At 72.1% G+C, this 115,343-nt stretch carries 73 protein-coding genes (2 of these 73 only partly in view); 38 read left to right on the top strand and 35 right to left on the bottom strand.

Going from position 1 to position 115,343, the window contains the following annotated elements:
• The 8 genes in view from ACLZOT_RS24425 to tkt are tightly spaced (at most 51 nt apart) and all read right to left on the bottom strand, a layout consistent with a single transcriptional unit that may run on beyond the window.
• A protein-coding gene (locus ACLZOT_RS24425) for a membrane-associated oxidoreductase (protein WP_416971185.1) crosses the window boundary here: on the bottom strand, positions 1-523 show its start. It extends 923 nt beyond the left edge of the window; only the first 523 of its 1,446 coding nucleotides appear in the window; the start codon lies at positions 521-523; its stop codon lies off the left edge, out of view.
• 51 nt (positions 524-574) lie between these two features.
• A complete protein-coding gene (locus ACLZOT_RS24430) occupies positions 575-1,162 on the bottom strand; it encodes a histidine phosphatase family protein (protein WP_416971186.1) in 588 nt (195 codons plus the stop codon).
• A gap of 8 nt (positions 1,163-1,170) precedes the next feature.
• Positions 1,171-2,046, bottom strand: coding sequence for a phosphogluconate dehydrogenase (NAD(+)-dependent, decarboxylating) (gene gnd, locus ACLZOT_RS24435; protein ID WP_416971187.1), 876 nt, complete (start codon positions 2,044-2,046; stop codon positions 1,171-1,173).
• A gap of 2 nt (positions 2,047-2,048) precedes the next feature.
• On the bottom strand, positions 2,049-3,698 hold the full coding sequence (gene pgi / locus ACLZOT_RS24440; RefSeq protein WP_416971188.1) for a glucose-6-phosphate isomerase: 1,650 nt from the start codon (positions 3,696-3,698) through the stop codon (positions 2,049-2,051).
• On the bottom strand, positions 3,691-4,626 hold the full coding sequence (gene opcA / locus ACLZOT_RS24445; protein WP_416971189.1) for a glucose-6-phosphate dehydrogenase assembly protein OpcA: 936 nt from the start codon (positions 4,624-4,626) through the stop codon (positions 3,691-3,693). The genes pgi and opcA overlap by 8 nt, the downstream gene beginning before the upstream one ends.
• Positions 4,623-6,188 carry a glucose-6-phosphate dehydrogenase gene (zwf, locus tag ACLZOT_RS24450; protein WP_416971190.1) on the bottom strand — a complete coding sequence of 522 codons (1,566 nt, stop codon included), beginning with the start codon at positions 6,186-6,188 and terminating at the stop codon, positions 4,623-4,625. Before zwf ends, opcA begins: the two co-directional genes overlap by 4 nt.
• Positions 6,185-7,315: a transaldolase gene (gene tal / locus ACLZOT_RS24455; RefSeq protein WP_416971191.1), complete on the bottom strand. Its 1,131-nt coding sequence runs from the start codon at positions 7,313-7,315 to the stop codon at positions 6,185-6,187. Before tal ends, zwf begins: the two co-directional genes overlap by 4 nt.
• Before the next feature lie 19 nt (positions 7,316-7,334).
• A complete protein-coding gene (gene tkt, locus ACLZOT_RS24460; protein WP_416971192.1) occupies positions 7,335-9,407 on the bottom strand; it encodes a transketolase in 2,073 nt (690 codons plus the stop codon).
• Between the two features lie 160 nt (positions 9,408-9,567).
• Between tkt and ACLZOT_RS24465 the strand changes: the two genes are divergently transcribed.
• The gene (locus ACLZOT_RS24465) at positions 9,568-10,476 is read left to right on the top strand and encodes a helix-turn-helix domain-containing protein (RefSeq protein WP_416971193.1); all 909 of its coding nucleotides are present in this window, start codon (positions 9,568-9,570) and stop codon (positions 10,474-10,476) included.
• Here ACLZOT_RS24465 and ACLZOT_RS24470 read toward each other — a convergent pair.
• Genes ACLZOT_RS24470 through ACLZOT_RS24480 form a run of 3 tightly spaced genes read right to left on the bottom strand, consistent with a single transcriptional unit; the run spans position 10,473 to position 12,578 of the window.
• The gene (locus ACLZOT_RS24470; RefSeq protein WP_416971194.1) at positions 10,473-11,039 is read right to left on the bottom strand and encodes a hypothetical protein; all 567 of its coding nucleotides are present in this window, start codon (positions 11,037-11,039) and stop codon (positions 10,473-10,475) included. The two genes, ACLZOT_RS24465 and ACLZOT_RS24470, sit on opposite strands and share 4 nt — an antisense overlap.
• Entirely contained in the window at positions 11,036-11,932 is an 897-nt protein-coding gene (locus ACLZOT_RS24475; RefSeq protein ID WP_416971195.1) for an aminoglycoside phosphotransferase family protein, read from the bottom strand. The genes ACLZOT_RS24470 and ACLZOT_RS24475 overlap by 4 nt, the downstream gene beginning before the upstream one ends.
• Before the next feature lie 37 nt (positions 11,933-11,969).
• The gene (locus ACLZOT_RS24480) at positions 11,970-12,578 is read right to left on the bottom strand and encodes a TetR/AcrR family transcriptional regulator (RefSeq protein WP_416971196.1); all 609 of its coding nucleotides are present in this window, start codon (positions 12,576-12,578) and stop codon (positions 11,970-11,972) included.
• Between the two features lie 115 nt (positions 12,579-12,693).
• On the opposite strand from ACLZOT_RS24480, the gene ACLZOT_RS24485 reads away from it, so the two are divergent.
• Positions 12,694-13,620, top strand: coding sequence for an NmrA/HSCARG family protein (locus ACLZOT_RS24485; RefSeq protein ID WP_416971197.1), 927 nt, complete (start codon positions 12,694-12,696; stop codon positions 13,618-13,620).
• Here ACLZOT_RS24485 and ACLZOT_RS24490 read toward each other — a convergent pair.
• The 4 genes from ACLZOT_RS24490 to ACLZOT_RS24505 all read right to left on the bottom strand — a co-directional run bounded on the left by ACLZOT_RS24490 (position 13,595) and on the right by ACLZOT_RS24505 (position 17,708).
• Complete coding sequence (locus tag ACLZOT_RS24490; protein WP_416971198.1) at positions 13,595-14,989, bottom strand: glycoside hydrolase family 16 protein; 1,395 nt, start codon at positions 14,987-14,989, stop codon at positions 13,595-13,597. The two genes, ACLZOT_RS24485 and ACLZOT_RS24490, sit on opposite strands and share 26 nt — an antisense overlap.
• A 206-nt stretch (positions 14,990-15,195) precedes the next feature.
• Positions 15,196-16,410, bottom strand: coding sequence for a L,D-transpeptidase (locus tag ACLZOT_RS24495; protein WP_416971199.1), 1,215 nt, complete (start codon positions 16,408-16,410; stop codon positions 15,196-15,198).
• A gap of 79 nt (positions 16,411-16,489) precedes the next feature.
• Positions 16,490-17,236 (bottom strand): IclR family transcriptional regulator, encoded by a 747-nt coding sequence (locus ACLZOT_RS24500; RefSeq protein ID WP_416971200.1) that lies wholly within the window; start codon positions 17,234-17,236, stop codon positions 16,490-16,492.
• Positions 17,237-17,282: 46 nt separating this feature from the next.
• The gene (locus ACLZOT_RS24505) at positions 17,283-17,708 is read right to left on the bottom strand and encodes a MarR family winged helix-turn-helix transcriptional regulator (RefSeq protein WP_416971346.1); all 426 of its coding nucleotides are present in this window, start codon (positions 17,706-17,708) and stop codon (positions 17,283-17,285) included.
• Positions 17,709-17,933: 225 nt separating this feature from the next.
• On the opposite strand from ACLZOT_RS24505, the gene ACLZOT_RS24510 reads away from it, so the two are divergent.
• The 9 genes from ACLZOT_RS24510 (at position 17,934) to fxsT (ending at position 30,179) form a co-directional block, all read left to right on the top strand.
• Positions 17,934-18,851, top strand: coding sequence for an SDR family NAD(P)-dependent oxidoreductase (locus ACLZOT_RS24510; protein ID WP_416971201.1), 918 nt, complete (start codon positions 17,934-17,936; stop codon positions 18,849-18,851).
• A gap of 20 nt (positions 18,852-18,871) precedes the next feature.
• Positions 18,872-19,738, top strand: coding sequence for an amidohydrolase family protein (locus tag ACLZOT_RS24515; protein ID WP_416971347.1), 867 nt, complete (start codon positions 18,872-18,874; stop codon positions 19,736-19,738).
• An 11-nt stretch (positions 19,739-19,749) separates the two neighbouring features.
• Complete coding sequence (locus tag ACLZOT_RS24520) at positions 19,750-21,276, top strand: acyl-CoA synthetase (protein WP_416971202.1); 1,527 nt, start codon at positions 19,750-19,752, stop codon at positions 21,274-21,276.
• Entirely contained in the window at positions 21,273-21,731 is a 459-nt protein-coding gene (locus tag ACLZOT_RS24525) for a MaoC family dehydratase (protein ID WP_416971203.1), read from the top strand. Before ACLZOT_RS24520 ends, ACLZOT_RS24525 begins: the two co-directional genes overlap by 4 nt.
• A 96-nt stretch (positions 21,732-21,827) precedes the next feature.
• Complete coding sequence (locus ACLZOT_RS24530) at positions 21,828-21,998, top strand: hypothetical protein (protein ID WP_416971204.1); 171 nt, start codon at positions 21,828-21,830, stop codon at positions 21,996-21,998.
• Positions 21,999-22,008: 10 nt separating this feature from the next.
• The gene (locus ACLZOT_RS24535) at positions 22,009-23,964 is read left to right on the top strand and encodes an FxsB family cyclophane-forming radical SAM/SPASM peptide maturase (RefSeq protein ID WP_416971205.1); all 1,956 of its coding nucleotides are present in this window, start codon (positions 22,009-22,011) and stop codon (positions 23,962-23,964) included.
• Positions 23,961-24,764 carry an aminoglycoside N(3)-acetyltransferase gene (locus ACLZOT_RS24540; protein WP_416971206.1) on the top strand — a complete coding sequence of 268 codons (804 nt, stop codon included), beginning with the start codon at positions 23,961-23,963 and terminating at the stop codon, positions 24,762-24,764. The genes ACLZOT_RS24535 and ACLZOT_RS24540 overlap by 4 nt, the downstream gene beginning before the upstream one ends.
• A 34-nt stretch (positions 24,765-24,798) precedes the next feature.
• Positions 24,799-26,127 (top strand): TIR-like protein FxsC, encoded by a 1,329-nt coding sequence (locus ACLZOT_RS24545; RefSeq protein WP_416971207.1) that lies wholly within the window; start codon positions 24,799-24,801, stop codon positions 26,125-26,127.
• Positions 26,124-30,179, top strand: coding sequence for an FxSxx-COOH system tetratricopeptide repeat protein (gene fxsT, locus ACLZOT_RS24550; protein ID WP_416971208.1), 4,056 nt, complete (start codon positions 26,124-26,126; stop codon positions 30,177-30,179). The genes ACLZOT_RS24545 and fxsT overlap by 4 nt, the downstream gene beginning before the upstream one ends.
• Positions 30,180-30,186: 7 nt before the next feature.
• Here the strand turns inward: fxsT and ACLZOT_RS24555 are convergent, their stop codons facing one another.
• The 9 genes from ACLZOT_RS24555 to ACLZOT_RS24595 all read right to left on the bottom strand — a co-directional run bounded on the left by ACLZOT_RS24555 (position 30,187) and on the right by ACLZOT_RS24595 (position 42,853).
• Entirely contained in the window at positions 30,187-31,080 is an 894-nt protein-coding gene (locus tag ACLZOT_RS24555; protein ID WP_416971209.1) for an alpha/beta fold hydrolase, read from the bottom strand.
• Positions 31,081-31,294: 214 nt separating this feature from the next.
• Entirely contained in the window at positions 31,295-32,116 is an 822-nt protein-coding gene (locus ACLZOT_RS24560; protein WP_416971210.1) for a PaaX family transcriptional regulator C-terminal domain-containing protein, read from the bottom strand.
• A 26-nt stretch (positions 32,117-32,142) separates the two neighbouring features.
• Positions 32,143-33,813, bottom strand: coding sequence for a PHP domain-containing protein (locus tag ACLZOT_RS24565; protein ID WP_416971211.1), 1,671 nt, complete (start codon positions 33,811-33,813; stop codon positions 32,143-32,145).
• A gap of 35 nt (positions 33,814-33,848) precedes the next feature.
• Positions 33,849-35,690 (bottom strand): LamG-like jellyroll fold domain-containing protein, encoded by a 1,842-nt coding sequence (locus ACLZOT_RS24570; RefSeq protein WP_416971212.1) that lies wholly within the window; start codon positions 35,688-35,690, stop codon positions 33,849-33,851.
• Between the two features lie 39 nt (positions 35,691-35,729).
• Entirely contained in the window at positions 35,730-38,645 is a 2,916-nt protein-coding gene (locus tag ACLZOT_RS24575; RefSeq protein WP_416971213.1) for a glycoside hydrolase family 2 TIM barrel-domain containing protein, read from the bottom strand.
• Positions 38,645-39,490, bottom strand: a complete 846-nt coding sequence (locus ACLZOT_RS24580) for a carbohydrate ABC transporter permease (protein ID WP_416971214.1) — start codon at positions 39,488-39,490, stop codon at positions 38,645-38,647. The genes ACLZOT_RS24575 and ACLZOT_RS24580 overlap by 1 nt, the downstream gene beginning before the upstream one ends.
• A gap of 12 nt (positions 39,491-39,502) precedes the next feature.
• On the bottom strand, positions 39,503-40,456 hold the full coding sequence (locus ACLZOT_RS24585) for a carbohydrate ABC transporter permease (protein ID WP_416971215.1): 954 nt from the start codon (positions 40,454-40,456) through the stop codon (positions 39,503-39,505).
• Positions 40,456-41,742 (bottom strand): extracellular solute-binding protein, encoded by a 1,287-nt coding sequence (locus ACLZOT_RS24590; RefSeq protein ID WP_416971216.1) that lies wholly within the window; start codon positions 41,740-41,742, stop codon positions 40,456-40,458. The genes ACLZOT_RS24585 and ACLZOT_RS24590 overlap by 1 nt, the downstream gene beginning before the upstream one ends.
• An 85-nt stretch (positions 41,743-41,827) precedes the next feature.
• Positions 41,828-42,853 (bottom strand): carbohydrate kinase family protein, encoded by a 1,026-nt coding sequence (locus ACLZOT_RS24595; RefSeq protein ID WP_416971217.1) that lies wholly within the window; start codon positions 42,851-42,853, stop codon positions 41,828-41,830.
• 141 nt (positions 42,854-42,994) lie between these two features.
• On the opposite strand from ACLZOT_RS24595, the gene ACLZOT_RS24600 reads away from it, so the two are divergent.
• The 4 genes from ACLZOT_RS24600 to ACLZOT_RS24615 all read left to right on the top strand — a co-directional run bounded on the left by ACLZOT_RS24600 (position 42,995) and on the right by ACLZOT_RS24615 (position 49,537).
• Positions 42,995-43,759, top strand: a complete 765-nt coding sequence (locus ACLZOT_RS24600) for a DeoR/GlpR family DNA-binding transcription regulator (protein ID WP_319724727.1) — start codon at positions 42,995-42,997, stop codon at positions 43,757-43,759.
• A complete protein-coding gene (locus tag ACLZOT_RS24605; protein WP_416971218.1) occupies positions 43,756-45,093 on the top strand; it encodes a 6-phospho-beta-glucosidase in 1,338 nt (445 codons plus the stop codon). Before ACLZOT_RS24600 ends, ACLZOT_RS24605 begins: the two co-directional genes overlap by 4 nt.
• A gap of 70 nt (positions 45,094-45,163) precedes the next feature.
• A complete protein-coding gene (locus ACLZOT_RS24610; RefSeq protein WP_416971219.1) occupies positions 45,164-48,208 on the top strand; it encodes an alpha-mannosidase in 3,045 nt (1,014 codons plus the stop codon).
• 24 nt (positions 48,209-48,232) lie between these two features.
• Positions 48,233-49,537: an alpha-L-fucosidase gene (locus ACLZOT_RS24615; protein ID WP_416971220.1), complete on the top strand. Its 1,305-nt coding sequence runs from the start codon at positions 48,233-48,235 to the stop codon at positions 49,535-49,537.
• Positions 49,538-49,862: 325 nt separating this feature from the next.
• On the opposite strand, the gene ACLZOT_RS24620 is transcribed toward ACLZOT_RS24615, so the two are convergent.
• The gene (locus ACLZOT_RS24620; protein WP_416971221.1) at positions 49,863-51,017 is read right to left on the bottom strand and encodes an ATP-grasp domain-containing protein; all 1,155 of its coding nucleotides are present in this window, start codon (positions 51,015-51,017) and stop codon (positions 49,863-49,865) included.
• A gap of 308 nt (positions 51,018-51,325) precedes the next feature.
• Between ACLZOT_RS24620 and ACLZOT_RS24625 the strand changes: the two genes are divergently transcribed.
• On the top strand, positions 51,326-52,189 hold the full coding sequence (locus ACLZOT_RS24625) for a metallophosphoesterase family protein (RefSeq protein ID WP_416971348.1): 864 nt from the start codon (positions 51,326-51,328) through the stop codon (positions 52,187-52,189).
• Positions 52,186-52,872 (top strand): 4'-phosphopantetheinyl transferase family protein, encoded by a 687-nt coding sequence (locus ACLZOT_RS24630; protein ID WP_416971222.1) that lies wholly within the window; start codon positions 52,186-52,188, stop codon positions 52,870-52,872. Before ACLZOT_RS24625 ends, ACLZOT_RS24630 begins: the two co-directional genes overlap by 4 nt.
• Positions 52,873-52,875: 3 nt before the next feature.
• On the opposite strand, the gene ACLZOT_RS24635 is transcribed toward ACLZOT_RS24630, so the two are convergent.
• The 3 genes from ACLZOT_RS24635 to ACLZOT_RS24645 all read right to left on the bottom strand — a co-directional run bounded on the left by ACLZOT_RS24635 (position 52,876) and on the right by ACLZOT_RS24645 (position 54,459).
• Positions 52,876-53,085, bottom strand: a complete 210-nt coding sequence (locus ACLZOT_RS24635; protein WP_416971223.1) for a hypothetical protein — start codon at positions 53,083-53,085, stop codon at positions 52,876-52,878.
• A 143-nt stretch (positions 53,086-53,228) separates the two neighbouring features.
• Positions 53,229-53,765, bottom strand: coding sequence for a toxin-antitoxin system, toxin component (locus ACLZOT_RS24640; RefSeq protein WP_416971349.1), 537 nt, complete (start codon positions 53,763-53,765; stop codon positions 53,229-53,231).
• Between the two features lie 46 nt (positions 53,766-53,811).
• On the bottom strand, positions 53,812-54,459 hold the full coding sequence (locus ACLZOT_RS24645; protein ID WP_416971224.1) for a helix-turn-helix domain-containing protein: 648 nt from the start codon (positions 54,457-54,459) through the stop codon (positions 53,812-53,814).
• Between the two features lie 279 nt (positions 54,460-54,738).
• Between ACLZOT_RS24645 and ACLZOT_RS24650 the strand changes: the two genes are divergently transcribed.
• A complete protein-coding gene (locus ACLZOT_RS24650; RefSeq protein WP_416971225.1) occupies positions 54,739-55,425 on the top strand; it encodes a hypothetical protein in 687 nt (228 codons plus the stop codon).
• A gap of 41 nt (positions 55,426-55,466) precedes the next feature.
• Here the strand turns inward: ACLZOT_RS24650 and ACLZOT_RS24655 are convergent, their stop codons facing one another.
• From ACLZOT_RS24655 to ACLZOT_RS24665, 3 genes are read right to left on the bottom strand one after another with little or no spacing between them, the layout of a single operon-like run.
• Complete coding sequence (locus ACLZOT_RS24655) at positions 55,467-56,405, bottom strand: PDR/VanB family oxidoreductase (protein WP_416971226.1); 939 nt, start codon at positions 56,403-56,405, stop codon at positions 55,467-55,469.
• Entirely contained in the window at positions 56,402-56,560 is a 159-nt protein-coding gene (locus ACLZOT_RS24660) for a hypothetical protein (RefSeq protein WP_416971227.1), read from the bottom strand. The genes ACLZOT_RS24655 and ACLZOT_RS24660 overlap by 4 nt, the downstream gene beginning before the upstream one ends.
• Positions 56,557-57,621: a Rieske 2Fe-2S domain-containing protein gene (locus ACLZOT_RS24665; protein ID WP_416971228.1), complete on the bottom strand. Its 1,065-nt coding sequence runs from the start codon at positions 57,619-57,621 to the stop codon at positions 56,557-56,559. Before ACLZOT_RS24665 ends, ACLZOT_RS24660 begins: the two co-directional genes overlap by 4 nt.
• Positions 57,622-58,154: 533 nt before the next feature.
• On the opposite strand from ACLZOT_RS24665, the gene ACLZOT_RS24670 reads away from it, so the two are divergent.
• The 19 genes from ACLZOT_RS24670 to ACLZOT_RS24760 all read left to right on the top strand — a co-directional run bounded on the left by ACLZOT_RS24670 (position 58,155) and on the right by ACLZOT_RS24760 (position 109,616).
• Entirely contained in the window at positions 58,155-58,412 is a 258-nt protein-coding gene (locus tag ACLZOT_RS24670) for a DUF5132 domain-containing protein (protein ID WP_416971229.1), read from the top strand.
• A gap of 418 nt (positions 58,413-58,830) precedes the next feature.
• The gene (locus tag ACLZOT_RS24675; RefSeq protein ID WP_416971230.1) at positions 58,831-60,951 is read left to right on the top strand and encodes an ABC transporter ATP-binding protein; all 2,121 of its coding nucleotides are present in this window, start codon (positions 58,831-58,833) and stop codon (positions 60,949-60,951) included.
• Between the two features lie 387 nt (positions 60,952-61,338).
• Positions 61,339-84,804, top strand: coding sequence for a non-ribosomal peptide synthase/polyketide synthase (locus ACLZOT_RS24680; protein WP_416971231.1), 23,466 nt, complete (start codon positions 61,339-61,341; stop codon positions 84,802-84,804).
• 4 nt (positions 84,805-84,808) lie between these two features.
• Positions 84,809-85,021: an MbtH family protein gene (locus ACLZOT_RS24685; protein ID WP_416971232.1), complete on the top strand. Its 213-nt coding sequence runs from the start codon at positions 84,809-84,811 to the stop codon at positions 85,019-85,021.
• Between the two features lie 2 nt (positions 85,022-85,023).
• The gene (locus ACLZOT_RS24690; protein WP_416971233.1) at positions 85,024-86,259 is read left to right on the top strand and encodes a cytochrome P450 family protein; all 1,236 of its coding nucleotides are present in this window, start codon (positions 85,024-85,026) and stop codon (positions 86,257-86,259) included.
• A 20-nt stretch (positions 86,260-86,279) separates the two neighbouring features.
• Positions 86,280-87,005 (top strand): SRPBCC family protein, encoded by a 726-nt coding sequence (locus ACLZOT_RS24695; RefSeq protein WP_416971234.1) that lies wholly within the window; start codon positions 86,280-86,282, stop codon positions 87,003-87,005.
• A gap of 30 nt (positions 87,006-87,035) precedes the next feature.
• Positions 87,036-87,236, top strand: a complete 201-nt coding sequence (locus ACLZOT_RS24700; RefSeq protein WP_416971235.1) for a hypothetical protein — start codon at positions 87,036-87,038, stop codon at positions 87,234-87,236.
• 20 nt (positions 87,237-87,256) lie between these two features.
• On the top strand, positions 87,257-88,033 hold the full coding sequence (locus ACLZOT_RS24705) for a thioesterase II family protein (protein WP_416971236.1): 777 nt from the start codon (positions 87,257-87,259) through the stop codon (positions 88,031-88,033).
• 22 nt (positions 88,034-88,055) lie between these two features.
• The gene (locus ACLZOT_RS24710; RefSeq protein ID WP_416971237.1) at positions 88,056-89,312 is read left to right on the top strand and encodes a cytochrome P450; all 1,257 of its coding nucleotides are present in this window, start codon (positions 88,056-88,058) and stop codon (positions 89,310-89,312) included.
• 138 nt (positions 89,313-89,450) lie between these two features.
• Positions 89,451-91,139, top strand: coding sequence for a hypothetical protein (locus ACLZOT_RS24715; RefSeq protein ID WP_416971238.1), 1,689 nt, complete (start codon positions 89,451-89,453; stop codon positions 91,137-91,139).
• Positions 91,133-94,033: an AAA domain-containing protein gene (locus ACLZOT_RS24720; RefSeq protein WP_416971239.1), complete on the top strand. Its 2,901-nt coding sequence runs from the start codon at positions 91,133-91,135 to the stop codon at positions 94,031-94,033. Before ACLZOT_RS24715 ends, ACLZOT_RS24720 begins: the two co-directional genes overlap by 7 nt.
• Positions 94,030-95,103: a hypothetical protein gene (locus ACLZOT_RS24725; protein ID WP_416971240.1), complete on the top strand. Its 1,074-nt coding sequence runs from the start codon at positions 94,030-94,032 to the stop codon at positions 95,101-95,103. Before ACLZOT_RS24720 ends, ACLZOT_RS24725 begins: the two co-directional genes overlap by 4 nt.
• Positions 95,104-95,305: 202 nt before the next feature.
• Positions 95,306-97,486, top strand: coding sequence for a VWA domain-containing protein (locus ACLZOT_RS24730; protein WP_416971241.1), 2,181 nt, complete (start codon positions 95,306-95,308; stop codon positions 97,484-97,486).
• A 22-nt stretch (positions 97,487-97,508) separates the two neighbouring features.
• Positions 97,509-100,949, top strand: a complete 3,441-nt coding sequence (locus ACLZOT_RS24735) for a tubulin-like doman-containing protein (protein WP_416971242.1) — start codon at positions 97,509-97,511, stop codon at positions 100,947-100,949.
• Positions 100,946-103,273 carry a hypothetical protein gene (locus tag ACLZOT_RS24740; protein ID WP_416971243.1) on the top strand — a complete coding sequence of 776 codons (2,328 nt, stop codon included), beginning with the start codon at positions 100,946-100,948 and terminating at the stop codon, positions 103,271-103,273. Before ACLZOT_RS24735 ends, ACLZOT_RS24740 begins: the two co-directional genes overlap by 4 nt.
• Complete coding sequence (locus tag ACLZOT_RS24745) at positions 103,270-104,223, top strand: hypothetical protein (RefSeq protein ID WP_416971244.1); 954 nt, start codon at positions 103,270-103,272, stop codon at positions 104,221-104,223. Before ACLZOT_RS24740 ends, ACLZOT_RS24745 begins: the two co-directional genes overlap by 4 nt.
• Complete coding sequence (locus ACLZOT_RS24750) at positions 104,223-105,299, top strand: hypothetical protein (protein WP_416971245.1); 1,077 nt, start codon at positions 104,223-104,225, stop codon at positions 105,297-105,299. The genes ACLZOT_RS24745 and ACLZOT_RS24750 overlap by 1 nt, the downstream gene beginning before the upstream one ends.
• Positions 105,283-107,418 (top strand): hypothetical protein, encoded by a 2,136-nt coding sequence (locus tag ACLZOT_RS24755; protein WP_416971246.1) that lies wholly within the window; start codon positions 105,283-105,285, stop codon positions 107,416-107,418. The genes ACLZOT_RS24750 and ACLZOT_RS24755 overlap by 17 nt, the downstream gene beginning before the upstream one ends.
• A 176-nt stretch (positions 107,419-107,594) precedes the next feature.
• Entirely contained in the window at positions 107,595-109,616 is a 2,022-nt protein-coding gene (locus ACLZOT_RS24760) for a phosphocholine-specific phospholipase C (protein ID WP_416971247.1), read from the top strand.
• Between the two features lie 58 nt (positions 109,617-109,674).
• Here the strand turns inward: ACLZOT_RS24760 and ACLZOT_RS24765 are convergent, their stop codons facing one another.
• From ACLZOT_RS24765 to ACLZOT_RS24775, 3 genes are all read right to left on the bottom strand, one after another.
• Positions 109,675-111,366: a DUF4157 domain-containing protein gene (locus ACLZOT_RS24765; RefSeq protein WP_416971248.1), complete on the bottom strand. Its 1,692-nt coding sequence runs from the start codon at positions 111,364-111,366 to the stop codon at positions 109,675-109,677.
• A gap of 201 nt (positions 111,367-111,567) precedes the next feature.
• Positions 111,568-112,731 (bottom strand): DMT family transporter, encoded by a 1,164-nt coding sequence (locus tag ACLZOT_RS24770; protein ID WP_416971249.1) that lies wholly within the window; start codon positions 112,729-112,731, stop codon positions 111,568-111,570.
• The gene (locus tag ACLZOT_RS24775) at positions 112,728-113,522 is read right to left on the bottom strand and encodes a phosphatase PAP2 family protein (RefSeq protein ID WP_416971250.1); all 795 of its coding nucleotides are present in this window, start codon (positions 113,520-113,522) and stop codon (positions 112,728-112,730) included. Before ACLZOT_RS24775 ends, ACLZOT_RS24770 begins: the two co-directional genes overlap by 4 nt.
• A gap of 176 nt (positions 113,523-113,698) precedes the next feature.
• On the opposite strand from ACLZOT_RS24775, the gene ACLZOT_RS24780 reads away from it, so the two are divergent.
• A complete protein-coding gene (locus tag ACLZOT_RS24780; protein WP_416971251.1) occupies positions 113,699-114,310 on the top strand; it encodes a TetR/AcrR family transcriptional regulator C-terminal ligand-binding domain-containing protein in 612 nt (203 codons plus the stop codon).
• A 131-nt stretch (positions 114,311-114,441) separates the two neighbouring features.
• Here ACLZOT_RS24780 and ACLZOT_RS24785 read toward each other — a convergent pair whose 3' ends face one another.
• Positions 114,442-115,343, bottom strand: the 3' portion of a protein-coding gene (locus ACLZOT_RS24785) for a hypothetical protein (RefSeq protein ID WP_416971350.1). Its footprint extends 145 nt past the window's final position; only the last 902 of its 1,047 coding nucleotides appear in the window; its start codon lies beyond the right edge, outside the window; its stop codon occupies positions 114,442-114,444.

Raw genomic sequence — 115,343 nt, forward strand, 5'->3', positions numbered from 1 at the left:
CGTCGTCCACGGAGAGCTGGTTGAGGGCGAGGGCCGGCAACCCGCTGTCGTCGCCGGTGACTTCGGCGTGGTCCAGGAAGAGCGCGCCCGCTATCTGGGTGCCGCCGAGACGGACCGGGCCGGCGATCCGGCACCGGGTCAGGCGCAGGCTGCCGTCGATACGGGCGCGGGCAGCCGCGAGGCCCGGCAGGACGCTGTCGCGGAGGTTCAGGTACTGCAACTGGGCCCCCGCGAGACGCGGAGTCCGGTCGAACCGGCAGTAGTTGAGCCGGATCACCTGCTCGACGGTCGCGTAGCGGAGGTCCAGCTCCCCGGTGATACGGGCTCCGAGGAGCTTGAGGGCGGGTACCTCGCCCGGTTCCGCGGGGCCGTTGAGCAGCAGGGCGCGCAACACCTTGGCACGGACGGACCGTTCAGGCCCCCAGTCGCCGTCCGCGTCCCCGTCACGGAAGTCCACGGTGGCCCCCGTGACGAAGGCCCGCCAGACGCGTCGCTCGGCCGGTGTCAGATCGTTGATCTCCATCGGTCGCGACTCTGGCGGGCCTGGTGGCGGGGTGTCAACGGGGGTGGGGTATCACGCCCGCGCGTTCCACTCCACGATCGCCGGCCACCCGTGCTCCACCGACAGCCGGCTCACCGTCCCCGTCGCCAGCTGGAACAGCCGCCCCTCGGCGGCCGGCAACCCCAGCCGCCGGGCCGTCAGGACGCGCAGGAAGTGGGCGTGGGCGACGAGCACCACGTCGCCCTCCTCCAGCGCGGGCACGACGCGCGTGAGGACCCGGTCCGCGCGGGCGCCGATCTCCTCCGGTGACTCCCCGGGGTGACCCTCGGGGCCGGGCGGGACTCCGTCGGTCCACAGGTACCAGTCGGGGCGTGTCTTGTGGATGTCGACGGTGGTGATGCCCTCGTACCCGCCGTAGTCCCACTCGTGCAGGTCGGGTTCGGTCAACGCCCCCGTGATGCCCGCGAGTTCGGCGGTACGGACGGCCCGGGCCAGCGGGCTGGTGAGGGCGAGCGAGAAGGTGCGGCCCGAGAGGAGCGGGGTGAGCGACTTGGCCTGCTGCTCACCCTGGTCGGTGAGGGGCAGGTCGGTCCAGCTGGTGTGCCGGCCCGACGCGCTCCACTCCGTCTCCCCATGGCGGACCAGGAACAAGTCCCCCATGGCCGGACCTACTTGCTCTCGACGGCGTGCCCGCCGAACTGGTTGCGCAGCGCCGAGATCATCTTCATCTGCGGCGAGTCGTCCTGCCGGGACGCGAACCGGGCGAACAGCGAGGCGGTGATCGCCGGGAGCGGCACCGCGTGGTCGATGGCCGCCTCGACGGTCCAACGCCCTTCGCCGGAGTCCTCGGCGTACCCGCGCAGCTTGTCCAGGTGCTCGTCCTGGTCAAGGGCGTTGACGGCGAGGTCGAGCAGCCACGAGCGGATGACCGTGCCCTCCTGCCAGGACCGGAAGACCTCGCGTACGTCGGTGACGGAGTCGACCTTCTCCAGCAGCTCCCACCCCTCGGCGTACGCCTGCATCATGGCGTACTCGATGCCGTTGTGGACCATCTTGGAGAAGTGCCCGGCACCGACCTTGCCGGCGTGGACGTACCCGTACGGCCCTTCGGGCTTGAGGGCGTCGAAGACGGGCTGCACCTTCGCGATGTGCTCGGCGTCGCCGCCGACCATCAGGGCGTAGCCGTTCTGGAGACCCCACACGCCGCCGGAGACGCCCGCGTCGACGAAGCCGATGCCCTTGGCGCCCAGCTCCTCCGCGTGCTTCTCGTCGTCCGTCCAGCGGGAGTTGCCGCCGTCGACGACCGTGTCACCGGCGTCGAGGAGGTCGCCCAGCTCGTCCACGACGGACTGGGTGGGAGCGCCGGCCGGGACCATCACCCAGACCACGCGCGGCGCTTCGAGCTTCTCCACCAGCTCCGACAGGCTCGCCACGTCGGAGACTTCGGGGTTGCGGTCGTACCCGATGACGGTGTGGCCCGCGCGGCGGATGCGCTCGCGCATGTTGCCGCCCATCTTGCCGAGACCGATCAGTCCGAGCTGCATGGCTACTTCACTCCCTTGAACTTGAGGTCACGGTAGGCGGCGACGAGGGCGGCCGTGGAGGCGTCGAGCCCGGGCACGTCCGCACCCTCGGTGAGGGCGGGCTCCACGCGCTTGGCGAGGACCTTGCCCAGCTCCACACCCCACTGGTCGAAGGAGTCGATGTTCCAGACCGCGCCCTGGACGAACACCTTGTGCTCGTAGAGAGCGATCAGCTGCCCGAGGACCGACGGCGACAGCTCACCGGCGAGGATGGTCGTCGTGGGGTGGTTGCCCTGGAAGGTGCGGTGCGCGACCTGCTCCTCCGGTACGCCCTCCGCACGGACCTCCTCGGCGGTCTTGCCGAACGCCAGCGCCTGGCCCTGCGCGAACAGGTTCGCCATCAACAGGTCGTGCTGCGCCTTGAGTTCGTCGCTCAGCTCACCGACCGGGCGCGCGAACCCGAGCAGGTCGGCCGGGATCAGCTTCGTGCCCTGGTGGATCAACTGGTAGTACGCGTGCTGCCCGTTGGTGCCGGGCGTGCCCCACACGACGGGCCCGGTCTGCCAGGACACCGAACGCCCCTCGCGGTCCACGGACTTGCCGTTGGACTCCATGTCCAGCTGCTGCAAGTAGGCGGTGAACTTGGAGAGATAGTGCGAGTACGGCAGCACCGCGTGCGACTGTGCGCCCAGCACGTTCCCGTACCAGACCCCCAACAGGCCCAGGATCAACGGCGCGTTGGCCTCGGCGGGCGCCGTCCGGAAGTGCTCGTCGACCAGGTGGAACCCGGCGAGCATCTCCCGGAACGCGTCCGGGCCGATCGCGATCATCAGCGAGAGGCCGATCGCGGAGTCGTACGAGTAGCGCCCGCCGACCCAGTCCCAGAACTCGAACATGTTCGCCGTGTCGATGCCGAAGTCGGCGACCTTCTCCGAGTTCGTCGACAGCGCCACGAAGTGCTTGGCCACGGCCTTCTCGTCGCCGTCCAGGCCCCTGAGCAGCCAGGATCGCGCCGAGGTGGCGTTGGTGATCGTCTCGATCGTGGTGAACGTCTTCGAGGCGACGATGAACAGCGTCTCCTCGGGGTCGAGGTCGCGCACGGCCTCGTGCAGGTCGGAGCCGTCCACGTTGGAGACGAACCGGAAGGTCAGGTCCCGTGCGGTGAACGCCCGCAGCGCCTCGTACGCCATCGCCGGACCGAGGTCCGAGCCGCCGATGCCGATGTTGACGACGTTGCGGATGCGCTTGCCGGTGTGCCCGACCCACTCGCCCGACCGCACCTGCTCCGAGAACGCGGCCATCTTGTCGAGCACCGCGTGCACGGCCGGGACGACGTTCTCCCCGTCGACCTCGACCACCGCACCGCGCGGCGCCCGCAGCGCGGTGTGCAGCACCGCCCGCTGCTCCGTGATGTTGATCTTCTCGCCCCGGAACATCGCGTCCCGCAGCCCGAACACGTCGGTCGCGAGAGCGAGTTCACGCAGCAGGGCGAGCGTCTCGTCGGTGACGAGGTGCTTCGAGTAGTCGATCCGCAGATCGCCCACCCGGACGACGTACCGCTCGGCGCGCTCGGGGTCGGCGGCGAACAGCTCGCGCAGGCCGGTCCGTTCGGAAGAGTGCGCCAACAGCGCTTCCCACTCGGGCCGTTCGGTGAGCAGAGGGGTCTCAGACATGTGCGGGGGTCTCCTTGGTGGCCTCGCCCCGCAGGGCGACGGCGTACATCTCGTCCGCGTCGAGGCGACGCAGTTCCTCGGCGATGAGTTCGGAGGTGGTGCGCACCTTCAGCGCGAGGGTGCGGGAGGGCTGGCCCGGCAGGGACAGCGTCGCGAGCGGGCCGTCGGGACGGTCGATGACGACCTCGCCGCCGGCGGTGGCGAGCCGGACGGCCGTGACGACCGGGCCGGCCGTGACCACGCGGTCGATCGCGACGCCGAGGCGGGCCTCCAGCCAGCGGGCGAGCAGCTCGGCGGCCGGGTTGTCGGCCTCGGCCTCGACGGCGCCGGACACGATCGGCACCCGGGCCTGGTCGAGGGCCGCCGCCAGCATCGAGCGCCACGGCGTGAGCCGCGTCCAGGCGAGGTCGGTGTCGCCGGGGGCGTACGACTTCACGCGCGTGGCCAGCGTCCGGAGCGGGTTCTCGACGGCGTACAGATCGGTGATCCTGCGCTGCGCCAGCGCGCCCAGCGGGTCCTTGGAGGGGTTCTCGGGGGCGTCGACCGGCCACCAGACGACGACCGGCGCGTCCGGCAGGAGCAGCGGCAGGACCACCGAGTCGGCGTGGTCGGACACCTCGCCGTAGGTGCGCAGCACGACGGTCTCGCCGGCGCCCGCCTCGGAGCCGACCCGGACCTCGGCGTCCAGCCGGGACCGGGTGCGCTCGCGCGGGGTGCGGGCCTGGCGCTTGATGACGACCAGGGTGCGCGAGGGGTGCTCGTGGGAGGCTTCCTCGGCGGCCTTGATGGCGTCGTACGCGTTCTCTTCGTCCGTGACGATGACCATCGTCAGGACCATCCCCACGGCCGGGGTGCCGATGGCGCGGCGACCCTGCACCAGCGCCTTGTTGATCTTGCTTGCCGTGGTGTCGGTGAGGTCGATCTTCATGGCCTGCGCCAGCTCCGTCCGTCTCGTGCGAGCATCTCGTCCGCTTCCTGGGGGCCCCAGGAGCCGGACGCGTACTGGGCGGGCTTCCCGTGCGACGCCCAGTGGTCCTCGATCGGGTCGAGGATCTTCCAGGACTCTTCCACTTCCTGGTGGCGGGGGAAGAGGTTGGCGTCCCCGAGCAGCACGTCCAGGATCAGCCTTTCGTACGCCTCGGGACTGGACTCCGTGAAGGACTCGCCGTACGCGAAGTCCATCGTGACGTCCCGGATCTCCATCGAGGTACCCGGGACCTTCGACCCGAACCGTACCGTCATGCCCTCGTCGGGCTGGACCCGGATCACGATCGCGTTGGAGCCCAGCTCCTCCGTCGCGGTGGAGTCGAACGGCGAGTGCGGGGCCGTCTGGAAGACCACCGCGATCTCGGTGACCCGGCGGCCGAGCCGCTTGCCGGTGCGCAGGTAGAACGGGACGCCCGCCCAGCGGCGGTTGTCGACGTTCAGCTTGATCGCCGCGTACGTGTCGGTCGTGGAGGCCGGGTCGATGCCGTCCTCCTGGAGGTAGCCGCTGACCTTCTCGCCGCCCTGCCAGCCCTCGGCGTACTGGCCGCGCACGGTGTGCTCGCCGATGTTCTCCGGCAGCTTCACCGCCTTGAGGACCTTCAGCTTCTCGGTGAGCAGCGACGCCGCGTCGAAGGCGGCCGGCTCCTCCATCGCGGTCAGCGCCATCAGCTGGAGCAGGTGGTTCTGGATGACGTCACGGGCCGAACCGATGCCGTCGTAGTAGCCCGCGCGCCCGCCGATGCCGATGTCCTCGGCCATCGTGATCTGCACGTGGTCGACGTACGACCGGTTCCAGATCGGCTCGAACATCTGGTTCGCGAACCGCAGCGCCAGGATGTTCTGGACGGTCTCCTTGCCGAGGTAGTGGTCGATCCGGAAGACCTGGTCCGGGTCGAACACGTCGTGCACGATCCGGTTCAGCTCCTCGGCCGACGCCAGGTCGTGCCCGAACGGCTTCTCGATGACCGCGCGGCGCCAGGACCCCTCCGGCGGGGTCGCCAGCCCGTGCTTCTTCAGCTGCTGGACGACCTCGGGGAAGAACTTCGGCGGTACGGAGAGGTAGAAGGCGTAGTTGCCGCTGGTACCGCGCGCCTTGTCCAGCTCGTCCACGGTCTGCCGGAGCTGCTTGAACGCGGTGTCGTCGTCGAAGGCCCCGGGGATGAACCGCATGCCCTCCGCGAGCTGCTGCCACACCTCCTCGCGGAACGGCGTACGAGCGTGCTCGCGCACCGAGTCGTGCACGACCTGCGCGAAGTCCTGGTCCTCCCAGTCCCGGCGGGCGAACCCGACGAGCGAGAAGCCCGGCGGCAGCATCCCCCGGTTGGCGAGGTCGTAGACGGCCGGCATCAGCTTCTTGCGCGACAGGTCACCCGTCACCCCGAAGATCACCAGCCCCGAGGGCCCCGCGATCCGCGGCAGCCGCCGGTCCTGGGGATGCCGCAGGGGGTTCTCCCAGTCGGCCGGGTCCACGGCCGTACCGCTGACAGTGTCTACGGCGTTCATTCCGAGTCCGCTCCCTTGTTCTCCAGCGACGTCTTGACCGCGCTCAGCAGGTCCTCCCACGCGACCGCGAACTTGTCGACACCCTCCTGCTCCAGACGGGTGACCACCTCGTCGTACGACACACCCAGCGCCGCCACCGAATCCAGGTCGGCGCGGGCCGCCTCGTACCCGCCCGTGACCGTGTCACCGGTGATGACACCGTGGTCGGCGACCGCGTCCAGCGTGGCCTGCGGCATGGTGTTGACCGTGCCGGGCGCGACCAGTTCGTCCACGTACAGGGTGTCCTTGTAAGCAGGATCCTTCACCCCGGTCGAAGCCCACAGCGGACGCTGCCGGTGCGCCCCCGCGCTCTGAAGCGCCGCGAACCGCTCGGAGGCGAAGACCTTCTCGTACGCCTCGTAGGCGAGCCGGGCGTTCGCCAGCGCCGCCCTGCCCTTGAGGGCGAGGGCCTCGGCGGTCCCCAGCGCGGTGAGCCGCCTGTCGATCTCGGAGTCGACGCGGGAGACGAAGAAGGAGGCCACGGAGTGGATCGTCGACAGGTCGAGACCGGCCGCGCGCGCCTTCTCCAGGCCCGCGAGGTAGGCGTCCATGACCTCGGCGTACCGCTCCAGGGAGAAGATCAGCGTCACGTTCACGCTGATCCCGAGGCCCACGACCTCGGTGATCGCCGGGAGTCCGGCCTTCGTCGCCGGGATCTTGATCATCACGTTCGGCCGGTCCACCAGCCAGAACAGCTGCTTCGCCTCGGCGACCGTCGCCGCCGTCTCGTGCGCGAGCCGCGGGTCCACCTCGATCGAGACCCGGCCGTCCCGGCCCTCTGACGTGTCGTACACCGGCCGCAGGACATCCGCCGCGTCCCGTACGTCGGCCGTCGTCATCATGCGTACGGCCTCGTCGACCGTGACGCCGCGCACGGCCAGGTCGGTGAGCTGCTCCTCGTAGCCCTCGCCGGAGCCGATCGCGGCCTGGAAGATCGAGGGGTTGGTGGTGACGCCGACGACGTGCTGCGTGGCGATCAGCTCGGCCAGGTTGCCGGACGTCAGACGCTTCCGCGAGAGGTCGTCCAGCCAGATGGAGACGCCTTCGGCGCTCAGGCGTTCCAGGGGTGTTGCGGTCACTTCGATCATCTTCTTTCTGGCGTTTCGATCAACCACGCGCGGCGGCAAGGGATTCCCGTGCCTTGGCCGCGACGTTCTCTGCGGTGAAGCCGAACTCGGCGAACAGGGTCTTCGCGTCGGCGGAGGCGCCGAAGTGCTCCAGCGACACGATGCGTCCGGCGTCGCCGACGTACCGGTACCAGGTCAGGCCGATGCCGGCTTCCACGGCGACGCGGGCCTTGACCTCGAAGGGGAGGACACTCGCGCGGTACTCCGGCGTCTGCTCCTCGAACCACTCCACGGACGGCATCGAGACGACACGGGTGGCGGTGCCCTCGGCCTCCAGCAACTCCCTCGCCGCGACGGCGAGTTGGACCTCGGAGCCGGTCGCGATCAGGATGACGTCGGGGGTCCTGCTCGCCTCGGCGAGGATGTAACCGCCCTTCGCCGCCTCCGGGTTGGGCGCGTACGTCGGAACTCCCTGGCGGGTCAGGGCGAGTCCGTGCGGGGCCGGGTGCGTGGAGTGGCGCTTGAGGATCTCCGCCCAGGCGATCGTCGTCTCGTTCGCGTCGGCGGGGCGGACGACGTTCAGGCCCGGGATCGCGCGCAGCGACGCCAGGTGCTCGACCGGCTGGTGGGTGGGGCCGTCCTCGCCGAGGCCCACCGAGTCGTGCGTCCACACGTAGGTGACCGGGAGCTGCATCAGCGCGGACATGCGGACCGCGTTGCGCATGTAGTCGGAGAAGACGAGGAAAGTACCGCCGTAGATACGGGTGTTGCCGTGCAGCGCGATGCCGTTCATCTCGGCGGCCATCGAGAACTCGCGGATGCCGAAGTGGACCGTGCGGCCGTACGGGTCGGCCTCCGGGAGGGGGTTGCCCTGCGGGAGGAACGAACTCGCCTTGTCGATGGTCGTGTTGTTCGAGCCCGCCAAGTCGGCGGAGCCGCCCCAGAGTTCGGGGACGACCGGGCCCAGCGCCTGGAGGACCTTGCCGGAGGCGGCGCGCGTCGCGACGGACGTGCCCTCCTCGAACACCGGCAGCGCGTCCTGCCATCCCTCGGGGAGCTGGCCCGCCACCACGCGGTCGAACAGGGCGGCGCGCTCCGGGAGTTGGCCGCGCCACTCGGCGATCCGCTTGTCCCACGCGGCGTGTTCCTCAGCGCCCCGGTCGAGGGCCTGGCGGCTGTGGGCGAGGACCTCGGGGGCGACCTCGAAGGAGAGCGCGGGGTCGAAGCCGAGCAGGCGCTTGGTGGCGGCGACCTCGTCGGCGCCGAGCGCGGAGCCGTGCGAGGCCTCCGTGTTGCGGGCGCCCGGGGCGGGCCACGCGATGATCGTGCGCAGGGAGATGATCGAGGGGCGGTCCGTCTCGGCCTGGGCGGCCTTCAACGCCGAGTACAGGGCGGGGACATCGACGTCGCCCTCCTCGGTCGGCGCCACGCGCTGGGTGTGCCAGCCGTACGCCTCGTACCGCCCCAGGACGTCCTCCGAGAACGCCGTCGCCGTGTCGCCCTCGATCGAGATGTGGTTGTCGTCGTAGACGAAGACCAGGTTGCCGAGCTTCTGGTGGCCGGCGAGGGAGGAGGCTTCGGCGGAGACGCCCTCCTCCAGGTCGCCGTCCGAGACGATCGCCCAGATCGTGTGGTCGAAGGGCGAGGTGCCCTCGGGGGCCTGCGGGTCGAAGAGGCCGCGCTCGTAGCGGGCCGCCATCGCCATGCCGACCGCGTTCGCGACGCCCTGGCCGAGGGGGCCTGTCGTCGTCTCGACGCCCGCCGTGTGGCCGTACTCCGGGTGGCCCGGGGTCTTCGAGCTGTGCGTGCGGAACGACTTGAGGTCGTCGAGCTCCAGCTCGTATCCGGCCAGGAAGAGCTGCGTGTAGAGGGTCAGCGAGGTGTGGCCCGGGGACAGCACGAAGCGGTCGCGGCCCGTCCACTCCGGGTCCGCCGGGTCGTGCCGCATCACCTTCTGAAAGATCGTGTACGCGACCGGGGCCAGGCTCATCGCCGTGCCCGGGTGGCCGTTGCCGACCTTCTGCACGGCGTCCGCCGCGAGCACGCGGGCGGTGTCCACGGCTCGGCGGTCGAGGTCGGTCCACTCCAGGGCCTTGGGTGTCTGCGCGCTCATCGTCAGAGATCCCTCTTCAAGAAGTCACTTGTGCGACCGGTAACACGGTCGTTACGCGTCCAAAACTAAAAGTCGGACTTTTCCTGGGGAAGGGCTGCATGTGCCAGCCTGTGGTGAAAGTGGGACACGGAGATCACGAACGAGGCGGCGCGAGCGGGACATGGCGGACAGAACCATCCAAGGCGGCGAGGGTGACGGGCCGGTGGCCGGAATCCGAACGTTCCCCTTCCCCGTCGACCTCAGCGTCGCCGGGGTCGGCATGCAGGTCGGGCCCATGGACGCGGGCCGCGCCTGGCACGCCGCCGACGCCCGCCTCGACCGCGTCCACCGCATCGACTTCCACGTCGTCCTGCTGTTCGAGGGCGGGCCCGTACGGCACATGGTCGACTTCACGGAGTACGAGGCGCGGGCGGGGGACATCCTCTGGATCCGGCCCGGACAGGTCCACCGCTTCTCCCGCCTCCCCGACTACCGGGGCACCGTCCTCGCCATGCAGCCCGGCTTCCTGCCGCGCGCGACCGTCGAGGCGACGGGGCTCTACCGCTACGACCTCCCCCCGCTGCTGCACCCCGACGCGGAGCGGCTCACCGCGCTCCAGGGGTCCCTGGCGCACCTCCGCCGCGAGTACGAGGACGCCGAGACCCTTCCCCTCAGCCTCCATACGGCCGTACTGCGCCACTCCCTGACCGCGTTCCTGCTGCGCCTGGCGCACCTCGCGGCCACCAGCTCCGCCGAGGCGGAACGCCGGATGGACACGACGTTCACGCTGTTCCGGGACGCGGTGGAACGGGACTTCGCGGCCAACCACAGCGTGAGCGCGTACGCCGACGCCCTCGGCTACTCCCGCCGCACCCTGGTCCGCGCGGTGCGCGCCGCCACCGGCGAGACCCCCAAGGGCTTCATCGACAAGCGGGTGATCCTGGAGGCGAAGAGGCTACTGGCCCACACGGACCTCCCCATCGGCCGCGTGGGAGCGGCCGTCGGCTTCCCCGACCCCGCCAACTTCTCGAAGTTCTTCCACCAGCACACGGACACGACACCCGCGGCGTTCCGGGCGGAGCTGCGCTAGCGGAGGTCGGCCACACGGAGGCGCCCTGCGCCGGCGTCATGGCCGCAGGCCGGGACGTGGGCGGGGAGCGGAGTGGTGAAGTGCGCGGGGTCGAGGCGGAAGCGGATCCGGGTGCCTTCTGCCGGGGGCGGGGTGAACTCGGCCGGCTCTGTGAGGGGGTGGAGGCGCCGGAGGGTCTGCCGGAAACCCCGTCCGTCCCGCCAGACTTCGACGACGGTCTCCGTGCTCAGCGCTGCCGCCGCTGCGGCGAAGTTGCGGTTCGGGCCGAGCAGCGAGTCGTTGTACCCCTGGAGCGGACGGCTTTCGGCGTCGAGCGCGTCCGCGCGGTCGTCCGCGATCGAGAACTCCAGGTCGGCCTGGATCTCCACCTCGACACACAGGGAATGCGGCTCGGCGACCTCGGTCGCCGGGTGCAGGGAATGGCCCACTACGGCGCTCAGCACCTCGCCCGTCAGGCGGGGATCCCGTAGGCCGACCCGGAAGTGCATGCCGGGCCTGCGGAGGACGAACTCCTCCATGGTGAGCACCGTGAGGCAGGACTCGTCGTACTCGCTCGTGGTCACTCCGTCGATTCCAGGATCCGGGCGAGTGTGCGGCGGCCCAGTGCGCTCATCGGTGGGTTGGTGTCGGCGTAGTACCAGACGAGGCCCATCGACTGCTGGAAGGCCCATGCCTTGCCGCGTTCCCATTCCAGGTCGTCGGTGGAGAGGGCGTGGCGGAGGGCTTGGCGGGGGAGTGGCTGGAGGAGGTGCCAGGCGCTGACCAGGTCCAGGGCGGGGTCGGCGGGGGCGTAGCCGCCCGTGTCGAGGATGCCGGTGAGGCGGCCTTCGGTGACCAGGATGTTGCCGGGGATCAGGTCGCAGTGGTTCATGACGTCGGGGCTCGTACGGGGGAGCTCGCGGAAGCGGGACCACAGGCGGCGTAGGCGGGGGACGTCGAGCAAGGTCTCGCTCTGCTCGAAGCACTCCGCCATCCACGCGTCGTGGTGGGGGAGGGCGCCGCCTCGGCCTTCGCCGGTGAAGCGGCGGCCCCGGGTGTCGGCGTCGCGCAGGGCCGTGATGAAGGTGGCCAGGTCCTCGGCGAACGCGGTGGAGCCGCTCGGGTCGGCGTCGGAGGCGATCGTCCCCGGCAGCCACGTCTGGATCGACCAGGGCATGGGGTAGCCGGCTCCCGGCTTGCCCAGGGCGACGGGTTCCGGGACGGGGAAGGGGGACACCCGGGCCAGTTCGGCGCTCGCGCGGGCTTCCCGCTCCAGGGTCACCAGCGCCTCGGTGGGATCGGTGAGGCGCAGGGGGAAGCGGGCGGAGAGGCCGGTGCCGATGCGGTAGATGGCGTTGACCGTGCCGGTCGAGGGGAGGAGGCGGATCTCCTCGCCGCTCCACTCGGGGAACTGCTCCCGGATCAGGTCCGCGACGATCTCGGTGGTCACGTCCACCTGGTCATCGTGCATGGTCATGCGTACGGGCCTCCGGTTCGACTGGGGCGGCCAGTATTCATCCGCCGGGCCCGCGACCGCCCGCGATTTTCCGCCGCCCGGTGACGCCCTGTTCAGGGCTGAGACCGTCCACGGCGAGCCGGAAGAGGCGGTCGGCCTGGGTCCCGGGGTCCTTGTGGTGTTCGGTGGCCAGGGCGATGCCGACGGCGAGGGTCAGCAGGTCGTGAAAGGTGACGTGCGGTGCGACGGCCTCGTCGCGAACGGCCCGCTGGAGCAGGGGAGTTCCGGCGGCCTCGATCCTGTCGCCGCAGGAGTGCGCGGAGTGCTCCTCGGCGGGGGGCTCGTAGCTGAGGGTGTCGGCGAATCCGCGGGTGGAGACGGCGTAGCGGACGAGGGCGTGGAGCCACTCCAGAAGGGCGGTGCGCCCGTCCTCGGCCGTACCCAGCTGGTGGGCGTGCTCGCACAGACCCTCGACGCGCTCCTGGAAGACGGCTTCGAGCAGGGCCCGACGCGTGGGGAAGTGGCGGCGCACGGTCGCCGAACCGACGCCTGCGACACGGGCGATCTGCTCCAGGGACGCTTCGGCACCGTGCTGGGCGACCTCGGCTTCCGCGACGGCGAGGATGCGCCGGTAGTTGCGTCGAGCGTCCGCACGCTGACCGTCCATGTCATCTCCCCATTGCCAACCGGCGGGCCCCGCCATATCTTAGCGGCGAGTAAAACGGCGGGCCCCGCCGTTTTCTCTCCCTGATCCATGACCCGATCCGTGAGGAGCGGCAACCATGCCCGTCACCAGCGACACCGTCCTGGTCACCGGAGCCACCGGCCGGCAAGGCGGCGCCACGGCCCGCGCACTCCTGGCCGCCGGGGCGCCCGTACGAGCGCTCGTACGCGATCCACGCTCCCCGTCCGCCCGGGCGATCGAGGCACTGGGCGCGGAGCTGGTGCGGGCGGACCTGTCCGACCGGACCTCTCTCGATCCGGCGGTCGCGGGAGTCCGCACGGTGTTCTCGGTGCAGATGCCGCCGATGAGCGGGACCGGCGTGGACTTCGCGGGCGAACTCGCCCAGGCCACCCATCTGATCGACGCGGCGAAGGCGGCGGGAGTGGCGCAGTTCGTCCAGTCCTCCACCAGCGGAGTCGGCGAGCACACCAGGGCCCCCGGCTGGGCCGAGGGCCGCTGGGCGGCGATGGCGGACTACTTCGACACCAAGCAGGCGATCATCGAGGCGGTGCGCGGCGCGGGTTTCGCCCGCTGGACGGTGCTCAAGCCCGCCTTCTTCATGGAGAACCTGCCCATGCTGGCGCCCCGAGGACCCCGAGGCGGACTGGCGACCATCCTCCGGCCGGACACCGAACTGGCTCTGGTGGCCGCGCGGGACATCGGCACGGCCGCCGCGCACGCCGTGCGAGACCCCGACCGGTTCCACCGGGTGGAACTGGAACTGGCCGGCGACCTGCGCACCATGACGCAGGTCGCCGAGACCCTGTCCGTCGCCTGGGGCGTCCCTGTGACCGCGCCCTCCATGAGCCTGGAACAGGCACTGGCCGCAGGCATGCCGGGGTGGGGAGCCGGACACGAGTGGGTGAACGCGGTCCTCCCGCCCGCCAGGCCCGAGTTCGCCCGGGAACTGGGCATCCCGCTCACCACCTTCGCCGAGTGGGCGGACGAGCAGTCGGGCGTCAGTGCCCGAAGTCGAACCAGTTGACGTTCACGAAGTCGTTCGGCTGGCCGCTGGTGAAGGTCAGGTAGACGTCGTGGGTGCCGGTGACGGACGTGATGTTGGCGGGGACGGTCTTCCAGGTCTGCCAACTGCCCGTACTGGCAAGGGAGAAGCTGCCGATCGGCGTGGAGGTCCGGCTGTCCAGGCGGACTTCGACCAGCCCGCTGACGCCGGAGCCCGCGCCGCTCGCCACCCGGGCGTAGAACTGGGTCGCCGGGGTCGAGCCGAAGTTGACGCCCTTGTACTGGGCCCAGTCCCCGTTGGCGAGGGAGCCGATGTTCTGGCCGCCGCCGGTGTCGGAGGTGGTCTCCGTGGTGGTGCCGGACTGGGCGTCGTAGGACTCGGCCTGGATGGGGTTGTAGGCGTCACGGGACCCTGTGGGCGGGGGAGTTGTCGTGCCGCCACCGGACGACCGGAGGACCTGGACGTAGTCGACGACCATCGGGTGGCCCGGTACCGTCGCGCTGTCGAGGCCGCCGCCGTACGCGTCGGGGAAGGCGCCGCCCATCGCGACGTTCAGGATGATGAAGAAGCCGTGGTTGGTGGCGTTGGTCCAGGTGGTGGCGTCGACCTGATTCGCCGTCACCGTGTGGTAGTTGACGCCGTCGACGTAGAAGCGCATGGCCTCGGGCGTGACCGAACGGTCCCATTCCACCGTGTAGTTGTGGAAGCCGGACTGGCAGGTCGTCGTGGGGCAGGGGGTGTTGTTGCCGATGCCGGTCGTCTCGTTGCAGGGGCCGCCCGGGTTGGTGCCGCAGTGGAGGGTCGCCCAGACGCGGTTGAGGCCCTGGACGTTCTCCATGATGTCGATCTCGCCCACGGCGGGCCAGTTCTGGTAGTTGCCCCGGTAGGGGGCGCCCAGCATCCAGAAGGCGGGCCAGTAGCCCTCGGCGGCGGTGCCGGTGACGTTGGGCATCTGGATGCGCGCCTCGACGCGGAGCTTTCCGCCGGCCGGGGGCTGGAAGTCCGTACGGGTCGTCTCGATACGGCCCGACGTCCAGTTCCCGGCGGAGTCCCGCAGTGGCGTGATGCGCAGGTTGCCGCTGCCGTCGAGGGAGACGTTCGCGGTGCTGTTGGTCATCGTCTCGACCTCGCCGGTACCCCAGTTCGCGGGGCCGCCGGGGTACGAGGTGCCGGTGCTGTACTGCCAGTTGGAGGTGTTGACGCCGGTCCCGGCGGAGCCGTTGAAGTCGTCCAGGAAGACCTGGGACCAGCCGGACGGCGGGGTCGGGGCGGAGGCGCCCGCGGGGAGGGTGGCCGCCGTCGCGAGGGCGGCGGCGAGGCCGAGGGTGGACAGGACGGCGATCAGGGCGCGGCGCCGTCTCGGGATGGGGACACCGGAGGTTGCGGTCATGGGGGACCTCTCGGGTACGGGATGGGGAGAGTGCGGGTGCCCAGAGAGCCTTTGAGAGCGCTCTCAAGGTGCCGTCAATGTCCTCCCTGCCCCGAGGGCCGTCAAGAGTTGAAGCGAGGAATTGCCGTACAGGGAAGGCGAGTTCACCCGATGAAGTCGGTTATGTGACGTGCCCCCGCCAAAACCGGACCCCTGCCCCCGGCCCGCTACCCCAGCGCGCTCCCCGCCCTCCACTCCGCCCACGACAGATTCCACCCGTTGAGCCCGTTGCTCGCGGTCACCGTCCGTTCCCCGGAGTTCCTCACGATCACCACGTCCCCGAGCATCGAACTCTCGTAGAACGCGTACCCGGGCACGGACGCGTCGTTCCCGCCCTTCGCGTCGTGCAGCCCCACACACCCGTGACTGGTGTTCTGGCTCCCGAACACCCCCGTGGACGCCCAGTAGTTGCCGTGCACGAACGTCCCCGACGTGGTCAGCCGTTGCGCGTGCGGCACGTCCGGGATGTCGTACTCGTCGCCGAGCCCGACCGTCGACGACTCCATCCGCGTCCGGTGGAACCGCTCGCTGATGACCATGATCCCGGACCAGGTGGTGTGCTCGGGATCCCCGCCGGTCACGGGATACGTCGCGTACGTCGCCCCGTCCCGCCGTACGGTCATCTCCTTGGCCGCGAGGTCGACCGTGCTGATCTGCTCGCGCCCGATGTGGAAGGTGACGTCCTTGTGCTGGGTGCCGTAGACGCCGTCCGCGCCCTGGACGTCCTTGAGGCGCAGCCCCAGGGTCACGGTCGTGCCGCTCGCCCAGTACGTCTCGGGCCGGAAGTCGAGGCGGGTGTCGCTGAACCAGTGGCCGACGACCTCCACGGCGGGCTCGGACGTCACGGTGATCGCCTTCTCGACGGCCGCCCGGTCGGTCACGGCGTGCGTGAAGTTGATCGACACCGGCATGCCGACCCCCGAGGTCGACCCGTCCTCGGGCGTGAACCGCCCGACGAACGTCGCGCCCGGCGCCTTCGTCGTGAACGTCGACTTCTGCGCCGCCGCCCCCTCGGCCTGGGCGGTGACGGTGTACGCGGTCGCGGAGTACGGGTGCGCGGTGGACGTCCACACGGTCCTCGCGGCGTTCAGCGAACCGGCGAGCGTGCTCCCGTCCGCCCCTCTGACCTGCACGGACGCCAGCGTACCGGCGGCGACGGTGACCGTCACGGGCGAGGAGAACCCGGCGTCGGTGGTCCCGTTCGCGGGCGAGACGGTGATCGTCGGCGGCTTCTTCTCCGAGGCGCTCGCCCTGTCCGAGGTGCACCCCGCGAGCACCCCGGCCGGAGCCGCCCCCAGCGCCGCCAGGACCCCGCGCCGGGTCCACCCCCGCCCCGCTATGTGCTCGTCGCCCACGGCACGCCTTCCTGATTTGTCCGACATGGTGTCCGCATCCTGCGCCCCGAATCTGGGTGCTTCCTTTGAAGCGGCGGCCGGGGAGCTGAGATTCGGGTAAGAGCGGTCACCCCGGCCGCCACCCGAGCGCCCGCGAGATCCCCCGCGCCGCGACCCGGACCGCCGGTGCCAGCACCCCCACCTGCGCCCCCTGTTCGGGTACGACCACGGAGACGGCGGCCACCACCTCGCCCCCCGGCCCGCGTACCGGCGCCGCCACCGAGAGGGCGTCCTCGGTGACCTGACGGTCGCTCACCGCCACGCCCGTGCGCCGGACTTCGGCGAGGAGGCGGCGCAACCGGGCGGGATCGGTGACCGTATGGCCGGTGAACGCCTTCAACTCACCCGCGCAGTACGCCTCTTGGAGGCCGACATCGCCGTGCGCCAGCAGTACGAGACCCACGCCGGTGACATGGAGGGGCCAGCGGGCGCCCACCCGGATGTGGACGCCCACCGAGGAGCGCCCGCTGAGCCACTCGGTGTAGACGACGTCGTGACCGTCACGGACGGCCAACTGGACGTTTTCGTGCGTGGCTTCGTAGAGGTCCTCCAGGTAGGGCAGGGCGATCTGGCGCAGGGCGAGGCCGCGCGGCGAGAGGGCCGCGATCTCCCACAGCCGCAGACCTACGTGGTAGGCACCGGACTCGTCCCGCTCCAGGGCGCCCCACGTGGTGAGCGCGCCGACGAGGCGGTGCGCGGTGGTGAGGGTCAGGCCGGCCCGCCGGCTGATGTCCGTGAGCGTCAGCGCCGGGTGCTCGTGGTCGAACGCGGCGAGGACGGACAACAGCCGGTCGGGCGCGGAACGTTGGCTCATGGCGTCACCCCGATGTCGGAGGCTGGTCCTGCGTGACGGTCGACTGTCAGCCGAGGTCGTCCCCGGCCACCCGCAGCAGCAGCCCGTGCAGCACCTCGCGCTCGGCCGCGGTCAGCGGCCCCGTCAGCTCGTTGGTGACCCTGAGGCCCGCCTCGTCGGTGTCGCGCAGGAACGCGCGGCCCGCCTCCGTGAGCACGACGGTGCGGCTGCGCCGGTCGTCGGGGGAGGGGCGGCGCTCGGCGAACGTCAGCCGCTCCAGGTCGTCGACCAGGCCGACGATCGCGCTCGGGTCGTAGCCGAGGCGGGCGCTCAACTCCCGCTGGAGGGCGCCCTCGCAGCCCGCGAGGTAGCGCAGCATCGCGTAGTGGCGCAGGCGCAGCCCCGACTCCTGGAGGAACGTGTTGAACAACTGGCCCGAGCGCAGGCCGAGCCGGTACAGCAGGTAGCCCGTGTCGGCGTGCAGCCCGCGCATCCATGGCTCGTCGGCGTCGATGGGGGCGGGGGTCGCGGTGTCGTGCCGGCTGGTGATGGCGGGCTCCTTCGGTCGGCGGCGGGCGGGGTGGGCCGGGGTGGGTCGTCGTAAGGATTCCAGCATGAGGCATCTGTGGGTCGGCAACAACTATTGACGACAACAATCATTGCTCTTAGCTTCTATTTTTACGTCGTCCCCACCGACCTCTACCGAAGGGACTCCTCCGTGCCTCCTATCGATCTCACCGGCAAGGCCGCCGTCGTCACCGGCGCCGGCCGCGGCCTCGGACTCGCCTATGCCCGGGCGCTGGCCGCCCACGGCGCGTCCGTGGTGGTCAACGACGTGGACGAGGAGGCCGCCGGGAGCGCGGTGAAGGCGATCACCGAAGCGGGCGGCACCGCCGTCGCCGAGGTGGTGCCCGTCGGGACCGGCGAGGCCGCCGACCGGATCGTGGGGCGGGCCGTCGAGGCGTTCGGGCGGCTCGACGTGCTGGTCACCAACGCCGGGATCCTGCGCGACAAGGTGCTGTGGAAGATGACCGACGACGACTTCGACGCGGTGATCTCCACGCATCTGCGCGGCACCTTCACCTGCGCCCGTGCCGCCGCCGTCCACATGCGCGAGCGCGGCGAGGGCGGGACGCTGATCCTCGTCGGCTCGCCCGCCGGGCAGCGCGGCAACTTCGGGCAGACCAACTACGCGGCGGCCAAGGCGGGCATCGCCGCGTTCGCCCGGACCTGGTCGATGGAGCTGGCCCGCGCGAACATCACCGTCAACGCGATCGTGCCCGTCGCCGCGACCGCCATGACCGAGACGATCCCCGCGTTCGCGCCGTACATCGAGGCGATGAGGCGCGGGGAGCCGCTGCCCGGGATCCTCCGCAAGGGCGAGGGGTTCGGGACGCCCGAGGACTGCGCGGCCCTCGTGCCGTTCCTCGCCTCCGACGCTGCCCGCGGGATCACCGGGCAGGCGATCGGGATCGGCGGCGACAAGGTGACGCTGTGGTCGCATCCGCAGGAGGTGCGGGCGGCGTACGCGGACGGGGGCTGGACGCCCGAGACGCTCGCGGAGGCGTGGGGGACGTCGGTCGGCGCGGTACCGGAGACGGTGGGCATCCCGGCGCCGAAGCTGGGGGAGGCGTGATGGCGGCGCCCGGTCCCGTCATGGACGTCGCCTCCCTCGACGCGATCGACGTCCACACCCACGCCGAGGTCTCCTCCAAGGGCCACTCCTCCCTCGACGACGACCTGCACGACGCCTCCTCCGCCTATTTCAAGGTCGAGGGCAAGCGCAAGCCGACGATCGAGGAGACGGCCGCCTACTACCGCGAACGCAACATGGCCGCCGTGATCTTCACGGTCGACGCCGAGTCCGCGACCGGCACCGCGCCCGTCCCCAACGAGGAGGTCGCCGAGGCCGCCGCCGCGAACGCCGACGTCCTGATCCCCTTCGCGTCGATCGACCCGTTCCGGGGCAAGGCGGGCGTGAAGCAGGCCCGGCGGCTGATCGAGGAGTACGGGGTGAAGGGGTTCAAGTTCCACCCCAGCATCCAGGGCTTCTTCCCCAACGACCGCGCCGTCGCGTACGACCTGTACGAGGTGATCGAGGGGTACGGCTGTGTCGCGCTCTTCCACACCGGCCAGACCGGCATCGGCGCGGGCGTCCCGGGCGGGGGCGGCATCCGCCTGAAATACTCGAACCCGCTGCACGTCGACGACGTCTCCGCCGACTTCCCCGACCTGAAGATCATCCTCGCGCACCCCTCCTTCCCCTGGCAGGACGAGGCGCTCGCGGTCGCCACCCACAAACCCGGCGTCCACATCGACCTCTCGGGCTGGTCGCCGAAGTACTTCCCGCCGCAGCTCGTGCAGTACGCCAACACCTTGCTCAAGGACAAGGTCCTCTTCGGCTCCGACTTCCCCGTCCTCACCCCCGACCGCTGGCTCGCCGACTTCGCGAAGCTGCCGATCAAGGACGAGGTCAGGCCGAAGATCCTGAAAGAGAACGCCGCCCGCCTGCTGACGATCTAGAGGGGCCGCAGATGCGCAACGAGGGACTGGGCTCCTGGCCCGCCCGCCGGGCCCGGAAGACCCCGCACCGCACCGCCCTGGTCCACGGCGGCACCGAGTACACGTACGCCGCCCTGCACGACCGCACCACCCGCCTCGCCCACGCCCTGCGCGCCCGGGGCCTCAGACGCGGCGACCGCCTCGCCTACCTCGGCCCGAACCACCCCTCCTACCTGGAGGCCCTGTTCGCGGCCGGCACGCTCGGCGCGGTCTTCGTCCCGCTCAACACCCGCCTCGCGGGCCCGGAGATCGCCTACCAGCTCGCCGACTCCGGCGCGAAGACGTTGATCTACGCGCCCTCGCACGCCGGTCTCGTCGCCGGGCTCCCCGGCAGCACCGACGTCCGCACCTACCTCGAAGTCGGCGAGGAGTACGAACAGGCCCTGGACCAGGCGCCGTTCGAACCCATCGACGAACCCGTCGGTCCCGACGACACCTGCGTCATCATGTACACCTCGGGGACCACCGGACGCCCCAAGGGCGCCATGCTCACCCACGGCAACCTCACCTGGAACGCCCTGAACGTCCTCGTCGACACCGACCTGATCGCCGACGAACGGGCCCTGGTCTCCGCCCCGTTGTTCCACACGGCGGGCCTCAACATGCTGACGCTGCCGGTCCTCCTCAAGGGCGGCGCCTGCGTCCTGGTCGAGGCGTTCGACCCCGACGCGACCTTCGGGCTGGTCGCCCGGCACCGGATCACGTTCATGTTCGGCGTGCCGACCATGTTCGACCTGATGGCCCGTCACCCGGGCTGGCCCGACGCCGACTTGAGCTCCCTGCGGCTGCTCACCTGCGGCGGCTCACCCGTGCCGACCCCGCTCATCGCGGCCTATCAGGAGCGGGGCCTGACCTTCCTCCAGGGGTACGGGATGACCGAGGCGTCGCCCGGGACGCTCTTCCTCGACGCCGAACACGCGGTCAGCAAGGCCGGTTCGGCGGGCGTGCCGCACTTCTTCAGCGACGTACGCGTCGTCCGTCCCGACCTGATGCCGGTCGAGGTGGGGGAGACCGGGGAGGTCGTGGTGCGCGGGCCCCATGTCATGCCCGGCTACTGGGGGTTGCCCGAGGAGAGCGCGGCCTCCTTCACCGACGGCTGGTTCCGCAGCGGGGACGCGGCCCGGGTCGACGAGGACGGGTACGTCCACATCGTCGACCGGATCAAGGACATGATCATCTCCGGTGGGGAGAACATCTACCCCGCCGAGATCGAGGACCTGATCCTCGCGCACCCCGGCGTCGCCGAGTGCGCGGTCATCGGGGTCGCCGACGAGAAGTGGGGCGAGGTGCCCCGCGCGGTCGTCGTGCCCCGCGAAGGGGCCCGGCCCGATCCCGACGCCATCCTCGCGGGGCTCGCGGGGCGGCTCGCCAAGTACAAGATCCCCCGGTCCGTGGTGCTCGCGGACGAACTCCCGCGCACCGCCTCCGGAAAACTCCTCAAGTCCCGGGTGCGCAAGCGCTTCGGCGACCGTACCGGCAACAGTGAAGGAACGTCATGACCATCACCGTCAACGGCCTCGACGAACTCAAGAAGCTCGCCGGGAGCGACCTCGGGACCAGCGAGTGGATCGAGGTGACGCAGCGGAGCATCGACACGTTCGCCGACGCGACCGGGGACCACCAGTGGATCCACGTCGACGTGGAGAAGGCCGCCGCAGGGCCCTTCGGGGCGCCCATCGCGCACGGCTATCTGACCCTGTCACTCTTCATACCCTTGTTCTCCGGGCTGTTGGAGGTGGAAGGGGTCGCCACCAAGGTCAACTACGGCCTGAACAAGGTGCGTTTCCCCTCGCCCGTGAAGGTCGGTTCGCGGATCCGGCTCGCCGCGCGGCTGGCAGGGGTCGAGGACGTGGCGGGGGGCGTGCAGATCACCGTGGACGGCACCATCGAGATCGAAGGGGGCGCGAAACCGGCGGCGGTCCTCCAGGGGGTCCTGAGGTTCCTCGGATCGTAATCCGTTGAGCGTAAATGGAGTCTTCCCGGGCGCCCGACGCGGTCTTGATGAGGTTAGGCTGTGGCCCCATAATGGCCCGCCCCTAGGAACGACACCGTGACCATTCCAGCGAGAACCACTGCATCAACGGCCGTCCGGCCGATGGTCGCCGCCGCACCCCGCCTCGACGCTCCCACCGACCCCAGGAACGCCCGGGGGGTGCGCCGGGCCCTCGGCTCCACCCGGTCCGCCAAGGGAGCGGGGATCACCTTCCAGTCCTCCATCTGACCGCCACCCCATGACCGACCCCGTCGCCCCGCTGCGCCAGCTCGTGCTGAAGGTGCACAGCCGGTGCGACCTCGCCTGCCGTCACTGCTACGTGTACGAGCACGCGGACACCAGCTGGTCGGTCAAGCCCAGGGTGATCGCCGAGGAGACCGTCACCCAGGTCGCCCGGCGGCTCGCGGAACACGCGACGGCGCACCGGCTCGCCTCCGTCCAGGTCATCCTCCACGGAGGCGAGCCGCTGCTCGCCGGAATCCCCCGCCTGCGGTACGTCTGCGAGCAACTCACCCGCGCGTTACGGGGAGTCGCCGAGCTGGACCTCAGGATCCACACCAACGGCGTCCGGTTGACGCCCCGTCACCTCGACCTGTTCACCGAGTACGGCGTCCGCGTGGGCGTCTCCCTCGACGGTGACCGCGCCGCGAACGACCGCTTCCGGCTCTACCGCGACGGCCGCAGCAGCCACGACCAGGCCCTCGCGGCGCTCGCCCTGCTGAACGAGCACCGCCACCTCTATGCCGGGATCCTGTGCACGGTCGACGTCCGCAACGACCCGGTCGCGGTCTTCGACGCCCTCGCCGAACTCGCCCCGCCCCGCATCGACTTCCTCCTCCCGCACGCCACCTGGGACACCCCGCCCCACCGCCCCGAGGGCCGCGCGACCCCCTACGCCGACTGGCTGCTCGCGGTGCACGCCCGCTGGAGCGAGCGGGGCCGCCCGATGCCGGTGCGGCTGTTCGACTCCGTGGTCAGCACCCTCGGCGGCGGCCCGAGCCACACCGAGGCGATGGGCCTCGACGGCGCCGACCTCGTCGTGATCGAGACCGACGGCAGCTACGAACAGGCCGACTCCCTCAAGACCGCGTACGACGGCGCCCCCGGGACCGGCCAGGACGTCGGACGGCACTCCTTCGACGACGTCTCCCGCCACCCCGGCATGGCCGCCCGGCGCCAGGGCCTCGCCGGGCTCTGCGAGCAGTGCCGGGCCTGTCCGGTCGTCCGCTCCTGCGGCGGCGGCCTCCTCGCGCACCGCTACCGCTCCGACGGCACCGGCTTCGCCAACCCCTCCGTGTTCTGCGCCGACTTGAGGGAACTCGTCGACGGGCTCGCCGCCCGCACCGGCGCGGACGCCACCCGCCCCGTCCCCGGCTTCGACGCCCTCGCCGACGGCACCGACGACGGCACCGCCGTCCACGCCCTCGCCGAGGCCCGCACGGCGGTCACCCTGGACCTGCTCAGGGAACTCGGCGAACGGGCCGGCAGGGGCGAACTCCCGTACCCCGCAGGCCCGTTGTGGCCGGACGCCTGGCGGCGGGCCGCCGACCCGGACACCCTGGCCGCCGTCCTGGCCCACCCCTACACCCGCCCCTGGATCCTGGCCTGCCTCGACGGCACCGCCTCCCCGGACCACCTCGCCGCCCTCGTGGGAGCCGCCCCCGCCCGGCGGCTGCGCTGCGGCGGCCTCACCGTCGCCCTCGATGACCACGACCCCCACCGCGACTGCTTCGACGCACCCCTCCACCCCGGCCTCACCCCCGACGAGGCCGTCCGCTGGGAGCAAGTCCTCGACAAGTCCTGGGAGTTGATCGACCGGGCCCTGCCCGGCACCGCCGCCGCGATGGCCGCCGAGGTCCGCGCCGTCGTCCCCCTCGCCGCACCGCCCCGGGCCGCCGGAGCCGGCCTCGCCGCCCTCGGCGCCCGCCTCGACGACGAACCGGCCCAGGTGGCCGCCCAGTTGGTGCGGGGCTTCCGGCTCGGCATCCTGGACGCCCTGCTCGACGCCTGCGAACTGTACGACGAGGCGGCCCCGGCCGTCGGCGCCCTCCTCGCCGACACGTACGCCGCGGCCGCCACCGACGCCCTCCTCGGCACCTCCCAAGCCGACGCGTACCTCAAGGAGTTGACCGGCGCTCCCGGACTCACGCCCCTCGGCCGCAGGTTCGTCGACGGCATCGGGCGGACCCGGTGAGCGCCGAGTTCGCCCGGCTGGGCGTCCGGCCCGGGGCCACCCTCCTGGTGCACGCCTCGCTGCGCCGGGTCGGCGTCGCCCCCGGCACCGTCCTCGGGGCGCTCCTCGACGCCGTCGGACCCCGGGGCACCGTCGTCGTCCCGACGTTCACCGCCCACAACTCCGACACCTCACCGGCGTACCGCTGGGACACCCTCGACATGACGCGGGAGCAGATCGCCCGGCACCGGGCTACCATGCCCGCGTTCGACCCCGGGCGGACCGCCTCGCAGGACATGGGGCGGCTCGCGGAAGCCGTCCGGCGCTCGGCGCGGGCCGTACGCAGCGCGCATCCCCAGACCTCCTTCGCGGCGCTCGGCGCGCGGGCCCGGGAGCTGATGGCCGGGCACGACGAGGAGTGCCACCTCGGGGAGCGCTCGCCGCTCGCCCGGCTGGAGGAGGCCAGGGCCCAAGTCCTGCTGCTCGGCGTGGGGTTCGACGTGTGCAGCGCCTTCCACCTCGGCGAGTACCGGGTGCCGGGGATGCCGTGGCGGACGTACGGGTGCGTGGTGCGGCGCGGGGGCGTGCGGACGTGGGTGAGCTACCGGGACGCCGCCCACGACGACCGGGACTTCGGGGAGCTGGGGGCCGCGTTCGAGGCCGACACCGGGGTCGTGCGGCGCGGGACCGTCGGGAACGGGGAGGCGGCGCTCTTCCCGCTCGACCGGGCCGTCGCCTACGCCAGGACCTGGCTGGCCGGAAATCGCCGCCAAGGGGTTTTCACAGACCCGTCACAAGACGAGGCCCACTCCCTACACTGAGTGTCCGGGTGGGGCACGGGGATCGGGGGAGCGTGTGCAGCCTACGGAACCCGTGGGGGCCGAGGCCAATGGGCCGTACTTCTTCCTGAGTTACGCCCATGTGCCGCGCGGCGAGTCCGACCGGGCCGACCCGGACCTGTGGGTGCACCGGCTCTTCCGCGACCTGTGCGACGTCGTCCTCAACCTCACCACCGTCCCCGCCGGCGGCGCCGGATACATGGACCGGTCGATGCGCGCCGGTCAGGCCCTGAGCGACGAACTCGCCCGCTCCCTCGCCCAGTGCCGGGTCTTCGTGCCGCTGTACTCGCCCCGCTACTTCATCAGCCCCTGGTGCGGCCGGGAGTGGACCGTGTTCGGCCGCCGCCCCGGCTCCCTGCCCGCCGCCGTGGTGCCCGCGCTGTGGGCGCCCGTGCCCGAGCGGCGGCTGCCGGCCTGCGCCCGCGACGTCCCCCACCCCGAACACGAACACACCGAACGCTACCGGGAGTTCGGCCTCTACGGGCTCGCCAAACTGCGCTCCTTCCGCAGCGACTACGAGAAGGACGTCCTCAAGCTCGCCCACCGGATCGTCGCCGCCGGGGAGAGCGTCGCCGTCCCGCACGGCGACGACGACCGGCACAGCCTGCAAGCCGCGCACGACGCGTTCGCGCACACCGACACCCCGCGCCCCGCCCAGCCGCAGCCCCGGCCCACCACCCGGCGCCGGCTGCGCATCAGCGTCGCCGCCGCCTCCCGCGCCGGGCTCCCCGAGGGCCGCGACCCCGCCTACTACGGCAGCAGCCCCCTCGACTGGCGGCCCTACCACCCCGTATCGCCCTACCCGCTCGGCAAGCTGGCCTCCGACATCGCCGAACGCCTCGACTTCCAGCCGGACGTACGGGAGTTCGACCACCGCGGGGCGCCCGCCGACGGGCCCGAACTGCTCCTCCTCGACCGGTGGCTGCTGCGCGACCCCGGACACCTCGCCCGGCTGGGCGAGTTCGACGCCGCCGACCGGCCCGCGACCGGGGTCGTCGTGCCGTGGAACGGCGCCGACCGCGACGACGAGGCGGACGGCCGCAGCGTCGCCGCCGAGGTCGAGGCCGCGCTGCCCCGGCGCACCCGCCGCCAGCGGCAGGCCGGCCGCCCGCCGGTCCTCGGCCCCGACCAGGCCACCTTCAGCCGCCAGCTCCCGCGCGTCGTGCACTGGGCGGCCACCGAGTACCTCAGACGGGCCCCCGCCCGCGTCCCGCCCGGTGAGGGCCCGCAGCGCTTCCGGCTGGGCGGCGCGGGCGGGCGGACCGGCCCGGGCCACCAAGGAATCCAGGGCAGCCCTCCGGCGCCGCCCGACCGCCGTCGTGCCGAGGAGGAGGGACCGCGATGAGCAGCCTCGACGAACAGGGCGGCCGCGCAGGCCGCATCGTGACGTTCTACTCGTACAAGGGCGGCACCGGGCGCACCATGGCCCTCGCCAACGTCGCCTGGATCCTCGCCGCCAACGGCAAACGCGTCCTCGCCGTCGACTGGGACCTGGAGGCGCCCGGCCTGCACCGCTTCTTCCACCCCTTCCTCGACCCCGCCACCGTCGGCGCCACGACCGGCGTCATCGACCTGCTCACCGAGTACGCCTGGGCCGCCACCGACGACGACGGCGAGGGCCGCCCCGCCGACTGGCACCGCGACTACGCCCGCGTCCAGCGCCACGCCGTCTCCGTCGACTGGCCCTTCCCCGAACCCGGCACCCTCGACCTGGTCACCGCCGGCCGCCAGAACCGCGACTACTCGGCGATCGTCGCCACCTTCGACTGGGACAACTTCTACGACCGCCTCGGCGGCGGCCTCTTCTTCGACGCCCTGCGCGACGACATGCGCGCCAACTACGACTACGTCCTCATCGACAGCCGCACCGGCCTCTCCGACATCGCCGACATCTGCACCGCCCACCTGCCCGACGTCCTCGTCGACTGCTTCACCCTCAGCGACCAGTCCATCGACGGCGCGGCGGCCGTCGCCCGCGACATCGGCGAACGCTTCCGCCCCCGCAACATCCGCATCCTGCCCGTCCCCATGCGCATCGACGAGGGCGAGAAGGAGAAGGCGGACGCCGGCCGCATGCTCGCCCGCGCCAAGTTCGACGGCTGGCCCGCCGGACTCACCGACGACCAGCTCACCACCTACTGGCTGTCCGTCGAGGTCCCCTACCGGCCCTACTACGCGTACGAGGAGACCCTCGCGACCTTCGCCGACGAGGCCGGCAACCCGATCTCCCTGCTCGCCGCGTTCGAACGCCTCACCGCCGTCATCTCCGCGCAGGCCGTCACCGCGCTGCCCCGCATGGACGAGGAACAACGCCTCGGCGTGAAACGCAAGTTCGTCCGCACCCGCGCCGCCCTCCCCGCCGACCTGCACCTCAGCTACGTCTCCGAGGACCGCATGTGGGCCGAGTGGATCGCCGTCCTGCTCTCCCGCGCCGGCTTCCGGGTGATCCCCAAGTACGCGGGCGGCGACGGCGACGGCGCCGACAAACCCGCCGACCGCACCGTCGTCGTCCTCTCCCCGGCCTACCAGCGCTCCGCGCGCGCCCGCCACGTCTGGGAGACCGCCACCGGCAACGACCCCACCGGCCGCCGCCAGGTCCTCGCCGTCCGCGTCGGCGACATCCGGCCCGCGCCCGCGTTCACCGACTGGCCCAGCGTCGACATCGTCCGCACCAACGAGAAGAACGCGGCGACCGCCCTGCTGCGCGCCCTCGGCAAACCCCCGCTGCCCGCCGACCTCGCCGACGACACCGTCACCACCTCCGCCGCCCGCTTCCCCGACACCCAGCCCCGCTTCTGGAACGTCACCCCCCGCAACTCCTCCTTCACCGGCCGCAGCGCCCTGCTGGAGAAGCTGCGCGACCTCCTCGGCGCCAGCGGCACCGGCGGCCGCAGCGCCGCGTACGCCCTCTACGGCCTCGGCGGCGTCGGCAAGACCCAGATCGCCCTGGAGTACGTCCACCGGTTCGCCGCCGACTACGACCTCGTCTGGTGGATCTCCTCCGAGCGCAGCGAGTTCGTCGTCTCCGCGCTCGCCGACCTCGCCCCCCGGCTCGGCCTGCGCGGCGGGGAGGACGCCTCCCAGGTCGCCCAGGAGGTCCGCGACCACCTCAGGCAGTCCGGGCCCGCGCTGCGCTGGCTGCTCGTCTTCGACAACGCCGACGAACCCCAGGAGGTCAGCCATCTGCTGCCCGGCGGCAGCGGACACGTCCTGATCACCTCCCGCAACCACACCTGGCTCCAGTACGGCGAAGCCCTGGAGATCGACCCCTTCCTGCGCGAGGAGAGCGTCGAACACCTCCTGCGCCGCGCCCCCGACCTCAGCACCGACGACGCCGACCGGGTCGCCGCGGCCGTCGGCGACCTGCCCCTCGCCCTCGAACAGGCCGGCGCCTGGCTCGCCGAGACCGCCACCCCCGTCGACGACTACCTCCTCGAACTCGACCGGCAGGCCGAACACGTCCTGTCCCTCAGCCAGCCCGCCGGCTACCCGCAGCCCGTCGCCGCCACCTGGAACGTCTCCATCGAACGCCTCAAGGAACGCTCCCCGGCCGCCGTACGCCTCCTGCAGCTGTGCGCGTTCTTCGCCGCCGAACCCATCTCCATGAAACTCCTCTACGGCGACGAGATGATCCGCGTCCTCGCCGCCGAGGACCCCTCCCTCCAGGAGAAGATGGTCCTCGGCCGCGTCATCCGCGAGATCGGCCGGTTCGCGCTCGCCAAGGTCGACCGCTCCCAGCAGTCCACCATCCAGGTCCACCGCCTCGTCCAGGCCGTCATCCGCTCCCAGCTCACCCCCACCGAGCAGCTGGAGGCCCAGCACGTCGTCCACCGCATCCTCGCCGGCGCCCGCCCCTCCGGCGAGGAACCCATCGACGACCCCGAGAACCAGCCCACCTTCGCCGCGATCTGGCCGCACCTCGACGCGTCCGAGGCCAGCATCTGCGACGACCCCGAGACCCGCCAGCTCCTCATCGACCGCGTCCGCTACCTCTGGAAGCGCGGCGAACTCCCCGCCGCCACCACCTTCGCGGAGAACCTGCGCGAACTGTGGGAAGAGAAACTGGCGGACTCCCAGGCCCGCATCGACGCCTTCTCCCAGCAGCCCGAGGACGCCCACCGCCTCCCCCCGCAGTCCGGCGGACGGCCCCCGCGCACCCTCGCCGAGGAACGCCTCTACCTCACCAACCTCCGCATCCAGCTCCTCCACCTGCGCTTCCACATCGCCAACGTGCTGCGCTCCTTCGGCAAGTACGTCGAAGCCGAACAGCTCGGCTCCGAGATCCTCGCCCAGCAGCGCTCCCTGCTCGCCCCCGACCACCCGCACATCCTCATGACCGCCAGCGGCCTCGCCACCGACCTCGGCTCCATCGGCCGCTTCTCCGAAGCCCTCCAGATGGCCGCCGAGGCATACCTCGGCTTCAAGGAGAGCTTCGGCGAGGACCACCCCCGCACCCTCAGCTCCAACAACAACCGCGCCGTCTGCCTGCGCCTGCTCGGCCGCTACAACGAGGCCCGCGACGTCGACCAGGAGATCTACGACCGGCGCCGCAACGACCTCGGCGCCAAACACCCCCACACCCTGATCAGCGTCACCAACCTCGGCCGCGACCTGCGCGAGACCGGCGAGTACGACGCCTCGATCTCCCTGCTGCGCGGCAGCCACACCGCGTACACGGAACTCTTCGGCGAGCTGTACCCCGACACCCTGCGCAGCGCCAAGAGCCTCGCCGTGTCCCTGCGCAAGGCCGGGCTCGTCGACGAGGCCCGCGCCCTCACCCACCAGACCCGCGAGCACTACCGGATGCGCGAGACCCCCACGACCACCCCCGACGTCCTCGACTGCACCCTCAACTACGCGACCGACCTGTACGCCACCGGGGCCCGCGAGGAGGCGCTCACCCTCACCCAGGACATCGTCCGGCAGTACCGCATCGCCCCCGGCGAACGGCATCCGGCGACCCTGGCCGCCCTCAACAACTGCGGGATCTTCCTGCGCGGCGCGGGCCGCATCGACGAGGCGCGGGCCCTGCTCGAACGCAACCGCGCCACCCTGCACGACGTCCTCGGCGACGCCCACCCCTACACCCTGGCCTGCGCGGTCAACCTCGCCAACACCCTCGCCGAACTGGAGGAACTGCACCGCTCGGAGGAGCTGGAGCGGCTCGCCGTCACCGGGTTCCAGAAGGCGCTGGGCTACAAGCACCCCGACACGATCGTCTCCCGCGCCAACCTGTCCGTCACCCTGCGGGCCCTGCGGCGCATCCCCGAGGCCGACCAGCTCCAGGAGAGCGCGCAGGCCGACCTGGAGCGGCTCCTCGGCGAGGCGCATCCGCACACGGTGAGCGTGCGCGAGGGCAAGCGGATCCACCGGGACCTGGAACCGCCCCTGGTGTGACGGTCCGTCAGGCGGGCTCGGGGGCCAGCCAACTGGGGCCGCCCGACAGCCACGTCACGATGTCCGGCAGCACCCGCAGCGCCGCGAAGTGCGCCGCCCGCGGATGCACCACGACCGTACGGCCCGGGATGTGCTCCGCCAGCCAGCGGGTGTGGCTGGCCGGGGCGAACACGTCCTGCTCGCCGTGCCACAGCAGGACCGGCACGGAGATCGCGTCCAGGTCGAAACCCCACGGCGAGCAGAACGACAGGGCGTCGTCGACCCAGCCGTCCGCCGACACGCTGAGCGCCTCGGCGTAGCTGCGGACGAGCATGTCCCGGATCCCGGCGTCCGCGATCACCCTCAGGTCCGACTCCGTGAGCTCCCAGCGCAGTTGGGACAGCAGCTTGCGGGGGTCGGCGCGGATCGCCAGGGAGCGTTCGCGCAGGCTCGCGGCGAGCCGGTCCGGGCCGACGAGGGCCTGCGCGTACTCGTGGACGTTCGACGCGGCCATCCCCGCGAACCAGTCCAGGCCCGCCGCGTCGCGCGGAGCCAGGCTCACCAGGACCGCGACGCGCGTCACCCGGCCCGGCAGCAGGGCCGCGCAGGCAAGAGCGTGCGGGCCGCCGCCCGAGCGGCCGGCCACCGCGAACCGCTCCACGCCGAGCGCGTCCGCGATCGCCGCGACGTCCTCGGCGACATGCGCGACCGAGCGGCCCGGCAGCCGGTCCGAACTGCCGTACCCCGGACGGTCGTAGGTGATCAGGCGGACCCGCTGGTGGTACAGCAGCATCGGGCGGGGCGCCGGGCCGATCCGGCTGCCGGGCGTGCCGTGCAGCAGGAAGACCGGGAAACCGCGCGGATCCCCCGCGATCTCCACCGCGAGCCGTCTGCCGTCCCCCGTGAACACCTCGGTACGCATCCGCGGCCCTTTCTGGAAGGGAAGCCACCTCGGAGCCGGCGCCACATCCCCGGCCGGGCGCCCGCCGCCTGGCACGCGCGCTGATCCGGCCGGGGATGTGACACCGGCTCCCCACTGCGGTACACGCTGCGGTCATCTCCCATGGTGACCCAGATCATCCGGGTGTGCGCCGGTGTTGGCCTTTTCGGGGGCCGGCTCAGGCCGGGAGACGACGTCAACTCCGGGCCGGTACCAGGTCGATGAGGCGGCTCGCCGCCTCCTCCGCGAGGGGGGTGAGGCGTTCGTGGACTCGGTGGAACGTCTTCTCCGCGCCCTCCGCCGGCCAGTCCGGCGGAAGGTGGCGGACCGGGAGGCGGGGGTCGCGGCGGATGATGTTCAGCCAGTCAGTCTGGAGCAGGAGCCGGCCCGCCAGCGCCTCGTCCGCCGACGGGAGGTCGCCCTCCCAGCGCTGCCAGCGCTCCCGGAACGCCGCGTAGCGGGACGCCAGTTCGCCCAGCTCCCAGGTCTCCTCGATCATCGCCGCGATGTCCGTCCCCACGTCCGCCTGAGCCCGGAACACCTTCACATGCGCCGACAGCCCCAACTCCGCGACCAGCTCCGCGACATCCACCTCACCCGGCGCGATCCACAGCCCGCTGAACAGCGGACCGAAGCCGTGCCACGCCAGCTTCGAGCGCAGGTCGTGCCGTTGCCGCTGCCACGACTCCGGCAGCGAGAACCCCAGCAGCGTCCACGACCCGTCCCACCGCCGGTTGACCGCCCCCGTGTGCCACACCCGCCGCTCACCGTCCCGCAGGACGGCCTCCGAATGCGCGGTCAGCCCGAAGTACATCCGCCGCCCCTCCCGCTGCCGGCGCAGCAGCCCCCGGTTCACCATCCGCGTCAGCGTCGACCGCGTCGCCTGCTCCCCGACCCCGGCCCGCGCGAACACGTCGATGACACTCCCGGAGTACACACAGACAGCGCGCCCCAGCACCTGATCGCCCAGGAACGTGAGCATCAGGGACTGGGGCCGCACCGATTCTTCCGTGGTCACACGGCCAACCGTACGACTGCCACCGGTCAGCGCACCACGTCCACGAAGATCGGGTTCGCGTAGAACCAGGTGTCCGTCCACGGGTCGCCGTCGCCCGGGGCGTGGGGGACCGGGCCGTGGGGGTCGACGGAGGCGCCCAGGTAGCCCGTGCCGCCCCGGTTGCCGTCGCTGCCGCGCAGGCGGAGGTAGAAGGAGTCGTCCTCGACCGCGACCGGGACACGGAGGGTGTAGGTGCCCTTCAGGCCGGAGACGTCCTTCGTGCGGACGACCCGCGTGTCGGGGGCCTTCCAGGTGTCGGCGTCGGTGACCGGGCCGGTGACCGTGCCGCGGATGACGTCGACGTGGGCCAGCTTGGGGAGGATGCCGTGCGGGTTCACCCGGGAGGCGGTCGTGACCGTGATCTCCAGGGTGAGCTTCTCGCCCCTGCGGACGCGGAGCCGGCCGCCGAGAGTGACACCCCGGCCGTGGCTGTGCGGACGCTTCAGGCGGACTTCGAGGCCGTCGATCAGGTGGCCGTGGTCCGCCCAGACCCGGCCCTCACGCAGGCCGGTCATGACCGCGCGGTAGCCGTAACGGGTGACACCGACGTGCGTACGGCTGAACTGGCCGGGCCAGAAGTCGCTGCCGGGCTGCGGGGACGCCGTGTTCACCGGGTCGGGCAGCTTGCCGGTGTTGTCGAAGTTCTGCCCGGCCGGCCAGTCGCCGTTCTTCCACGTGTCGAAGACGATGCGGTGCGCGTCGGAGTTGCTGGTGATCGAGAACAGGCCGCCTTCTGCCAGCATCGAGTCCCAGAGCCCCCCGACGGTCGCCGTCGCCCAGTCGAAACCGCCGTACGTCAGGTACGCCTCCTTCGGGTACCCCGCGAAGGAGTTCGCCGACGGCGCGTTCTCGTACTCGCCCCGGATCGAGTTCGCCCCGCGCCAGCCGGGGATCGCCGCGCCCTGAGCACCCGGCGCCCCCTCCATGCCGACCATGATCCCGGGGGCGGCGTCGCGCCAGGCCCGCAGCTCGTGCGGGGAGTCGATCCCGAGGCGCAGCGGGTGGTTGGCCAGCACGAGGACGTCGTCCACGTAACCGGTACGGCGCTGCTCGGCCAGCCACTGGAGCGCCTTGACGGCGTGAGCCTCGTTGCGCGCGGTGTTCGCGTTGCCGGGAGCGCCGTCCGTGTAGCCCAGGAGCTTGCCGTCGTAGGCGCTCTCGAACCGGGTCAGGACGTCGACCTCGTTGGGGCCGGGCGGCGTGAACACCGTGCAGTGCTCGGCGGCCGGGATGTACCACTCCAGGCCCTGGAAGATGAGCTGGCGCGGGTTCTCCCGGCGGGCCTTGAGGATCTCCTTGTGCTCCAGGGCGGCACCGAAGTCGGCGTGCCCGAAGTTGGAGTGCTCGGTGAACACCATCCAGTCGAGCCCGAACTCGGCTGCCTTCTTGGCGAGTTGGGAGAACGTGTACTTCGCGTCGTGGCTGTACACGGAGTGGATGTGATGGTCGCCGACGAGGTAGGCGAGACGCGGGTCCTCGCCGCCGTATCCCTTACCGCTGGTGGCGGACGCCGGGGACGCCAGCGCCGGGGACAGCGCGAACGCCGCCCCGAACAGGCCCGCGCTGCGCAGGAGTCCACGCCGGGAGACGCCCTGCGGATCGAGGTCGGCGGGCGCGACGGAGGGGTCGGCCCAGGTGGGGAGCTGCTGCTCGGTCATGACAGGTCTTCCTGAGTAAGGCTTTCCGGGGAGGGTCAGTGGTTCATGAACTGGCTGACGGGCAGCGCCCGTTCGACGATCCGTACGTCACCGAGGCGCGCGTGGAGGATCTGGTCGATCTTCCCGGCGTACTCGTAGCCCCCGAGCAGCCACGGCAGCCCGACGGACGTGATGCCGGTCGACACGGCCTTGGGGTTGCGCACGACGGGGCAGCCGTCGACGTACAGCGTCGTGTGCTTCCCGTCGTTGACGACGGCGACGTGCCACCAGGTCTCCAGGGGCGTCTGCTGGCCCCAGTTGGTGGCGATGCCCTCCTGGTTGAGGGGGCGCATCGCCCACTGCGGCTCGCGGTCGTTGGACAGCGAGAGCGTGGCGAGCGGCTCGTCCGGGTCGTCCCCGGTCTTGTGCGCGGCGCCGCCCGTGCCGGTCCGGCTGACGATCCCGGACCAGGCGTGGTGCGAGGGGTCCCAGTCGGCGGGGAGCCGGTAGAACGCCTCGATGGTGTAACCGTTCCTGAACGTGGCCTTGTTGAGCGGCGCCGAGTCCACCGTCTTCAAGTAGGCGCCCTTCAACGGCGACTTGAAGCCCTGGAACTCCAGACTTCCGTGCCCCGGCTGGTCGGGGTGGTGGTCGGCGGACCAGCCTAGGGAACCGCCCGCGACGCTCACCGTCGTCAGGTCGTTGCCCTTCCCCGACAGGTCACGGACCGTGCCGCCGGCCGCCTTGTCGAACCGCCAGTACGCGACCGTGCCCCGCACGAGCATCTCGGACGCGGGCCGCGCCGCCCGGACCGGCGCCGGGTCGAAGCCCTCGAAACGCGCCGCGAAGTCGATGTCGACGCTGAACCGGTCGGCGTCACCGCTGAGTTCGATCTCCTGCCGCTCGAACTCGTTGAGCCCCTTCTTCGCCCGCCCGAGGATCCACGGCGACACCGTCTCGACGTCGATGACGTTGCGGTCGAGGTCGAAGCGGTACAGCCGGATCATCGCCGCGCCGCCGAAGTAACGGTTCTGATAGTTCGTCAGATGCAGGTGGACGTCATTCCCCGCACTGTTCTTGCGCGTTGCCCGCCCGGCAGGCCAGTAGTGCCCGTTCAGCGTGAGGAAGATCTGGTCGTGGTCCTTGACCAGCTGGTCCCACAGCTGCTGCCCGTACGCCGACAACTGGTCGTCCTCCACGACGAGTTCGTGCGTCGTGAGGATGACCGGCGTCTTCGGGTGCTGCGCGAGGACGCTCTTCGCCCACGCGTACCCCTTGTCGGACAGCCGCCAGTCCAGCGCGAGGACCAGCCACTCCCGGCCCCCGGCCTTGAACAGGTGGTACGTGTTGTACCCGTCCGAAGACGCCCCGCCGAACGTGGACTTGGACGCGAACCGCTTCGGCCCGAACGCGTCCAGGTAGGGCGAGGCCCCGCGCTGGTCGGTCGTCGAGGACTTCACGTCGTGGTTCCCGGCCAGCACGCTGTAGCCGACACCCTTGCGGTCAAGCAGCCTGAACGCGTCGCCGATCGCCGAGAACTCGGCGGCAGCCCCGTTCTGCGTCAGGTCGCCGAGGTGCGACAGGAAGACGATGTTCTCGTCCTTCCCGTGCTCCAGCAGGTACTTGAGGGACGCCTCGACGGGCTTCGCGTCGATGCTGGGCCCGTCGAAGAGGTACTGCGTGTCGGGCATCACGGCAAGCGTGAACCGACGGCTCCTCGCGTCGGGCCGCCAGGAAGAAGTCGCCGCCTCGGCAGACGCGGTCGGCAGCGCGACCCCCGCCGTCGCGGCGGCGCCGAGCAGCGCCGTCGCCCGCAGGAAGCCGCGCCGTCCGGCACCGGCCTGGGGAGCCTCGCAGGGCTGGCCGTCGGCAGAGTCATGGGCATGCGAAGTACACACAGGTGCTCCGGGTGGTGCATGAGAGATGGGAGTGAGTGGTTACAGCACGCGCAGGGTCCAGCTCCAGTGATGGCAGCCCGTCGCGACCAGATAGGAGGGGAAGGTGTCGGGCCCGCACGACGCCGTGCCGAGCCCCCGGTGCGCCGCGTCCACGTGCACCACGCAGCCCGCGCGCGGCACGAGTTCGTCGTGGTGCGCGGCCGCCGTCAGATCGTCCGCGCGGTGGCGCGTGACGGAGACCTGACGCGGACCGTCGAGGGTGACGGCCAGCCCGGTGGCGTCCGGAGCGGACAGCGTGAAACGCCGTACGCCGTGCCGGCCGCCGCTCTCCTGCGGGCGCAGGTAGGGCGTGAACAGGCGGTCGACGGGCTGCGCGTGATGGCCGACGGGAGCGCCGGCCGCGCGGTCCGGGTACGACTCCCAGGGCCCCTGCCCGAACCACTCCAGCAGATCGAGCCCGGCGACCGTCTCGAAGACCGTCCCGACCCGTGCCACATCGTGGAACGCCTCGGGCACCTGCGCCGACTCGTCGACGTGGATGCCGCCCTCGACCGGCGTGAGGATCTGCCGGTGCCGTACGACACCCGTGGCGCCCGCGTACTCGGCGTCCACGATGACGGTCCCGCCGTCCCGCTGCACCGACACGACCTCGCGCACGAGCTGGTCGAGCCCCCACGCCCGCCAGCGCGACGCGATGCCGCCCAGCTCGTCGTTGTCGGTCGGCGCCCGCCACAGCGACAGCACCGGCGGCGAGGTGAGCAGCGGGTGGACGAGCAGACCGTCGTCGTCGATGTCGACCCGGCCCTTCGCCACCGGTTCCCCGGCGGCCGAGGGCCCCCGCAGCCGCACCTGCGGCACGCAGACCTCCGTCCCCGCCGGCGCCCACGGCAGGTCCTCCGCCGTGCTCACCCGCAGGGTCAGCCACGCCTCACCGCCGTCCTGAGGCAGCGCGAACGGCACGGGTACGACACCGGAGTCACCCGGCGCGAGTTCCGGCAGTCCGGCCCCGGCGACGAGGTCGGTGCCGTCGGCGAGCGCGAGCCGCCACTCGGCGGTCAGCCAGTCCAGGCCACGGAAATGCTGGTGGTTGGAGACCACGAGGTTCCCGTCACCGTCGAGCGCGATCCGGACCGGCGCCGCGATCTCCCGGTGCTCGAACATCACCGGCTTCGGGGTCCGGTCCGGGAAGACGACGCCGTCCGCGATGAACGCCCCGTCGTGATCGGGTTCGCCGAAGTCACCGCCGTACGCCCAGCGGTGGCCGGGTCCGGCGACGCCGCTCTCGTAGAGCCCGGCGCCCCCACGCCCGGCCGGTCGTCCGTCGTTCACACGCTGGAGGATTCCGTGGTCCCAGAACTCCCAGATGAACCCGCCCTGAAGTCCTGGCGTTGACTCGATGGCGGCCCAGTGGTCCGCGAGCGTGCCGTTGCTGTTGCCCATCGCATGGGAGTACTCGCACCAGATGAGCGGCTTCGTCTGCTTCCCCGAGAGGGCGTGCGCGACGACCTCGTCCAGCGAGGCGTACATCGGGCAGGCGATGTCGGAGGCGTCCGAGGCGGCCGCCCAGTCCAGCTTCGCGGCGCCCTCGTACTGAACCGGTCGAGTCGGATCGTGCCGACGCACCCAGCCGGCCGCCGCGTCGTGGTTCGCCCCGTAGTCCGACTCGTTGCCCAGCGACCAGACGATCACCGAGGGGTGGTTCTTGTCGCGCAGCACCATCCGCGAGACGCGGTCCACGAAGGCGTTCAGGTAGCGCGGGTCGTCGGCGATCTCGTGCGCGTGGTCGTGCGACTCGACGTTCGCCTCGTCGACCACGTAGACGCCGAGTTCGTCGGCGAGGTCGTAGAACGCCGGGTCGTTCGGGTAGTGGGAGGTGCGGACGGCGTTGAAGTTGAACCGCTTCAGCAGGACGAGGTCGGCGCGCATGTCCTCGTACGACACCGTCCTCCCCGTCAGCGGGTGGAAGTCGTGCCGGTTCACGCCGCGCAGGAACACCCGCTCGCCGTTGACCAGCAGATCCCGGCCGACGATCGCGACGTCCCGGAACCCCACCCGGTGCCGGGAGACGTCGGCGACGGAGCCGTCGGCGCGGTGCAGGCGGACGGCGAGGTCGTACAGGGCCGGTGTCTCGGCGGTCCATGGGCGGACGTCCGCGACCTGGTGGTTCAGGCGGACCTCGCCGAGGAAGGCGGAGACGCGGCCGTCCTCCTCGTTGAACCGGTCGAGTTCGGCGTCCTGGGTGAGGAGGGCGCCGTTCAGCTCGCCGGTGACGTACCAGCCCTCGGGCAGCTCGCCGTCGGCGTTCCGCACCTCGCAGTCGACGCGCAGCGCACCGTCGGCGGATGCGCGCACGTCGACGTCGGCGAGGTGCAGGGGGTCGGTGGCGTGGAGGAGGACGGAGCGCGTGATGCCCGCGTGCCACCAGTGGTCCTGGTCCTCGATGTGCGAGGCGTCCGACCACTTGACGACCGTGAGGCGGACGAGGATCCGCTCGCCGGGACGCGCGAACGCCGTGATGTCGAAGTCCGCCGCGAGGTGCGAGTCCTTCGAGATGCCGACCGGGCGGCCGTCCACGTGGACGAGGAGCACGCTCTCGGCGGCGCCGACCTGGAGGGTGATGCGCTTGCCGGTCCAGTCGGCCGGGACGTCCACGACCCGCTCGTACACGCCCGTCGGGTTCGCGGCGGGCACGGACGGCGGGACGTCGGGGAACGGCATCCGGACGTTCAGGTAGACCGGCAGGTCGTCGGTGTTCTGGAGGGTCCACGCGCCCGGGAGGGTCTGCGAGGACCAGGCGCCGCCCAGCTCGGCGTCCGGGGAGGGCAGCAGCTGGAAGCGCCATTCCCCGTCCAGGGAAAGGGAGCCCGCGCGGCGGTCGACGGCGGACATGGGCAACCGCCCCCAGGAGGTCACCTCGGGTGACTCCCAGGGGCGGAGCAGGAACAGCGGGTCCATCACTTGATGGCCCCCTTCGCGAGGTCTCCGATGATCTGCCGGGCGCCGATCGCGAACACGATCAGCAGCGGGACGAGCGCGAGCAGCGCGCCGGTCATGACCATGCCGTAGTCGGTGGTGCCGTGCGTGCCGTTGAGCTGCGACAGCGCCACCTGGAGGGTCACGTTGTCCGGGTTGGTGAGCGCGATCAGCGGCCAGGCGTAGTCGTTCCACTGGCCCATGAACGTGAAGATCCCGAGGAACGCGAGCCCCGGCCGGACGACCGGCAGGGCGACGTGCCAGTACTGGCGCAGGAAGTTCGCGCCGTCGATACGGGAGGCGTCGAGCAACTCGTCGTGGATCGCGCCCTGCATGTACTGGCGCATCCAGAAGATGCCGAACGCGTTCGCCGCCGCCGGCACGATCAGCGACGTCATCGACCCGATCCAGCCCAGCTTCGCCATGATCACGAACTGCGGGATCGCCGCGAGCTGCGCCGGGACCATGAAGATCACCATCAGCAGCGCGAACAGCAGCCTGCGGCCCGGGAAGTGGAACTTCGCGAAGACGAACGCGGCCAGCGAGTCGAAGAACAGCACCAGCACCGTCACGCTGGTCGCGACCAGCAGCGAGTTCCACATCGACCCGAAGAAGTCGACCGCGTCGAACAGGTTGCGGACGTTCTCCGCGAAGTGCGAGCCCGGCAGCAGCTTCGGCGGGTAGGAGAAGATCTCCGACGAGGTGTGGGTCGACATGATGACGGCCCAGTAGAACGGGAACGCCGACAGCAGCAGCCCGATGACCAGTACGGCGTGCAGCGCGACACCGCGCCTGCGGGAGCCCTTGATGCCCTTGTTGGAAGACATGGCGCGCGGCTCCTAGTCTTCGCCCCGGCGCTGCACCAGGCGCCAGTTGACGATCGAGAAGATGATGACGACGAGGAAGATGCCCCACGCCACGGCGGCGCCGTAGCCGAAGTCGTTGTTGTCGAAGGTCTGCTGGAAGAAGTAGAGGACCATCGTCTGGCCCGAGTGCCCCGGACCGCCCGCGTACGTCGAGTCGTTGGCGGACGACTGGAGCAGCACCTGCGGCTCCGAGAACGACTGGAGTCCGGTCACCGTCGAGACGACCAGCACGAACAGCAGCACCGGCCGCATCATCGGCAGCGTGATCCGGAAGAACGTCTGGAACGGGTTCGCCCCGTCGACCTTCGCCGCCTCGTACAGCTCGCTCGGGATCGTCTGGAGCCCGGCGAGGAAGATGATCGCGTTGTAGCCGGTCCACTGCCAGGTCATCAGCGTCGCGATAGCGACCTTGATGCCCCACGGCGTGTTCAGCCACGCCACCTGATCGAGCCCCACCGCCTGCAACAGGGCGTTCATCAGGCCGAAGTTGGTGGAGAACACCGACCCGAAGATGATCGCGACCGCGACCACCGACGTCACGTTCGGCAGGAAGTACGCGAACCGGTACACGTTCTTGAACCGCACGGCCGAGTTCAGCATCACGGCCGTCACCATCGCCAGGAAGATCATCGGGAAGGTCGCGAGCGCCCAGATGATGATCGTGTTCCCGATCGAGTTCCAGAAGTCCGTGTCGGACAGCAGATACCGGTACTGCGCGAACCCGGCCCACTCCATCGACCCGAGCCCGTCCCAGCGGTGGAACGACACGTACAGCGAGAACCCGACCGGGATCAGGCCGAAGCCGAGGAACAGCAGGTAGAAGGGGGAGATCGCGGCGTACAGATGCCAGTACTTGCGCCAGCCCTTCTTCGGCTGGGTGGTCGCGGATCTCTCGATCACGGGCGGTTTCTCCAGGGCGGTGGCCATCAGTAGCTCACCCCCAGGTGCTTGGCGATCCGGCGGCACTTGCTCATGGCGTCCTTCCAGGCCTGCTCGGGGTTCTTGCCGAGGACGCCGACGTTCTTGATCTCGTCCTTCAGGGGCTGGCCCAGCGCGATGTCGAACGGGCTGTTGTAGGCCACCGGGATCTTCTGCGCGGCCGGACCGAAGACGTCCATGGTCACCTGCCCGCCGAAGAACGGGTCGGGCTCGGTCAGCTTCTTCATGCCGTACGACGCGGGCGTCGACGGGAAGAGCCCCGCGTCCACGAAGCCCTGCGCCTGGTTGTCGGCGTTCAGCAGCCAGGTGATGATCTCGAACGCCTTCTGCGGGTCCCGGCACTCCTTGGTGATCGCCAGGAACGAACCGCCGATGTTGGAGGGGCCGCCCGGACAGTTCGCCACCCGCCACTTGCCGGCCGTCTTCGGGACGCCCTGCTTGAGGTCGCTGGTCGACCAGGACGCGTTCAGGTTCGACGGCAGCTTGCCGTCCTCCTGCGCCGACAGCGCGTCCGGGGTGCCGCTGACGATGCTGGAGACGATCCCGCGCTTCTTCGCCTCCACCGCCCGCGCCCACGCCGTACGGACGTGGTCCTCGTCGCCGATGAAGTGGCGGTCCTTGTCGACGTACTGCTTCGTGCCCTGGTTCATCGACATCGTGAAGACGCTGGTGATGTCGGTCAGGAGGTAGGTGCCGGGGATGCGCTTCTTCAGCTGCTCGCCGGCCGCGAAGAACTGCTCCCAGGTCGCGATCTCCCGGGACACGTCGGCCGGTTCGGACGGGAGGCCCGCCTTCGCGAAGACGGCCGGCTGGTAGTAGTGCGCGACCGGGCCGCAGTCGATCGGGAAGCCCACCATCGTGCCGTCGTCGGCGACCCCCTGGTCCCACTTCCACGACAGGTACTGGCTCTTGAGCTTGTCGGCGCCGAGCGTGCGCAGGTCCACGAACTGGTCCGCGTTCGGCAGGTAGGACGCCATGTCCTCGCCCTTGAGACCCGCGATGTCCGGGATATGGGCCTGGCCGGCCATGGTGGTGATCAGCTTCGAGCGGTAGTAGCCGCCGATCTGGATCGCCTTCAGGTCGACCGAGGGGCCGTACCGCTTCTTGGCGTTCTTCACGACGGTTTCGCTCAGGCCGCCGTTCCAGTACCACAGCACCATGTTGTCGCCGGTCGAACCGGCCGGTACCGCGCACGCGGAGGCCAGGCCGCCGAGCGCGCCGGCGGCGCCGGTGGCAAGGCCCGCACGCAGCAAGCCTCTTCGTGAGAGCCGCACAGCTCCCACCGCCTTTCGGATCTGTTCTGTACTACTCGGGGGACTACTCGGAAGTGGGGGTCTTCAGGGGGGTGTTCGAGGGGGGCTAAAGGGGTTTCGCAGGAGGCGTCACCGGCGCGTACCGCACCGGCCGTCCCGGGTCGGCGGGCAGACGGTCCGTCAGGAACCCGTACGCGCGCCGGAGTTCGGGGTCGGTCACCGAACGCCACCACCGGTCCACCCCGTACCAGCCCGGCGCCGCGAGCGCGCCGCCGTGGTGCTGTACGGAGAGGCCGGCGGCCAGCACCGCGAACTTCAGGCGCTCCTCCAGCGGCCACTCGCCGAGCGAGGCGGCGACGAAGCTCGCGCCGAACACGTCACCGGCGCCCGTCGCGTCCAGCACGTCCACGGGGAGCGCGGGGACCTCGGCGTACTCGCCGGTCGTCTGGTCCACCGCGACCGCGCCCTCGCCGCCGCGCGTGACGACCGCCACCGGCACCAGCTCGGTGAGCGTGCCGAGCGCGGCGACCGCGCTGTCCGTGCGGGTGTAGGCCATCGCCTCGGTCTCGTTCGGCAGGAACGCGTGGCACAGCGCGAGCTGGTCGAGGAGGTCGCGCGACCACTCCTGGGTGGGGTCCCAGCCGACGTCCGCGTACACCCGGGTGCCGTTCGCGGCGGCCTTGGCGATCCACTCGCGCGGCTCGGCCTCCAGGTGCACCAGCGCGGTGCGCGCGGCGGGCGGGGCGGCCATCAGCTCGTCCTGCGAGTACGGGGGCTCCTGGCCGTGCGTGACGAGGGCGCGGTCGTCGCCGTGCGCGAGAGCCACGGTCACCGGGGTCGGCCAGTCCCGCGCGACCCGGGACAGGGTGAGGTCGACGCCCTCCTGGCCGGCGATGACCTCCTGGCAGTACGCCCCGTAGAAGTCGTCGCCGAAGACCGTCGCGAGCGAGGTGCGCAGGCCGAAGCGGGAGGCGGCCACCGCGAGGTTCGCGATGCCGCCGGGGCCGCAGCCCATGCCGGCCGTCCAGACCTCCTCGCCGGGCGTGGGCGGCTTGCCGAGGCCCGTGAGGACGAGGTCGTAGAAGAGCAGCCCGGTCAGCAGGACGTCGGGAGTCCGGGGGGTGTCGTCCACGGGGTGGCGCCTCTCGTCGGAACGTTCTTCAGAACTGTTCACATTCGGTGCACGGAATCGTGCGCTCTCTTGCAGACCTGGTCAATAGTCGAGCAGAAATGAGCATGGATTTGATTGAAGATGACGAGTAGTGTTCGTGTCGTGCTGGCAGAACGACGACATCAACTCATCCTCCGGGCCCTGCGCTCCGGCGGCCCGGCGGCCGTCACCGACCTCTCTGAGCAGCTCGGCGTCAGCCCCGCCACGATCCGGCGCGACCTGGTCAAGCTGGAGGAGGACGGCCTGCTGACCCGCGTCCACGGCGGCGCGGTCGCCGAGGAGGGCGACCAGCCCTTCGCCGAGGTCGCCGAGGTCCGCGTCACCGAGAAGGACGCGATAGCCGCCCGAGCGGCGGCCATGATCACGAACGGTCAGTCGGTGCTGCTCGACATCGGCACCACCGCCTACCGCCTCGCCCGGCAGCTCCACGGCCGCCGCCTCACCGTCATCACCAGCAACCTCGTCGTCTACGAGGAGCTGGCCGACGACGAGGGCATCGAGCTGGTCCTCCTCGGCGGCGTCGTCCGCCGCGACTACCGCTCGCTGGTCGGCTTCCTCACCGAGGACAACCTCCGCCAGCTCCACGCCGACTGGCTCTTCCTCGGCACGAGCGGAGTGCGCCCCGGCGGGCAGGTGATGGACACGACCGTCGTCGAGGTGCCGGTCAAACGCGCGATGATCAAGGCGAGCGACAAGGTCGTCCTCCTCGCCGACCGGGCCAAGTTCCCGGGCACGGGCATGGCGAAGGTCTGTGGTCCAGAAGATCTGGACGTGGTGGTGACGAACGCCCCGGTCGACCCGGTGACCCGCTCCTCCCTGGGAGAGGCGGGCGTCGAGGTGATCGTGGCAGGAAAGGTGCAGGCGTGAAACTGACGATTCTGGGCGGCGGCGGATTCCGGGTGCCGCTCGTGTACGGGGCGCTCCTCGGGGACCGCGGCGAGGGCCGGGTGACCGAGGTCGTCCTGCACGACCTGGACGCGGGGCGGCTCGGGGCGGTGACGCGGGTGCTCACCGAGCAGGCCGCAGGTGTCCCGGACGCGCCTGCCGTGACCGCCACCACCGATCTGGACGACGCCCTGCGCGGCGCCGACTTCGTCTTCTCCGCGATCCGCGTCGGCGGCCTCGAAGGCCGGGCGAACGACGAGAAGGTCGCCCTCGACCAGGGCGTCCTCGGCCAGGAGACGGTCGGCGCGGGCGGCATCGCGTACGGGCTGCGCACGGTCCCGGTCGCCGTCGACATCGCGCGGCGGGTCGCCCGGCTCGCCCCGGACGCCTGGGTCATCAACTTCACCAACCCGGCGGGCCTGGTCACCGAGGCCATGTCCCGCCACCTCGGCGACCGCGTCATCGGCATCTGCGACTCCCCGGTGGGCCTCGGCCGCCGCATCGCCCGCGTGCTCGGCGCGAACCCGAACGACGCCTACATCGACTACGTCGGCCTCAACCACCTCGGCTGGGTACGCGGCCTGAAGATCGCCGGCCGTGACGAACTCCCGCGCCTGCTCGCCGACACCGACCTCCTCGGCTCCTTCGAGGAGGGCAAGCTCTTCGGCACCGACTGGCTCAAGTCCCTCGGCGCGATCCCCAACGAGTACCTCCACTACTACTACTTCAACCGCGAGGCCGTCCGCTCCTACCAGCAGGCCGACAAGACCCGCGGCGCCTTCCTGCGCGACCAGCAGGCCCAGTTCTACGACGAGGTCGCGGCGCCCGGCGCGCACGCGCTGGACGCCTGGAACCGCACCCGCGCCGAGCGCGAGGCGACGTACATGGCGGAGAACCGCGAGACGGCCGGTGCCGGCGAGCGCGACGAGGACGACCTCTCCGGCGGCTACGAGAAGGTCGCCCTCGCCCTGATGCGGGCCATCGCCCGCGACGAGCGCACGACCCTCATCCTCAACGTCCGCAACCGCCACACCCTCTCCGTGCTCGACACGGACGCGGTGATCGAGGTGCCCTGCCTGGTCGACGCGAACGGCGCCCACCCGGTCGCCGTCGCCCCGCTGCCCGGGCACGCGGTCGGGCTGGTCAGCTCGGTCAAGGCGGTCGAGCGCGAGGTGCTGGCCGCAGCGGAGTCCGGCTCCCGTACGACGGCGGTGAAGGCGTTCGCGCTGCACCCGCTGGTCGACTCGGTCAATGTCGCGCGGCGCTTGGTGGAGGGTTACACGGCCGTCCACCCGGGTCTCGACTACCTCAAGTAAGCTCCCGGCGGAAAGCGCCCAGAAAGCGCTTTCTGCGGTTGGTCCGGCATCCCCTCCCTGGAGACCTCTCATGCATGACGAACGCCAGCGGATCGAGGAGCGCGTAGAGCGCCTCCACACCCAGCGCATCAAGCCCGCGATCTACGCCGCGACCGTTCCCTTCGCGGTGGAAGCCTGGCAGGCCCCGGGAGAGCCGGTCTCCTTCGAGGAGGCCACCGGGGCTTCTTACGAGCCGTTCGAGATGGGCACCCCCTGGGGCCCGCCGTGGGGGACCACCTGGTTCCGGATGCGCGGCACCGTCCCCGCCGAGTGGGCGGGCCGCCGCGTCGAGTCGGTCATCGACCTCGGCTTCGTCGGCGACTGGCCCGGCAACCAGGCCGAGGCCCTCGTCCACACCGTCGACGGCACCCCGCTGAAGGCCGTCAACCCCCTCAACCAGTACGTCGCCGTCGCCAACCCCGCCGTCGGCGGCGAGGAGATCGACTACCTCGTCGAGGCCGCGTCCAACCCGGACATCCTCGCCGACAACTTCTCCAAGATCACGCCGATGGGCGACATCCTCACGGCCGGCGACAAGCCGCTCTACACCTTCCGGCACGCCAACCTCGCCGTCCTCGACGAGGAGGTCTGGCACCTCGACCTCGACGTCCAGGTCCTGCGCGAGCTGATGGTCGAGCTGAGCGAGCACGACCCGCGCCGGCACGAGATCATGCACGCTCTGGACCGGGCGATGGACGCGCTCGACCTGGACGACGTGTCGGGGTCGGCGGCTGCCGTACGTGAGGTGCTGAAGCCGGTGCTGGCCAAGCCCGCCAACGCCTCCGCGCACATCGTCTCCGGTGTCGGCCACGCCCACATCGACTCCGCGTGGCTGTGGCCGATCCGCGAGACGAAGCGCAAGACGTCCCGCACCTTCTCCAACGTGACCTCGCTCGCGGACGAGTACGAGGAGTTCGTGTTCGCCTGCTCGCAGGCCCAGCAGTACGAGTGGGTGCGCGACAACTACCCCAAGGTGTGGGCCCGCATCCAGGAGTCCGTGAAGAAGGGCCAGTGGGCGCCCGTCGGCGGCATGTGGGTCGAGGCGGACGGCAACCTCCCCGGCGGCGAGGCCGTCGCGCGCCAGCTGATCCACGGCAAGCGGTTCTTCATCGAGCACTTCGGCATCGAGACCAAGGGCGTCTGGCTCCCCGACTCCTTCGGCTACACCGCCGCCTACCCGCAGCTCGCCAAGCTCGCCGGCAACGAGTGGTTCCTCACCCAGAAGATCTCCTGGAACCAGACCAACACCTTCCCCCACCACACCTTCTGGTGGGAGGGCATCGACGGCACCCGCATCTTCACCCACTTCCCGCCCGTCGACACCTACAACGCCCGCTTCAGCGGCGAGGAGATGTCCCGCGCGGTCCGCCAGTACCGCGAGAAGGGCAACGCCAACCGCTCGCTCGCGCCCTTCGGCTGGGGCGACGGCGGTGGCGGCCCCACCCGCGAGATCATGGAACGGGCCCGCCGACTGCGGGACCTGGAGGGCTCGGCCAAGGTCGAGATCGAGCACCCCGACGAGTTCTTCGCCAAGGCCCGCGCCGAGTACCCCGACGCCCCCGTCTGGGTCGGCGAACTGTACCTGGAGCTGCACCGCGCCACCTACACCTCGCAGGCCCGCACCAAGCAGGGCAACCGCCGCAGCGAACACAAGCTGCGCGAGGCCGAGTTGTGGGCGACGACGGCCGCGCTGCACGCGCCGGACTACACCTACCCGGCCGAGAAGCTCGACCGCCTCTGGAAGACGGTCCTGCTCCACCAGTTCCACGACATCCTGCCCGGCTCCTCCATCGCCTGGGTGCACCGCGAGGCCGAGGCCGAGTACGCCCGCGTCGCCGAGGAGCTGGAGGAGCTGACCGCCGAGGCGATCGACGCCCTCGGCCACGGCGGCCTGCGCGTCTTCAACACCAGCCCCTACGACCGCGCCGAGGTCGTCCGCACCCCCGACGGCACCCGCGCGTACGTCGAGGTGCCGGGGAGCGGCAGCGCGGCGCTGACCGACTCGGCGGCCCCGCACCCGGTGACCGTCGACGGGCTGACCCTCGACAACGGCCTGGTCCGGGTGGAGTTCGCGGAGGACGGCACGCTGTCTTCCGTACGGGATCTCCGCGCCGGCCGTGAAGTCCTCGCCGAGCCCGGCAACCTGCTGCGCCTGCACACCGACCTGCCCAACTACTGGGACGCCTGGGACATCGACAAGCACTACAAGAACCGCTACACCGACCTGCTCGACGCGGACTCGGTCACGGTCGTCGAGGCGGACCCGCTGATCGGCGCCGTGCGCATCGAGCGGTCCTTCGGCAAGGGCTCCACGATCGTCCAGACGGTCACCGTCCGCGCGGGCAGCTCCCGCATCGACGTCGAGACGGACATCGACTGGCACGAGGCCGAGAAGATCCTCAAGGCCGCGTTCCCCATCGACATCCGCGCCCCGCACTCCTCCGCCGAGATCGCCTTCGGCCACATCCAGCGCCCCACCCACACCAACACCTCGTGGGAGTCGGCCCGCTTCGAGGTCTCCGGCCACCGCTGGGTCCACCTCGCCGAACCGGGCTACGGCGTAGCTGTCCTGAACGACTCGACGTACGGCCACGACGTGTCCCGCACGGTCCGCGAGGACGGCGGCACGACCACCACCGTCCGCCTCAGCCTGGTGCGCGCCCCGCGCATCCCGGACCCCGGCGCGGACCAGGGCCGGCACCGCTTCACCTACTCGCTGCTGCCCGGCGCGAGCATCGCCGACGCGGTCGCCGAGGGTTACTCCCTCAACCTGCCGCTGCGCCTGGCGGAGTCGGCGGGCACGGCCGAGCCGGTCGTCTCCGTGGAGGGCGAGGGCGTGACGGTCGAGGCGGTCAAGCTCGCCGACGACGGCTCCGGCGACCTCGTCGTCCGGCTCTACGAGTCGAGCGGCGGCCGGGCTCGGGGAGTGCTGCGCACGTCGGTGCCGATCGCCGGGGCGCAGATCACGGACCTGCTCGAACGCCCCCAGGAGGACGCCGAGTCGGCTGCCGACGGGTCGGTGGCGGTCGCGCTGAGGCCGTTCCAGATCCTCACCCTGCGCCTGCGGCGCGCATGACCCCTGTGGGACGGGCACTCGGCGGTGCCCGTCCCACGGGATTCCCCGAACACCCCTGCTTGGCCTAGGAGTTCAGCCGTGCCCATGCAACCCTGGTTCACCGACGCCAAGTTGGGGATCTTCGTCCACTGGGGCATCTACGCCGTGGACGGCGTCCCGGAGTCCTGGTCCTTCTACGACGACATCGTCCCCTACGACCAGTACGTCTCCCAGCTCGACCGCTTCACCGCGTCGAAGTACGACCCCCGCGCCTGGGCCGACCTGTTCGCCCGAGCCGGCGCCAAGTACGCCGTCCTCACCTCCCGGCACCACGACGGCGTCGCGATGTGGGACACCGGGCACAAACACCTGGGCCTGGACCGGGACTTCCTCACCGGATACGCGGACGCGCTGCGGGAGAAGGACCTCAAGGTCGGCCTCTACTACTCGCACTCCGACTGGAGCCACCCCGACTACGCGTCCACCCGCAGGCCGGGCCGCCCGCCGGAGCAGGAGGACAACCGGTACTCCGAGTGCTCCGCCGAGGACGAGGACCTGGCGGCCTGGGAACGGTTCATCGCCTACCGGGACGGCCAGATCCGGGAGCTGGCGTCCCGCTTCCGCCCCGACCTGATGTGGTTCGACGGCGAGTGGGACCGCAGCGAGGAGCAGTGGCGCATCCCCGAACTCGCCGCGCTCATCCGCTCGTACGTCCCGGACGTCGTCTTCAACGCGCGCATGCTCAGCGAGGGCGACTACGCCACCCCCGAGCAGGGCGCCCCGATCGTCCCGCCGGACGGGCCGTGGGAGCTGTGCCTGACCATCAACGACTCGTGGGGCTTCCAGCACCACGACCACAACCACAAGTCCCTGGCCCAGCTGATCCGTTACTTCACGGAGACCATCGGCGGGGGCGGCAACCTGCTCCTGGACGTCGGCCCGAGGGAGGACGGCACGATCCCCGAGCCGCAGGCCGAGCGCCTCGAAGGGCTGGGGGAGTGGATCCGCAAGCACGAGGAGGCGGTGTACGGAAGCGTGCGCGGGCTTCCGGCGGGCCACCACTACGGGCCGAGCACCCTCTCCGCCGACCGGCGCACCCTCTACCTCGTCCTCTTCGACGCGCCACGCGCCGAGATCGGCGTCCGGGGCCTGGCGACCGGCGTGCGCCGGGTGCGGGTCGTGGGCTCCGGCACGGAACTCGGGCACCGCGTGGTCGGCGGACTGCACGACGCGGTGGGCGTCCTGTGGATCGACCGGCCGCAGGAGGGCGACCTCGATCCGTACGCCACGGTCCTGGCCGTCGAGCTGGACGGCGAACTGGAGCTGTACCGGGGAGCGGGCCGGTTCTGAGAGCGCGCGCGGCCCGGGACCGGACCTGAACACCGGTCCCGGGCCGGGACGTCATTCGGGTCGGTCGGTCGCTCCCCGTGACAGCGGCCGACCGACCCGATCCCCCGATCGCTCCGCAGATCTCCCGTACCCCGTTCGGTCCCCCGCGAGGTCTGCGGAACTGGTGGTGCTTCCCCAGGAGTTGCTGGGTGCTTCCCCCGAAGCTCCCTGCGCCCACATGAGTAAGAGCACCCACCCCGCCCCCTGATACACCCTCGCGGAAAAAATTCTCCCCCGGTTTTCGCGAACGGGTCCGCGGCCGGGGGAGACTGGGTGTGACCTGCGTCTATGCGGAGGCGGTGGCCTCCGAGGCGACCGGCGTCCCCACGGCGTTCTCGCTGTCCTCGCTCCCCACCGGCATCGCGGGCGCGGCGACCGCCGGGAGCACCGGCTCGTCCACCCGCTGCTGCGGCAGCGTCACCGGGCGCAGCGGACGCGGCCCGGAGACGACCGTGTAGTCCTGCCCGAGGAACGGCGGCGCGATCTCGCCCGGCTCCTCGCCCAGCGCCAACTGCACAGCCGCCCAAGGGGCGTTGACGCCGCACAGCGACAGCTGGTGCAGCCCGCCGGCGGGCCGGGTGTTGACGTCCATGAGGACCGGCTCGTCGCCGAACATCCGGAACTGGACGTTGGACAGGTAGTGCAGGCCGAAGCCCTCGGCGATCAGCCGGGCCGGCTCCAGCCACCGGTCGTCGAGCGTGAACCCGCGCCGGCGCCCGTTCTTCGTGCGCCCGATCGCCATCCGGACCAGGTTGTCGGGGCCGGTGAGGCAGTCCACCGACACCTCGGGCTGCTCCAGACGCGGCATGACGATCCAGTCGACCTCCTCCTCGGCCTCCTCCAGCGCCGCCGTCACCATGTCCAACGGGACGTAGGGGGACGGGAATCCGCTGAGGTGCGTGAGCGAGAAGGGGGCGCGCGTCACGATGCGGAAGCCCACCCCGCCCGCGCCGGACGCCGGCTTGAAGCACGCCTTGTGGCCGTCGGCCTCCAACGCGTCGACAGCGGCGACGAGTTGCTCCGCCGTACGGACCCGGAACCACGGCGGCACGGCCACACCGACGGCGCGCACCGCCTCGTACGCGACGATCTTGTCCTCGAAGACGGCCACGGCCTGCGGCGTCGGGGCGAGCAGTGCGGTGCCGACGGCCTCGAAGTCGGCGCGGTGCGCGACGATCGCGGACTGGTGCAGGCGGGGCACGAACACGTCGATGGAGCGGCGCGCGCACTGGTCGAGCGCGAACTCGACGTAGGCGGCGGGGGAGAGGCCCTCGGGCTCCAGGTCGGCGGTGTCGGCGGCGGCCAGGACGGGGGAGTCGGCGTCGCCGTGCGTCGCGTGGATCTCCACGGCGCGGTCGCTGGGATTTCTCCGCAGCTGATCCATGAAGAAGACGTTCTCCGCGTACGTGCGGTTGAGCCAGACGCGTACGCGAGAGACCATGCGAGGCCGCCTTTCAGGGTTCGCGGGCAGGGCGAAGCAGGCCCGGCCCGGGCAGGAGGTTGGAGGGACACCAAACCGCCCTGCGCGAAGGGAAGTTCGTGGCGGTGGTGTTGGGGCGATCATACGGCCTGCGCGGGGTGCCGCGTGCAACACGCGTGTTACGGATTCCCGGGGCGCGCGTGCCCCGTGTTCCCGGGCAGGGGGCCCCGCGTGCGACGACGTCGTACGGGACGGCCTTGTCGCGGGGCGCCGAATGTGTTGTCGTGGTGACCTTGGACCGTGTTGTGGACGAGAGACGGGGGCGCGTGGTGACGACGACGGCCGGGGGAGCCGGGCGGCTGCTGGCCATCAGCGACCTGCACATCGGATACCCCGAGAACCGGGCCCTGGTGGAGGAGCTGCAACCGGACACGCCGGACGACTGGCTGCTGGTCGCGGGGGACGTCTCCGAGAACGTCGCGGACATCCGCTGGACCCTCAAGACCCTCGCGAGCCGCTTCGCCAAGGTCGTCTGGGCGCCCGGCAACCACGAGCTGTGGACCCACCCCGCCGACCCGGTCACGCTGCGCGGCGTCGAGCGGTACGAGCACCTCGTCGCCGTCTGCCGCGACCTCGGTGTCGTCACCCCCGAGGACCCCTACCCGGTCTGGGAGGGGCCCGGCGGACCGGCGGTCGTCGCCCCGCTGTTCCTGCTGTACGACTACTCCTTCCTGCCCGCCGGGTGTGCGACGAAGGAGGCGGGCCTGGAGTACGCGCACGGCACGGGCGTCGTCTGCAACGACGAGTACCTCCTGCACCCCGACCCCTACCCGACCCGCGAGGCGTGGTGCCGGGCGCGGGTGGAGCTGACGCTGCGGCGCCTGGAGGAGGAGCTGCCGGCGGACCTGCCGGTCGTCCTCGTCAACCACTACCCGCTCGACCGGCACCCCACCGAGGTGCTCTGGTACCCCGAGTTCGCGATGTGGTGCGGGACGACGCTGACCGCCGACTGGCACCGCCGCTTCCCGGTGGCCGCCATGGTCTACGGCCACCTCCACATCCCGCGCACCACCCGGCACGAGGGCGTCCGCTTCGAGGAGGTCTCCGTGGGCTACCCGCGCGAGTGGAAGAAGCGTGAACGGCCGCCGGGGAAGCCGAGGTTGATCCTGCCGACGGAGGGCGAGAGCCGGTGATCGAGCGGTTGCTGCCCGCGTCGGTGGTGACGGTGGAGGCGATCGGCCCGGCCGCCGCCGACCCGGCCGCCGAGGCGGGCCTGTACCCCGAGGAACGCGCGGTGATCACGAAGGCCGTCGACAAGCGGCGCCGCGAGTTCGCCACCGTACGCGCCTGCGCGCGGCAGGCGATGGAGAAGCTCGGCGTCCCGCCCCGGCCGGTCCTGCCCGGCGAGCGCGGGGCGCCCGGCTGGCCCGAGGGGGTGCGCGGCAGCATGACGCACTGCGCCGGGTACTGCGCGGCAGCCCTCGTCCGCGCCGCCGACCTGGCCTCCCTCGGTATCGACGCGGAGCCCCACGACCGGCTGCCGGAGGGCGTGCAGTCCGCGATCGCGCTGCCCGCCGAGGAGGAGCGGCTCGCCGCCCTCACCGCGAGCCGGCCCGAGGTCCACTGGGACCGGCTGCTGTTCAGCGCGAAGGAGTCGGTGTACAAGGCGTGGTTCCCGCTGACGGGGAAGTGGCTGGACTTCTCGGAGGCGGACATCACGCTGACACCCACGCAGGACGCCTTCGGCACGCTGTCGGCGACGCTCCTCGTGCCGGGGCCGGTGGTGGAGGGGCGGGAGGTCAGGCGGTTCGAGGGACACTGGATCGTCAGCGACGGGCTGCTGGCCACGGCCATGGTCATTCCGTACACATCATGAGTTTCAGGGACACCACCCCCGGACGAGCCTGAAGAACTCCTCCTCGTTCCCCGTCAGCCCCGCCCGCCCGAGTGCCTCCTCCGCCTCCGCGAGCACCGACGCGGGGACGACGCGCACCTCGCCGTCGTACGCGGCGGCGACGGTGTTCAGGAGCCTCAAGTACGCCTGGACTGCGGCGCGTTCACGGTCGGTCAGTACGGCGGTGGTGGGCATCGGGCGGCTCTCCCCTGGTCGGCGTCGGCTGGTTGATGTCGTCGTACCGTCCAGCTTGCCGCCCGCCACTGACAATCGCCCTCAACCCCGTTGCGATGCGCTCCGGTTCACCTGCATAGCGGAGGAAATGTTTAGAGCGCGGGTCACTTGGTGTCCTGCCGCAGATAGCCGAGGGACGCCTCGATCCGCCCCGACAGCCGGTCGCGGCGGCCCTTGCGGGGCGTCCCCGCGAGCAGCCCCCGGCAGCGGCTCGCCAGCAGCAGGCCGAAGCGCTCCGCCTCCCGCTCGTCCGCCTCGTCGAAGCGCGTGCGCGCCGCGACCCGGCGCACCGTCTCCTGGAGGTCGGCCCCGTCGCACAGCAGCCGCGCGGCGACCAGCGCGCCCTCGGTGCCTTCTACGGGGCGGCCGTGGTGACCGGCGGTCATGTGCCACAGCTCGTGTCCGAGGATGACCAGTTGATGATCGGGCGCGGTCCGTTCCTCGACCACCACGAGGTCCTGGTCGGCCATGTCCAGCCACAGCCCGCTCGCCGTGCCCACCGGGAACGCGGCCGTACGGAAGTGCACCGGACGGCCCCGCCGGCGGCTCATCCCCGCGCACAGGCCCGCGTACAGCTCCCCGGGAGTCGTGGGCGCGTCGAGGGCCAGCCCCGCGAGGAGTTCGCCGCACAGCCGCCGCATCGGCCTGCTCATACCCACCGCCCTCCCTGGTTCATGACTCGGGGGTTCACGACTCGGGCCGCTTGACGCTCTCCAGCAGCATGTCCAGCCACTCCGCGACCTTGTCGCGGTGCTGGTCGGTGGGGAGTTGGGCGGCCCGCCAGGCGATCCCGCGCACGCCGTGATCCTGGAGGAGCCGCTCCAGCGGGTCCGGCGCCGACGCGGCCTCCCGCGCGGCGAGCTGCTGGAGCAGCTCCTGCTCGGTGTGGAGCAGCACGCTCGTGATCGCCTCGGGGTCGTCGGCGGTCAGGAAGCCCGCGTGGACCCGGAAGAACCGCTGGATCGCGTCGCAGTGCTCCATCGTGGGCCGCCGGTCGCCGTTGATGAGCGCGCCCGCCTGCTGCCGGGACATCCCCGCGCCGTCCGCGATCTCCTGCTGCGTGTACTTGCGCCCGCCCGGCTTGAGACGCGTACGCCGCAGCAGCCCCAGCCGTTGCAGGAAGCGGGCCTGGACGTCGGGCTCGCCGGCCGGGCGCCCGCTCAGCAGCGCCTTGACGACGGGCTCGGGCACGCCGGACGACACCGACAGCCGGGAGATGTCGAAGACCTGGGCGTGCGGCACGCCGAGCCGGTCGGCGAGCGCGGCGACCCGGGCGACGAGGGCCGACAGCGAAGCCGTCGCCGGGTCACCCGCAGCCTCGTAGCCATCCGTCACGGAACAGGTCTCCTACATCTCTCGCGAACGCCCCGCGGCCCGACCGGCCGAAACCGCCTCCCCCGCACCGACGGTCACACTCATCCATACCGGCAGTCACGGTCAACTGCCCGGAGGGTAGCCGGTTTTTCGAACTCACATCCAGGTCTCGCCACAACTGTGGCCAATTTCAGCCGTCAACCACCGTCGAATGCCACGATAGTTGACATGACGAGTGCGGGGGCCGCAGGATCGGGGCGCCGCGAGACGGCCGCATCAGGCAAGAGGGGTGACCTCCCGATGGCATACAGGGCAGGTGGGGAGCGGTCCGTACCGCGACCCGTCCCCGCGGGTTCCGAGGCCCACGCGTACCTCCAGGACTACGCCGCACTGCTGGACGCGGTCTCCTTCCCGTCCGTCGTGCTCGACGGACGCTGGGGCGCGGTCCTCGCGAACACCGCTTTCCGGACACTTTTCCGCGAGGTCGGCCCGCACCCCACGGCGATGCCCGACGACAACTTCCTGCGCTTCGTCCTCTTCCACCCGGACGCCTCGCTCGTCCTCGGCGACCACGAGTCGCGCTGGTGCCTGCCGATGCTCGCGCAGTTCGCGGCGGCCCTGGAGCGCGACGGCGACGACCGCGAACTCCAGGCGGTCCGGCGGGAGATCGCACAGGACCCGATCATGGAGGCCGCCTACCGGCACGGCCTGCCGCGCTGGATCCACGAGGTCGGCCCCGCCGCCCTCGCCCTCGACGGCGCCGTCCGCCCCCTCGTGCACCCCGACCCGCGCTGGGGCGCCACCGACTGCCGCATCGTCACGGAGGCGCCCAAGGCCCTTGAGGACATGGGGTGTACGCGCCTGACGCTGGTCCTGCGCGAGCCGCGCCGGCATCAGCACGGGGGGCGCCGGGGCGGGGTCCGTGGGGCGCGCAGGGGGGCGAGTCACCTCACGGTGGTCCCGTCACCTTCGCCATCGGAGGGGTGAGCGGCCCGGATTCCGAAGCGACTTGAGGGCGGCGCGGGTTCTCAGAGGTCCAGCACCAGCCGCTCCCCCTTGCACCGCGACACGCAGATCATCATCGTCTCCCCGGCCTCCTGCTCCTCCCGCGTCAGCACCGAGTCCCGGTGGTCGACGGCGCCTTCGAGGACGTCGGTCTCGCAGGTGCCGCACGTCCCCTCGGTGCACGAGAACAGCACCTCGACGCCGGCCGCCCGCACCGCGTCCAGCACGGAGGTGTCCGCGCCGACGGCGACCGTACGGCCGCTGCGCTCCAGGACGACCTCGAACTCCCGGGCCTCGCCGCCCTCTTGGGCCCGGGGCTGGAACCGCTCGACGTGCAGCACCCCCGACGGGCACCGGCTCTCCACCGCGTCGAGCAACGGACCGGGCCCGCAGCAGTAGACGAGCGTGCCCTCCGGCAACTCGTCCAGCACCGGCCCGAGTTCGAGCAGCGCCCCGGTCTCGTCCTGCGGGGCGACGGTCACCCGGTCGCCGTAGCGCCGGAGTTGGTCCGTGAACGCCATCGACCGCCGCGACCGCCCGCCGTACAGCAGCGTCCACTGCGCGCCGGACGCCTCGGCGGCGGCCAGCATCGGCAGCAGCGGGGTGATGCCGATGCCGCCGGCGACGAAGCGGTAGCTGGGCGCGGGCAGGAGGGGGAAGTTGTTGCGGGGGCCGCGCACCCGGACCTTGTCGCCCTCGGCCAACTCGCCGTGCACATAAGCCGATCCGCCTCGGCTCTCGGGCTCCTGGAGAACCGCGATCCGCCACTCGTGCCGGTCCGCCGGATCGCCGCACAGCGAGTACTGCCGCTCCAGGCCGGGCGCGAGGAGGAGGTCGACGTGGGCGCCGGGCTCCCAGGCGGGCAGCGGGTCGCCGAGGGGGTGGCGCAGGGCGAGGAGTCGGACGCCCTCGGCCGGGGTGCCGATCTGATGAACGGTCAGCTCACCTTCGTACGCCGTCACTTGGCGTCCTCGCTCTCGTGTCCGCGCGGGTGCGACAGCATCCACTCCCACATCTGCACCGGGTCCTGCGCCGTGTGCTCGCGTCCGCAGTGGCAGGTGCCGTGCAGGACGTCGGTGCCCGGAAGCCAGTCGATGCGGTAGACCTCGCCGGTCACAGGGCCCGCTCCACGGGCTTGTCGCCCTCCTCGACCAGCCGCGCGAGGATCCGGCGCGCGGCGAGGCCGCCGGTGTCGATGTTGATGCTCAGCTCCTGGTAGCCGTCGCGCTCCGAACCCAGCGTGCGCTGAAGGAGGTTGAGGGCGTCGACGTCCTGCATGACGACCGTGTGGTTGTTGCCGCGCAGGAACTCGGTGACCTCCTCGTCGTCCGTCGCCCAGTCCCGCGACACCATCCAGAAGTCGTACACCTTGCCGTCGCCGGACGGGGTGATCGCGTACGTGATCTCCGTGTGGAAGCCGTGCGGATCGGTCCCGTCGGCCTCGGGCACGACACCCACCGGGGCGATCCGGCTGTGCAGCAGGTACAGGCACGGGGCGTGGTACTCGATGTCCTGCCAGCGCGTGATGCGGCCCTCGATCCCGGTCGAACGGGCGTAGAACGGCGGGCACTCGGCGTCGTCCATGTGCCGGCTGACCCGCACGATCCCGGCGCCCTCGTCGACCTCGGTCGTGATCGGCGTCTCGGCGACCTCCGGGGTGCCGATGTAGCCGCCGTGCAGATACGTCTCGTGCGACAGGTCGAGGAGGTTGTCGACGAGGAGGCCGTAGTCGGCGTCGATCGGCTCCATGCCGCGTACGGTCGTCCAGCCGGGGGCGTCGAGGTGGCGGGCGCGCGGGATCGCGGCCGGGTCGGCGAGCGCCGGGTCGCCGATCCACACCCACACCAGGGAGTCCTGCTCCACCACCGGGTACGAGGCGACGCGGGCCGTGCGCGGGACGCGTTTCTGGCCCGGCACGTAGACGCAGGTGCCCGTCGTGTCGTACGTGAAACCGTGGTAGCCGCACACGATCCGGTCGCCGTCCAGGCCGCTCGCCGAGAGCGGGTAACGCCGGTGCACACAGCGGTCGTGCAGCGCGACCGGGGTGCCGTCGGCCTCCGTGCGGTACACGACGATCGGCTCGCCCAGGACGGTGCGGCCGAGCAGGTCGCGGCCCACCTCGTGGCTGTAGGCCATGACGTACCACTGGTTCCTGGCGAAGGCGGTGATGTGCGGCATGGGGGTTCCCGTCTCTCGGTCCTGCCGCCATCGTCTTGAGGCGCGTCGGGGTGCCGCAACGGGACTTCCGCCTCACGGAAGGATCCCTGGTGCGGGGTGGGTGAGGAGCGCGGAGAATTCCGGTTGGCCGAAAAGGGTGGACGCGGTCCGTGAATTCGTGGGGAAAGGTGCGGGGCGGGGGTCGTATTCCCGGGGGATGTGTGGGTGGGGGAGTGTTGTCCGTCGAAGGTGGGGGCTGGCCGAAAAAAATGGTTCGCCGAGTGTGCGTCACACGTTCGGGTGAAGGCGTCCGGGCTGGCTTGGGGCCATAAGGAGTACCTCGGCTAGGCTTCTTCTGTTGCCGCCGCGTGTGGTGTGAAACGAACCGGATGAGAACAGGTGAGAGAACCGGTCCGCATTCCGCGCGACAGTCGCCGCCATATTCCACGATCCCCCATCCCGGAAAGGGAAACCGAGTCATGCCTCCCGTAGTTCCCCCGTTTCTGATCGGTCTCATCGCCGCGCCTTTGGCCAAGCGCATTGTCACGCCCTTGATGAAGGGGCTCGTGAAGACCTCGGTCGGTCTCGTCATGGAGGTGAAACGTGCCGCCCACGAGGCGTCCGAGGGGCTCCACGACCTCGCGGCCGAGGTGACCGCCGAGGTGATGGCGGCGCAGCTCGCGACGGGTGGGGCACCGGCCGCGGCCTCCGTGCCGACCGCCGCGGCGGCTCCTGTCGCCGCCGACACGGGTGCCGCCAAGGCCGCGGCTCCCAAGGGGCGGCCCGCCGGTGGGGCCGGCAAGGCGCACTGAGGACACGCACCCGGAATTCGTCACACGACCACCGCTCAGCACGCGGTGTCGCCTAGAGCATGGGAACCATCTGGACATGGCACTACTGGTGGGGGCGGCGGCCGTCGGACGGCCGATCAGGAGCGATGTGAGAATGCGCTCGAACGTGCCGGGGCGGCAGCGGTGGAGTGTTCCGCAGGCGGTCGGCAGGCCGGAGGTCGCGGAATCTCTGGGGAGTGCGTTGAGAGGAGTTCGGGGGATTAAGGCGGTGCGGGTCAATTCCGTTACCGGGAGTGTTCTCGTGCTGCATGGCGCGGGGGTTTCCAGTAATGATGTCGGCGGGTTGTTGAGGGAGTTTCTCCGGCGGCTTTCGGCGCCTTCCGTTTCCCCTTCCGCCGAGGTCCGGGAAAGTGCCGGGCGGGGGGAGGCGGGATGGGGAGTGGCGGCGGGAGCGGTCCCGGCGGCCGTCCAGGGCGGCGCCTCCGGGGGCGGCCCGGGTGCTGCCGTCGAGGCCGGCTCGGGTGTGGTTCCGGGCGGTGCCGTGCCCGCCCCGGGAGTCCTTCGCACCGCCCTCGCCGTCACCGGGGGCGTCGCGGGGGCCGCGGGGCTCGCGCTCGGGGGCGGGAAGCTGCTGCGGCGGCCGCTCGTCGCACTGGGTGCGGTCGCGGGAGCCACGCTCGTCGTCGTGCGGCGGGCCATGGCGCGGGCGGCGGCCGGCGGCGCGTTACCGGCCTCCGCCGTCGACGGACGGGGCACCGGCGAGACAGCCACGGCCGCCGGGGAGGCTCCCGCCCGCTCCGGAGTGGCCGCTCTCCTCGACCTCGTCGGCCCCCACCGCTCCAAGCTCGCCCTCGCCACCGGGCTCTCCGCCGTCTGTCAACTCGCCGAGGTCGCCTGCGGGTTGTTCCTCGGGTGGGTCGCGCTCGTCCTCATCAAGGGGTCCTGCCCGCCGCTCCTCGCCCTCGGTATCACCGGCGCCGCCGCCCAGTTGTGGTTCCTCGCCGGGGCCGCCGCCGTCGCGTGCGCCGCCGTCGCCGTCCTGTCGTACGCCGCGAACACCCAGTGGCGCGGGCTCGGACAGGCCGTCCAGCAGGACTGGCGGGACTCCACCTACGCCCACGTACAGCGCCTGGAACTGGGCCAGTTGGAGGGCGAGCGCACCACCCGGATCGCCGGGGTCCTCACCGACGAGGTCGCCCAGCTCGGCGGGTTCTTCGCGACCTGCGCGAACGATGTCGTCCAACTCGGCACCAGCTTCCTGGTGTTGGTGCCGGCGTTCCTCATCCTCGCCCCGCAGATCGCGTGGATCGCGTTCCTGCCGATGCCGGTCGTCGCCTGGCTGTCCTTCCGGCACCAGGACCGCGTCGCCGACGACTACGCCGTCTCCAGCGACCACCGGGCCGAACTGCACAGCCAGTTGGTCAACAGCCTCCAGGCGAGCGCCACCGTCAAGAGCTTCTGCACCGAGGAGTACGAGGCCGCCCGCCTCGACGAGCTCGGCGAGAAGTACCGTCTCGGCAACCGCCGCACCGACCGCCACACCGTCCGCCACGGCGAGACGATCCGCGCCACCACCACCGCCTCCATGGTCGGCATGCTCCTGCTCGGCGGCCGGTCCGTCCTCGAAGGCGACCTGCCCTTCGAGGTGTTCAGTCCCCTCATCGGCCTGCCCCAGCAGGTCCTGTTCCGCCTCACCCGACTCGGCACGATCGTCGACCAGTACCAACGCACCCTCACCGCCCACGACCGCGTCCGGCACCTGCGCGCCCTGCCCACCGAACCCGTCGGCAGGGACGAGGAGTTGGACCGCGCGAGTGTCCAAGGGGCCATCTCCCTCAAGGACGTCACCTTCGCCTACCCCGGCCGCCCGCCCGTCCTGGAGAACTTCTCCCTCGACATCGCACCCGGCCGCGTCACCGGCATCGTCGGCGCCACCGGCTCCGGCAAGACCACCGTCGCCCGGCTCCTCATGCGCTTCCAGGACGCCGACGCGGGCCAAGTCCTCCTCGACGGACGGGACATCCGCGACCTCGACCGCCACGACCTGCGCCGCGCCGTCGGGTTCGTCGCCCAGGACCCCTTCCTCTTCGACGGCACCATCGCCGACAACATCCGCTACGGCAGCTTCGACGCGAGCGACGAGGACGTCGAACGCGCCGCCCGCGCCGCCGAGGCCCACCCCTTCGTCGACACCCTCCCCGACCGCTACGACACACGCATCGGCGAACGCGGCGCCGCCCTCTCCGGCGGGCAGCGCCAGCGCATCGCCCTCGCCCGCGCGATCCTCAAGGACTCGCCGGTCGTCATCCTCGACGAGGCGACGTCCGCCGTCGACAACGAGACCGAGGCGGCGATCCAGCGGGCGCTGCGGTCGTTCGCGGAGGGGCGGACGCTGATCGTCATCGCGCACCGGCTGTCCACGATCCGGGGCGCCGACCGGATCCACGTCCTCGACAAGGGCGGGGTGGTCGCCGAGGAGGGGACACACGCCGAACTGCTGGAGCGGGGCGGGTTGTACGCGTCGCTGTGGAGCTTGCAGTCGGGGGAACGGGCCGCGTAGGGCGGGCGGGGCCCGGTCGCAAGTCCTGGGTGGGGGTGCGGGGTTGAGGTGATCCCGGTGTACTTCCCTGGCTGCTGGGTGTGTTGGCTGGCTCGGTAGGGCTGGCTGCGGTGGCTCTCGCCGGCTCCGTGGACGTGACCGGCGGGAGCCGGGGGCGTCGGCCGCGCGCGGACACCTGCTCCGACCGCACCTCCCTGTCTCGCCCTCGCGCCCGACCCTGCCCCCCTCCGGGCCCGTCCTCAGCCCGCCTCCTCCCTCTGGCCCGTCCCCGGTCCCGATGCACACCCGGCCCTGTTCCGGCCCCGGTGACATCCGAAGAAACCGCTGCCACTCCTCTTCTTCTCCACACAGTCCCCTTTCTCCCGCACCACCCCCGGAGGTACCCCCATGTCTGCCCGCGACGGCGCCGCTCTTCCCGCGACCGCGGCCCAGCGCGAGATCTGGCTCGCCGAACAGCGCACGCCCGGCGTGCTCCCCCTGTACCGCGTCGGCGAGTACCTGGAGATCAACGGCCCCGTCGACCCGGACCTGTTCGCGACGGCGCTGCGGCAGGCCGTGGCCGAGAACGACGGCCTGCGCGCCGTGTTCACCGACGGCCCCGACGGGCTACGCCAGACCCTCCGGCAGACCCCGGGCCCGGACCTCGCCCACCTCGACTTCAACTCCCTCGAAGCAGCGGTCAGTTGGATGCACACGGACCGGCTGCGCCCCCTCGACCCGGCCCGCGACCCCCTCCACTCGCACGCCCTGATCCGCCTCGCCGACGACCACTGGCTCTGGTACCACGCCTACCACCACCTCGTTACCGACGGCGTCGGCCTCGTCCTCATGGCCGAGCGCGTATCCGCCCTCTACTCGGCCCTGGCCTGCGGGGATACGGCGGACCCGGCGCCGTTCCCGACCCTGCGCGAGGGCGTCGAGGCCGACGCCGGCTACCGCGCCTCCGCCCGCTTCACGGCGGACCGCGCGCACTGGACCCACCACCTCGCCGGCCTCCCCGAACCCGCCCGCCTCGGCCGCCCGGCGACCGACCCCACGAGCCGCCCCCGCGTCGTCCCCGTCCCACTGGACGGAGACCCGCTGGACGCGGTCACCCACCGCACCGGCGCGCGCGCCTCCCGCACGCTGATCGCCGCGACCGCCCTCCACGTACACCGCCTCACCGGCGCCCGGGACCTCCTCATCGGCCTCCCCGTCACCGGCCGCTCCCGCGAGGACCGCGTCCTCGCCGCCTTCCCGGGCCTCGTCTCCAACGTCGTCCCCCTGCGCCTGACCGTCCGCCCCGACCGGACCTGGCAGTCGCTGCTCGACGACGTGGACCGCGAGGTGCGGTCGGCGCTGCGGCACCAGCGGTACCGGGGGGAGGACATCCACCGGGACCTCGGTCTGGCCGGGACGCCGGGTTCGGCGTGGCCGGTGATCGTCAACTACCGCTCCTTCTCCCGGTCGTCGGACTTCGCCGGACACCCGGCGACCGTCCGCGACCTCTCCGAGGGCGGGGCGACCGACCTCGCGGTGTGGGCGGTGGACCGGCAGGACGGGCGGGGGACGCGGGTCTCGTTGCAGACCGGCGTGGAGACCTGGGAGGAGAGCGAACACGCCGCGCAGGCCGGGGCGTTGGCGGGGCTGCTGGGGAGCCTGGGGGAGACGGACGGGGGTGAACTCCTCGGACGGGTCGGGTTCTTGAGGACGGGTACGCCATCCCGAACGGTTACGCCCTCTCGATCGGCCCGGCCCTCGGCAGCTCCGGCCGCACGGACCCCCGACCTCGCCGCCCTCTTCGAACGCCAGGCATCCCGCACACCGGACGCGCTCGCCGTCGTGGCTCCCGAAACCACGTTGACCTACGCCGAGTTGGACGCCCGCGCGAACCGCATCGCCCACCTCCTCCTCGCCCACGGCGCCGCCCCCGAGCGCCTCGTGGCCCTCGCCCTGCCCCGCTCGGCGGATCTGGTCGCCGCGATCCTCGCGACCCTCAAGACCGGTGCCGGGTACGTCCCTCTGGACCCCGACCACCCCACGGCCCGTCTCGCCGAACTCCTCGACGACACGCGCCCGGTGACGGTGCTGACCGACGCCGCGACCCGCGAGCGTCTGCCTGCCGGGACGCCGATCACCCTTCTCGACACGGAATCTGACGAACAGTCACCCATCGCCCCCCGGCGCGCGATCGACCCGCTCCACCCCGCCTACGTCATCCACACCTCGGGATCCACAGGCCGCCCCAAAGGCGTACTCGCCACCCATGGCGCCCTGTCCGACCTGATCCACCACCAACGAACCACCCTCTACACGAAGACTCTTGAGAACCCCGAAGGCGCCTCCCCCCTCAACATCCCCCTCACCACCTCAGTAACTTTCGACGCCTCCTGGGACCAGCTCGGCTGCCTCTTCGCCGGTCACACCCTCCACGTCCTCGACCGCGCCACCTGGGCCGACCCCACCGCCTTCGTCGCCCACCTCCGCACCCACCGCCTCGACCTCGTCAACGCCACCCCCACCTACCTGCGCGCCCTCCTCGACCACGGCCTCCTGGACCCGGCCCATCACCGCCCGTCCACCGTCATCGCGGGCGGCGAGGCTCTCCCGCCGGACCTGTGGGAGGAGTTGAGGCAGGCGGAGGGTGTCCGCGGCCTCAACTTCTACGGCCCCACCGAGTGCACGGTCGACGCCCTCACCGCCCCCGTCGAGGGCGCCGGCCCCACCCTCGGCCTCCCCCTCCCCGGCCTGCGCGCCCACGTCCTCGACGCCGCCCTCCACCTCCTCCCCGACGGCCTCCCCGGCGAGCTGTACCTCTCCGGCCCCGCCCTCGCCCGCGGCTACCTGAACCAACCGGCGGCAACGGCGGCCCACTTCGTCGCCGACCCCTTCGGCGCCCCCGGCACCCGCATGTACCGCACGGGCGACCTCGTACGCCGCTCCCCGGACGGCACCCTCACCTACCTCGGCCGCACCGACGCCCAGCTCAAGATCCGCGGCTTCCGCATCGAACCCGGCGAGATCGAAGCCCAGTTGACGGGCCGTCAGGACATCGCGGAGGCCACGGTCATCACCCGCGACGACCGGCTCATCGCGTACGTCGTCCCCGCGTCCGGCGAGGTCGCGCACCCGGCGACGCTGCGGCAGCACCTGCGGGAGCGGGTGCCGGAGTACATGGTCCCGGCGGCGATCGTCCCCCTGGACGCCCTCCCGCTCACCGCGAACGGCAAACTCGACCGCGCCGCCCTGCCCGCGCCGGATCTCTCGCCGACGGGGGCAGGCCGCGCGCCGCGCACCGCGCGCGAGGAGATCCTGTGCGATCTGTTCACAGAGGTGCTCGGCGTTCCCCAACCCGCCCCGCACGACGACTTCTTCGCCCTCGGCGGCCACTCCCTCCTCGCGATGCGCCTGCTGGCCCGCATCCGCACGACCTTCGACGTCGACCTGAGGCTCGCCGACCTCTTCGACGCCCCCACCCCGGCCGGCCTCGCCCGCGCGGTCGACTCCGGCGACCACCGCACCCGCCCCGCCCTCACCCCGTACGAGCGCCCCGGCGCGGTCCCGCTCTCCTCCGCACAGCGCCGACTCTGGTTCCTCCAGCGGATGGAGGGCACCGGCTCGACCTATCACATCCCCCTCGCCCTCCACCTGACCGGCGACCTCGACCGAACAGCCCTCCAGCAGGCCCTGGTCGACGTCGTCACCCGGCACGAAAGCCTGCGCACCGTCTTCCCCGACGAACGCGGCGTGCCCTGCCAACGGGTCCTCGACCACCCCGACATCAGGCTCACGGTGTCACGCGCCGACGAGGCCGAGCTGCCGGACCTCATGCTCGCCGCCGCCCGCCGCACCTTCGGCCTCGCCACCGAACTCCCGTTCCGCGCCGAGCTGTTCGAGACGACGGCCACCGACCACACCCTGCTCCTGGTCCTGCACCACATCGTCGGCGACGGCTGGTCCGTCGGCGCCCTCGCCCAGGACGTCACCCGCGCCTACGCCGCCCGCCGGACGGGGCAGGCCCCCGACTGGGCCCAACTCCCCGTCCAGTACGCCGACTACACCCTCTGGCAGCGCGAACTGCTGGGCGACGCAGCCGACTCGGACAGCCTCTCCGCCCACCAACTCGCCTACTGGGCCGGCCGGCTCGCCGGGATCCCGGAGCAACTCCAACTCCCCTTCGACCGCCCCCGCCCCGCCGCCACGACCTACCGGGGCGAACAGCTCCCGCTGACCATCGATCCCGAACTGCACGGCGAACTGAGCGAGTTGGCCCGGCGCAACGGAACGACCCTCTTCATGGTCCTTCAAGCCTCCCTCGCCGCCCTCCTCGCCAAGCTCGGCGCCGGACACGACATCCCCATCGGCACCCCCGTCGCCGGCCGCACCGACGAAGCCGCCGACGACATGATCGGCTTCTTCGTCAACACCCTCGTCCTGCGCACCGACCTGACCGGCGACCCCACCTTCGCCGAACTCCTCGGCCGCGTCCGCACGACGGCCCTCGCCGCCTACGCCCACCAGGACCTCCCCTTCGAGCACCTCGTCGAGGAGCTCAACCCCACCCGCACCCTCGCCCACCACCCCCTCTTCCAGACCATGCTGGCCCTCCAGAACGCCCCCCTCGGCGCGTTCGAACTCCCCGGCCTGCGCGCCACCGCCGACCTCGTCCCCACCCGCACCGCCAAGTGCGACCTCACCTTCAACCTCACCGAACACCCCGACGGCGGCCTCACCGGCACCGTCGAGTACAGCACCGACCTGTTCGACCCCGGCACCGTCCGCAGCATGGCCGAACGATGGCTGCGCGTCCTGCGAACGGTCGTCGCGGACACGGGAGTTCGCCTGAGCGACGTCGACGTCCTGTCGCCCACGGAACGCGCCGCCCTGCTCCCCGCCCCCCTGGCGGCTGCTCCGAGCGGTGACATCGTCTCCCTCTTCGAGGCCCAAGCACGCGCCCGCGCCGACGCTTTGGCCGTCACCGCAGGCCCCGACCGCCTCACGTACGGCGAACTCAACGCCCGAGCCAACCGCCTGGCCCACTGGCTCATCGACCGAGGCGTCGGCCCCGAGGACTTCGTCGCCATCGCCCTGCCCCGCTCGGCGGACCTCGTCGTCGCGATCCTGGGCGTCCTCAAGGCCGGTGCCGCCTACCTCCCGGTCGACCCCGAATACCCCGCCCAGCGCCGGGAGTTCATGGTCGAGGACGCGCGACCGGTGCTGGTCCTGGACGACATGAGCGCCGTGGGGGAGGGGCACCCCGACACGAACCCCGGTGTGCGGATCTCGCAGGAACACCCGGCGTACGTGATCTACACGTCCGGTTCGACAGGCCGCCCGAAGGGCGTGGTGGTCCCGCACGGAAACGTGGCGCGGCTGTTCTCGGCGACCGACGAATGGTTCGGGTTCGGCCCGGACGACGTCTGGACACTCTTCCACTCGTACGCGTTCGACTTCTCCGTCTGGGAGTTGTGGGGTCCGCTGCTGCACGGCGGCCGACTGGTGGTCGTGGACTACCACGTCTCCCGCAACCCCCAAGCTTTCGCGGCCCTGTTGGCCGACGAGGGCGTGACGGTCCTCAACCAGACCCCTTCCGCCTTCTACCAACTTCCGTCGGACGCCGCCGACTTGTCGTTGCGGTATGTGATCTTCGGCGGCGAGGCGTTGGAGCCCGCCCGGCTGGCGGACTGGTACGCGCACCACGCGGACGACGCCCCGGTCCTCGTGAACATGTACGGCATCACCGAGACGACCGTGCACGTGACCTACGAGGCCCTGCGCGCCGCCTCCACCGGACAGCCGTCCAGCGTCATCGGTACGGCCATCCCCGACCTGCGCGTCTACGTCCTGGACGAGCGCCTCAACCCCGTACCGCCGGGCGTGGCAGGGGAGTTGTACGTCGCCGGCGCCGGGCTCGCGCGCGGGTACCTGCGGCGGCCGGGGCTGTCGGCGGAGCGTTTCGTCGCCGACCCGTACGGGCTGCCGGGGACCCGCATGTACCGCTCCGGCGACGTCGTGCGCTGGAACGCGCGCGGCACCCTGGAGTTCGTCGGGCGCGCTGACGACCAGGTCAAAGTCCGGGGTTTCCGCATCGAGTTGGGCGAGATCGAGGCGGCCCTCGCCGGACATCCCGAGGTCGCCCAGGTCGCCGTCCTCGCCCGGCAGGACCGCGCCGACGACACCCGGCTCGTCGCGTACGTCGTCCCCGTGCCCGGCACGGTCGCGCACTCGGCGACGCTGCGGCAGCACCTGAGGGAGCGGCTGCCGGAGTACATGGTGCCGGGCGCGTTCGTCGCGCTGGACGCCCTGCCGCTGACCGCCAACGGCAAGCTGGACCGCCGTGCGCTGCCCGAGCCGCAGGTCGGGGCCGTCGGCTCCGGACGCGCGCCGCGCACCCCGCAGGAGCAGATCCTGTGCGAGCTGTTCGCGGAGATCCTCGGCGTCCCCGAGGCCGGCGTGGACGACAACTTCTTCGATCTGGGCGGCCATTCACTCCTCGCGACCCGTCTCGTCGCCCGGGTCCGCGTCACCCTCGGCGTCGAACTCGAACTGCGCGCCCTCTTCGAGGCCGCGACCCCCGCCGGGCTGGCCGCGAGCCTCGCCGCCGCCGGACAGGCCCGCCTGGCCCTCGACGCCTCGCCGTCCCGCCCCGAACTGATCCCCCTGTCGTTCGCCCAGCGCCGCCTGTGGTTCCTCCACCAACTGGAGGGCGAGAGCGCCAACTACAACATCCCGCTGGCCTGGCGGCTCAACGGCCCCCTGAACCAGGGCGCGTTGGAGACCGCGCTCGCCGACGTCGTCGTACGCCACGAGAGCCTGCGCACCGTCTACCCGCAGTTCGACGGCGTCCCCTATCAGCGGATCCTCGACCCCGGCGAGGCGCGGCTCCCGCTGCGTGCGGGGACCGTCACCGAGGCGACGCTCGACACCGTCCTCGCCGAGGCCCTCCGGTACGCCTTCGACCTGGCGGTCGAACTACCCCTGTTCGCTCAGTTGTTCACGGTCGCCGAGGATGAACACGTCCTCCTGCTGGTGATCCACCACATCGCGGGCGACGGCTGGTCCCTCGGCCCGCTCGCGCAGAACCTCGCCGACGCGTACGCGGCCCGCTGCCGGGGCGAGGAACCGGTGTGGAACCAACTTCCCGTGCAGTACGCCGACTACACGCTCTGGCAGCACCAACTCCTCGGTGACGCCCGGGACTCGGACAGTCTCTTCGCCCGCCAGGCCGCCTACTGGACGGACACCCTCGCCGGGCTCCCCGAACAGCTCCACCTCCCTACCGACCGGCCCCGCCCGGCCGTCGCCTCCCACCGGGGCGGGTTCGTCCGCGTCCGCCTGGACGCCGAACTCCACCACGAGCTGCGCGAGTTGGCCCGCACCCACGGCACCAGCCTCTTCATGGTCCTGCACGCCGGACTCGCCGGGCTCCTCGACAAGCTCGGCGCGGGCGAGGACCTCCCCGTCGGCACCCTCATCGCCGGCCGCACCGACCAGGCCCTCGACGACCTGATCGGCTACTTCGTCAACACCCTCGTCCTGCGCGGCGACACCTCGGGCGACCCCACCTTCGCCGAACTCCTCGCCCGCGTCCGCGACGTCTCCCTCGCCGCCTACGCCCACCAGGACCTGCCGTTCGAGTACCTCGTCGAGGCCCTCAACCCGGCCCGCTCCCTGGCCCACCACCCCCTGTTCCAGGTGATGCTGGTCCTCCAGAACGCGCCCCGGGCCGACTTCGCCCCGCCGGGCCTCACCACCGGCACCGTCCAACTCACCACGACCACCTCCAAGCTGGACCTCATCTTCTCCATGTCCGAACGCCACACGGACGACGGAGAACCCGAAGGCATCGACGGCTTCGTGGAGTTCGCCGGCGACCTCTACGACACCGCCACCGTCCAGGGCATGGTCGACCGCTGGATCCGCGTCCTCAGGGCGGGTGTCACCGACGCCCGGGTCCGCCTGAGCGAGATCGACGTCCTGTCGCCCACGGAACGCGCCGCCCTGCTCCCCGCCCCCCTGACGGCTGCTCCGAGCGCCGACATCGTCTCCCTCTTCGAGGCCCAAGTACGCGCCCGCGCCGACGCGTTGGCCGTAACCGCCGGCCCCGACCGCCTCACGTACGGCGAACTCAACGCCCGCGCCAACCGCCTGGCCCACTGGCTGATCAACCGAGGCGTACGCCCGGAAGACCTGGTCGCCCTCGCCCTGCCCCGGTCCGCCGACCTCGTCGTGGCCGTCCTCGGCGTCCTCAAATCCGGCGCCGCCTACCTGCCGCTCGACCCCGACTACCCCGCCGCCCGACGGGAGTTCATGATCGAGGACGCCCAACCGAGGCTGGTCCTGGACAACTTGGCCGTGGTGGGGGAGGGGTACCCCGACACCGATCCCGGCGTACGGATTTCGCCGCAGCATCCGGCGTACGTGATCTACACGTCCGGCTCAACCGGCCGCCCCAAGGGTGTGGTGATCCCGCACGCCAATGTGGTGCGGCTGTTCTCGGCGACCGACCAGTGGTTCGGGTTCGGTGCGGACGACGTGTGGACGCTGTTCCACTCGTACGCGTTCGACTTCTCCGTCTGGGAGTTGTGGGGTCCGCTGCTGTACGGCGGCCGTTTGGTGGTCGTGGACTATCACGTGTCGCGCAACCCTCAGGCGTTCGCGGCTCTGTTGGCCGATGAGGGCGTGACGGTCCTCAACCAGACCCCGTCGGCCTTCTACCAACTCCCCTCCGATGTCGCTGACTTGTCCCTGCGCTATGTGATTTTCGGTGGCGAGGCGTTGGAGCCCGCCCGGCTGGCGGACTGGTACGCGCACCACGCGGACGACGCCCCGGTCCTCGTGAACATGTACGGCATCACCGAGACGACCGTGCACGTCACCCACACGGCCCTCGACGCCTCCTCCATCAAGGAGCTGAGCGTCATCGGCGCAGCGATCCCGGACCTGCGGACATACGTCCTGGACCGGCACCTGAAGCTCGTACCGCCCGGCGTGGTGGGCGAGTTGTACGTCGCCGGCGCCGGGCTGGCGCGGGGGTATCTGAACCGGCCGGGGCTGTCGGCGGAGCGTTTCGTCGCCGACCCGTTCGGGGTGTCCGGCGCCCGGATGTACCGCACCGGTGACCTGGTGCGGCGACGGGCCGACGGGGTGCTGGAGTACGCGGGCCGTGCGGACGACCAGGTCAAAGTCCGCGGTTTCCGGATCGAGTTGGGGGAGATCGAGGCGGCCTTGGCCGGGCATCCGGAGGTCTCCCAGGTCGCCGTACTGGCCCGGCAGGACCGCGCTGACGACACCCGGCTCGTCGCGTACGTGGTCGGTGACGCGGAACCGGACGATCTCCGGGCCCACCTGCGCGGACGGCTCCCGGAGCACATGGTCCCGGCCGCGTTCGTCGCCTTGGACGCCCTGCCGCTGACCGTGAACGGCAAGCTGGACCGGGCCGCCCTGCCCGCGCCGGACCTCACGCCGACGGGGGCCGGCCGCGCGCCGCGCACTGCGCGCGAGGAGATCCTGTGCGACCTGTTCGCGGAGGTGCTCGGCGTCGCCCAAGTCGGCCTGGACGACGACTTCTTCGACCTCGGCGGCCACTCTCTGCTGGCCACCCGCCTCGTCGCCCGGGTCCGCGCCGCGCTCGGTGTGGAGCTGGAGCTGCGGGCGCTCTTCGAGTCCCCGTCCGTCGCCGGAGTCGCCGCGAGCCTCAGCGCGGCGGGTGAGGCCCGTCCGGCACTCGTCCCGGCCGCCCGGCCCGAGCGCCTGCCTCTGTCGTCGGCCCAGCGCAGGCTGTGGTTCCTGCACCGGCTGGACGGCGGCAGCGCGGCGTACCACATCCCGCTGGCCTGGCGCCTGACCGGCCCGCTCGACCGGCCCGCCCTCGAAGCGGCCCTCACAGATCTGACGAGCCGTCACGAAAGCCTGCGGACCGTCTTCCCGGACGTCGACGGCGTGCCCTGCCAGCACGTCCTGCCCGAACACCGCCCCCAACTCCCGGTCACCGAGGGCACGGACCTCGCCGCCTCCCTGGCCCGCCCCTTCGACCTGGCGACCGAACCACCCCTGCGCGCCGACCTGTTCACCGACGGACCCGGCGTCCACGTCCTCCTCGTCACCGTCCACCACATCGCGGGCGACGGCTGGTCCCTCGGCCCGATCTCCCGCGACCTCGCCACCGCGTACACAGCACGCCGCGCGGGCAAGGCCCCCGAGTGGACCGAACTCCCGGTGCAGTACGGCGACTACACGCTCTGGCAGGAGCAACTCCTCGGCGACGCCCACGACTCGGAGAGCCTGTTCGCGCGACAGTCCGCGTACTGGACCGCGACACTCGCCGGGCTCCCCGACCAGATCCACCTCCCCACCGACCGGCCCCGGCCGACCACGCCCACCTTCCAAGGGGGCCAGGTCCGCGTCGAGTTGGACGCCGACCTGCACGCCGCGCTCCTCGACCTGGGCCGCCGCCAGGGCGCGAGCCTCTTCATGGTGCTCCAAGCCGGTCTCGCCGCCCTGCTGAACAAGCTCGGCGCGGGCGAGGACCTCCCCGTCGGCAGTCTCATCGCGGGCCGCACCGACCAGGCCCTCGACGACCTCGTGGGCTTCTTCGTCAACACCCTCGTCCTGCGCACGGACACCTCGGGCGACCCGACGTTCACCCAACTCCTCGGCCGCGTAAGGGAGTCGGCCCTCGCCGCCTACGACCACCAGGAGCTGCCGTTCGAGCACCTGGTCGAGGCCCTCAACCCGACGCGCTCACTGGCCCGGCAACCCCTGTTCCAAGTCCTGCTGGCGCTCCAGAACGTACCCGGCGGGACCTTCGAACTCCCGGGCGTGCAGGCCGAGATCGTGCCCGTGCACACACCGACGGCGATGTTCGACCTGTCGTTCCACCTGCTGGAGCGGGAAGCGGGCGTTCACGGGTATGTGGAGTTCGCGGCCGACCTGTTCGACACGGACACGGTGGAACGGATCCTGGCCCGCTGGGTCCAGTTGCTTCACCAGGCCGTCGCCGAACCGGAGTCGAGCCTGAGCCGGTTCGACGTCCTCCTCGACGACGAACACGCGCCCACTTGTGAAACCACCGAGCGGCAAAGGGAGTTCGTCCCGCTGCCCGCCCTCTTCACCCGCCGGGCCGCCGAACTCCCCGACGCCCCCGCCGTCGTCTTCGAGGGCACCACCCTCACCTACGCCGGCCTCGAAACCCGCGCCAACCGCCTGGCCCACTCCCTCACCGCACGCGGGATCGGCCCCGAGGACATCGTCGCGATCTCCCTGCCCCGAGGCGTCGAAGCGGTCGTCGCGACCCTCGCCGTCCTGAAGACGGGCGCCGCCTACCTCCCCATCGACCCCGAATACCCCTTGGCCCGGCGCGAGTTCATGCTCGCCGACGCCCGCCCGGCCCTCGTCCTCGACGACCCGACCGCCGTCGACCCCGGCCCCGCCCACCCCGACACCGCACCCGAGGTGACGTACCTCGCGCAGCACCCGGCGTACGTCATCTACACCTCCGGCTCGACCGGCCGCCCCAAGGCGATCGTCATGCCCGCCGGGGCCCTCGCGAACCTCCTGCACTGGCACCACACCACCCTCGGCGGCCAACCCGGCACGCGCGTCGCTCAGTTCACCGCCGCCGGCTTCGACGTCGCCGTGCAGGAGACCTTGTCCGCGCTGCTGTACGGCAAGACGCTGATCGTGCCCACGGACGCCGAACGGCGCAGCGCCGAACGGTTCGTGGGCTGGCTGGAGCGGCACCGCGTCGAGGAGCTGTACGCCCCGACCCTGATGCTGGAGGCGGTCGCGCAGGCGGCCGAGGAACAGGACAGGGCTCTGCCGGACCTGCGGCTGATCGTGCAGGCCGGCGAGGCCATGCGGGTCGGCGCGCTGAACGCCTTCCGGGACCGGCGGCTCCACAACCACTACGGCCCGGCGGAAACCCACGTCGTGACCGCCCACGCGCTGCCCGCAGGACACGACACCCACCCGGTCCCCATCGGCCGTCCGATCGACCAAGTCCGGGCGCACGTCCTGGACTTGGCCCTGCGCCCGGTCCCGCCGGGCGTCCCCGGCGAGCTGTACCTCTCCGGCGTCTGCCTGGCGCGCGGCTACCTCAACAGGCCCGCCCTGACGGCCGATCGTTTCGTCGCCGACCCCTACGGCCCGCCCGGCGCCCGCATGTACCGCACCGGGGACCTCGCCCGTCGCCGCACCGACGGCGAGCTGGAGTTCCTCGGCCGCGCCGACCAGCAGGTCAAGGTACGGGGCTTCCGCATCGAACCCGGCGAGGTCGAGGCCGCGCTCACCGCCTGCCCCGGGGTGACCGGCGCGGCGGTCCTGGTACGGGACGACCGCCTCGTGGCGTACGTCGTCCCCGCCACTGTCCCCACCGCACCCCTCCTCACCGAACTCAGCGACAGGCTCCCGGACTTCATGGTCCCCTCGGCCGTACTCGCCCTGGACGCCCTGCCGTTGACCCCCAACGGCAAGCTCGACCGCGCCGCCCTGCCCGCACCCGCCCCCGAGACGACGGGCCGGGCCCCGCGCAGCGCACGCGAACAGATGCTGTGCGACCTCTTCACGGAAGTGCTGGGCGTCGCCCAAGTCGGCCCGGACGACGACTTCTTCGCCCTCGGCGGCCACTCCCTCCTCGCCACCCGCCTGATCTCCCGCATCCGCGCCGTCTTCGGCGTCGAACCCGAACTCCGCGCCCTCTTCGAGGCCCCCACCCCGGCCGCCCTCGCCACCCGCCTCGGCGACGCGGACGCGGCACGCCCCTCCCTCACCCGCCAACTCCGCCCCGACGTCCTGCCGTTGTCGTTCGCGCAACGCCGCCTCTGGTTCCTGCACCGCATGGAGGGCCCGAGCGCCACCTACGCGATGCCGCTCGCCCTGCGCCTGACCGGCCCCCTCGACCGGGAAGCCCTCGGCCTCGCCCTCGGCGATGTGACGGACCGTCACGAAAGTCTGCGGACGGTCTTCCCGGACGTGGACGGCGTTCCCCACCAGCGCATCCTGCCCGACGCCCGCCCGGTGCTCACCGTCACCGGCACCGACGAGGCCGGCCTCCCCGAGGCGCTGGCCCGCGCCGCGCGCCACGGATTCGACCTGGCCGTCGACATCCCCCTGCGCGCCGAGCTGTTCACCCTCGCGCCCGAGGACCACGTCCTGCTGCTCGTCCTGCACCACATCGCGGGCGACGGCTGGTCGCTGCGGCCGCTCTCCCGCGACCTGGCGACGGCGTACGCGGCCCGCAGCCGGGGCGGGGCACCCGACTGGACCCAACTCCCCGTCCAGTACGCCGACTACACCCTCTGGCAGCGCGACCTCCTCGGCGAGGAGACCGACGCCACGAGCGCCTTCGCCGGACAGACCGCCTACTGGCGCGAGGCGCTGGCGGGCCTCCCCGAACAGCTCCACCTCCCCACCGACCGCCCCCGCCCGGCGGGCACGACCCACCGGGGCGGCCACCTCGCGGCCACCATCGACGCCGAACTACACCGCGCCCTCCACGAGTTGGCCCGCCGCCACGGCGCGAGCCTGTTCATGGTGCTCCAGGCGGGTCTGGCCGCACTGTTCACCCGCCTCGGTGCGGGGACGGACATCGCGGTGGGGAGTCCGGTGGCGGGCCGTACGGATCAGGCGCTGGACGATCTGGTCGGGTTCTTCGTCAACACCCTGGTCCTGCGGACCGACACGTCCGACGACCCCACCTTCACCGACCTCCTCGCCCGCGTCCGGGAGACCGCGCTGTCGGCCTACGACCACCAGGACGTGCCCTTCGAGCACCTGGTCGAGACCCTCAACCCGGTCCGCTCCCTCGCTCACCACCCCTTGTTCCAGGTCCTGTTGGCCCTCCAGAACACCCCCGAAGGCGACTTCGCCCTCCCCGGCCTGCACACCGCCCCGGTCCCCGTCGGCACCGGCACCGCCCGCCTCGACCTCGCCATCGCCGTCACCGAACGCCGCCGCCCCGACGGCACCCCCGACGGCCTCGAAGCGGTCCTGGAGTACAGCGCCGACCTGTTCGACGAGGACTCCGTCCACACCCTGTTCGCCCGCTGGCGACGCCTGCTGACGTCTGCCGTGACCGACTCCGGTCGCCGGATCGGCACACTCGATGTCCTCGACACCGAAGAACGCCACACCCTCCTGCACGACCGCAACACCACCCGCGACGCCCAACCAGCCGTCCTCCCCGACCTGTTCCGGCGACAGGCGACCCGCCGCCCCGATGCCCCCGCAGTCGTCAGCGGCGCCAAGACCGTCACGTACGCCGAACTCGACGCCCACTCCAACCGGTTTGCGCACCACCTGATCCAACAGGGCGTGGGACCCGAGGACTTGGTGGCACTGAAGTTGCCCAGGTCCATCGAGCTGGCCGTCGCCATCCTCGGCGTGCTCAAGGCGGGCGCGGCCTACGTCCCCGTCGACCCGGAGTACCCCGAGGCGCGGATCGCGCACATGCTGGACGACGCGCGGCCCAGGGTCGTCATCGAGGAAGCCGTCGAGGCAACCGATCACCCTGACACGGCACCCCCAGTTCGTGTTCTGCCGCAGCACCCGGCGTACGTCATCTACACCTCGGGCTCGACCGGCCGCCCCAAGGGCGTCGTCGTCACCCACGCCGGCATCCCCAGCCTCGTCGCCGCCCAGGCCGAACGCCTCGCCCTCGACGACGACAGCCGCGTCCTCCAGTTCACCTCCACCGGATTCGACGCCTCCTTCTGGGACTTGTGCGCCGCACTCCTCACGGGCGCCACCCTGGTCCTCGCCCCTGTCGACGCCCCCTTGCCCGCACTGACAGACCTCGACGTGACGCATGTGACGGTTCCGCCGTCCGTACTGGTCGCGCTGGAGGGGGAGTTGAGGGCGAGGACGCTGGTCGTCGCGGGGGAGGCGTGTTCTCCGGAGCTGGTGCAGCGGTGGGCTCCGGGTCGTCGGATGATCAACGCGTACGGTCCGACCGAGACGACGGTCTGCGCGACGATGAGCGACCCGCTCATTCCGACCGGCCAACTCCCGCCTATCGGACGTCCGATCGCCGGGGCGCGGGTGTACGTCCTGGACGCCGGGCTCCAGCCCGTGGCCCCCGGCGTCGCCGGTGAACTCTACGTCGCGGGCGCGGGGTTGGCGCGTGGCTACCTCAACCGCCCGGCCCTGACGGCGGATCGCTTCGTCGCCGACCCGTACGGCCCGCCCGGGTCCCGCATGTACCGTACCGGTGACCTCGTCCGCTGGACGCGTGGCGGTGAGCTGGAGTTCGCCGGACGCGCCGACGACCAGGTCAAGGTACGCGGCTTCCGCGTCGAACCCGCCGAGATCGAAGCCCAGTTGGCCGATCACCCCGAGGTGGCCCACACGGTCGTGGCGGTACGGCGGGACAGGCTCGTCGGCTACGTCGTCCCCGTGCCCGGCGCCGAACCCGACCCCGCCGCGCTGCGGGCGCACCTCAAGGAGCGGCTGCCCGACCACATGGTGCCCGGCGCGGTCGTCGTCCTGGACGCGCTGCCGCTCACACCGAACGGCAAACTCGACCGAACCGCCCTGCCCACACCGGAGTTCACCTCCTTCGGCCGCGAAGCCCGCACTCCCCGCGAGCAAGTGCTCGCCGGGCTCTTCGCCGAGGTGCTCGGTGTCACCCAAGTCGGCGCGGACGACAGCTTCTTCGACCTCGGCGGCCACTCCCTCCTCGCCACCCGCCTGGCCTCCCGGGTCCGCGCCGCCCTCGGCGTCGAACTGCCGCTGCGCACCCTGTTCGAGACGCCGACCGTCGCCGGACTCGCCGCCACGCTGGACTCCGCCGGAGCGGCCCGGCCCGTCCTGACGAGCCAAGTCCGCCCGGACGTCCTGCCGTTGTCGTTCGCTCAGCGCCGCCTGTGGTTCCTGCACCAGATGGAGGGCGGCGAGGCCACCTACACCATCCCCCTGGCCCTCCGCCTCACCGGACGACTCGACGAACGCGCCCTCGAAGCGGCCCTCGCCGATGTCGTGGACCGCCACGAGAGCCTCCGCACCGTGTTCCCCGAAGGCCCGGACGGCACCCCGGCCCAGCACGTCCTGGACGGCGCCCACCCCCGCCTGCGCGTCACCCACACCGACGAAGCACGCCTGCCGGACCTCCTCTCCCGCGCGGCCCGCTCCACCTTCGACCTGACCACCGAACTCCCCCTGAAGGCCGAGCTGTTCGCGCTCCCCGGCGACGAACACGTCCTGCTCCTCGTCATGCACCACATCGCCGGCGACGGCTGGTCCACCGGCCCCCTCTCCCGCGACCTCGCCGAGGCGTACGCCGCCCGGAGCGCGGGCCGCAAGCCGGACTGGCAGCCCCTGCCCGCCCAGTACGCCGACTACACCCTGTGGCAACGCGCCCTCCTCGGCGACGAATCCGACCCCGCGAGCACCTTCGGCACGCAACTCGGCTACTGGAAACACCAGTTGACCGACCTCCCCGACCAAGTCCGGCTCCCCGCCGACCGGCCGCGCCCCCCGGTCGCCGGCTACGGCGGCGCCCACCTCCTCGTCGACCTCGACCCGGAACTCCACCAGGGTCTGCGCGACCTCGCCCAGCGGCAGGGCGCGAGCCTGTTCATGGTGCTCCAGGCGGGTCTGGCCGCGCTGTTCACGCGTCTCGGTGCGGGGACGGACATCGCGGTGGGGAGTCCGGTGGCGGGCCGTACGGATCAGGCGCTGGACGATCTGGTCGGGTTCTTCGTCAACACCCTTGTCCTGCGCACCGACACGTCCGGCGACCCCACCTTCGAGGAACTGGTCCGGCGCGTCCGGGAGACGTCCCTGTCGGCCTACGCCCACCAGGACCTGCCGTTCGAGAACCTCGTGGAGGAACTCAACCCGGTCCGCTCTCTCTCCCATCACCCCCTGTTCCAGGTGATGTTCGCCCTCCAGAACGCCCCCATGGGCACCTTCGACCTGCCCGGTCTGCGCGTCACCCCGCTGGCCGTACCGACCGGAACCGCCAAGTTCGACCTCGGCTTCAACCTCTACGAACGCCCCGAGGGCGGCATCTCCGGAGCCGTCGAGTACGCCACCGACCTCTACGACCCCGACACGGTCACCGACCTCGTCGACCGCTGGACCCGCCTGCTGCGAGCGGGAGTTGAGAACCCGACCCACCCCATCGGCCGCGCCGACCTCCTCACCGCCGACGAACGCCGCCGCCTGCTGGAGCCTGCCGCTGACACCGGCGTCCCCGCCGAACCCCTCCCGGAAGCCTTCGCCCGCCAGGTGCGCACGACCCCCGATGCTGTCGCGCTCGTCGCGGGGGAGCGGGAGCTGTCGTACGCCGAACTGGACGCCCGCGCCAACAGGTTCGCGCACCACCTGATCCGACAAGGCGTCGGTCCAGAGGATTTGGTGGCCCTCAAACTGCCCCGGTCCGTCGACCTCGTCGTCGGCATCCTCGGCGTGCTGAAGGCGGGCGCGGCCTATCTGCCCGTCGACCCGCAGTACCCGGACTCCCGGATCGCGTTCATGCTGGACGACGCGCGGCCCAGGGTCGTCATCGAGGAAGCGGTCGAGGCAACCGATCACCCTGACACGGCACCCCCAGTTCGTGTCCTGCCGCAGCATCCGGCGTACGTCATCTACACCTCGGGCTCGACCGGCCGCCCCAAGGGCGTCGTCGTCAGTCACGCCGGGCTCGCCCACCTCGTGGCGGGCCAGGTCGAGCGGTTCGCCATCGGCGCGGACAGCCGGATCCTCCAGTTCGCCTCGCCCAGCTTCGACGCGTCCGTGTCCGAGCTGTACACGGCCCTGCTGACCGGCGCGACCCTCGTCCTGCCCCCTCCTGGCAACCCGCTCCCGGCGCTCACCGCACTCGACGTGACGCATGTGACGGTTCCGCCGTCCGTACTGGTCGCGCTGGAGGGGGAGTTGAGGGCGAGGACGCTGGTCGTCGCGGGGGAGGCGTGTTCTCCGGAGCTGGTGCAGCGGTGGGCTCCGGGTCGTCGGATGATCAACGCGTACGGTCCGACCGAGACGACGGTCTGCGCGACGATGAGCGACCCGCTCATCCCGACGGGCCAACTCCCGCCTATCGGACGTCCGATCACCGGGGCGCGGGTGTACGTCCTGGACGCCGGGCTCCAGCCGGTCCCGCCCGGCGTCGCCGGTGAACTCTACGTCGCGGGCGCGGGGTTGGCGCGTGGCTACCTCAACCGCCCGGCCCTGACGGCGGATCGCTTCGTCGCCGACCCGTACGGCCCGCCCGGGTCTCGCATGTACCGCACCGGTGACCTCGTCCGCTGGACGCGTGGCGGTGAGCTGGAGTTCGCCGGACGCGCCGACGACCAGGTCAAGGTACGCGGCTTCCGCGTCGAACCCGCCGAGATCGAAGCCCAGTTGACCGACCACCCGGCCATCGCGCACAGCGTCGTGACCGTACGGGACGACCGCCTGATCGCCTACGTCGTCCCGGCCGGCGCCCGCCGAGACCACGAACTGGACATCGTGGAGACCTGGCGGGAGACCTACGACGCCCTCCCCGTGACCGCCGCGCAGACCGCGTTCGGCGAGAACTTCACCGGCTGGAACAGCAGTTACGACGGCCGGCCCATCCCCGAGGCGGAGATGCGGGAGTGGCGGGACGCCACCGTCGACCGCATCCGCGTCCTCAGGCCGCGCCGCGTCCTGGAGGTCGGCGCCGGAACCGGCCTGCTGCTGGCGAAGCTCGCGCCCGACTGTGAGACGTACTGGGCCACGGACTTCTCGGCGACCGCGATCGGCGTCCTCACCGAACACGTGGACCGGCAGCCCGAGTTGACAGGCAAGGTGGTCCTCCGCACCCAGCCCGCGCACGACGTGACCGGCCTGCCCGAGGGCGCGTTCGACGTGATCGTCATCAACTCGGTGATCCAGTACTTCCCGAGCGGCGAGTATCTCCGGGATGTCGTAGGCAAGTTGACGGCTCTCCTCGCTCCCGGTGGCGCCCTGTTCCTCGGTGACGTCCGCAACCTCAGGCTGCTGCGGCCCTTCCTCACCGCCGTCCACGCACAGGACCCGGAGGCCGTCGACCGAGCGGTGCGGAGGGAGGAGGAACTCCTCGTCGACCCCGACTGGTTCACCACGCTGGACCCGCGCCTGGACGTCTCGATCGAGGTCCGCCGGGGACGCCACCACAACGAACTCACCCGCCACCGGTACGACGTCACCCTCCGCGAGGCGGCCAGGACCACCGAGCAGGCGATCACTCAACTGGTCTGGGACCAGGACGTGTTCACCCTGGACCAGGCGCTGGCGGCGGCCGATGCGACCCCTGCCCTGCGGATCACGGGCGTCCCCAACACCCGCCTCGCCACGGAGGCCGGCCGCGACCCGCAAGGCGCTCCCGATCCTGAGGACTGGTACACCTGTGGCCGCCCCGCCCATGTCACCTGGTCCCCGTACGGCCCCGAACTCCTCGACGTCACCTTCGTCGTCGACGACCACCGCGTCCCGTACCGCCCCGCCCCCGTGACAGGCGCCCCCCTCACCAACACCCCCCGCACCACCGGCAACCTCCCCGCCACCCTCCGCGCCCACGCCCGCGAGCGGCTCCCGGAGCACCTCGTCCCGTCGGTCTTCGTCGTCCTCGACGACCTTCCCCGCACGGCCAGCGGCAAGCTCGACCGAGCCGCCCTCCCCGCCCCCGAGGCGGACCGCACGACCACCGGCCGCGCACCCCGGACTCCCCAAGAAGAGCTGCTGGCCGACCTGTTCGGCGAGCTGCTGAACACCGGACGCGTCGGCGTCGACGACAACTTCTTCGACCTCGGCGGCCACTCCCTCCTCGCGACCCGCCTCGCGTCCCGCGTCCGTGCGACCCTCGGTGTCGAACTCGACGTGCGGGCCCTGTTCGAGGCCCCCACCCCGGCCGCCCTCGCCGTCCGCCTCGACCGGGCCGGCGCCGCGAGGCCCGCCCTGACCAAGGCCGAACGCCCCGAACGGGTACCGCTGTCGTTCGCCCAGCGCCGCCTGTGGTTCCTGCACCGCATGGAAGGCCCGAGCGCCACCTACAACATGCCGCTCGCCCTCCGCCTCACCGGCCACCTCGACCGCGAGGCCCTGGAGTCGGCCTTGCGGGATGTGACGGAGCGTCACGAGAGCCTGCGGACCGTGTTCCCGGACGCCGGGGGAGTGCCCCACCAGCACATCCTGACCGACGCCCACCCCACCCTCTCCGTCCGCGACGCCGACGAGGAGCGGCTCCCCGGACTCCTCGCCGAAGCCGCCGCCCACGGCTTCGACCTCGCCGCCGAAATGCCCCTGCGCGCCCACCTGTTCACGCTCGGCGCCGAGACGCACGTCCTGCTCGTCGTCGTCCACCACATCGCGGGCGACGGCTGGTCCATGGGCCCGCTCTCCCGTGACCTGGCGAACGCCTACGCCGCCCGCTGCCGGGGCGGGGCACCGGAGTGGGCCGAACTCCCCGTGCAGTACGCCGACTACACGCTCTGGCAGCGAGAGCTGCTCGGCGAGGCCGACGACACGGACAGCCGCCTCGCCGGGCAACTCGCCTACTGGAAGGAGGCGTTGGCGGGCATCCCGGACCAGACACCGCTGCCCGCAGACCGGCCCCGCCCCGCCACCGCGTCGCAGCGCGGCGCCCAATGCACGCTGAGCATGGACGCCGAACTCCATGCCAGGCTCCGAGAGTTGTGTGCCCGGCACGGCGCCAGCATGTTCATGGTCCTGCAAGCGGGCCTCGCCGCACTCCTCACCCGCCTCGGCGCCGGCGAGGACGTGCCTGTCGGCAGCCCGGTCGCCGGACGCACCGACGAAGCCCTCGACGAACTGGTCGGGTTCTTCGTCAACACGCTTGTCCTGCGCACCGACACGTCCGGCGACCCGACGTTCACCGAACTCCTCGGCCGTGTCCGGGAGACCGCCCTGTCCGCCTACGCCCACCAGGACGTGCCCTTCGAGCACCTCGTGGAGGTCGTCAACCCGGCCCGCTCCCTCTCCCACCACCCGCTGTTCCAGGTGATGCTGGCCCTCCAGAACGCCCCCACGGGCGAGTTCACCCTCCCCGGGCTCACCCTCGGGTACGAGTCCGTCCCGACCGGAACCGCCCGCTGCGACCTCACGTTCAGCCTCGCCGAGCGGTACACCGAGGACGGGCGGCCGGACGGACTGGTCGGCGCGGTCGAGTACGCCACCGACCTGTTCGACGCCGAGACGGTCGACACGCTCATCGGCCGATGGATCCGCTTCCTCGAACTCGTCACGCAGGAACCGGACATGACGGTCAGTCAAGTCGAGATCCTGGACGAGGAAGAGCGCCGCCACCTCCTCACCCTCGCCACCGGAGCCGACCTCGCCCCGGCCCGCCCCCTCACCGACCTGTTCGCCGAGCAGGTGCGGGCCACCCCCGACGCCGTCGCCGTCGAAGCGGGCGGCACGACCTGGTCGTACCGGCGGCTCGACGAGCGGTCCAACCGGCTCGCGCACGCCCTCGCCGGGCAGGGCGTCGGCCCGGAGACGGCCGTGGCCGTCCTCATCGAACGGTCCGCCGACCTCGTCGTCGCGCTCCTCGGGATCCTCAAGGCGGGCGGTACGTATGTGCCGTTGGACCCCGGCTTCCCGCCCGCCCGCGTCGATCTCGTCGTCCGGGAGACCGGCGCGGCGCTCGTCCTCACCGAGGACGTCCTCACCGCGCTCCTCCAGGCCGAGGCGCGGACCGGGCCGGCGCAGGTGAGGTGCCGGGTGGAGCAGGCGGCGTACGTGATGTACACCTCCGGATCCACCGGGCGCCCCAAGGGGGTCGTCGTCACGCACGGCGACGTCGCCGGGCTTGCGCAGGCGCCCTGCTTCGGCGGGGACGCGCACCGGAGGGTGCTGCTGCACGCGCCGGTCGCGTTCGACGCCTCGACGTACGAACTGTGGGTGCCGCTCCTGAACGGCGGCACGGTCGTCGTCGCTCCCCAGGGCCGCCTGGACGCCAGGGAGTTGGGGCAGGCCATCGGCGACGGGCGGGTGACCGGGCTGTGGCTCACCGCCGGGCTGTTCCGGCTGCTCGCCGAGGAGGAACCGCGAGCGCTGGCCGGCGTGCGGGAGGTGTGGACCGGCGGCGACGTCGTGTCCGCCGCAGCCGTCGCCCGGGTCATGGCCGCCTGCCCGGGTCTGCGGGTCGTCGACGGGTACGGCCCCACCGAGACCACCACCTTCGCCGCCCACCACGTCATGGACACGGAACCCGACCCGGCTCGGCCTGTCCCGCTCGGCCGTCCCATGGCCGGCATGCGGGCGTACGTCCTGGACAGCCGCCTGCGCCCGACTCCCCCCGGAGTCGTAGGCGACCTGTACCTCTCAGGTACGGGGGTGGCCCGGGGCTACCTCGGTCAGCCCGCCCGCACCGCCGAACGCTTCCTCCCCGACCCCTACGGCTTGCCCGGCACCCGCATGTACCGCACCGGCGACCTCGCCCGCTGGACGCGCTCCGGCGAGCTGGAGTTCGCCGGACGCGCCGACGACCAGGTCAAACTGCGCGGCTTCCGCGTCGAACCCGGCGAGGTCGAGGCCGCCCTCGCGGCCTGCCCCGGAGTGGCCCAGGCGGCGGTCGTCGTACGGGAGGACCGGGAGGGCGACAAGCGGCTGGTGGCGTATGTCGTACCTGAGAGGGACACCGCGCCGAAGGCCGAGAGGGGTACGCCGCAGGAGGTAGTACCTGGGTACGAGGAGCTCTCTCCGCCCACTCTCACCGCCCACCTCCGCCGCCACCTCCCCCCGTACCTCATCCCCTCGGCCTACCTCCCCCTCCCGACCCTCCCCCTCACCCCCAACGGCAAGCTCGACCACGCCGCCCTCCCCGCCCCCGACCACACCCCGGCCACCACCCCCCACCGAGGCCCCCGTACCCCTCAGGAACAGGTCCTGTGCGACCTCTTCGCGGAGGCGCTCGGCGTCGAGCGGATCGGGATCGAGGACAGCTTCTTCGATCTCGGCGGCCACTCGCTGCTCGCGGCCCGCCTGGTCGCGCGGGTCAGGGACACCCTGGGCGTCGAGATCGGCCTGCGGACGCTGTTCCAGGCACCGACCGTCGCCGAGCTGTCCGGCAGGCTCGCCCTCCAGGACGCGGACGGCTCGCTGGACGTCGTCCTGCCGCTCAGGCCCACCGGCACCGGCACGCCCCTGTTCTGCGTACACCCCGGCGGCGGCGTGAGCTGGTGCTACAGCGGGCTGCTGAGCCACGTCGACCCCGAGCACCCCGTGTACGCCATCCAGGCGCGCAGCCTCGCCCGGGACGAGCCGAGGCCGGGCAGCTACGAGGAGATGGCCGCCGACTACGTCGAGCAGATCCGCAAGATCCAACCGGAGGGCCCCTACCTGCTCCTCGGCTGGTCGGCCGGCGGACTCATCGCCCACGCGGTCGCCACCGAACTCCAACGCCTGGGCCAGCGCACGGCGTTGCTCGCGATCCTCGACGCCTACCCGGTCGTCGACCTGACCTTCGACGAGGCACCGGTCCCAACCGAACGCGACGTCCTGGTCGGCATGCTGGACTGCGAACCCGGCGAACTCCCGGACGGGGACCTCACCTACGACGAGGTGATGGACGTCCTCCGGCAGCGCGGCAGCGCGCTCGCCGGCCTGGAGCGCCGCCACCTCGAAGCCATCGTCGCCGTGATGATCAACAACGCGAGCCTCGCCCTCACCTTCGAACCGGCCGTGTTCCAGGGGGAGATGCTCCTGTTCAACTCCACGATCGACCGCGAGCAGGACTCGCCGGGCGCCCACGTGTGGCAGCCGTACGTGGACGGCCCGATCACCTCGTACGACATCACCGCCCGCCACGACCGCATGACCCGGCCGGGCGCACTCGCCCAACTCGGCCCCGTGCTCGCCGCACGGATCGCCGAACTCGCCAACTCAACGGACACAGAGGAGATCTGACGCAATGTCGACCAACCCCTTCGAGGACGACGACGCCCGCTACCTGGTGCTCACCAACGACGAGGGCCAGCACTCGCTGTGGCCCGCGTTCGCCGAGGTCCCCGCTGGCTGGACCGTCGCCCACCCCGAGGACACCCGCCAGGCGTGCCTGGACCACGTCGAGCGGCACTGGACGGACATGCGGCCCAAGAGCCTCGTGGAAGCGATGGACGCCTGACCATGACGGCACCCCCCACCGACACCCTCGACTACCAGGCGGCGATGGCGGGCGACGCCTTCCGCCGCGACCCGTACCCCTTCTACGCCCGGATGCGGGCCGGTGACCCCATCCACCGCACGGCGCAGGGCATTTGGTACGTCTTCCGGTACGACGACGTCGAACAGGCCCTGGGCGACCTGCGGTTGTCGAACGACAAGGACCGGATGACCGGCGCGCTCGTCGCCCAGGACGGGCGGATGCGGGAGCTGAGCCGGCTCGTCGCGCGGCTCGGACGTGTCATGAGCAACACCGACCCGCCGGACCACGCGCGGCTGCGGAAACTCGTCAACAAGGCGTTCACCGCACGGCGGGTGGCCGAGCTGCGGCCCAGGATCCAGGGGGTCGTGGACCGGCTGATCGACGAGGCGGACGGCCCGACGTTCGACGCGCTCGCCACCGCCGCCTCTCCCCTCCCGCACGCCGTGGTCTGCGAGCTGTTCGGCATCCCCGAGGCGGACCGCGCCCAGGTCAAGGAGTGGTTCCGGGGGTTGGGCAGGATCCACGAGGACATCGAGAAGGCCGAGAAGGTCGTCGACGCCTTCGAGACCTACCTCACCCGCCTCGCCCGCGAGCGCCGCGCCGACCCGGGCGACGACCTGATCAGCGCCCTGGTCACCGCACAGGCGCAGGACGACCGGCTCACCGACCACGAGGTCCTCTCCACCTGCTTCATGCTGATCACGGCGGGCGACGAGACCACCACCAACCTCATCGGCAACGGCCTCCTCGCCCTCCTGCGCCACCCCGACCAGCTCGAACACCTGCGAAACAACCCGGACTTGATCCGCCAGGCGGTGGAGGAGTTCGTCCGGTACGACACCCCCAGCCAGGCCATCGTGCGGGTCGCCGCCGAGGAACTCGACCTCGCCGGCCACCTGTTGGCCCCCGGCGACCTGGTCTACCTGCTGCTCGCCTCGGCAGGCCGAGACCCCGAGCGGTACGCCGACCCCGACCGCCTCGACCTCACCCGCGCCCACCCCCGGCACCTCGGTTTCGGCCAGGGACCGCACTTCTGCCTGGGCGCCCCGCTGGCCCGCCTGGAGACCGAGATCGCCGTCTCCACGCTCCTCGCCCGCTGCCCCGGGCTGCGCCTCGCGGCCGACCCGGACGAACTGGACTGGCGCCCCAACCCGCTGCAACGCCGCCTCACCGCACTGCCCGTCACCCACGCCCCCAGAAAGCGAACAGCCAGGTGACAGAGACTCAGGAACGCACCGTGACCCGCGAGTTGAAGGTCAACCGCGAACAGGTCCTGCCCGTCACGCCGGACCGCGTCTTCCATGCCGTCGCCACCACGGAGGGCAACGTCGGCTGGCTCTACCCCATGGACGTCGAACCCCGCCTCGGCGGCGCGGTCTCGCGCGGCTCCTCCACCGTCGTCGCCTGGGACCCGCCCCGCGAATTCGCCTGCCGCACACCGGACTTGGACGGCTTCACCAACACCCTCAGCTACCGGATCGAGCCGCACGAGGACGGTGCCCTGCTGCGGATGGGCATCCACTGGGTGCACACCGGCACCCCCGACGACGGCTGGGACACCCGCGCCGACGCGGCCGAACGGCACGTCGACTTCTACCAGCACAGCCTCGCCGAATACCTGCGTCACTTCGACGGCCGCCCCGCCGTGTACGTCAAGGCGTCGCGCCCCGCGCCTCCGCGTGACGCGAACGCCTTCGACGCCGTACGGGAGAGGCTCGGAGTTCCCCCGGAGGCCGGAGTGGGGGACGCCGTCGAGGCCCTGTTGCCCGGCGGCCCGGTCGAGGCCCAAGTCGACTACCGCGACGGGGACTTCCTCGGGCTGCGTGGCCCCGACGGGCTGTACCGCTTCTACAACGGGGCCCGCTGGAACTGGCCGCTGTGGGTCGGCCACCACCTGTTCACGCCGGTACCGGACGCCGACGACGCGGCGTGGGACGCCTGGCTCACCGAGACGGCCCCCTGAGCCGGTACGGCCCGCTGAAAGGAGCGCACCATGCAGACCCAGACCCACACCCCGACCCAGACCCTCGTCTACTCCGCCGAACTCGTCGAACAGGACGGCGTCTTCACCCTCGTCGTCACCGACCGCACCCACGACACCGTGCAGTCCGTACAGGTCCCCAAGCGGGCCGTCGACAAACTCCCCTACTTCCTCTCCCTCCTGACGTCCCGTCAGTTCAGCATGTTCCGCTAGCAGTTAGGCACCGCACCCCCATGCCCCACCTCGCCCCGGCGCGGCACCCGGCCCCGTCCCCACCGCACAGCGCCGACCGCTGGTTCCGTGTCCACCGCCCCGCACGCCCGCCCCGCCGGCGCCTGATCTGCTTCCCCCACGCGGGCGGCACCGTCCAGCTCTTCCACGGCTGGAGCGCCCGTCTCCCGGACGACGTCGAGGTCATGGCAGTCCGCTACCCCGGCCGACAGGACCGGCTCATGGAACCCTGCATCGCGGACATGACCGCGATGGCGGACGCCGTCACCGAGGCCCTGGACAGCCAGCTGGACCTCCCCGTCTCGCTGTTCGGCCACAGCATGGGCTCGGCCATCGCCTACGAGGTCGCCCTGCGGCTGGAGCGGCGCGGCGTGCGCCCCGAGCGGCTGTACGCCTCCGGCCGGGCCGCCCCGCACCGCGCCCGCCCCGCCGGAGTGGACCCGGACGACGAGGCCGGCCTCATCGCGACCGTGCGCGGACTCGGCGACTTCCAGGCCGAGGTGTACGACATCCCGGAACTGCGCGAACTCCTCCTGCCCGCCCTGCGCGCCGACTACCGCCTCATCGAGACGTACCGCCCGCCCCGGGCGATCCCCCTGCGCACCCCCGTGACCGCCTACACCGGCCTGGACGACGCCCACTGCCCCCTCGCCGACGTCCACGCCTGGTCCGAACTCACCACCGCCGACTTCGACTTGCGCACCTTCCCCGGCGACCACTTCTTCCTCGTCCCCCACGAGGCGGAACTCGTCCAGGACATCGCCGGCCGCCTGCACTGAACTCCCCGCTCTGGAGCACGACTTGACCGACCTGACGGACGCCCCCACCGCTCCCGCCCACCGACCCCCGGACGAACTCCTCCTCCTCGACCCCGCCTTCCTCGCCGACCCCGCCGCCGGCTTCGGCGCGATCCGCGAGCAAGGCCCCGTCGTACGCGGCTGGTTGACCGAGACGCAGCCCGTGTGGCTCGTCACCCGCTACGACGACGTCCGCGACGGGCTGCGCGCCCACACCCGCTTCGTCCACACCCCCGAGAAGGTCGACGGACACACCGGCGAGGACCCGCGCCGCGTCCTGGTCGACATGCTCAACCTGCCCGAGGAGATGCGGAAGTACTTCCTCGTCTCCGCGCTCGACGCCGACCCGCCCGCCCATACGCGGCTGCGCGGCGCCGTCGCCCGCACCTTCGCCGCCCGCCGCATGCAGGCGCTGCGCCCCCGCATCGCCGAGATCACGCACGACCTCCTCACCGAGGCCCTCGCCAACTCCGCCGACGGGACACTGGAGTTGGTGGAAGGGCTCGCCTTCCCGTCCGCCGTCACCGCCGTCTGTGAACTCGTCGGCGTGCCCGAGGCCGACCGGGCCGTCTTCCGGCGCTGGGGCGACGACATCCTCTCCATGGACCCCGAACGGCTGGGCGCGTCCTCGCCGCCGCTGATCGAGACGATCACCCGGCTGCTCGACGAACGCCGTCAGGCCCCCACCGACGACCTCCTCGGCGGCCTCGCCACCGGGCTGGACGAGGTCGAAGCCGTCGCGATGGTCATGAACGTCGTCATGGCCGGCTACGACAACACCGCCCAGCTCCTCATCAACAGCCTCGCCGCACTCCTCACCCACCCCGGCCAACTCCGGCTCCTGCGGGACGACCTGACGCTCATGCCGCGCGCGGTCGAGGAGTTCGTGCGCTGGTGCGGGCCCGACATCGTCGTCCGGATGCGGCTCGCCGCCGAGGACGTCGACCTGCACGGAGTCCGGATCCGCAAGGGGGACTGCGTGCAGTTCGTGCTGGTCTCCGCCAACCGCGACTCCCGGCGCTACCCCGACGGCGACCGGCTCGACATCACCCGCGCCGGAGCCGAGGAGCACCTCGGGTTCGGGCAGGGCATCCACTACTGCGTCGGCGCCGGGCTCTCCCGGGTGCACTGCGAGGTCGCGCTCGGGGTGCTGCTCGAACGCTTCCCCCAACTCCGTCTGGCAGACGGGCCGGAGAGCCTCAAACGCGACGTCATTCCGGGGACCGCGCCGAGACTTCCGGAGCTGCGGGTGCTGGTCTGAAGGCCGGCTGAGTTCGAGAACGGCTCGGTTGTGCGAATTCCGGTGCGCCCCGGGGATTGCCGTATTCCTCCCTGGTCCCCGTATTCCCGTCGCTAAAGTGGCCGTGCCGTCAACCGGTCAGGGCGAGGGGAAGTACGCGTGCGCGATACGCGGGAAAAGGAGAACGGCGGCCCCACGGTCGTCGTTCTCACCGCGTCGGACATCGAATTCGACGCGGTGGAAAGGCTGTTGGCGGGCGACCGGGAAAGCGCCGCCCGCGACGACATCGGCACCGTGTACCGGCTCGGCTGGATCGACGGGACACCCTGGCGGGTCGCCCTCGCGGAGATCGGCACCGGGAACGGGGGAGCGGCGGTGGTCGCGACCCACGCCGTACGGCGGTTCGCGCCCCGGCTGGTGATGTTCGTGGGGACCGCCAGGGGGCTGATGGACAGTGTGGCGCCCGGGGACGTCGTCGTAGCCACCAAGGTGTACGGGGTGCACGGCGGGAAAGCCACCGACAGCGGCTTCCACGCCCGGCCCGAGACCTGGCAACTCTCCCACGAGGTACGGCAGACGGCCGCCGCCGCGCACCGCCGCTGGCGCCGCGAGCCCGGCGCCCCCGCCGTCCACTTCAAGCCGGTCGCCGCCGGGGAGGTTGTTCACGAGGGGGAGAACACCGCGTACCTCAGGCAGTTGCGCCGGCACTACGAGGACGCCGTGGCCGTCGAGATGGAGAGCGCGGGGCTGTCGCAGGCCGCGCACATGCACCACGGGTGGCCCGCGGTGACGGTGCGGGGGATCGCAGACCGGACGCGCGAGGCGACGGAGTCGGGGTCCAGGAGCGCGGCGGCGTTCGCGATGGCGGTGATCCGGGAGCTGGAGTGCGACGAGGAGGAGGTCTGCGTGCCGGAGGTGGTCAGCAGACCCATGGAGGTGCCGCGCGGCTGGCAGGCGGGGTCCTCGGTGCGGTTCGGGAAGGTGGAGTACCTGCTGGAGGGGGAGCAACTCGGGGAGCAGGACGGAGAGTTCTGGGGACGAGCGCTGCGGCTCGGGCCGAAGTCACGGTATGTGTGGCTCAGACGGGTCGACGGACCGGGGGAGGGCCGGGAGGCGCTGCGGTCGGAGCACGAGTTCCTCGCACGAAGGCCGGGCGAGGCACTGCCGGAACCGGGGGTGTACGAGGTCCAGGGAATCTCTGCCCTGCTCGCCCTGCCCTGGCCGAGGACCGGCCCCTGGACGGAGAGGCCGTTGCCGACCGTCGCGAAGGCGTTCGGTACGGAACCGCAGCTCGGCGTCGCGCGCCACAGGATTCTGCGGGGGTGCGCACGCCTGGCCGAGGCGCTCGCCGCCCTCCATGAGGAGGGTTTGGCCCACCGCGGCCTGGCTCCGGAGGCCGTGATCCTGCGGTCCGTCGAGCGGCCGAGCCTGCGGGACCTCGGCTCGGCCTTCCGGCTTCCGCGCCCCGGCGAGGGACACGCGGGCTACCGGGCTCCCGAGCAGGAGTTCGCCGCCTTTCATTCCTTCCGCATCGGCCCACCCACTGACGTGTACCAACTCGCCTCCCTCACCTACCGCCTGCTCACCGGCACACCCCCGGCCCGCCCCTTCGTCCTTCCTGTCTGCGCCTACCTCCCCACCACTTCGCCCTTCCTGGACGAACTCCTGCGCGCCGCCCTCGCCCCCGACCCCGCCGCCCGGCCCACCGCCCCCGAACTGGCCGTCCACCTCCGCCGAGCCGCTTCCGAGGACGTGGAGAACCCCTTCGCCCGCCCCGCGGGAATGCCCCCCGGCGGACGCCTCCGCCACCGCACCACCCCTACGACCGAGAACCCCACCCCATGCTGACCCGCACCCTGGACCTCCCCACCCCCCTGGTCCTCACCCCCGCCCACTCCCTCCACGGCATCCTCACCCGCCTCCGCCGAGACCACCCCCATCTCCCCAGCAGCATCGAGGAGTTGGAAGCCGACCTCATCGCGAGGGACACCACCCCCGCCACCTTCCCCCCACCCGGCAGACGGCAACAGGCCCTCGCCCTGTACGGCAGGGGCTGGCTCGCCCTCCTCGTGCCGGCGCCCGACGCCGGCGGCTACCAGGTCCGCACGGTCACCCCCCTCCGCTTCGACGACCACCACCGCCTGGCCCGGGGCTGCCTCCTGCTGCGCCCCACCGCGTGGCTGGTCCGCGACACGCCCCCCGGCCACGCGGAGACCCACTGGGACCGCCTCACCGCCGAGTGGGACCTCCTGCGCAAGGAGGCCGCGACGAAGGGCCACCGCGCCCCCGACGAACGCGAGGCCCGCCACCTCGGCCTCCTCACGAAGGCCGTGGACACGGAACACGAGCTGCAACGCGAACGCGCGGCGGCGGCAAGGCCGTTCACGTACCGGGACGTCCTCCCGACGGCCCACCGGGCGACGTACACGTTCGTCCTGCACGGCCGCCGCTTCCCCGCCGAGGACGAGGTCTTGAGGATCGGCGGCGAACCCGCCCTGCGCGGCCAGGTGTTGGCCGTCGACCAGCGAGGCGCCCGCCTCACCCTGGCCCTCGACCGGCCGGTCGACTGGCAACACCTCCCGAAACAGGGTGAGTTGGAGCGCGTCGAGAACACCACGGTCCACGCCCGCCGCACCGACGCGCTGATCGCTCTGCGGGACGGCCACACCAGAAACCCCCACCTCCTGCCGATCCTCGCGGGCACTCGCGCCCCCCGCCCGGCCCCCACCGAGGAGCCCCGCAGAATCCTCAGGGGCCCACGCAACCCCCGTACCCCGCACGCCACTTCGAGGACCGACGGCACGCCCCCTCGCCACCTGAACACCGAGCCCCCCGCCCTCGACCCCTGGCAACAAGCCGCCCTCCGAACCGCCCTCACCACCCCCGACCTGGCCGCGATCATCGGCCCACCCGGCACCGGCAAGACCACCGTCATCACCGAACTCGCCCGCGCATCAGCCCGATCCGGCCACCGAGTCCTCCTCACCGCCCACAGCAACACCGCCGTCGACAACGTCCTCACCCGCCTCCCCGCCGACCTCGTCACCCTCCGCGTAGGCCCCGAGCACCGCGTCGACCCCACCGCCCGCCACCTCCTCCTCGACCACCGCGCGACGGACCTCCGCCAGGGCATCCTGGACCGGGTCGGCGCCCGCCTGTCCGCGCACACGGCGGACGGCCCCGGCGCCGAGCACTGGCCGAAGGCCCTGTACGAGGCGGTCGGCGCCCTGGAGACGGCGCGGCGGCGGGAGCGGGACGCGAGGGCGGCGCTGGACGAGGCCCGCCGCGGCGTCGCGGGCCCGGCGCAGATGAGACTGGACCGCATCGCCGTACGGCTCAGCCGCACCCTGGACCGCAGGACCCGTACGGCGGACCGGATCGCGAACCTCACCGACCAGAGCCCGGGCTGGTGGCGCGGCAGGCAACTCGCCCGCGCCGAGAAGACGTTGGCCGTGTACGACGAGGCGATCGAGCAGGCCGCGCGGGAGCGCCGCAGCGCCGAGGACGCCCTCGACGAGGCGACCCGCGACCACCCCGCCGTGCACGAGCGGCACGCCGACGTCGAGCGGGCCGCGCGCGAGGTGACCCGGTGGCGGAAGGAGGCCGAGTACGCCGAGGCCCCGTGCCGCGCGCTGCTCGCGCCCGTCGGTGACGCGCCGCGGGACCTGTACGCGTTCGCTCGCTGGGCCCGCACCGCGCACCCCCTCCTCGCGGCCCGCCGTACGGTCCTCACCGAGTGGCGGGACGACGTGCGCGCGGCGAACGGCCAACTGCACGCCGAACTCGTCCGGTACGCCCATGTCGTGGGCGCCACCAGCACCGGCAGCGCCGGACCCGCGCTGCTGACCGGCGTCGAGTTCGACCTCGTGGTCGTCGACGAGGCCGGCCAGATCACCACGGCCGACGCGCTCGTCCCGCTGGTGCGCGCCCGCCGCGCGGTCCTGGTCGGCGACCACCGCCAGCTCCCGCCGTACGCCGACGACGAGACGGTCTCCCGCGTGCAGGCCGAACACGGCGCCGACGCCGCCGAGTTGACCGTACGCAGCATCCTCGAACTCCTCCAGGAGCACCTGCCGTACACGGCCGTCGCCCAGCTGCGCACCCAGCGCCGCATGCCCCGTGAGATCGCCGACTTCTGCTCGCGGGCCTTCTATGACGGCCAGTTGCTCACCCCGGACGACCATAGGACTCCCCATCGCCCCGCCACCCCCTTCCCCCTCTTCCGCACCCCCCTCGTCCTCGTCGACACCTGCGACCTCCCCCCGGGAGACCGCGCCGAGGGCGGCGACCCCCGTTCCCGCGTCAACCGCGCCGAGGCCGACCTCCTCGCCGCCCTGGCCCGCCGCTGCACCGCAGACGACGAGGAGTGGGCGGTGATCGTGCCGTACCGGGCCCAAGCCGCCCTGATCCGGAACCTGTTGAAGGACCTGCCGCCCGGCCGGGGGGACGTCGCGACCGTCGACTCCTTCCAGGGCGGCGAGCGGGACGTGGTCCTGTACGGCTTCACACGCTCCAACCCGTCCGGCGCGGTCGGTTTCCTGGACGAACTGCGGCGGGCGAACGTCGCGTTCACCCGGGCCCGGCGCCGCCTGGTCCTGGTGGGGGACTTCGACACCCTCACCCGGGCCACGGACGAGGGCTTCCGGGACCTTGCCCGCGCCCTGCGCGACCACACGGCGAGAGTCGGCGAACTGCTGCCGTCCCGCGACCTCGAAGCACGCCTCGGAGCCCGCACCGCATGATCCCCCGCCAGCGCCACAACCCCCTCGGCTTCCCGCCCGCCCGCGCCGTCGAGCACGCGGCCTTCCACCTGAGGGCCGCCCCCGAGACGGCCCACCACCTCCTGCTGCCGGTGTGGCGGGTGGAGGTGGAGGCGAAGGTGACGACCGCCGAGCCCTACCAGCTCATCGACCGCTACCTGGTCCGGGCCGTCGCCGAGGCCGGGGTGACCACCCCCGACGGCCTCTCCGCGTTCCTCGCCCTGGACCCGGCGCTGACCCGCCAGGCCCTCGCCTTCCTGACGGCGGTGGGCCATCTCGCCGAGGAACAGGGCGAGTTGAGGCTCACCCCGCTCGGGCGGAAGTCCCTGGACGCGGGCGAGATGTACACGGTGAAGCTCGGCGACCGCCGCATCGTGTACTTCGACGCCTGGACCGGCACCCCCCTACCCGAGAGCTACGCCGAACGAGGACCGGCGGGCCCGGCCCCCCTCGACACCTGGACCTCGCCCCCCGCGCTCCTCGCCCCCGACCCCTTCCGCCCCGAGGCCGCCGGAGCCCTCGCGGAACCCGGCGTCGCCGACCCGAAGGCCCTGGCCTGGGACGTCGAGTACCTCCTCGCGCACGTGGTGCGCACCGCCGACGGCCGCCACCTGGTCTGCACCCGCCCCCACCGCGGCGAGCCCGACCCCGTGCTGAGCCGTGCCCTGGACGGGGCGCCGGGCTGTGTCAGCGCCCTCGCGGTGGCCGGCCGGGACGCCCGCGGCCGGTTCGAGGAGGAGGCGGGCCGCTGGCTGAGCCGCCGCGGCCTCGCCGCGCACCAGCCCTACCGCGCCCCCGGCGGCATGCGCCGGGTGAACCTCGACGAGGACACCTACGCCGGCCACGGCGACCTCCCGGCGCTCGGCTCGGTCGTCGTCCTGCGCTCCGGCGCCTTCTTCCAGGTGTGGTGCGCGGACTCCCGGGCGCGCGGGCGCGAACTGCGCCGCCGCATGGACGCGTTCGCGGCGGCCCGCCCCCGCGACGCCGAGGCGCTGCGTGTACAGGAATTCCGGTTCGCCGCCCTCCTGGACGTCCGATCCGGTCAGAAATAGTCACCGGAAACCTCGAAAAGAACACGGTCAATCGCTGATCGATTTCGAATCGAACCTCCCGCAACTAATTCGCCACGCTCTTATGGAAATCAGACACGGTGACAGTCGTACGGGATTAGCGTGAACGCTCACACGGAGATGCCCCTGGGGAGAGAGGCATCTCATGAGGTGTTTGCGTCACGATTTCAGGGGAGCACCGAGATTGACCATTTCCAGGGTCCTGTGCGCTGTGACGGCCGTGAGCACGGCCGCCCTCGCCCTACCCGCAGCAGCAGCGGCACCCGCCGCACCCGCCCCGGCGTCCGACCGCCCCGTCCACTACGTGGTGGCCGTCGACCAGTCCGCCAGCCTCGCCCCCACCGACGTCGACCGCGAGCGTGAGGCCGTCGGCGCGATCGCCGTCAGCGAGCCGTCGAACAGCTCCACGCTGGAGGTCCTGGGCTTCGCGAGCGCCGAGGAGCCGGGCCAGACGGCCGTCGACAAGGTGTGCCCGGCCCGCGCCCTGGACGCGCTGGCCCGCGAGAAGACGGCCGACTGCGCACGGCAGCTGCGCCGCCGGGAGCAGTCCGAGGGCGCGGGCACGGACTTCATCGAGGTGATCCGGCAGGCGGTCGCCGACCTGCGCACCGCGCCCGACGCCGACCCGCGCGTGCTGTTCCTGATGACGGACGGCGTCCTGGAGGTGAAGGACAGCCTCAAGTACCGGAACCTGGACGCCCGTACGGCGAAGGACGCGGCGGAGAAGGACCTCGCGGACGCGTTCGCCGAGGCCGCCGCGGCGAAGGTGCAGATCTGGCCGCTCGGCTTCGGCAAGGCCGACGAGGGCGCGCTGAAGGAGATGGCAGCCGCCGGCTACCAGGCGGGCTGCGCGAACCTTAAGGACGCCCGCCCCCGCCCCCACATGGCCGACGACCCGCAGCAGATCAGCGGCGCCCTCCAGGACGCCTTCGCGACGGCCCGCTGCTACTACCGCGACGAGAGCGGCTCGCAGCGCCCGCCGGGCGACCTGGACGTACGGATCTCGCCGCTGGCGACGGAGGGCACGATCGTCGTCGAGAAGGGCGACCCGGCCGTCACCGTCGCCTACTACGACCCCCGGGGCCGGCGCATCGAACCCGGCACCCGGGACGCCGACTCGACGTACGCGTTCGCCGGACAGGGCGCCGCCACCGAGTCGCTGCGCATCACCCGCCCCCTGCCCGGGAGTTGGCGGGTCGAGTTGGACGCCCCCGAGGGGCACCGCGACAAGGCGGCCACCGTCAGCGTCCTGTGGCACGGTGCGGTGCGCTCCACGATCTCGCTCAGCGAGTACGCGCCCGCGCCCGGCGCGAAGGTCGAGGTGCGGGTGCCGATCCTGACCCGCGAGGAGTCCCTCCCGGACCCGCGCGACCTGCGCGGCATCACCGTCACCGGCACCCTCACCGGCGAGGGCATCGCCGAGCCGGTGCCGTTCGCGCTGGCCGGGGACGGCAGGGGCAGGTTCACCGGCGCGGTCACCGTGCCCCGCCAGGCGTCCGGCGACCTCATGTTCACGTCGAAGGTCTCGGCGATCGGCCTCCAGCCGGACGTCCGCAGCCAGCCCGCCGCCGTCTTCACCCCCGGCCGCGCCCTGGAGGCCGCCCTCGCCCTCGGCGGCGCCGAACTGCACCCGGGGGACACGCACGAGGCGCAGCTCACCGTCTCCAACACGGACACGAAACCCCACACCCTGACCCTCGCGTTCGCCGACACGAAGGCCACCGGACTGACCCTGACCCCCCGCCATCTCACGGTCGAACCCGGCACCGAGGCCCGCCGCTTCACGGTGAGACTCGCCGTCGGCGACCGCCTCGGCTTCCCCGTCGGCACCGACCCCACCGCCCTCGGCGGCAAGATCGTCGTCACCGACGACACCGGCACCGTCCTCGACGACCAGCTCCTCGACGCCGTGTCGGTCACGAAGAAACTGAGCGTCATCCCGTGGATCGTCGCGGGCGTTCTCCTGGTGCTCCTGCTGGCCGGCGCCGTACTCGCCCTGAAGCTGTACCGGCGCAGGCGGGCGGCCAGGCCGCGCGGGACGCTCGTCCTGGAGGACCCCTGGGGCCGCGAACTGGCGAGCCACCCCGTCCTCGGCGGCCGGGAGGGCTGGTACCGCTTCGACATCGTCGACGACGGCGACAGCCCCCGCGTACGGCGCTCCGCGCAGGGCGAGTGGGCGATGCGCCGCACCCCCGAGGGGGACGCCGAACTGCGGCGCGGCGGCGACGAACCGGTGACCCTGCGGCCCGGCGAGGGCCTCAGCGCGGGCGACGACCTGGTCCTGAAGGTCGTCGACGGCACCCCCGCGCCACCCCCGGACACCTGGTCGCCGTACGCCTCCGAGGTCGGCCACCCCGACCTGTGAACCGCCAGCGGGAAGGCACCCCATGAAGATCAACCAACCGATGCTCTTCGTCGGCCTGGGCGGCACCGGAGGGCTCGTCGGAGCCGAACTCGAACGCCGCCTGCGCGCCGCCCTGTGCGGCCCGGACGGCACCGCCCTCGCCTCGTGCGGCATCAACCAGCGCTACCAACTGCCCGAATGCCTCCAGTTCGTGTACGCCGACTACAGCGAGGCCGAACTCGCCCGGCTCCCGCACCTGAGCGTGGAACCCGCGCTCCAGGCGGCGTACGCGCGCACCGCCCGCGCCACCCACGACCTGCTCCCCGGCTACGACAGCTCCCCGAGCGTCACCCGCGAACTGCGCGCCGCGATCCCCCGCGAGACCCGCGACTGGCTGCCCCCGCAGGCCACCGAACCGCGGATCACCCCGCTGCGCAACGGCGCGGGCCAGCTCCCCACGGTCGGCCGCGCCGCCCTGTTCGGGACGCTGCTGCGGGACGACATGACGCCGGTGATGGGCCCGTTGCAGCAGGCCATCGACATCATCGGGCGCTCCGGCGGCGAGCTGAGCCGGCTGGACGGCGGGCCGATCTCCGGCTGTGACGTGTTCGTGGCGTTCTCCGTCGCCGGCGGCACCGGCACCGGCATCTTCCTGGACTACCTGCACTTCATCGGGCAGGCGTTCAAGGAGAAGAACTTCAGCGGCGCCCGCATCTACCCGCTGGTCGTCATGCCGTCCGCGTTCCCGCTGGCCAAGGGCGGCGGCCGGGACGCCGAACTCAACGCCGCGCGCGCCGTGGTGGACCTGTTCCGGCTGGTCGACGAGCAGAACGTGCCCGTCGCCGACGACGTGATCGGCGACGTCGACCACGCCTCCGGCACCGCGATCCGCTACCCCCACGACCGCACCGTGCGCCTCGACGCGGGCGTCATGCCGACCGCGTTCCTCTTCAGCCGCACCGCCGGGATCCGCCCCGACGACCTGCGCCGCTCCATGGTGTCGCTCATCATGTCGCTGATCGGCGCCGAACTGGGCGACTCGCCCGGGCGGGACGACGAGCACCAGACGTTCGCGTCCAGCTTCATCAACTCCGACGCCAAGCGGCGCATCCGCGCCAAGTCCGGCATCGGCCACCGAGGCGTCTCGACGAGCCTCGTCGCCTCCATGACCGTCCCCCTGGAGCCCCTCGCCGACCTGGTCTCGGCCCGCCTCCTCGCCCACGGCGTGGGCCGGCTCGCGGACTCCTCCGCCCAGCACAGCCACGAGTACGCCGGGACGGTGCGCCGCATGTTCGCGGACGCCGGCCTGGAGGAGCTGTGGAACCGCGACCCCCTCCCGCCGCCCGAGGCACGCCCCGCGCAGCGCGGCGGGGCCGGCATCGAGGAGTCCCTGACGACCCGACTGCGCGAGATGCAGGCGACGTTGGAGGATCTACGGCGCCGGGTCGCGCGCCGCGTGCCGGTGCTCGCCGAGCAGTTCTCCCCGCAGACGGCCCTGGAACGCGCCCTGCGCACCATGGACCCCTTCCAGGTCGAACGCGTCGTCAAGGGCGTCCCCGGCGACCCCGACCCGGTCACCCGGCAGGGCGTGGTCGGCATGCTGGAGAACCGGGGCCGCGAACCCGGCGGCGGCGAGCACCGGGCCCTTCTCCCGCCCCCCGTACCGAAGTTCAAGGACGGCATCGTCGCCCGCCTCGCCCGCACCCGGCACGACGAGCTGAAGGCGCAGACCGAGGCCGAGCAGAACACCTGGTACGCGGCGCGCACCAAGGCGATCTGGCACGAGGCGTGGCGCAAGGAGGAACAGCGCTGGCGCCCCAGGGCCGCCGCCCTCACCGCCGAGATCTCCGCCCTCGTCGAGGCGTTCCACAAACACCGCGAGGAGGAGCCGCGCGCCTACAAGGCGCAGGTCCTGGAGCTGTACGACGACCGCACGGGCGTCTCCTACCTGCTGCCGCCGCAGAACAACCTCACCGATTTCTACGACGACCTGCGTGAACGCCTCACCAAGCGCGAGAACTTGAGGGACAGCGACGACGAGGCGGCGCTCGTGCACGCGCTGGTCGGCGCCGAGCAGTGGCAGGCGGCGCGCACCACGGCCCGCCGCAACCCGGACGCGGCGGTCGCGCCGGTGAAGGCGGTCATCGAGCAGAAGATCAAGGAACTCTTCGCGCAGAGCGGCACGTTGCACGACGAGAAGCCTCTTCTGCCGTCCATGGCCATGCTGCTGGAGGCGGCGGCCGGGGTGGCCGCGTCCGCCGACGCCGTGGGGAAGACCGCCCTCGACCAGTTCCGGTTCAAGATCGCCGGGTTGATCCCGCACGGCTTCGTCCCCGAGGGCGGCGGACCCCTCAAGGTCCTGGTCGTCTACCCGCGTTCGTCGGCGAAGGACACCGTCGAGGACTACCTGAGGAAGCACCTCTCGCTGCCGCGCGGCAGCACCGAGTTCAACGGCGTGGACACCGACTCGATCACCGTCGTCCTGTTCCGCCGCGAGATGAGCCTCACCGAAGTCCCCGAGGTCCGCAAGGTGTTGAAGCGCTGGGCGAAGGCACGGGAGACGGAGGTCGCCGCCGACTACCTCGACTGGCGCCAGCGCCTCGGACGCGGCGGCGAATGGCTCGCGGCGACCGCCGAGGACCGCCGCGAGATCCTGCACCGGCTGCTGTGCGCCCTGTGGAAGGGGCAGGTCGAGGTCGTCGAGGGCACCGACCCCGAGCCCGTCAAGGTCCTCGTCCGCCTGCACAGCAGCCTCCCCGACGACGTCACCACCGACGTCCCCGGCATCGAGCTGCGCCTTGACGCCAGGCCCCGGCAGGGCGTCTCCGGCTGGGCGCGCGTCCTGCACGCCTACGAACAGATCGCCCTCCTCAACGAGGACGCCGTCGTCGAGACCTACTGCCAGGCCCTCATGGAGCGCAGCTCCAACAACCTCGGCGAGGAGCCCCACCCGCTGTACACGTACGTCGTCGAGGAACTGGCACCCCGTCAGATCGCCCTGATCCGGGACCGGTTGGCGCGCTCCGTGCACACCTCCGGCGAATGGGCCGACTCCCTCCTGGAGTTCTGGACCGAGCTGCTGCCCGCCGCGCTCGACACCCCGTTCGCCGACAAGAACGCGGTGGCGCCGACGCTGCGGTCGCTGCGGCGCGCGCTGCTGGAGATCGACGGGACGGATCGTGGGGGTGGTGCGGGGGGTGATGGCGGCGTGAGTGGTGCGGGTGGTGTCGGCCGAGCGAACCTGATGGATCGTCAGGAGCCGCGTGCCAACGCCGGGTTCCCCTGGGACGGCCGCCCCGACGCCGAGCAGCCGCCCCGTGAACAGCCCCTGCCGCCCTTCGCCGGAGTCGCCGCCGCAGGCGACGGCTGGCCCGGCGACGAACCCGACACCCCGGCCCGCACCTGGACCGAGGCCCGCGAACAGGAGCCCGCCCGGCGCCCCGGCGCGGGTGAGGCCGGCGACCCGTGGAAGGACGTGGAATGACGAGCCCGGTCATCGTCCTCGACCTGAGGCAAGCGGCGAGCGGCCTCGCCGACGCGGCCGGACTGCGGTCCGCCGTCGCCGAGCGGCTGCGCGAGGCCGGGCGGCCCGAACCCGCCGACGGCCACTACCGGTTCCTGATCGTCGACACGCCGGCCGGGCTCGGACTGCGGCACAGCGTGTACGAACGCGTCATCGCCTACGGCAAGCGGACCTCCGTACTCGCCCTGGCCGTAGGGGAGTTGACCCCACCGCCGGAGCCACCCGCGCCGGCCGCACCGGTCACCGAGGCGTGGGACCCGCTCGCGGGGCCCGTGGAGACCTCGGGGGACACCTGGGGGGCCGGGCGAGGCGGAGGCGCGGACGCGTGGGGCACCGGTCCCGCCAACTCATGGGATCCCCACGCCTCTTGGGGCACCCCCGCCGGACAAGCCACCGACCCCGCCCGCCCCACCCACCACGGCCCCCGCCTCACCCGCCCCGCCGCCCTCCAGGGCGAGGGCTGCGGGCTCCTGTGGGCCGGCGACCTGCGCGCCGCCCGCACGGCCGGCGACCCCGACGTCACCCCCGACGACCCCCGCGCCCTGTCCGTCCTCGTCGACGTCCTGTGCGGCCTCTTCGACGACGTCCTCGACCGGCTCGCCGCCCTCACCGACTCCGCCGCCGTCCCCGCCGTCCGCTTCCTGGAGCACGACCTGTCCCCGGCGGCCCGCGACCGGGCCTGGACGGACGCCCTCCAGCGCCTCGCCGGAGACCCCGAACAGCCGCTGCCCGACGGCGCGTTGGACCTGGGCGACCTCCTCGACGCGACCGGGCACGGCACGGACGTCCGCCTCACCCCGGGCGGCCGCCTCGACCGCTCCCGCAGGCACTGCGCCGACACCCTCACCGCCCTGACCCGGGCCCGCCGCGGCGGCGCCGCCCCCGACGCGCTCGCCGACGCGGCGGAGGCCCTGGAACGCCACCGGGCCCTGATCGCCGAGGTGTTGACGTACGAGGAACCCCCGGACGCCGATGTGACGATCGCCCCGAGCGCGGTCACCGGGGAGGAACTCGGGCAGGCCCTGCGCGCCGCCACCGAGCAACTCCTCGACCAAGGCGCCCCGTTGCGCGCGGTCGCCGCCCGGCTGGTCGCCTTCGGCGAGGAGGTCGTCCCCGCCGCGAGCACTGAGGCCGCCGCAGAGGTCGACCGGGGCTGCCCGCCCGCGCGGATCCGCCGGATCACCCCGCACCAGCCGTACACCGTCCCCCCGAACCTGCCGCTCGCCCTCCTCGCGGGCGCCGCCTGCGGGTTCGCGCCGCTCACCGCGCCGGTCGTGCTCGCCGCGATCTGGGCGGGGCTGCGGCAGCTCAGGGCCGGGCTCCTCGCGAGCGCCGCCTTCCTGCCCGGCGCCGTGGCCGGATTCCTCGCCGGACGCGCCCTCGACCTGCCCGCCTGGACGCCCGTACCCGCCCTGGCCGGCGGGCTGTTCGGTGCCTGGCTGCTCAGCCGGGTCGGCCGCCGCGCCGCCGCCGGCACCTGGTGGCGGACCTCCGGCGCCGACGACACCGGGCGTATCCTCACCGACCTCGACGCCCTCCTCGCCCGCGGCGCCGCCCGCCGCTGGTGGGCCGCGGGGCCCCGCCGCGACCTCGCCGACCTGGCCCGCGCCGGCGCCGGGGTGCTGCGGGCCGCCGCCGACACCGCCGAGGAGTGCGCGGGCATCCCCCGGCCCCGCCAAGGGGCGTACGACAGCCTGGGCGAGGGCCTCAGGCTCGTCCCGCCGCAGCTCCTCGACCCGCCGACGGCCACCGCGCCCGACGTACCCCGCTGGCTGGGCCGGGAGGCCGGCGAGGGCGGGCCCGCGCTGGTCGCGACCCTGCGCGACGACCTCGACGCCGCCGTCCGCACCACCCTCGCCTGGAGCACGGGACGCGCCCGCGGCGACGGCGGTGACGTACGCGCCCTCTTCGCCGCCGCCCGCCACCACCTGAACCGGCACGGCGTCGTCGCCCCCTCCCCGCACCGCCCCGACCGGGCCCGCCCCGACACCGAGGCCCTTCTCGGGGTCGCCGCCCACGACCCTGACGCCGACCCGGAGGCGCTCGTCGAACTCGTCACCCCCGAACAGTCCGCGCTGCTCAGCAAGGACCCGGGACAGGCCCGCCGGATCCGGTTCGCCCCGCACACCGCGCGCCGCCCCGCCTGGGCCACCGACCAGCCCGTCCTCTTCCCCGGCCGCTACAGCGGCACCCTGCGCCTGCACCCCCTGCGCCACGGCGTCATCCGCACCGTCCGCCGCACCGCGACCGCCGCCGACCCCGCCGACACCGAGGACACCTGGTGAACGACATCCCCAAGGGCCGCCTGTCCTTCCTCACCCCGCACGGCGTCCGCCGCACCGAGGCCGCCGCCGTCGGCGACCGGCGCCGCCGCACCGTCCCGCCACCGCTCAGCGCACGCGACGTCACCCTCGCCGACCGCCGCGTCGTACGGCTCACCGCCGCCGACCCCGAGGCCGGGCCGCCCCGCCTCGAAGCCGAGGCCCGCGCCGCGCTCGCCGTGCACCGCGCCTTCGGCACCACCCCCTACCGCAGCCTGTTCCCGGCGCTCGTCGGCCACGACATGGACGCCGAGCAGCCGTTCCTCCTCTACGAGACCCCGCGCGGCGAACCCGCCGCCCGCCTCTCCTACGGCATCTCCACCACCGAACAACGCACCGTGGAACGGGACTTGGTGCTCGCGATCCGCCTCCTGGAGAGCGTCGGACTCGTCCACCAGGGCCTCGTCCCGGCCGCCGTGCGCTGGGACGGCAAACACGTCCAGATCTGGGACCTCGCCTCCGCCGTCCCCCTCGGCGCACCCCGCCGGCCCACCGGGACCCCGCCGTACGCCGCCCCCGAACAGCGGCGCGGCACCGGCCGCACCGACGCCCGCGACGCGCTGTGGAGCGCCGCGCAGATCGTCTACCAGCTCGCCGCCGGACACCCCGGCGACCCCGACGGACCCCCGGCTGACCTCGCCTCCTACCGCTCCCTCGAACTCGGCGACGCCTTCGCCCCGTCGGCCGAGACCCGCCCCGAACCCGCCCGGATCCTCGCCCGGTTGATGCCGGGACCCGACCCGGCCGCGCTCGCCGAGGCCCGCCCCGACCCCCTCGAACCCCACCGGCAGGAGTACGACCGCGCGATGGAACGCAAACGCAGGGCGGCCGGCGTCGTCCCCGACCCGCCCCCGGCCCCCGCCGACGGACCCCCGGCCCGGCGCCGCACCTGGTTCGGTGGGAGGGCCTACTGATGACCGCCCACGAACGCGTCCTGTGCCCCTACTGCCTCGACCACCTCCAGTACGACGAGACCCGCCTGCACCGCCGCACCGAGACCCTCAGCTACGAACGCCTCGACCCCACCGAACTCGTCAGCCCGCTGCGCCGCGCCGACATCCTGCGCTCGGCGTTCCAGGCGTGCGCGGGCGGCTCGGGTGAACCGCACTTCGTGCCCGTCCCCTACCTCACCAACGGCCGCCCCTTCACCGTCGCCATGATCGGCGCATCCGGCAGCGGCAAGAGCCACCTCCTCACCCAGATGGTCGCCGAGGTCATCGGCGGCGGCCTCGACCCCTACGGCGTGCGCTGGCAGTCCGTCAACCCCGCCGACCACGCGGCCTTCGTCCGCGAACGCGTCGTACGGCTGCGCCAGGGACGGCAGTTGGAGGCCACCGGGCAGACCTCGTTCGCCGAGTTCGTCGAAGCGCTCCTGCTGACCGGCGCCGACCGGCAGGTGCGGCCCGTCGCCTTCTTCGACCTCGGCGGCGAGGACCTCACCAGCACCGACAGCCTGCTGCGCTTCCTCCTCGGCGTCGACGCCCTCGTCTTCGTCGTCGACCCGCTGCTCGCCCTCAAACTCCCCTACCTCGACGAGCCCCGCAAGGACGCCGGGCTCCAGCTCACCGGCAGCGACCCGACGTTCGAGACCGTCCTCGACCGGCTCCCACTGCGCGACGGCTACCTCGACATCCCCTGCGCGCTCGTCGTCGGCAAGGCCGACCTGCTGCGCTTCGAACCGCCCGTGGACCGCTGGCTCGGCCAGGACTCCGCCCACGACCCCCGGCTGCTGCGCGAGGAGAGCCGCGACGCGTACGCCTTCCTGCGCCGGCACGCCGACCCCGGCTGGCTGCGCCCCTTCGACAGCGCCCTGCGCTGCACCCTGCACTTCGCGTCCGCGACCGGGGGCAGCGCCCGCGACAGCCACTTCCCCCAAGGCGTGCGCTCCCGGCGGGTGTTGGGCCCTCTCGTGTCGATCCTCGCCATGTGCGGGATGTTCACGAAAGAGACGACGGCCGCGGGGGGTGTCGCCGGTGGCGGACTCCGCTGAGGCCGACCTCCTGCTGTTCCGCTGGGAGGGCAACCGGGACCGGTGGGCCACCGGGATCGCGGCGAGCGCGTACTCCTGCGGCTCGGCGCGCGCCGAGGAACTACGGCTCCTGCTCGCGCCGTTGCTACGGGTCGAGGGCGCGCACAGCCGCCGCTCCAACGTCGTACGGTGCTTCGACCCCGCCACCGGCGACGCCGTCGTCGTCCACCGCCGGCCTGCGTTCGACGCGCGCGGGCGTGAGTCGACCGTCTCCCGCGCACTCGTCGGCGACCCCGCGCTCCTCACCGCCCGCGACTCCATCACCCTCGCCGACCCGCACTGGGAGTGGCTCGGCGTACCCGACGACGCGTCCGGGGAACTGGAGCGGGTGCCCGCCGACGCCGTGCGCGCGCAGTTCGCGGAGGCGTTCCCCCGCTACCTGAACAACGTCGCCTACATCCGCACCCCGCTCGAAGTCGCCGTCGCCCAGCTCGTCCGGACCCCGGGGCACCGGCTCACCTTCCTGCGCCGCGAGGTCCAGAGCCTGGAGAAGGCCAGCTACGCGCCGCTGCTCATCTGGGGGGTGTGCGCGATGCTCGGGGAGTGGCTCGGGGACACGTCGCTGACGTACGCCAGCTTCGACACCCAGGCCGACGCGCGGCTGCGGCTCGTCTGCGTACCCGAGTGGCCGCGGTCGGCGGTGGGGGGAGTCGGCGTGGAGCGGATCTCCTTCGCGCAGGCCCCGAGGGACGAGGCCCGGCAGGTCGCCGCGCGGCTCGTGGAGCTGTTCCTCGCCGAGCCGGAACGGCCGGAGGCGCTCGCGGCGGTGCTGCGGGGGTGCCCGGGGCCCGGGGACATGGGGCTGGGGGAACGGCTGGACCGGCTGATCGGGGGGCTGGTGGGGGGAGGGGGAGAGGTGCGGGCGGGCGCGGTGGCCGAGGTGGTGCCTGAGGCGGTGCCGTCGGTGGTGCGTGCGGGGGTGACTGAGGTGGTTCCTTCGGCGCTGCCTGAGGTGGTGCCGGAGGTGATGCCCGAGGTCACGCCTGAGGTGTTGGCCGAGCCGGAACCCGTACCCGTAGCCCTCCCTGTCCCCGTACCCGTAGTACCCGTAGTACCCGTAGTACCCGTAGTACCCGCGCCGGAGCCGACGCCCGCGCCCACGCCTGTCACCCCCGTACCCCCCGTAGTACTGCCCGTACCTCCCGCGAGCCCCGTGACCCCGGTACCTCCCCCGAACCCCCCACTACCCCCACCCCCCGACCCCCTGCCCCCGGTCGCCGCCTACGACCCCGCCGACCCCCTACCCGTCATACCCCCCCTACCTGAGTCGTACGACCACCACACCCCCCAGCCCCCGTCCCCCGAGCAGCCCCCGCCCCGCGCCGACCGCAGCCTCCCCTACCGCACCCGCCGCCTCGGCCGGCTCGCCAAGTACTCCTCCCCGGAGTGGTGGCATCAGCGCCCCACCCGGCAGGACCCCGGCCCCCTCCTCGCCGGGCTGACCGGACTGGACCGCCTCTCCGACCACACCCTCTGCGAGGAACTCGCGCGGACCGACCTGTCACCCCGGGCCGCGCGGGAGATCCTGCGCGCGCTGGAGCGCCGGACGAGGTGGCGGACGTCCGGGGAAGCCGTCGCCCTCGCCGGGACGGTCTTCGGGCAGGGCATGTTCCTGCGGCACCCGTGGCGCACGGCTCTCGCGGAGGACCCCCGGCACGGGGGAGTGGCGGGAGCCGTGCGGATGTTCCGCTGGGCGGTGCTGCCCTGTCTGTGCCGGCCGGAACTGGAGCCGAGGGTCGCCGGGATGCTGGGCTCGCTGGCGAAGGAACAGCCGCCGGAAGTACGGGAGTTCTGGCACCGGGCCCTGTTCGAACCGGACACCGCGCCGAAGCTGCCGGACGCGCTGTGGCGGGAACTGGCGAGGACCCGGCCGTGGGAGGAACGCGGAGAACGGGACGAGCCGGAGTCCGGATTCGCCGGCGTACCCCTCGTACCCCCCGTCCCTCTCGCGTACGACGAGCAGCCCCCGCCCACCCGGCACCGCACCCCGCCACCCCCCGACGACACCGCGAAGGTCGTCACGTTCGCCCTGGTCCTGCTCACCCTCTTCGTCGTCCTGGTCCTGCTCCTGCGCCGGTAGGCCTCTGTAAGCCTCTTACCTCCCTCCGACCTCGCCGACCCCACCCGTACCCGCCGCCTTCACATGACCGCCACCCGCCCCACCCCGCTCGTTCGGCCCCCCTCGCGACACTCCAGGCGCAACGCATTCCGACACGAACCGGCCGGAAGAAGTCCGCCCAGGTCGAGAGGTCACCCATGTCAGAGGTCAACCGGCGCCGCTTTCTCCAACTCGCGGGTGCCACCACGGCGTTCACCGCGCTGTCCGGGAGCATCGAGCGGGCGGCGGCGCTGCCCGCGAACCATCGGACGGGGTCGATCGAGGACGTCGAGCACATCGTCGTCCTGATGCAGGAGAACCGCTCCTTCGACCACTACTTCGGCCGTATGCGCGGCGTCCGCGGCTTCGGCGACCCGCGCCCGGTCGTCACCCGCCAGGACGGCAAGCCGGTCTGGTACCAGTCGGACGGCAAGAAGGACATCCTGCCCTTCCGCCCCGACCACGACGACCTGGGCCTCGCCTTCGTCCAGGACCTCCCGCACGGCTGGAACGACGGCCACGCCGCGTTCGACGGCGGCAAGTACGACAAGTGGGTCCCCTCGAAGGGCTCCACGACGATGGCGTACCTGGAACGCGGCGACATCCCCTTCCACTACGCGCTCGCCGACTCCTTCACGATCTGCGACTCGTACCACTGCTCGTTCATCGGCTCGACCGACCCCAACCGGTACTACCTGTGGACGGGTTACACCGGCAACGACGGCAAGGGCGGCGGCCCGGTCCTCGGCAACGACGAGGCCGGCTACTCCTGGACGACGTACCCCGAGCGCCTGGAGAAGGCGGGCGTCTCCTGGAAGATCTACCAGGACGCGGGCGACGGCCTCGACAAGGCGGGCGGCTGGGGCTGGATCCAGGACGCCTACCGGGGCAACTACGGCGACAACTCGCTCCTGTACTTCACCCAGTACCAGAACGCGAAGCCCGGCGACGCCCTCTACGACAAGGCCCGTACCGGCACGAACGCCAAGGCCGGCGAGAGCTACTTCGCCCAGCTCAAGGCCGACGTCAAGGCGGGCAAGCTCCCGCAGATCTCCTGGATCGCCGCTCCCGAGGCGTTCACCGAGCACCCCAACTGGCCCGCGAACTACGGTGCTTGGTACGTCTCGCAGGTCCTGGACGCGCTCACCTCGAACCCGGAGGTGTGGTCCAAGACGGCCCTGTTCATCACGTACGACGAGAACGACGGCTTCTTCGACCACGTCGTGCCGCCCTTCCCCGAGGCGGGCCGCTCCACCGTCGACCCCGGCCCCGACCTCTTCAAGGGCGACTCCGCGGGCCACGTCCCCGGCCCCTACGGGCTCGGCCAGCGCGTCCCGATGATCGTCGTCTCGCCCTGGAGCAAGGGCGGTTACGTCTGCTCCGAGACCCTCGACCACACCTCGGTGATCCGGTTCATGGAGCGCCGCTTCGGTGTCCACGAGCCCAACATCTCGCCCTGGCGGCGCGCGGTCTGCGGCGACCTGACGGCCGCGTTCGACTTCTCCCGGGCGGACGTCCGCCCGGTCGCCCTGCCGTCGACGGCCGCCTACGAGCCCGCCGACCGCGACCGGCACCCCGACTACGTCCCGACCCCGCCGACCCACCCCGCCCTGCCCCGGCAGGAGCGCGGCCACCGCCCCACCCGGCCCCTCAAGTACGCGCCCAGCGTCGACGCGAAGGCCGGCTCCGGGGCGCTGACCCTCACGTTCGCCTCCGGGGCGCACGCCGGGGGAGCGTTCCTCGTCACCACGGCCGGCGTAACTCCCCGGAGCTACACCACCGAGGCCGGCAAGAAGATCTCCGACACCTTCAAGGGCGCCTCCTACGACCTCACCGTCCACGGTCCGGGCGGCTTCCTGCGCGCCTTCCAGGGCGAGAGCGCCCACGCCGGCCCCGAGGTCGTCGCCCGCCACGTCGGCGACCACGTCGAACTCACCTTCACCAACAAGGGCAAGGAGACGGTCGAACTCCGCGTCACCGACGCGTACCGCTCCCGCACCACCACGGTGAAGCTCCGCCCCCGCGCCGTCCTCAAGCGCACGGTCGAGACGAGCAAGGGCCACCGCTGGTACGACCTGACGGTCACCTCCCACTCGTCCTCGACGTTCCTGCGGCGGTTCGCGGGCCACGTCGAGAACGGGCGGCCGGGCGTCAGCGACCCGGCGATCATCACCGAGTAGGACTACGGGTACTACGGGACCGCCCACCCGCTGAGGGGGGCGGTCCCGTAGTACCCCCTCAGAGGTACTTGGCCGTCTTGTACTTGCCCTGCTCCGTGCGGTCCACCACCTCGTCGCTCCACGAGTTGGGCGTGGTCAGCCCCCACTTCTCGCGCAGCATCGCGTGCTCCGCCTTGTTCATCGTCACGTACCACTGGCCCCAGCGGCACCAGCCCATGGGCTCGTCGCTCTCCGTCGCCACCGCCTTCACCAGCTTCGCCACCACCGGCTTCAGCCCCTCCGCCTCCGCCTCCAGGTACTGGTTCTGCCGGTAGGTCGCCTGGTCGCCGTGCTGGAACATCGCGTACGCGGAGTCCTCCATGTGCAGGCCGTGCCCCTCCAGCTTCGCCTTGCCCCTGCGCGTCACCGGAGTGCTGGAGCTGCGCTCCACCCCCGCGTTGAGCCGGTTGAGCATGTTGACCTTCTCGGTCGACGCCTCGGCGATCTGGCCGCCGCCGGCCATGCCGCCCATCGTGGAGTACGCCTCGTGCAGGTCGTAGTCCCCGGTGTACAGGTACGTCTTCCAGTTCGAGAGGGTCTTCAAGGTGGTCAACGCCGGTCCGCCGCCCGGCTGGAGGACCTTGACCGGCACGTACTGCTCGCCCTTGGCGCCGGTCTGCACGATGTCCAGGTCCAGGACCTCCTGGGACGGCTTGTCGATCCGCACGCCCAGCAGCCCGCCCTGACCCCAGTGCCCGACGAAACCGTCCAGATCCTCTTCGGCGAGCCACTTGAGCACGTCGGCGGAGCCCTCGGCGCCGTACTCCTTCTTCACCGAGGACGGCTTGATGGACTTCTCCAGGATGGTGTGCGGCTTGGGCTTCGCGCCCTCCGCGATCCGCTTGATCGAGAACTCGCCGGTCTCCCGCACGGCGATCGTGTAGTGGTACTGCGCGCACACCGCCGCGATGGGCGCCCAGTGCTGCTCCCACGCGATCTGCCGGAGCGTCGCCGCACGCGGCCCCGGCGTGACGGTCCCCGGGGTCCCGCCCGCGCCGGGGGTGTACGCGGCGGCGGCGAAGTCCCGCAAGGGGTCGACCTGCGCGGGCGCGTCCCCCTCCTCCTCGTTCACCATGCGCTGGACGGAGGCTTCGGACACCCGCTGGGCGGGCACGGGGGAGTGCTTGCCGACGTCGGCCGCGGGGGCAGGCCCCGACATCACCCGGCGTGCCGTCCGCTCCGCCTCCCGCTCGAAGCGGTCCGACGGGTCCGAGACGCGCAGGCCCGACCCGGTGTCCGTGCCCGCCACCGGCCCCGACCGCTGCTGCACCACATGCGCCAGCTCGTGCGCGAGGGTGTGCGGATCCCCGCCGCCCTTCCCGATCACCACGTGATGCCCCGACGTGTACGCCCGCGCCCCGACCTCCGTGGCCGACCGCTGCGCCGCCACATCGTCATGCACCCGCACCTCGGAGAAGTCCGCGCCGAGCCGCGCCTCCATCTCGGCCCGCACCGGCTCCGCCAACGGCCGCCCCGGCGTCCGCAGCACCCCGTGCACGGCCGACCGCTGCACGCTCTCCTGCGCCTCGCCCCTCTGCCGCCCGATCATCCGCGCCACCACGCCGTTCCCGACGGCCCGCTGCAACGCCCCGACCACCTCCGGCGCGAGGGACCCGCCCGGAACCGGAGCCACGGCATCGGCCTGCCGCCCCGGCCCCGCCGCCCGACGATCCCCGTCGACCTCTTCCGCCCGCTCTCTCCTGGCACGCATGACGAACCCTCCCGACCGTGTTGCCTCTCCCCCCTTGCTACGAGCCCCCCGACCAGCAGGGAAGGTCCGAAGGGGCACCACAGAGGCACGACCGCCTGCCCACCGGGTACGCACGGCGCAGGGGCGGAGGCCGGTTCCGGGGCGCGCTCCGTTCAGCCGCTTCACGCGCCCCCCGGCCCCCGCCCTGATCGTGGGCGCGCGCTACAGCGCCGTGAGCTGGCCGGGGCCCGTCGTCGGGCGGGGCAGCAGGGCCGGTTCCTGGGACGCCGACTCCGGCCGGAGGGCGAGCACCACCGCGACCGGGTGCTCCTCGTCCTCGCGCGCGGGCTCCGGAAGCACGATGTGGTCGGGTACGACGATGTCGCCGCCCACGCCGTCGTCGTAGCCGGCCTCGCCGGTCCGCGCGACATCCTCGTACCGATCGGAGTCGTGTACGCCGTCGACGGCACCCTCCGCGGCCAGGGCGGCCACCAGGGCCGGGCCCACCGGCTGCGGCACGATCACCCGGTCCGGGCCCGCGACAGTCACCGGCTCCGTGGCCACCGCCACCTCCGGCGTGGCCCGCGACAGCAGGACCACGCCCCAGCCCGCCAGGCCCGCGCCCGCGAGGGCGAGGAGGATGCCCGCGGCGCCGCCCTGGAGGCTCTCGCCGAGGAGGGTGAGGCCGATGGTCGCGGCGGCGACCGGGTTCGCGAGGGTGACCATGGCGAGGGGTGCGCCCAGGCCGTCCTGGTAGGCGGTCTGGGAGAGGAGGAGCCCTGCTGTGGCGAACGCGGCGACCAGGAGGGCGATGCCCAGGACCTGGTAGAGGGGCAGGGAGCCGGTGTCGGTGAGGGCGACGGTCACGGTCTGGGTGAGCGCCGAGGCGACGCCCGAGGCGATGCCGGACGCGGTCGCGTGCCGCAGGCCGGGCTTCGCGCCGGGCCGCGCGAGGAACGCGATGACCGCGACCGTGGCACTGGCGACGGCGATCGACTGGGAGCCGTTCAGGACCGTTTCCGGCGCGGGCCCGGACGCCACGACGAGGATCGCCGCGAGCCCGGCGAGGGTGTAGGCGGTGCCGCGCCACTCGGCCCGGCTGACCCTGCGCCCAGCGACCCGCGCCCCCAGCGGCACGGCCGCGACGAGCGTGAGCGCCCCCAGCGGCTGGACGACGGTCAGCGGGCCGTAGTTCAGCGCGACGACGTGCAGCAGCGCGCCGCCGCCGTTCAGCAGCACCGCCCCCCACCAGGCGCCGCGCCGGATCATCCGCAGCAGCCCCGCCCCGGAGGACCGGGACGCGAGCCGCTCCTGCGCGACGGCCGCGGCGGCGTACGCGACCGCGGAGAACAGGGACAGGACGATCGCGACGAGGGTGGCGCTCATCGGCCCGCTCCCACGAGTTCCTTGACGGGCTCGGCCGTCTTCTCCGGTTCCGGTAGTACTTCAGGGGTACGGGTCCTGGGCGGCCGGACGAAGGCCAGCGCGAGCCCGAGCAGCGCGCCCGCGACGATCGCGTCCAGCCAGTAGTGGTTCGCCGTGCCGACGATGACCAGCAGCGTCAGCGCCGGGTGCAGCAGCCACAGCCAGCGCCACCGGGAGCGGGTCGCGACGATCATGCCGATCGCCAGCATCAGCGCCCACCCGAAGTGCAGCGACGGCATCGCCGCGAACTGGTTGGAGAGGTGGTCGGTCTGCGGCGGGCCGTACACGGAGGGCCCGTAGATCCGCGCCGTGTCGATCAGCCCCGTACCGGTCAGCATGCGCGGCGGGGCCAGCGGGAAGAAGAGGTGGCCGACCAGCGCGGCGCCCGTGACGGCGGCCAGCACTCTGCGCGCCCACACGTAGTGGGCGGGGCGGCGCACGTAGAGCCAGACCAGGAAGGCGATGGTCGCGGGGAAGTGGACGGTCGCGTAGTAGACGTTCGCGGCCTTCACGAGCCCGTCGCCGTGCAGCAGGAGGCTCTGCACGTCGAGCTCGGAGGGGAGGCGGGCCCAGCGCTCGAAGTCCCACACGTGGTGCGCGTTGCGGAACGCTTCCCCGGTATGGCCGGCCGCCAGCTGGCGGCCGAACTTGTAGACGAGGAAGAGCCCTGCGACCAGCAGCAGCTCGCGGGCTATCGGCGGCCGGGACGCTCTGGCCCCCGCCTCTTCTCCAGGCTCGGTGCGGACATTCATCCCCATGCCTTTTCGTTCACGGTGGTGCGCTGCGACGGTGGCCGCAGTGTCGATACGAAAGCGTATCGATACGCCAGTGTACCGATACGATTGAGTACCGGTACACTGGAGTATCGATTGACGTTCGCCACATTGATCCAGTCCCCGGACCGGGAATGAAACGGAGAGGAAGAACGATGACGTCGCAGGCCGCGGAGGTGCCGGAGACGGCCGCGTCGCGCCGCTCCAAGCTCACGCCCGAACGCGAGCAGGAGTTCTTCGACGCCGTCCTCGAACAGCTCCGCGCGTGCGGATACGACGCCGTCACCATGGACGGCGTCGCCACCAGCACGCGCTGCAGCAAGTCCACGCTCTACCGGCAGTGGAAGACGAAACCCCAGTTCGTCGCCGCCGCCCTGCGCTCCTGCCGCGAGGTCCGCTTCGCCGGCATCGACACGGGCTCCCTCGCGGGCGACCTGCGCGCGGCGGCCCTCGCCGGAGCGGACTCGGCGGGCAAGGACAGCGCCCTCATGCAGGCGCTCGGCCACGCCGCGATCCAGGACCCCGAACTCCGCCAGGCCCTGCGCGAGACGCTGATCGAACCCGAGGTGGAGGCGGTCCGCCAGATACTGCGCCGCGGCGTCGAGCGCGGCGAGATCCCCGCCGACCACCCGGCCCTGGAGTTCGTCCCCGTCCAGCTCTACGGCGTCCTGCGGGTGCGCCCGGTGCTGGAGGGCAAGGAAGCGGACCCCGGCTACCTCCTGCGCTTCGTCGAGGCCGCCGTCCTGCCGGCCCTCGGCATCCCCTGATCCCAGGCCGGCCGTCCACGGGATGACTGGACGCCGACCTGCCGCGCCGCACCGTGGGGACGGGCGCGGCGCACCCCCGGCCGGGTGGAACCCTTCTTGAGCGGAGAGGGGCTCCACCCGGCCGGCTCCGTTCAGACGTCCTGGCCGCTGCCTCCGCCCGTGGACACCTTGATCCCGGTGGTGATCTGGTCGATGACCGTGGCCTTCTGGTCCTCGTCGACGCCGAAGCGCAGCACGACGAAGCGGGTGGGATCGGCCGGGGACGGGAACGCGAGGGACTCCACGATGCCGTCCGCGCCCTTGCTGGTCACCGCCTTCCAGCGGATCTGGTAGCCCTTCTGCCCCGCGACGGTCACCGCCTTGGACGCGAGGACCTCGTGCGAGGTGATCGCGCCGTACGTGGTCCCGCCGTAGGACTGCTCGGCGTTGGCGGAGATGTCGGCCTTGGCGATCTCCTCGGCGGTGGAGCCCTTCGTGCCCAGGGCGATCGCGGGCGCGGAGTAGACACCGCCCTTCGTGCAGCCCTTGGACGTGTCGCCGGGGCACGGGTACGTGGAGTCGGAGTTGACCTGCGCCCCCACCTGCATCTGCTGCCCGGTCCAGCCGTCCGGGATGGGGATGCTGATCCCGTTGACGGTGTCGGTGACGGCGCCGCTCTTGATCTCGGGCGCCTCGGACTCCCTGGGCGAGGGAGTGCCCCCGCCGGAGCCACCCGAGCCCCCGGACCCACCGGACCCACCGGAGCCCCCGGAACCTCCGGAGCCGCCGTTCCCTCCGCCGTTCCCGCCGAAGGGCCCGCCCTGGCCGCCGCCCGGTCCCTGGGCCGTCCCGTTCCCGCCGCCACCCCCGTCGTCCTTGGTCAGGGCGAACACCCCGATCCCGATACTCGCGAGGACGGCGACGGCGGCGGCCACCGCTATCCCGATCCGCACACCGTTCCGGGACTTCTCGGCGGGCGCCGCGGGATAACCGGGCTGCCCCGCGTAGGGATCCTGCCCGGGGTACGCGGGGTACCCCTGAGGTGCGGTGGGAT

Source organism: Streptomyces sp. 4F14, from assembly GCF_048159485.1.
GTDB lineage: Bacteria > Actinomycetota > Actinomycetes > Streptomycetales > Streptomycetaceae > Streptomyces.

What these genes read in the sequence shown, in the direction of transcription:
- ACLZOT_RS24720 (WP_416971239.1), top strand. Translation starts at nt 91,133, where the DNA reads ATGCTGACCCGCACCCTGGACCTCCCCACCCCCCTGGTCCTCACCCCC.
- tkt (WP_416971192.1), bottom strand. Translation starts at nt 9,407, where the DNA reads ATGAGCGCGCAGACACCCAAGGCCCTGGAGTGGACCGACCTCGACCGC.
- ACLZOT_RS24610 (WP_416971219.1), top strand. Translation starts at nt 45,164, where the DNA reads ATGCATGACGAACGCCAGCGGATCGAGGAGCGCGTAGAGCGCCTCCAC.
- ACLZOT_RS24750 (WP_416971245.1), top strand. Translation starts at nt 104,223, where the DNA reads ATGACCGCCCACGAACGCGTCCTGTGCCCCTACTGCCTCGACCACCTC.
- ACLZOT_RS24490 (WP_416971198.1), bottom strand. Translation starts at nt 14,989, where the DNA reads ATGACCGCAACCTCCGGTGTCCCCATCCCGAGACGGCGCCGCGCCCTG.
- ACLZOT_RS24635 (WP_416971223.1), bottom strand. Translation starts at nt 53,085, where the DNA reads ATGCCCACCACCGCCGTACTGACCGACCGTGAACGCGCCGCAGTCCAG.
- ACLZOT_RS24525 (WP_416971203.1), top strand. Translation starts at nt 21,273, where the DNA reads ATGACCATCACCGTCAACGGCCTCGACGAACTCAAGAAGCTCGCCGGG.
- pgi (WP_416971188.1), bottom strand. Translation starts at nt 3,698, where the DNA reads ATGTCTGAGACCCCTCTGCTCACCGAACGGCCCGAGTGGGAAGCGCTG.
- ACLZOT_RS24665 (WP_416971228.1), bottom strand. Translation starts at nt 57,621, where the DNA reads ATGCCGCACATCACCGCCTTCGCCAGGAACCAGTGGTACGTCATGGCC.
- ACLZOT_RS24520 (WP_416971202.1), top strand. Translation starts at nt 19,750, where the DNA reads ATGCGCAACGAGGGACTGGGCTCCTGGCCCGCCCGCCGGGCCCGGAAG.
- ACLZOT_RS24680 (WP_416971231.1), top strand. Translation starts at nt 61,339, where the DNA reads ATGTCTGCCCGCGACGGCGCCGCTCTTCCCGCGACCGCGGCCCAGCGC.
- gnd (WP_416971187.1), bottom strand. Translation starts at nt 2,046, where the DNA reads ATGCAGCTCGGACTGATCGGTCTCGGCAAGATGGGCGGCAACATGCGC.
- ACLZOT_RS24480 (WP_416971196.1), bottom strand. Translation starts at nt 12,578, where the DNA reads ATGGACGGTCAGCGTGCGGACGCTCGACGCAACTACCGGCGCATCCTC.
- ACLZOT_RS24690 (WP_416971233.1), top strand. Translation starts at nt 85,024, where the DNA reads ATGACGGCACCCCCCACCGACACCCTCGACTACCAGGCGGCGATGGCG.
- ACLZOT_RS24495 (WP_416971199.1), bottom strand. Translation starts at nt 16,410, where the DNA reads ATGTCGGACAAATCAGGAAGGCGTGCCGTGGGCGACGAGCACATAGCG.
- ACLZOT_RS24705 (WP_416971236.1), top strand. Translation starts at nt 87,257, where the DNA reads ATGCCCCACCTCGCCCCGGCGCGGCACCCGGCCCCGTCCCCACCGCAC.
- zwf (WP_416971190.1), bottom strand. Translation starts at nt 6,188, where the DNA reads ATGAACGCCGTAGACACTGTCAGCGGTACGGCCGTGGACCCGGCCGAC.
- ACLZOT_RS24685 (WP_416971232.1), top strand. Translation starts at nt 84,809, where the DNA reads ATGTCGACCAACCCCTTCGAGGACGACGACGCCCGCTACCTGGTGCTC.
- ACLZOT_RS24575 (WP_416971213.1), bottom strand. Translation starts at nt 38,645, where the DNA reads ATGGACCCGCTGTTCCTGCTCCGCCCCTGGGAGTCACCCGAGGTGACC.
- ACLZOT_RS24505 (WP_416971346.1), bottom strand. Translation starts at nt 17,708, where the DNA reads ATGCGCGGGCTGCACGCCGACACGGGCTACCTGCTGTACCGGCTCGGC.
- ACLZOT_RS24485 (WP_416971197.1), top strand. Translation starts at nt 12,694, where the DNA reads ATGCCCGTCACCAGCGACACCGTCCTGGTCACCGGAGCCACCGGCCGG.
- ACLZOT_RS24735 (WP_416971242.1), top strand. Translation starts at nt 97,509, where the DNA reads ATGAAGATCAACCAACCGATGCTCTTCGTCGGCCTGGGCGGCACCGGA.
- ACLZOT_RS24760 (WP_416971247.1), top strand. Translation starts at nt 107,595, where the DNA reads ATGTCAGAGGTCAACCGGCGCCGCTTTCTCCAACTCGCGGGTGCCACC.
- tal (WP_416971191.1), bottom strand. Translation starts at nt 7,315, where the DNA reads ATGATCGAAGTGACCGCAACACCCCTGGAACGCCTGAGCGCCGAAGGC.
- ACLZOT_RS24670 (WP_416971229.1), top strand. Translation starts at nt 58,155, where the DNA reads ATGAAGGGGCTCGTGAAGACCTCGGTCGGTCTCGTCATGGAGGTGAAA.
- ACLZOT_RS24535 (WP_416971205.1), top strand. Translation starts at nt 22,009, where the DNA reads ATGACCGACCCCGTCGCCCCGCTGCGCCAGCTCGTGCTGAAGGTGCAC.
- ACLZOT_RS24565 (WP_416971211.1), bottom strand. Translation starts at nt 33,813, where the DNA reads ATGACCGAGCAGCAGCTCCCCACCTGGGCCGACCCCTCCGTCGCGCCC.
- ACLZOT_RS24430 (WP_416971186.1), bottom strand. Translation starts at nt 1,162, where the DNA reads ATGGGGGACTTGTTCCTGGTCCGCCATGGGGAGACGGAGTGGAGCGCG.
- ACLZOT_RS24725 (WP_416971240.1), top strand. Translation starts at nt 94,030, where the DNA reads ATGATCCCCCGCCAGCGCCACAACCCCCTCGGCTTCCCGCCCGCCCGC.
- ACLZOT_RS24780 (WP_416971251.1), top strand. Translation starts at nt 113,699, where the DNA reads ATGACGTCGCAGGCCGCGGAGGTGCCGGAGACGGCCGCGTCGCGCCGC.
- ACLZOT_RS24775 (WP_416971250.1), bottom strand. Translation starts at nt 113,522, where the DNA reads ATGAATGTCCGCACCGAGCCTGGAGAAGAGGCGGGGGCCAGAGCGTCC.
- ACLZOT_RS24770 (WP_416971249.1), bottom strand. Translation starts at nt 112,731, where the DNA reads ATGAGCGCCACCCTCGTCGCGATCGTCCTGTCCCTGTTCTCCGCGGTC.
- ACLZOT_RS24740 (WP_416971243.1), top strand. Translation starts at nt 100,946, where the DNA reads ATGACGAGCCCGGTCATCGTCCTCGACCTGAGGCAAGCGGCGAGCGGC.
- ACLZOT_RS24580 (WP_416971214.1), bottom strand. Translation starts at nt 39,490, where the DNA reads ATGTCTTCCAACAAGGGCATCAAGGGCTCCCGCAGGCGCGGTGTCGCG.
- fxsT (WP_416971208.1), top strand. Translation starts at nt 26,124, where the DNA reads ATGAGCAGCCTCGACGAACAGGGCGGCCGCGCAGGCCGCATCGTGACG.
- ACLZOT_RS24500 (WP_416971200.1), bottom strand. Translation starts at nt 17,236, where the DNA reads ATGAGCCAACGTTCCGCGCCCGACCGGCTGTTGTCCGTCCTCGCCGCG.
- ACLZOT_RS24585 (WP_416971215.1), bottom strand. Translation starts at nt 40,456, where the DNA reads ATGGCCACCGCCCTGGAGAAACCGCCCGTGATCGAGAGATCCGCGACC.
- ACLZOT_RS24700 (WP_416971235.1), top strand. Translation starts at nt 87,036, where the DNA reads ATGCAGACCCAGACCCACACCCCGACCCAGACCCTCGTCTACTCCGCC.
- ACLZOT_RS24555 (WP_416971209.1), bottom strand. Translation starts at nt 31,080, where the DNA reads ATGCGTACCGAGGTGTTCACGGGGGACGGCAGACGGCTCGCGGTGGAG.
- ACLZOT_RS24465 (WP_416971193.1), top strand. Translation starts at nt 9,568, where the DNA reads ATGGCGGACAGAACCATCCAAGGCGGCGAGGGTGACGGGCCGGTGGCC.
- ACLZOT_RS24640 (WP_416971349.1), bottom strand. Translation starts at nt 53,765, where the DNA reads ATGCGGCGGCTGTGCGGCGAACTCCTCGCGGGGCTGGCCCTCGACGCG.
- ACLZOT_RS24765 (WP_416971248.1), bottom strand. Translation starts at nt 111,366, where the DNA reads ATGCGTGCCAGGAGAGAGCGGGCGGAAGAGGTCGACGGGGATCGTCGG.
- ACLZOT_RS24620 (WP_416971221.1), bottom strand. Translation starts at nt 51,017, where the DNA reads ATGGTCTCTCGCGTACGCGTCTGGCTCAACCGCACGTACGCGGAGAAC.
- opcA (WP_416971189.1), bottom strand. Translation starts at nt 4,626, where the DNA reads ATGAAGATCGACCTCACCGACACCACGGCAAGCAAGATCAACAAGGCG.
- ACLZOT_RS24650 (WP_416971225.1), top strand. Translation starts at nt 54,739, where the DNA reads ATGGCATACAGGGCAGGTGGGGAGCGGTCCGTACCGCGACCCGTCCCC.
- ACLZOT_RS24475 (WP_416971195.1), bottom strand. Translation starts at nt 11,932, where the DNA reads ATGACCATGCACGATGACCAGGTGGACGTGACCACCGAGATCGTCGCG.
- ACLZOT_RS24515 (WP_416971347.1), top strand. Translation starts at nt 18,872, where the DNA reads ATGGACGTCGCCTCCCTCGACGCGATCGACGTCCACACCCACGCCGAG.